The sequence below is a fragment of the Mesorhizobium cantuariense genome (assembly GCF_042647205.1).
Taxonomy (GTDB): domain Bacteria; phylum Pseudomonadota; class Alphaproteobacteria; order Rhizobiales; family Rhizobiaceae; genus Mesorhizobium; species Mesorhizobium cantuariense.
The window spans coordinates 6,629,534-6,743,490 of the sequence record NZ_JBHRVD010000001.1 but is presented as its reverse complement, the minus strand read 5'-3'; the positions used below and the strand labels follow the sequence as shown (position 1 = coordinate 6,743,490).

Sequence of the window (113,957 nt, the reverse complement as noted above, 5' to 3'; positions counted from 1 at the left end):
TGGCCGAAATGGCGATCACCAGATCGCCGGGCTTGAGCGTCGAGGCGGTCATGCGCATCAGATAGGGGTCGCACTGGGCGCTGACGGTGATGCCGTAGCGGAACAGCCGGTACTGGGTTTCCTGCGCCAGCGCCGAGGAACTGCCGCCGAGGCCGAACACCGTAACCTGGCGCGCCTTGGCGATCAGCTCGGCCGCCTTCTGCAACTGCCCCGGGTCGAGCTGCCGCTCGGCCTCCTGCAGTGCCCGGCGCGCCTCGCCGAACACGGCGTTCCAGAACGGCATGCCATTGTCATTGCTGACGGAAGGTGACTTGGCCAGATAGAGCGCACCGACGACGAGGCTCTGCGCCAGCTTCAGCTTGAAATCGCGCACGCCCTCGCAGCCGATGGCGCGGCAGAACCGGGTCACCGTCGGTTCGCTGACCCCGGCGCGCTGGGCAAGTGCGGCGTTGGAGGCGTCGACGGCGTATTTGACATCGTCGAGCACGACATCGGCGACGCGGCGTTCGGCCGGGCGCAGTTCGCTGTAGGAATCCTTGACCAGCGAGATGATGTCGGGGATGCGCCGGACAGGATCGCGCGCCTCCGCATCATGGCCTGGATCAGGCTCGTCCTGGCTGCCAGCTTTGGTCATGAGGTTCTGGTCTTTCCCTGGGTTGCGAAACTGTCGTCTTAGCATGTTTGCACGCCATGGCTCCACGCACCTGACCACATCGCAACCGTAGGGTGTCGCTGGGGAAACCTCACCTTGCCGCTTCCTTCCAGATCCGCGCGGATTTAGAAGTATGTAGGAAAGCAACATGCATTTCAAGATGAAGAAAATGCTGACAAATCAATCATATAATCTAAGCATCAGATTTTGCCATCCAGGCACCGCTGCTCGTGCTTGACAGGAAAGTAGGATAGTTACAGACTGGTTTTCGCGACCGGATGAGCCAATGGGTCATCGCGCAATCTTCCGGGGGGCAGATGAATACGGGCGATGCAAAAAACCCGAAGCTTGGCGTGCAGGCAGCGACCAAGATCTATCACACGGCCTCCGGCGACCTGCTCGCGCTGGACCGCTGCAGCTTCGATGTCAGCGCCAATGAAATCGTCTCGATCGTCGGCCCTTCCGGCTGCGGCAAGACCACCCTTTTGTGGTCGATGTCGGGCCTGCACAGCCTGACCAGCGGCGAGATCCGGCTCGACGGCAAGACCATCACCGGTCCGCATCCCGATATTGGCATCGTCTTCCAGGAAGCGAACCTTCTGCCTTGGCGCAATCTCGACGCCAACATCCGCTTCCCTTTCGAGATCAAGGGCGAGAAGCCGGACCGGGCGTGGATCGCGCATCTGCTCAACCGCGTCGGGCTTGACGGCTTCGGCGGCAAGTTTCCGCGCGAGCTCTCCGGCGGCATGCAGCAGCGCGCGGCGATCGTGCGGGCGCTGGCGCTGAAACCGTCCGTGCTGTTGATGGACGAGCCATTCGGCGCGCTCGACAGTTTCACCCGCGAGGAGATGAACCGGCTGGTCGAGGAGATCTGGCTCGACACCAAGACCACCATCGTCTTCATCACCCACAGCATCGAGGAGGCGATCTTCCTCTCCGACCGGGTGGTGGTGCTGAGCGCCCGGCCGGGGCGTGTCGCCAAGGAATATCGCGTGCCGTTTGCGCGGCCACGCTCGCTGGAGATCATGGCGACGAAGGAGGTCTTCGACCTCACCAACCGGATCAAGATGGACATTGTCGGCGAACGCACGCGGCCAAAAGCGCCGGAGCGCGCGAGCGCAGAGATCGTGAGGATCAGGCCGTGAGCGGAGGCGATGCCATTCCGGAATTCTCCAAGTCCAAGTCTGGCGACGGCCACGAGGTCAGCCTGACCAATCTGTCGGCCTTCGCCAGTGGCCCCGGCATCAGGTCGGGCAAGGAGGTTGCGGCCATCATCGCTGTCGCGGTGATCATCATTGGCGGCATCGAACTGGCGCTGCGGTTGTTCCACGTGCCGCTCTACATCATGCCGCCGCCGAGTTCGATCGCCTATGCACTGGTCGACGAGTTCCCGCTGATCGCGCCGCATCTCGGCTACACACTGGTCGAGCTGGTGTCCGGCTTCACCATCGGCGCCATCATCGGCCTGGTGCTGGCCGCCGTCATCACCCAGTTCCCTTTCGCCGAGAAGATCGTCGCGCCCTACATCCTGCTTTTGGTCACCACGCCGATGTTGGCGCTGGTGCCGCTTTTGATCCTGCGCTTCGGCTTCGGCTACACGCCGCGCATCATCGCGGTGGCGCTGGCCGCCGGGCCGATGGTGATGATCAACGCCGCCACCGGCTTTCGCCGCGTCGATAGCGCCAAGATCGCGCTGGCGCGCTCCTATGGCGCCAGCACGTTGCAGATCTTCTGGAAGATCCGTGCGCCGATGGCGCTGCCGATGATCCTGGTCGGGCTGATGATTGGCGCCATCTTCGGCCTGCTGACTGCCGTCGGCGCCGAGATGGTCGGCGGCGGCTTCGGCCTCGGCAACCGGCTGACCACCTATTCGTCGATGATCCAGATGCCGCAGTTCTTCGCGGTGGTGCTGATCCTGTCGACGCTCGGCATCTTGATCTACGTGCTGTTCTTCCTGATCGGCAAGAAATGGGCGAGCTGGGAGGCTTAAACACAAAGGATATGACGGCGCCCGGGAGGCGGGCGGCAAGAGACTGACGTCAAACAAAAAAGGGGAATGCCATGACCAATGAGAACTCGATCAACCCGGCGGGGATCAGCCGCCGCTATTTCCTGCAGGTGACCGGCGCCGGGTTGGTGACCGCGACGGCGCTCGGCGCCACGGGCCTCAAGGCCAGGGCCGAACCTTACGGAAAATTCACCTGGATCTCGCCGCGCGGCACGCTCGAAGTGCTCGACGACTATCCCTACTGGGCAGCCAAGAAGGCCGGCTATTTCGATGGGCTGGACACCGACATGCAGCCGGGGCCGTCGGACGGCACCGCGACGGTGAAGTTCGTCGATGTCGGCCAGGCCGATATGGGCTTCCCGTCGCCCGGCGTGTTCTCCTTCGCCATCCAGAACGGCATGAAGCTGAAATCGGTGTTCCACATGGGCGCCCGCGACACGTTCAGCATCGCCTTCCGCAAGGGTGAGGGATCGAACGATCTGAAGAAGCTGGAAGGCAAGACCATCCTGCTCGGCTCCGCCGCCTGGCAGTCGATCACCGACCCGCTGCTGGCCGCGCAGGGCGTCGACATCAAGAAGGTCAAGTATGTCGAGGCGGGCTGGCCGACCTGGGGCACGGCGCTGGCCGGCGGCCAGGGCGACGCTGCCCTGTCATGGGAAGGTCTGCGCGCCGAATGGATCGCCAAGGGGCTCGACTTCGAATACTGGCTCGGCGTGCAGAATTCGAAGCTGCCGGCCAACACTTTCGTCGTGCGCGCCGCCGACCTCGAGGATCCCGACCGCAAGGCGTTCCTGGAGAAGTATCTGCGCGGCTGGGCGATGGGCCTCGAATTCGGCTACCAGAATCCCCGCGCGGCTGTCGAAGCGGTGTTCGAACAGTTCCCGACGCTGGCCAAGAATCTTGGACCCGAGCTCGGCACCACGTCGATCCTGCAGCAGATCAACGTCTTCCGCGGCGACATGGACAAGCGCGGCGGCTGGGGCTCGCACGACATGGCGAGCTGGCAGGGCTTCTTCGACGAGATCCACAAGATCGGCCAGATCACCGCTCCGGTGAAGGCCGAGGATGTCTGCACCAACGATTTGATCGGCCCGGCCAACGATTTCGACAAGGCCAAGGTCAAGGCCGATGCCGACGGATACAAGCTGTCGGAAGGTTTTGCCGCGCTCGATGTCGAGAAGATCAAGGCGCATCTGTTCGATTCGGCGGTGAAGTAGGGCTGCAAACGAGGTCATGTCGCCGCCGCCCCCCATTGCCCTGCCTTGGCTCCTTTCCTCTCCCTCGATCGACGGGGGAGAGGAAGGGGCCAGGCAATGAGCGGCGGCGCTGACCTGAGGTGATTGTCGCGGATAGACATACGAGCGGCGACCGATCGCCGCGAACAATTCAATCAAGAATTTGGGAGATGGTGGTGTCCGACAGAGTGAAAGTGCTGGTGGTGGGTCTCGGCAATATGGGTGCGTCGCATGCCAGCGCGTATCACCGGCTCGACGGTTTCGAGATCGTCGGCATCATGAGCCGCTCGATCAAGAGCAACACGAAGATTCCGGCCGAACTGGCGGGCTATCCGCTCTACGAGGATTTCGACCAGGCGCTGAAGGAGACCAGGCCCGACGCCGTCTCGATCAACAGCTGGCCGAACACCCACGCCGAATATGCGCTGAAGGCAATCGCCGCCAACTGCCATGTGTTCATGGAAAAGCCGCTGGCAACCAACAACGAGGACGCCGAAAAGGTGGTCGCGGCGGCGCGCGCAAAAAACCGCAAGCTGGTGCTCGGCTATATCCTGCGCGTCCACCCGTCGTGGATCAAGTTCATCGAGGTCGGCAAGACGCTCGGCAAGCCCTTGGTGATGCGGCTCAACCTCAACCAGCAGAGCAGCGGCAGCGCCTGGCACTGGCATAAGAACCTGATCGATTCGCTGATCCCGATCGTCGATTGCGGCGTCCATTATGTCGATGTCATGTGCCAGTTGACTGGCGCCAAGCCGGTGCGCGTGCATGGCATAGGCGCCAAGCTATGGGCGGAAGCCGACAAGCAGAATTACGGCCATCTGCACGTCACCTTCGATGACGGCTCGGTCGGCTGGTACGAAGCCGGCTGGGGGCCGATGATGAGCGAGACGGCCTATTTCGTGAAGGACGTGGTCGGCCCCAAGGGCGCGGTGTCGATCGTCGCCGGCCAACAGGCCAGCAGTGCTGCCGAATTGGCCGAGGTCTCGAACTCCGCCGACATCGACCGCCACACCAAGACCGATGCGCTCAAGATCCACTACGCTGAGGTCGACGCCGACAAGAATTTCTCGAAGCCCGACGAAATCGTCAGCATGGAGGACGAGCCCGGCCATCAGGAACTCTGCGACCGCGAGCAGGCCTTCTTCCTGCGCGCCATCCGCGAGGATCTCGATCTGACCGAGCAGATGGATGCGGCGGTCAACAGCCTGCGCATCGTGCTAGCCGCCGAGCAGAGCATTGAACTGGGACGGACCGTAGAGCTGGCCTGACGCAATCCAGCCGCTGGCGCTGGAGGCGGCGCCGGCACCATCACAGCATGATCCGAAAAAGCAACCGCGATGGCTGGGACCTTACCCGGCGGCGTTGCGGGAGCGTGGCAAGGGAGAGAGATATGGCCGCCGTCACCGACAGTCTGCTGAAAACCTATGCCGAGTCCGACGCGCTCGACCTGGCCGGATTGGTGCGGAGCGGCCAGGTTTCACCGGCGGAACTGGTCGAGGCGGCGATCACGCTGGTCGAGCGGCTCAATCCGGCGCTGAATGCGGTCATCCACCGCCTTTATGACATGGCACGCGCCCAGGCCGGGACGGTCGACACATCAGCGCCCTTCGCCGGCGTGCCGTTTCTGCTCAAGGAGCTGGCCTCGTCCTGGACCGGGGCGCCGAACACCAATTCGTGCTTCTACCTGAAGGACGTCGTCGCCGACTTCGACACCGAAGTGGTTCGTCGCATGAAGGCGGCCGGGCTGGTGCTGGTCGGCAAGTCGAACGCGCCGGAAAATGGCTGGTCGATCACGACGGAGCCAAAGCTCTACGGCGCGACGAAAAACCCGTGGAAGGAGGGCATCACGCCCGGCGGCTCGAGCGGCGGCGCGGCGGCGGCCGTCGCCTCCCGAATGGTGCCGATCGCCGAGGCCAGTGATGGCGCCGGCTCGATCCGCATTCCGGCCTCCTGCTGCGGCATTGTGGGCTTAAAACCGTCGCGCGGCCGTGTCAGCCTCGCGCCGTTCGGCGACTATTGGTATGGCGGCGCCTATTTTCTCTGCTGCTCGCGCACCGTGCGCGACACCGCGGCCTATCTCGATGCGGTCGCCGGCGCGCTGCCGGGCGACCCCTATACGCCGCCGGTGCCCGATGGCAGCTGGCTTGATCTCTCGTCGCGGGCGCCGAAGAAACTGCGCATCGGCTTTTCCGTCACGCCGCCCAACGGCACCGCGATCGATGCGGAGGTGAAGGCGGCGGTGCTGGCGACCGTGGCGGCACTCGAGCGTCTCGGCCACCATGTCGAGGAGCATGATATGCTGCTCGACGCCAATGCTGTCTGGGCCACCTACACCAACATGACCTGCGTGCAGACGGTGGCGACCTTCGACTACCTTGAAACAGTCATCGGCCGGCCGGTGACGCCGAACGACGTGGAGGCGGTGACCTGGGCGATCATCGAGCGCGGCCGCTCGACCAGCGGTACCAGGCACATCTCCGATGTCGAACGCCTCAGGCAGATCGGCCGCGACATCGTCGGCGATCTCGGCGCCTACGATCTCTTCATCACACCGACGCTGACACAGCTGCCGCGCCCGTTCGGCTATTACGACATGTCGGAGACGGATATCGACCGCTACAACGCCAAATGGGCGGACTCGGTGTTTGCCTTTCCGTTCAACATCTCCGGCCAGCCGGCGATCTCGCTACCGCTCGGCTGGTCGAAAGGCGGCGTGCCGATCGGCGTGCAGCTGGTCGGCCGCTATGGCGACGAGGCGACGGTGCTGGCCGCGTCGGCGCAGCTTGAGCAGGAGATGGCCTGGAAGGACAGGCGGCCGCCGGTGAGCGGTTAGGTGCTGGGCAGGCACGCACCGCCGAGTTCCGTGGCGCCCCCCTCTGTCCTGCCGGACATCTCCCCCTCAAGGGGGGAGATCGGATGTCACTTCGGCTTTCGCAAATCGCCAGCGTTGAAAGGAAAGGCGAAGCGCAGAAACTGCCAATCTCCCCCCTTGAGGGGGAGATGTCCGGCAGGACAGAGGGAGGCGCCGTAGAGCGCTACCTCTGCCGGCTATCCAATCCTCTCCAGCCGCCTCGGCAGGCGGTTCATGGCAACAGGCCCGTCCGGCGTTATCAGGAACTGGTCCTCGAGATTGAAGCTGGCGAGGCCGTCGATGTAGAGCGGGATCTCGAAGGCCAGCACCATGCCGGCTTCGATCACGACATCGCTGTCGGCGGCGATGAACGGCCATTGCTCGGAAAACACCGACTGGCCGACGCCGTGGCCGAAATGGCCGCGGCGGTAGGAGCGCAGCCCTTGCCGTGCCAGGCTGTCGGTCGCCACCCGATGCACGTGGGCGAGCGTGGTTCCCGGGACAAGGGATGCCAGCCCGTCCTCAAAGGCCCGCTCGGCGATGGCATGCAGTTCGGCCTGCTCGGCGGATGGCGGACCGAAAGTGAAGTTGCGCGACATGTCGGAGGCGTAGCCGCCGACCGTGCAGACCATGTCGCACTTCAGCGGATCGCCAGGCATGGCTTTCGCATCGGCACCCTTGGCCCTGGCGCCCAGCGTCACATATTCGGCAGTGGCGACCGGATGGGCCAGTCCGGACGCGGCCGTGGCGACAGCTTCCCGGTACAGGGCAATGAGATCGGCCTGGCGCATGCCGGCCATGGCATCCACCTGCAGCCGGTCCAGTCCGGCTTCCGACAGGATGATGCCTTGCTGGAGAAGGTCGATCTCGCGTTGCGACTTGATGGCCCGCAACCTGTCGAGCACCGACGAGCCGTCGACCATCGTGCAGCCGGGCAGCAGCGCCTCTATGGCCGAGAAATCGGCGGCGGCGATGAAATCGAGATCGACGCCGATCGTTGCGCGCTTGAGCCCGAAGCCGGCCAGGATCTCCTTCAGCGCGCGCATGGAATGGGCGAGCTCGAATGTCGCGGGCCGCGAAAAACCAGGCGCCCGGCCGGACGCGGCAAGGCCGGCGTCGATGCGTTGCGCCAGCCCTTGCCCCGAGGTCGAGGCGTCAAGCGTGGCGGTTTCGATCCAGATCGGGTGGCTGCGGACGACAGCGTCCGGCAGAACCCGTTGCAACTGCGCCGCATTGAAATCCGCCGCCACGACGCCGATCGGCAGGTCCTGGCCCGCGGGAATGACGACGAAGCCGGCGCCGGCGCGCCGGAACAGTCCCGCCGGACCGATCGAGGCACCGGTAGCATAGTGGAAGGCCTCGGGCGCGCACAGCACCAGCGCCTCGATGCCGGCGCGGTCCATCAGTTGAGCCGCGCGCTCGCGGTCGACAAAGCCTGTCATGGGTTTCTCCGAATGTCCGAAGCGGCAACGGAGCATTCTGGGTATGGACAATCAAGCCAGTTCCTCGCTGGATTGATGCACTGCATGCCTTGAAGACCAGCGGAGACGCTCTTCACTTCGTCATCCCTGGGCGAAGCAGGAGCGAAGCTCCGTCGCGAAGACCCTGGGATCCATGCCGCGACTTGGCCGAGGGGCGCAGCGGAGCAGAATTTTGCACCGTTGCGGCGCATTGAAGTCGCGGCATGGATCCTCGGGTCTGCGCTGCGTCGCTACGCTCCTTGCTCCACCCGTGGATGACGAAGCGGTGGGCGCTCCCGCCAATCGCCAAGGCATCCGATACGTAGACGCAGGCAGCACCGAATGGCGAAATCCCTACTTGATCGATTCCAGCTTGGCGACGGCGGCCGTGAAGCCGGCCAGCGAGACCGGGATGGTGACCGGCTTGCGGGTGACCGATTCCATGCCGATGTTCAGATTGGTCCCGGACTTCATGGCCTTGATGAGATCCGCCGACAGCGGGGTGGCGGCATAGGCGCCGTTCTGGTCGCTGGTCTGGATGGCAAGGGTCGTCTTCTGGCCCTGGTCGATCTGGAAGGAGGCGCCGGACGGCAGGAACAGGCCGTGCGGCAGAGCAAGCAGCATGGCCAGGCCGCCATTGCCGCTGTCGCGGCGCACGGTCACGGTCAGCACGCGCTGTCCGGTCTTGGCCTCGGTCAGGTTCTGCGACACCTGGCACTGAAGTTCGGCGCTCGCCGAGCCGCTGGAGCAGTTCACCGCCCACGGATTGGCGTCGGCCGGTTTTGCATTGGCGTCGGCCGGTTTCGGCTGTGCCGGCTTGGCATCTTCGGCAAGGGCTGGCGCGGCGGCCAGGATCAGCCACAAGGCGGCGAATACAACGATCACGCCAAGTAAATTAGCTATCGCTAAGATAAATGCCGTGCTCTTTTGCCGGATGCCTTGCATGTTTTCTCGTCCCGCCAGGTATTCTCCCAAGTGGGGCTTGATACAACAGTCGGGACTGTTTCGGAAGCCGGGCCGAAGCCAAGAAAGCCGGCGAAATTACTGTGACCTTTCGGACACACCGGGCAATTTTGGAGGAAAACCCTAGAAATCGGAGAGTCCAAGACTCGCTATACAATAGAATTCGAGTAAGAATTTGCACGGGGGACGTGTAGTCCCAGAAGGACTCGCCGGGGATGGGAACTACCGAGACGTCTCGGCAGGTTGGTGAGATGGCGGCGCGTGGCGAGGATTTCCGCGTGCGCGCTGGCTATCGCCGTTCGCGAATCGCCAGGCATCTGTGGAAGACGACGGCGCTGACGACGCTGGCGCTCGGCCTTTCCAGCATTGCCGCCCATGGCGATCCGAACGGGTTGTGGCAACCGCAGATTCGCGCCATCATCGGCGCTGACAACAATGGCGGCACCGCCGCGCTCGAAGGCTTCATACCGCTCAAGCAGACGGCCGAATCAGTGCTGTTCCTGGATGTCCGGACCAAGCACGATTTCAAGGACAGTTTCGGCCAGGATGTCGGCCTCGGCATTCGCCGCATCGTCAACCCGGACCTGATGATCGGCGGCTACGCCTATCTGAACGTCGAGAACCACAACAGCAACCAGTTCACGGCGGCCACGCTAGGCGCCGAGGCGATCACCTCGCATTTCGATGCGCATGTGAATGTCTATCTGCCGATCAAGGGCGACCACACCGATCACTCGACCAGTTCGACCCTGTCGATGGTCAGCAATCAGCTGATGGAGCAGATCTCGGTCCTCGATCATCGCGACTACGCGGCATGGGGCATCGAAGGCGAGATCGGCGCGCAGGTGCCGATCAACCTGCCCGACAAGCATTCGCTGCGGCTGGATATCGGCGGCTACCATTTCGAGGACCCGCACGGCGACGACAACAGCGTCACCGGCGCCAAGGCCGGCTTCGAATACACGATCGGCGACGTCTTCGGCAGCGGCACTGAACTGGTCTTCGCCGGCGAAGTCCGCAACGACAATCGCGACGACACCCAGTTCGCCGGCAGCGTGCGGCTGAACATCCCGTTCAATCCTGGCCATGGCTCGGACAGTGCAGACGGGGCCGACACTGGGCCTGAGCCGGTCTATCCGGTTAGCGAAGGCCTGCGCAAGCGCGTCAACGAACGGGTGCGCGGTGATATCGGCGTCAGGATCCAGTCACAGACGCTGACCGGCGGCACGACGACGCGCGTCGCCATCAACGCCGCCACCAACGCCGCCTTCGGCAAGTTCTACTACGCCGACGGCGGCCTGGCCGGCGCCGGCACGTTGGCCGACCCGACGACGCTGGACGACGCCGTCACCAAGGCCGGCAGCGGCGGCTTTGTGGTGGCCCTTGGCGGCAACGGCAATCTGACGTCTGGCGGCGTGACGCTTGCCAATGGCCAGACCGTCATTGGCGGCGGCGAAAGCGTCACCGCCAAGCTGTTCGGCGGCGGCACCAGTACCTTCAATCTGGGCGGCAGCGACGGCACGATCCAGGGCACCAACGTCGCCAACCCCGTCATTACGCTCGGCAACGGCAACACGCTCAACGGCATCACCATCACCGGTGGCGGCGACGGCATCTTCGGCAACAATGTTACCGGCACGAAGCTGACAAAGGTGACTGTCGACGGCGCGGGCGGCAATGGTGCCGAGTTCACCGGCAATTCGACCAACGTCACGGCATCCGATTTCACGGCGAAGAACAACGGTCTCGATGGGCTGCACATCGAGGACAATGGCACCTACAATTTCACCGGCACGACGTTGCTGCAGGGCAATCTCGACGACGGCCTCGATGTCACAGGCCAGGGCACCTACACCTTCGCCACCATCAATGCTCTCGACAATGCCGACCGTGGCATAACCGTGCAGGGCACGCCGCCCGGCAGCGGCACCTTCACCACCACCGGCGGCACAATATCGGGCAATGGCGGCATCGCGGTCTTCATCGATCCGATCACCGCGCATGTGGTGCTTGATTCGATCACCCAGACCGGCGGCACGTCGGGCGTCGTGCTCGAGAATGTTTCGGGCAGCTTCACCGTCAACGGTGCGACGACGATCTCGAACACGACCGGACCGGCGATCGCCATTTCGAATTCGCCGGCGGCGATCCGCTTCGGCGACGTCAACATCACCAATCCCGGCGCCGACGGCATGTCGTTTGCCGGCGTCAATGCGGCGGTGGTCGCCGGCAACATCGTCATTTCCGGACTGGGTGTCGGCACCGGCCTCGACTTCTCCGGAGCCAAGACCAATTTCACCGCGCAGTCGCTCAACATCACCGGCACCGGTGCCGCCGGTTCGATCGGCATCGATCTGACGTCGCCGAGCGCTGGCGGGGCAACGATCGTCATCACCAATGGCGGTGCGATCGCCAATGTCGACACCGGCGTGCGCTTCGGCATAGCGGGGTCGCTCGCCAATTCGGCCAATGCCGAGTTCACCTTCGGCGGCGGTTCCATTGCCGGCATCACCGCTTCGCTCGACGCGCGCGGCCTGAACCAGACGCTCGGCCACTATGCTTTCGGCTCGACCACGTTCACCGGCGCGCAACTGTTCGACGTGCAGAATGTCATCTTCGTCGGCGCCTCGGCGACGGGCTCGGGCACCGGCTCCTCGCTGCTGGACCTGGCCTCGATCGCGACCGCCGACGCCAACACCGACGCCAACGCGATCTTCGTGCTGGTCAATCGCGGCACGGCCATCGACGACACCGACGGCTTCTCGCTGACCGCCGGGCAGACGCTGGCCTCGTTCGGCAATGGGCGGACCTTTTCGCTCGGCGGTGTTCCGGTCAATGTCACCGGCGACAATGTCGAGCACGACGCGGCGATCTCGGACGGCGGCGGCGCGGCGACGCTCACCAGTTCAGCCGGCGCGGACACCGTCACGCTGGCCAACAACAGCTCGCTGCTCGACTTCAACGTCTCGAACGCCAATCCAGGCGGCGGCACCGGCATCCACGGCAACAACGTCAGCGGCGTGACGATAAGCGGCGTCAATGTCAGCGGAGCGAGCCTGGACGGGCTGCTGTTTAAAGGCGCCAGCAACGTCGTGGCCAACAATGTGACCTCGACGGGCAATGCCAGCGACGGCCTGCATATCGAAGGCGACGGCACCTATGCATTCAACGGCACGACGACGCTGTCGAACAATGGCGGCAACGGGCTGTATATCGACGGTGATGGGACATACGCATTCCAGACGCTGAACGCGTCCGACAATTCCGGCTTCGGCGTCAACGTCCTCTCCACCACCGGCACATTCAGCACCACCGACGGCACGATCTCCGGCAATGGCGCGGGCGGCGTCTCCTTGCTCGGCGCCAATATCGACGTGACGCTGACCAGCTTGACGCAGGACGGCGGCCTGTTCGGCGCGATGTTTGCAGGCGTGTCGGGGAATTTCGCCGTTTCCGGCGCAACGACGGTCAGCAACACCTTCTTCGGCGGCCTCGCGATCGTCGACAGCACCGCCGATTTCACGTTCGGAGCCGTCGACATCTCGGACATCACCGCCCCCGGCGGCATCGGCATCTACGTCCAGAATTCCGGCGGGGCGGTCACTTTCGGCGGGCCGGTCACGCTGACTCATATCGACAGCGAGGGCATCCTCGCCACCGGCAATGCCGGCACGCTCACCTTCAGCGGACCGGTCAGCATGACCGATCCCGGCGACGGCATCTGGCTGGAAGACAACACCGGCGCCGTTTCGTTCGGCGGCGCCGTCACCATCGACCAGCCGTTCGGAAGCGGCATCGACGTCGTTGGCAGCAACGGCGTCATCAGCTTCGGCGACATCGACATCACCGGCCTGTGCAACTGCTCCACCGCGCTCGACCTGTCGGGCAGCACCTCGACCTTCACCGCCGCCACGCTCGATGTCAGCGGTAGTTCTGGCAGCTCCTCGATCGGCATCGACCTGTCCGGCACCAATGGCGGCTCGGTGACCATCGGCAGCGGCGTCATCACAGGTGTCGACACCGGCGTCCAGATGGGCACCAACGGCCTGGCCGGAACCACCGCCAACACGGCGTTCTCGTTCGGCGCGGCCGGCGGCGCGTCGATATCAGGCGTCACCGCGTCGCTCGACATGCGCGGCCTGTCGCCGGGCAGCGGTACCTATGCCTTCAACGACACGGTGTTGAACGGACCGCAACTGTTCGACATCGCCAATGTCATCTACGTCGGCTCCGTCGACACCGGAACCGGCGACGGCTCCAGCGTCGCCAACCTGATCAATGCCGCCGCGGCCGACGATCTGACCACCGATGCCAACACGACCTTCGTGCTGGTCAAGACGGCGGCCGTGCAGACCACCTACACCGACGCCGACGGCTTCACCCTGGCCGATGGCCAGTCGCTCGTTTCCTTTGCCAATGGCGGCACCGTCACCTTGGGTGGGCCCCCCGCCAATGTCACCGGCAGCCATGTCGTTACCGGCGCGACGCAGAACGATCCGACCGGCTTTGGCGGGGCGACGCTCAACAACGTCAACGCCAGCACCATCGACCTCGCCAACGGCAACCTCATCAAGAACCTCAGCGTCAGCAACGGCATCGGCGTGGCCATCGGTGGAATCGGCACCAACGGCCTGACCGTCGGTGGTGTAACGATCGCCGGCACCGCGACCGGCCTCGTCCTCGACGGTGTGACTGGTACGGCCACGGTCGACAATCTGACCATCCAGGCTCCAGGCCAGACCGGCATCGTGCTTGTCAATTCGGCGGCGACCGTCAACTTCACCGGCAACACCAAGATCGCCGGCAGCAGCGTTAACGCGGTGCTGGCCAACAATTTCGACGGCATCGCCACCTTCGACGATCTCGACATCACCGGCGGCGGCACGGGCATTGCGGTCCTCGGTGGATCGAGCGGAACGTTCACCTTTGAGGCGGCCAGTTCCATTGCCAACACCGGCAATACGGCCGTCAGCATCAACGGCTCGACGCCCAATTTCACCTACAAGGGCACGATCGACCAGACCAGCGCGGCCAGCGCGGTTTCGATCAACGCCATGACCGGTGGCAGCGCCGCGTTCGCAGGGCTGATCACCGCCAACACCGGCGCCGCCAACGCGATCGACCTGGCTGGCAACACCGGCGGCACGATCAACTTCACCGGCGGGCTCGATCTGACGACGGATGGCGGCTACGGCTTCAGTGCCATCGATGGCGGCACGCTGACGGTGACCGGCTCCGGCAATACCGTGGCAACCGGCGCCGGGATCGATGAGAAGGGGATTCTCATCGGCGGCACTGGAATGACCATCGGCGCGGCCGGTGTGAGTTTCGCCAGCGTCACCGTCGATGGCTCGGGTGGCATCGTTTCGAGCGGCATCGTCATCCAGAACACCACAGGTGGCAATGTCACCTTCGGCGCCGTCGACATCAACCGCGTCAATGGCGATGCCATCCGACTGACCAATGTCAGCAACGCCGTCACCTTCAACGGCACGACGAAGATCGACACCGTTGTCGCCAATGGACCGGGCTTCGTGGTGCAGGGCAGCTCGGCCAATGTCACGGTCAACAATTTGGTGACGACGCTGGTTTCGGGCGCGGACGTCAGCCTGTCCAACAACAGCGGCACGATCGGCATCGGCGGCACCATCACCAATTCCGGCATCGGCGACGGCGTCGTCGTTTTCGGCGGCAGCGCGGCGATCACGGTCTCGGCAAACATAGCCAGTTCCGCCGGCACACCCGGCACGGCGGTCAAGGTCGACGGCATCAGCGGCGGTTCGGTCGCCTTCAGCGGCAATGTCACCTCGACCGGCACCGGCAATCTCTTCGACATCGGTTCGACCCTGGTTCCGGTCGGCGGTGCGTTCAGCTTCACCGGCCCGACCCTATCGGCGACTGGCGGCGGCGGCGCGGTTGTCGCCGGCCTTGCCGGCACCGCGACGTTGAATGTTACCGCCCCGCTGTCGATCACCAATGCCACGGCCACCGGCCTGTCCGTCGCCAATGTCGCCAACACTGCATCAGCGACCTTCGGGGCGGTGACCGTGTCGGGTGCCACAGGCAATGGCATCGACATCACCAACAATGCCGGCGCCGTCACCTTCGGCACCACCAGCGTGACGATGGGCTCGACCGTCGGCCCGGCCGGCATCAACTTCGCCCTCACCAACGCCGACGTAACCTTCGGCACGACCAATGTGACGCTGGGCGCTGGCGCCAACCAGACCGGCATCGACTTCAGCGGCTCCTCGACGACGGCCGATTTCGGCCTGACGACAATCACCGGCCTTGGTGATTTGACCTCGCGCGGCATCGATCTGTCGTCGACCACGGGCAACAAGGTCATCACCTTCCTGCAGGGTTCCAAGATCGACAATGTCGGCGTCGGCGTCGAACTGTCGTCCGGCGGCACCACGGCGACCTCGGCCAACGCCAATTTCACCTTCGGCGACGGCGATTCGACCGACGGGCTGGAATCCTTCATCAGCGCGGCACCCGGCGGCTTCACCGTCAACACGGTCGGCCTCGATCCGGCGCTCGGCAATTACGATTTCGACGATGTGTTCTTCACCGGCAGCGCGAACCTGGCGACGGCGGCTGGTTCGGTCACGCTGGTCTCGCAGTCGGGCGGCTTCATCGCCGCCGGCACGACCGGCAATCTCAGCACGGGCGTCAACACGATTTCGCTCGCCGCCGCCGATGCGCTGACCGGTGCGCAGAACTTCGCCTTCGTCGGCACGATTAATCTCGGCGCCACCGCCTTCACGCTCGATTCGGGACAGACCATTGCCGGCTTCGGCAACGGCAGCGTCGTTTCGACCGGCACGATCCAGCCGGCCAATGTTCAGGGCAATCTCGGCGCCACCGGCGGCAACATCACCGGCGACGAGGCGGTGGTCAGCGGCACGGCCAACCTGATGCAGCTGCTCGGCGACAACGCCGTGCGCAACACCGCCTTCGACTTCAGCGGCGCCACCGGTTCGGCCTTCCTCATCGACCAGAGCGCGGTCGGCTTCAGCAATGCCGGCGGCATCACCATCGAAGGCGTGACGATCAGCAACGTCGCGGCCGGCCAGACCGCGATCAAGGTTGCCGGGCTCACCACGAACCTGTCGGTCATCAACAACAACATCAACGTCGCCGGCACGCTGCTCGACGTCAATGGCGGCGGCACCGGCACCATCTCGGTCTCGCGCGGCTTCCTGCCCAATGCCGGGCCTGCGGGCACGCTGACCGGTGGAGGCATCAATATCGCCAACCGCACTGGCGGCTCGGTGACCTTCACCGACGAGGTGACGATCGGCGGCACTGGCGTTTCGCTCACCAACAACACCGGCTCCACGGTCACTTTCGCGGATGTGGATATCACCACGAACGGTCCGACAGCATTCAGCGCCAGCGGCGGCGGCACGGTCAATGTCACGACCGGCACGATCAACGCCACCAACGCGCAAGCGGTGGCGCTCGACAGCATCGCGGCCAACATCAATTTCGCCTCGACCAGTGCGACATTCAGCTCTGGCAACGGCGTCGACCTGCAGAACCTCAGCGGCACGGTCGCTCTCGGCACCGGCACGCTGACCAATACCGGTGCGGGCACGTCGTTCAATGTCGGCTCGGCGACCGCCGCGAGCGGCGGCAACGCGGTCATCTCTTATGGCGGTACGATCGCCAGCAATGGCACCGGTGCCGCGGTTTCGATCCAGGAACTGACCGGCGGCTCGGTGACGTTGTCGGGCAATCTGACCGACGCCAACGCCGCGGCCGGGGGCAACATCGTCATTGCCGGCAACGACTCAGCCACGATCACCTTCTCGGGCTCGACCAAGCAGATCAGCTCAGGCGCGACCGACAGCGTCAATATCGGCTGGCCTGGTGGTGTGGTGTCCGGCGTGCCGAACCCGAACCCGAACTCCGCCATCAACTTCACCAATGGCGGCCTCGACTTAACGACGACAACAGGCGGCATGGGTTTCGTCGCGTTTGGCGGCTTTGGTCCAGGCACCCTTGCCGTCACCGGCAGCGGCAACAAGATCAATTCCGGCGGCGACGGGCTGCTGGTGGTCGGTACCAATGTCGGCGCCGGCGGCATCACCTTCGACAGTATTTCGGCGGTATCGACCGTCAACGCCGCCGGCGTGTTTTTGTCAGGCCTCAACCTGGTGGGCGACGTCAACATTGGCGGGCTGAAGGATACCGGCTACACCGGCGCCTTGTTGGCCGGCATGATTGGCGCCGGTGTGGTCAATTTCACCGGCACGACCGATCTCGACGTCAGCTACAGAGGGTTCGATATCAGCGGCCCGGAAGTTGGCACCATAAACATCGCCAATGTCGCCGGATCCACACTGACCATCGATGGCGGCTCGGTCGGCATTGCGACGAACGGCCTGGAGAGCGGGACCATCAACGTTGGCGGCAATGGCGGCCTCGCCAGCATCGGCGCGACGACAAGCACCACCGGCTCGGCCATAACCCTCAACGGTGGCGATGACCTTGTCAATGCGACGCTGAACTACAACGGTTCGATCAAGGTCGATACGGGCTCGGTGCTGCAAGCCGGCGGCGGCGGCGACTGGACCGAGCTCAACATGAGCGGTTCGGTCGTTTCGACCACGGCAGCAGCGGCGCCGGGGACGGCGGCCTTCACCTTCAGCGGCAACGCCAACGGCGTCTACAATATTTCGAGCACGATCGATCATACCGGCACCGGCATCGGCGTCCTGTTTGACGGATCGTCCGAGGGAACGGCCACCTTCTCCGGCACGTCGAAGACCTTCAACACCAGCGGCGGCACCAACGGTGCCATCGTCAAGGCCCCCAGCATAGGCCTGGGTGAAGGCACGGGTACGCTCGCCTTCACCAATGGCGGCCTCGTCATCACCACCAGCAGCGGCGCCGGCTTCACCGCCAGCACCTCGGGCGCCGGCACGGTCAGCGTCAGCGGCGCTGGCAACACGATCACCACCACCAACGGCACGGCGCTCAATCTTACCGATGCCGCGACCGGCCCCGACGGTGTCAATTTCAGCTCGGTCAACGCCAGCTTCTCTGGCACCAGCAATGGCATCAACCTGCAGAACATCTCCGGCGCGCTCAACCTCGGAACCGGCACACTGACCAACAATGGCGTGGGCGTCGCCTTCAATGTCGGCTCGGGTACCGATCTCAGCGGCGGCAACGCGATCATCTCCTATGCCGGCAACATCGTCAGCAACGGCGGCTTCGGCGCCGCCGTCTCGATCCGGGAACTGACTGGCGGCTCGGTGACGCTCTCTGGCAATCTGACCGATACGAACGCCGCCGGCGGCGGCCAGATCATCGTGGCCAACATCAACAACGGCACCGCGGCCACCGTCACCTTCTCCGGCGCCACCAAGCAGATCCAGTCGGGTACGACCAGCGGCGTCAACCTGGTCGACAACCCCAATGGCACCATCGATTTCAGCAATGGTGGCCTGGCCATCAACACCAGCAACATCGGCTTCCTTGCCGTGGCCGGCGGCACGGTCAGCGTGGCCGGCACCACCAACACGATCACGTCGACCGGGGGCGCGCTCAGCTTCAACGCCATAACCATTGGCAGCGGCATCAACTTCAACTCGGTTTCGACCAGCGGCGGCGTGACCACCGGTATCGCGCTCGCCAACCTCGGTTTGCCTGGCGGCGCCATCAATCTCGGCACGGTCGACCTGCAAGGCATCAACTCACGCGGTGTGGCCGTCACCGGCACACTCGGCGTGGGGCTCAATTTCAACTCGCTGAGCATCGGCCTGACCAGCACCACGGCGGTGGCCTTCGACCTCAACGGTGCGCAGATCAATGCCGCGATCACGGCCAACGATTTCGACGTCATCAATTCGATAGGCGCCGGCACCTCGATCGGCGTCGACCTGCGCGGGGCCACCGGCGGGCAGGTGGTGCGGCTCGGCGACACCGTTGTCGGCGGCGCCAGCTCGAGCATTTCCGGCGTCAACACCGGCGTCTTCCTCGACAGCGCCACCAATCTCGCCTTCACCTATGGCGACGGCGAAACGGCGACGGACCAGAATTCGACCATCGGCGCCATTGTCGGCATCGATGCCAGCAGCGCGCCGGTTGCCGGCACCTACAATTTCCAGGATGTGTACTTCCAGTCGGCCCCCGGCCTCGGCTTCGGTGTCGGCAAGATCTATTTCGTCGGCGCGTCTCCAACCGGCGATGGCACCGGCCGCGACCAGAGCAATCTGGCGACGCTTTCCACGGCCGAAGCCGCGTCGGCCTTGAGCGACGTCCTGGTGCTGGTCAATGACGGCGGCGTCATCACCGCGGCCGGCAGTAACGGCAACGACACGCTGGCGCTTGCCACAGGCGAGCAGGTGCGTGGCTTCAGCAATGGCAACATCAATTTGGCGATGACGGTGCCGTCGACCATCCAGCTCGCCAACAACAGCATCGCGATCATCGATCAGACGCCGGACGGCGCCGCAACGCTGACGACGAGTGCCGGCAGCAACGCCATCACGCTCGGCGCCAGCGGCAACTTCATCGACGGCTTCATCCTCGACGGCAGCCCGGCAGGTGCGGCACGCGGCATCAAGGACAATGGCTCGGGTGCGTCCGGCACCATCATCAGCCACATGACGATCCAGAATTTCGCCACCGCCGGCGTCGAGATTACGCCGTCGACCAGCACGGGGATCGACAATGTGACGTTCGCCGGCAATGCCAGCGACGTCATCGTCAACGCGCTCAACACCACAATCAGCAACGTCAGCAGCACCGGCGCCACCGGGATTGCTTTCGATATCCGCAACGCGACCGGCACGACGACGCTGGCCAACCTCAACGTCACCACGGCATCGACCGGCACAGGCATCGTCTTCGGCGGTGCATCCGGGCCGCAAGGCACGATCATAGGCACCAATGTCGATGTCACGGGCGGCGCCGGCGGCGGGATCAAGGTTATTGGCGGCGACGCCGCCATCGGGTTCGATGCGGCGAGCTTTGTCGGTGTCCCCGGCACGTCGACCGGCACGGCGGTCACGATAACGGGCCGCAGTGGCGGCAGCTTCGGCTTTGCCGGGTCGGTCGTGGCGAATGGCGCGGCGAGCGGCATCAGCGTTTCCGGCGCGACGGCGGCCAACACGGTCAGCTTCACCGGCGCGGTCGGTCTCGGCACGGTCTCGACGCTGACCGGCACCGCGGTGTCGATCAACAACAACGCCACGGCTTCGACGGTCAGCTTCTCCAACCTCGGTATCGTCACCAACGGCACGACCGGCTTCAGCGCCAGCAATGGCGGGACGGTCAATGTGACGACGGGAACCGTGAATTCCACGGGTGCGCAGGCCATCGCGCTCAACGGCATCGGAGCGGGCGTCAATTTCACTTCGACGACGTCGACCGGCGGCACCAACAATGTCGGCCTGGCCAATGTCACCGGCACGGTCAGCCTCGGCTCCGGCGCGCTGAGCGGCGCCACGGGCGTGGCGTTCCTGGTCGGCGGCGGCACGGCCAACATCAGCTATGCCGGTTCGGTCACCAAGGCGACAGCCGGCAACATCGTCGATATTTCGGGCGTGACGGGGGGCACGGTCGCCCTGTCCGGCGCGCTCAGCGCCACCGGCGGTGTCGACAACGGCATCGATGTTCACAGCAATACCGGCGGCACGTTCAATTTCAGCGGTGCCACCAAGACGCTGACCACCGGCGCCAACTCCGCCGTCAGCCTGATCAACAACACCAACGCGGCGATCAATTTCACCGGCGGCGGGCTGGTCATCAACACGACATCGGGCACCGGCTTCAACGCCACCGGCGGCGGCACATTGACCGTTACCGGCGGCGGCAACACGATTTCGACCACCAGCGGTGTCGCCGTCAACATGGACACGGTCGCCGTCGCGGCCGGCGGCGTGACCTTCGCGTCGACGGACAAGAATGCCTTCGGCGGCACCAATGCCGTCATCCTCGACACCGTCACCGGCACCGGAACGATCGACCTGGGCACCGGCGCGCTGCGCGGCGGCGGCGTCACCGGCATCAACGGCGCCGTCATCCGTATCGGCGATGGTCTCGGCACCGCCGGCAGTGGCGGCACGGCGGGCTTCACCTATGCCGGCACCATCACCACCGGTTCGGGCGAGGGGGTCGACATCCGGGATCGCGCCGTGGGCGCGGGCAACATCACGCTGTCCGGCACCATCACGCACAATGCGGGCGGCGATGCCGGTCTCTTCCTCGACGGCAATCGCGCCGGCACCATCACTTTCTCGGGCGCGTCGAAGTCGATCGCCTCGGGTTCGGCGAATGGCGTCAACCTGACCGACAACACCGGCGCGACGATCAACTTCACCAATGGCGGCCTGGCCATCACCACCACCAGCGGCGTAGGCTTCAACGCCACCGGCGGCGGTACGGTGTCGGTGCAGGGCAGCGGTAACACGATTGCATCCATCGCCGGAGGCACGGCACTCAACGTCGCCAACACGACGATCGGCGGCTCAGGTCTGACGTTCCAGAGCATCAGCACCAATGGCGCCGTCAACGGCATCCTGCTCAACAACACCGGCGCCGGCGGCGGACTGACGGTGACCGGCGTCGGCGCGACCGCAGGCAGCGGCGGCACGATCACGGCCTCGACCGGCGACGGCGTCAGCCTGACCTCGACGCAGAACGTCAGCCTGACCAACATGAACATCACCAACTCGCAAGGCAACGGTATCCTCGGCAACGGCGTGAACGGCCTTATGCTGAACCGCGATACCGTGTCCGGCAATGGAAACTCGAGTTCCGGCTTCGGCGAGGGCAATATCTATCTCTTCGAATTGACCGGCGACGCGACTCACCTGACGACGTTCAACAACCTCACGGTCAGCAATTCCTACGTCCACAACGTGTTCATTCAGAACACCGGCGGTACCCTGGCCGACCTGGTGGTGACCAACAGTTCCTTCACGAACAATGGCGCTTCGACGGTTGCGGGGGATGAGTTCCAGATCCACCTCGCCACAGGCGGTCTCGCCGGCACGCCGACCGCGACCGTTCATGCAACGAACAACACCTTCAGCGGCAACCTGACCACGCCGACGACCTATACGGCCACCGGCTTCGCCGGATCGGTCGACGACGGCACGCTCAACGTCCATCTCGGCGACGGTACCGCCGGCGGTCTGAACACGTTCAACACCAACAATTCCGGCATTACGCTGACGGGCAACGGTTCCAGCACGCTCAACTTCGATGTGAACGACAATATCGTCACCAACAACCGCGCGGTCGGCATAGCCATCAACCACTTTGGCACCGCGACTGTAACGGGCTTCCTGCGCAACACGACCATCGGCACGCAGGGCGTCGCGGGTTCCGGCGCACAGATCGGCAACGGCCTCGATATTCACGATGAGGCCACCAGCGGCACCATGACGCTGAGCGTCACCAACAACATCGTGCAGAGCGTGGGTGGCGGCGGGCTCGGCTTCGAAGGCATCGATGTTCAGTCTGGCAACGGCGGCCAGAATTCGGCGAGTACCCTCAATGTCACGCTGACCGGCAATACGATTCGCGATATCGTTGATGACCGCGGACTGTTCATCAACAATTTCAATACCGCCGGGAATAGCGTCATCAACGTTCTGCTAAGCGGAAACACCTTCACCAATGCGAATGCCAGCGGGGCCAACACCACCGTGCGAGTCGGTGGAGCGCCTGGCGGATCAGACCATGTCAACGTCACGCAAGCCGATGCGGCTTCACTGGCGGCGGCGAATGGACTCACCGTCAGCAACTCGCCCGGCACTACGATGCGCGTCGACACCAATGTCTTCTTCAATCACGCCGCGCCGGCGCTGCCGCCGCCGACGCCGTGATGCCCGCTTGCAGCCAAGGGTCGTTGGTAACGAATTCTTAACCAACGACTGTAATCGCCGCGTATAAATTCTTCGCCGGTCGGCAGATACTTGTCGACGCCAGCAATGAAACTGGCTAGATTGACCCTAGGGCATATTAGGGGGCCGAGATGGGCACACCTTTTTTGGGTGAACTCAAGCTTATTTCTTGGAATTTTGCACCAAAAGGGTGGGCTCTCTGCAACGGGCAGCTTCTGCCAATAAATCAGAATCAAGCTTTATTTTCTCTTCTTGGAACAAATTATGGCGGAGATGGTAGAACCACTTTTGGTTTGCCGGATCTTCGCAGCAGGGTTCCCATACACATTGGCGGTTCTATTGGAGCGGTTGTCGGCGGCAGAGGCGGAGCCGAATTTCATACGCTGACGCTGGGTGAAATGCCCGCCCACAACCATCTGATCAACGCGTCGCAGACGCAAGGCGACAGGAACACCCCCGCCGGCAGCGTATTGGCCCGCGAGGTCGGTGTCCTCTATGCCGGCTTTGCCAATGCGACGACGTTGAACCCCGGATCGATCTCCAGTGTCGGCAACACCAACCCGCACGAGAATCGCCAACCCTTCCTGACACTCAACATCGTCATCGCCCTGCAAGGCATCTTCCCGTCGCAGAACTAGAGGAAGCGGCAATGAGCCAACCTTATGTCGGTGAGATTCGCATGTTCGCAGGCAATTTCGCGCCTGCCGGTTGGATGTTTTGCGAAGGCCAGCTGCTGCCGATCTCCGAAAACGATACGCTGTTCAATTTGATCGGGACGACCTATGGCGGCGATGGCCAGGAAACGTTCGCCCTGCCCAACCTCAGCGGCCGCATTCCCATACATGCGGGCCAGGGACCCGGGATGAGCCAGAACTATAGCCTTGGCGAGGCCGGCGGCGTCGAATCCGTAACGCTGACGACAAACCAGATCGCCGCTCATGACCATGCCCTGATGGCGTCCTTGAACACGGCGTCCGATCCCAATCCCAGCGGCAACATCCTGGCGACCTCGCCGACGATCTCGCCCTATGTGGTCGACGTTGCGGCTGTGGCGCTTGCGGGAAATTCCTTGACCACCGCCGGGGGCAGCAGCGCGCACGACAATTTCATGCCCTATCTGTGCGTCAACTTCATCATCTCGCTGTTCGGGGTTTTCCCCACCCAGACCTAGAGGGTGTCATGTCCGATCAATTCGTCGCGGAAATTCGTATTTTTGCCGGAACGTTCGCGCCGGTAGGTTGGGCGACATGCAACGGACAGTTGCTGCCGATTTCGCAAAACACGGCGCTCTTTTCATTGCTCGGCACGACCTATGGCGGCGATGGAAAGTCGACGTTCGCGCTGCCGGATCTGGCCGGCTCGGCGCCGATGCATCCCGGAGCCGTAGCCGGCGGAACGGATCACTTCCTGGGCGAGTCCGGGGGTACCCCGACGGTGGCATTGCTCGCCTCCGAAATGCCGATCCACAACCACAGCCTTATGGCTTCGACCGAAAACGGGACGCTCAAAGGTCCGGTGCCAACAGAATTTCTGGGCCGCTCCAAGGCCGGCACGATCTATCAATCGAATACGGCAAGCAATCTGGCGCAGATGAATGCCCAGGCTCTTTCTGTTGCCGGCAGTTCCCTGCCTCATGACAATCTACAGCCGTACCAGGCATTTACATTCATCATCGCGATGCAAGGCATTTTCCCGCCGAGAGGCTGACACCGAGCCAACAGGGGCAGGACGGATACGATGGCCAAAAAAGCAGAACCGAAATCGAAAATAGCGGCCCCCGCGGCGAAGGCGACGGCTGCGCCGCCGAGAGCGGCTTCGAAGGCCAGCGCCAGTTCGCGGCGCTCCGGCCCTGCGCCGGTCTATCAGAACAAGCCGGCCGGCGCGTCGTTCTTCGAGCTGTCGCGGCTGATGGTGGTCGGCATCGATTCCGCCAAGGGGCAATTGATCCAGAAGGCTCAAACCTCGCCGAACGGGTCGTGGCCCTCCGCATGGTCGTTCATCGCCCCCGGCGCCTGGGTGATCATGACGGCCGGTCTGACCAAGGACGGCCGCGTCGCCGTGGTTGCGCAGCCATCGGGAACCACCAATCTGTCCTTCATCACCGAGGACGCCAACCAGGTTGGCCCGATCGACAAATGGAACAAGCCGGTGGTCATCGGCGCACCGCCCGGCGCCACCAGCTATCAGAAGCTCTCGATGGCCAATGACGCCGATGGCCGCATCGAGATCTTCCTCACCGACAATCAGGGCCGCATCTGGTGGATCTACCAGAACCCGGACCAGATCGTGCAGGTGCAGAAAACCATCACGCCGCCTGGCACCAAGACGCCGATCGTCGTCACCGTCGATGTGCTGGCGCCGCCGGCCAAGCCGTGGAGCGACTGGATCCAGATCCCCGGCGGGCTGGTGACGGTCACGGCGATACGCCAGGGCGACGGCCGCATCGCGCTGTTCGGCATCAATTCGAACCTGCATCTCTATCGCTGCCAGCAGGCGAAGGCGCAGGCCTTGAAGGCCGCCGACTGGACGGGTTGGGTGCAGATCGACACGAGTCAGACAGGTGGCTTCACCGAGATGGCGCCGGTGATCGGGCCGCTGGGCGCCGCCAATCTGTTCGCCCTGACCCAGAAGGGGCAGGTGCTGCACACCCGCCAGCAGCCCGCCGGCTCGGACACCTGGACGCAATGGGCGACGACAGGTTACTCTAGGGTGCCCAAATACACGCTTGCCGCCGGCATTCAGGGCGATGGCGACATTGTGCTGGTCTCCTCCGACCAGCAGCGTGTCCACGAGTTCAACGCGCAGTGGGACGCCTACACCCAGAACTGGTCGGGATGGCGCGACTTCGGCAACTCCCTCTACGCGACGCGGCTGACGCTCAACTACAATGCCGACGGGCGGCTCGCTTTGTTCAGTCTGATAGCCATGCCGGACGGCACCAACGGGCTCTGGACGCTCAACCAGATGGCCATCGATAGCTCCGAATGGGAATATGACTGGACGAACCTGACCACCGACAACCTCAAGCAGATCGTCGTGGTGCGCGACCTGACGCCGCCGGTCTGACGGTTGATTTCCGGCAGCGTGGCAGAAGCGAAGCAGGCACATCCCCGTCCAGCGTGGGCCCGGTCTGATAAGGCCGGGCTCGGCTTCCGTGCGGCAACGGAGGCGGATTTGCCGTTCCTGTCGCGGCTCTATGCCTCGACGCGCATGGATGAACTCGCCGTGACGTTGTGGACCGAAGTACAGAAGGCTGACTTCCTCGACATGCAGTTCCAGGCGCAGCACGCGCATTACAGAAGACACTATCCCGAGGCCGACTGGCTGGTGGTGGTGCGCGCCGGGCAAGACATCGGCAGGCTCTACATCGAGCGCTGGCCAAGCCAGCATCGCATCATCGACATCGCTTTCCTGCCGGAGCATCGCCGCAAGGGGTATGGCTCAGCGCTGCTGCGCGACCTCATCGACGAGGCATGGTTAGCCGGCAAATCAGCCTCGATCCACGTCGAGAAGCACAATCCGGCGAGACGGCTTTATGTCGCGCTGGGTTTCGTGGTTGTCGAGGACAAGGGCGTTTATGATCTGATGGCCTGTACGCCGCCTGGGGGTGGTACGGCCGGTTCGTGACGGCGAGCATCGCAAGCGGCGGCTCTCACCAGCTTCGTCATCCTAGTTGTTTGATCCCGAGCTTTGATGGTGCAATCTTTTCCTTGGAATGGAAGGAGGCACTATGGGCCAGATTCTACACGGCAGCGCCACAACGACAGAGGCGGTCCGTCGAGCGATACAAAATAGTCAAGAGAGCCTGAGAGCGCTGGCGAAGCGCTACGGGATCAACCAGAAGACCGTCGCCAAATGGAAGAAGCGGACTTCGGTCGCTGATCTGCCGACCGGCCCGAAAGACCCGCATTCAACGGTGCTGTCGCTCGAGCAGGAGGCCATCATCGTGGCTTTCCGCAAACACACGCTGTTGGCGCTGGATGACTGCCTCTATGCGCTGCAGCCAACGATCCCGCATCTGACGCGGTCATCCTTGCACCGCTGCCTGCAACGGCACGGCGTCTCCCAGCTGCCCGATGTCGAAGGCGACAAACCCGCCCGGAAGAAATTCAAGTCTTATCCGATCGGCTACTTCCACATCGATATCGCCGAGGTGCAGACAGTTGAAGGCAAGCTCTACCTCTTCGTCGCCATCGATCGAACCTCGAAGTTCGCCTATGCGCAGTTGCATTCAAAAGCTGGCAAGATGGCGGCAGCTCAGTTCCTGAGGGATCTGATCGAAGCCGTGCCCTATGCCATTCATACGGTGCTCACCGACAACGGCGTTCAGTTCACCAACCGGGCCCGTGACACATACGCTTTCCACCATATCTTCGATCGGGTCTGCGACGAGAACGGCATCGAGCACCGCCTGACCAAAGTAAAGCATCCGTGGACGAACGGCCAGGTCGAGAGGATGAACCGCACCATCAAGGAAGCGACCGTCAAGCGCTTCTATTATGACAATCACGCCCAACTGCAACGCCACCTCGCCGACTTCATTAACGCCTACAATTTCGGGCGACGGCTCAAGGCGCTGAAGGGCGTCACTCCCTACGAGTTCATCTGCAAACAATGGACTTCAGAACCAGAACGGTTCATCCTAAATCCAATCCATCAAATGCCGGGACTGAACACCTAGGGTCTCCGCGACGTCGCTTCGCGACTGCTTCGCCCTAGGATGACGAAGGGAGAGGAGGGGCTTCGGCCAATCTCCGCGTTCCTGCATCAAGGACCTAGTTAAACACCGCCTCGTAAAGCCGCCCCGTCGCATCGGCCGCGACCGGCACGATAAAGATCTCGTGGGTGCCGCTTCTGCCGGTGAAAAGATAGGTCGCCTGCGGCAGCGCCGTTTCGCGCGGGCCCCTGAACATCAGCGAGAAGCCGCCGCCCGGGCGCGGGCTGGCGGCGATGGGGTTGACCGCGCTCAACTCGAGCGAGACCTGCCGGCCCCCGGCGTCGATGGTGAACACCTGCCCCTGCTCGAAATCCGTCACCGACGCCATGCCATTAGCCTCAATCCGCCTGTTGGAACGGTTCAGTGCTTGAATCACCGACCCGCTCCCGCTCATTGTCTCTCCGCAATTCCCAAGGGAAAGCGCGCCGCGCTTTTCCCGGAATTGCTCCAGCGGCGGCACTGTCGCCGCTTCGCGGCAAGCTGTCCAGAGGTCCGGCTGCCGGCCGGGCCTTGCGCCAAGTCATTCGCGGGCGCAAACCCCAAATACAGCACCGCTTGTCCTTTTATGCGCGCAAGAGACGCTGTAGTACTTTGAACCTGCGCGGGATTCCTTTCGATCCAAGATCAGCGCAAACAAGAACAGATCCCGGCTTTGGGATCATTGGCGGCCTGATCGGCTTGCGGGAGACGAACGATGGCGGATGCAAAGACGGACGTGGCGAGCGATGCGATGCCGCTGTTCTATTCGAGGCCCGAGGCGCTCAACCCGGCGCGGCACGGCTCGCTTGGCCTGACCGCGCGCAGCAATTTTGGCTTTGCCCGCTCGGCGCACGCCATTCCGGTGGTGGCGTCGGAAATGCCGGCGGCGATGCGCTCCTACCCGATCGTCTTCATCGGCGCGGCCAAGGCGCCGGTGATCATCACCGGCGTGCGCCAGGACGAGAACCTGTTCGTCGACGCCGACGGCAAATGGACCGGGCCGCACTACATCCCCGCCTATGTCCGCCGCTATCCCTTCATCATGGCCGAAGACCCGAAGGCGCCCGGCCGGCTGACGCTGTGCGTCGACCGGGCCAGCGACCGCGTCGTCGACCACTTGCTGGCGCCGTTCCGCGACGAAAAGATCGCGCCCTTCTTCAACGGAACCGAGCCGACCGAAGCGACCAGACAGGCACTCGCCTTCAGCAACCAGTTCCAGATCGATTTCAACGCCACCCGCGCGATGCTCGAAAGGATCGACGCGCACGGCCTGTTTTCGCCGCGCCAGAGCAAGGTGACGCTCGAGGGCGGCGAAGTGCTCAACCTCACCGATTTCCAGGCGATCGACGAGCCGGCCTTCAACAAATTGAGCGACGAGGCGTTTCTCGACCTGCGCAAATCCGGCGCGCTCGGCATGCTCTACTGCCACCTCGCCTCGACCAACAGCTGGACCTCGCTGGTGCATCAGGCATCGCTGCGGAAGGCGGGCGGTGTGAAGAGCGGTTGACGGCGAAAGAGCCGCGGGGGGCTGGCCAAGCCGCCGCCCTCCTGTCGTGCCGGCCTTCGCTAATTCCCTTGGCTGGCCTGGCGCAAGCAGTTTGCCGTGCAGCCTTTGTCCTCGAGGCGTAGCAACCAAGTCGTCAAGTTGTTAACACTTCCTGAAATCTGGCGCGGATAGTGTTGATCCGCAGCAGCATGAGAAAGTGGGCCGTTTCCATTGCGCAATACCGAGGCTATTGATTTGCAGCTTGTCATTCACAATGACGAGCAGACACCGTGGGAGTTCGTCGTCGATCTCGTTCGCTCGATCTTCGACCGATCGGAGGCGGAGGCCGAGGCCTTCGCCGCAACGGTGACTCAGCAGGGAAAGGCCGTGTGCGGCAGCTATCCCTTCGCGGTCGCCAAGGTGATGCTGGATACGGCGCAGCAGCGCATCAAGGCGGCCGGCCACCCGCTTCGCATCACCGCCGATCTCAGCGGAACCGAAAGCGCGGCCGCGCCTGACGATCCGGCACAGGTTCCGCGCAACAAAAAGTTCAAATATGCCCATGAAGCAATCGCCTGGCATTTTGCGGGACTGGCGCATGACGAGGTCATCGCAACGTCACGCCAGTTTCCCGGCCATATGCGCGCCGACGTGCAGGTGGCGCTCAACAAACTGTTCTCAGCCTCGCCTGTTCGCTTCTTCGGTCTCTACGAGCAACATCGCTACGAGACGCTGACCTATGCCGCGTTGACAAAAGACGGACAGTACGCCGTCACCATCTCGGCCGCGCAATACCAGGATGTCGATATCGGCGAAAGCGAGCCGATAAAGTGTCTCGGCAACGGCTTGTGGCTCAATCGGGACGGCGATCTGCACTACGCGGTCGTGCTGTCGTTTCACCGCGAATACGGTCGCGAGTCCGGAACCTGCGTCGAGATCGCCGTGCCGGCCGGCGAGGATGGCGTGGCCTTGGTGGATCGCTGCTTCTCGCAGCTGGAGGCCGCCATCAATGCCGCGCGATCCTACCGCGGCAAGGTTCTCTCGCTCGAAACGGAAGGGGATTATCAGGGCCGCTCCAAGGGCGTCATGGTCCATCGCCTGCCGCATGTGCAGCGCGACGCGGTCATCCTGCCTGAACAGACCCTGAAGCTTCTCGACCGCAACGTGATCCGGTTCATCGAGAGCCGGGAAGCACTGAGACGGCTTGGGCAATCGACGCGCAAGGGCATCTTGCTCTACGGCCCGCCGGGCACCGGCAAGACGCACACGATTCACTACCTCGCCGCGAATTTGCCAGGCCATACGACACTCATCATAACGGCCGGCCAGATGGGCCTTCTGTCGCAATACATGACCCTTGCCCGCCTGCTGCAGCCGGCGACGGTGGTGATCGAGGACGTCGACCTCATTGCCCGCGACCGCGAGACCATGGGCGGCCCGTGCGAAGAATCCCTGCTCAACACCTTGCTCAACGAGATGGACGGATTGAAGGACAATGCCGACATCCTGTTCATCCTGACCACCAACCGGCCCGAACAACTTGAAGGTGCGCTCACCGGACGGCCAGGGCGTATCGACCAGGCCATCGAGGTGCCGCTGCCGGACGACGATTGCCGCGAGAAGCTGGTGCGCCTTTATGGCGGCGGGTTGACACTTTCCGACAAGATCGTGGGGGAGGCGGTGGCACGCACGAAGGGCGTCAGCGCGGCGTTCATCAAGGAACTTATGCGCCGTACCGCGCAAACGAGCATCATGCGGGGCGATGAAGAGACTGTGACCTCCGGAGATCTCGCCGAAGCCCTGGACGACATGCTGTTCCCGGGCGGCCGGCTCAACGTCAGGCTGCTCGGCGGAGCAAGCGACGGCCACCAGGCTGCCGAGCCGAACTCCTGATCCCCAGATGTCGTGGGTAAGGGCCAGCCCGACTTCCCCGGGTTCGTGCTCCGCATGCAAGCAGAAAACAAGGATCGACAAGCCCAAAAACGAAAAAGCCGCGGCGGACCGCGGCTTTTCGATGCTTGATTCCCTCTGGAGGAAACTGGAGCGGGTGAAGCGATTCGAACGCTCGACCCCAACCTTGGCAAGGTTGTGCTCTACCCCTGAGCTACACCCGCTCGCACGGCGTCTTGGCCGCAAGCCGGGCCTATATGGCTGAAGAGCGCGGCGATTGCAACAGGGAAATCGCAGGCTTTTTGTGGGCGCGGCAAGCGAGGCCGGCAAGCCGCCGGCGGGCGCGTCAGTGGCGGGCGGCGGGGCGCCACCGCGAAGGGCGGTGCCGCTCACCGTGATGTCGCATGACGGTCTTGTGTCGACCGCCCCATTGGCCGTAAACGGCATGGGCTTGAGAAACGGGACGAAGACAAACCGATGCCGAAGACCGAAGCCGAATTGATGGCCTTTCTTGCCGAACTCGGGATTGCCGCCGCGACGAAGCGCCATCCGCCGCTCTACACGGTCGCCGATTCGCAGGCGCTGCGCGGCGAAATCGCCGGCGGGCACACGAAAAACCTGTTCCTGAAGGACAAGAAGGACAATTTCTTCCTGGTCACCGTCGGCGAAGACGCGGTCGTTGACCTGAAGCAAATCCACCAGCTAATCGGCGCCGCCAGCCGCGTTTCCTTCGGCAAACCGGAGATGCTGATGGAACTGCTCGGCGTCACGCCGGGCGCTGTCACAGTCTTCGGCGTCATCAACGATACGGCAAACAGGGTCAAGCTCGTGCTCGACAAGGATTTGATGGAGCATACGGTGATCAACGGGCATCCGCTGACCAATGAGGCGACGACATCGATCGCGGCGAGCGACCTGATCAAATTCGTCGAGGCAACCGGGCACGATGCTGCTATCTTGAAAGTCTCCGCGTGATCGCCACATGGATGGCTTGAAACCGATGGTCTGAAGGATGTGGCGCCTGGCCGCCGGCTGGCCACGCCACGGAAGGGTAAAGAGATGAGCGACAACAATCCGTTTGGCGGCCCCTTTGGCGGCAATGGCGGCCAGTACACCACATCAGTGCAGTATGGTGGAACCGCGCCAGCGCCGGCGAAAGTCGCGCTTGGCGATGCGCCCGCCGCCGCCGCGGCTGCCGATGTCATCAAGGACACGACGACCGCCGCCTTTGCCGCCGACGTCATCCAGGAATCGCGCCGCCAGCCGGTGCTGGTCGATTTCTGGGCGCCCTGGTGCGGGCCCTGCAAGCAGCTGACGCCACAGCTGGAGAAGGCGGTGAAGGCCGCCGGCGGCAAGGTCAAGCTGGTCAAGATGAACATCGACGACCATCCCTCGATCGCCGGCCAGCTCGGCATCCAGTCGATTCCCGCGGTCATCGCCTTCAAGGACGGTCAGCCGGTCGACGGCTTCATGGGCGCCATCCCGGAGAGCCAGATTAACGAATTCATCACCAAGGTCGGCGGCAAGGGCAATGGCGCGCCGCCAGTGGCCGAGGCGCTCGCCGCGGCTACCGAGGCGCGCGACGCTGGCGATATGCAGACCGCGGCCGACATCTATGACGCCGTCCTGGCGCAGGCGCCGGAGACGATCGAGGCGATCGCCGGGCTGGGCGAGCTGCTGTTCGAGGCTGGCGACGCCGAGGGCGCCGAGGCGCTCTTGGCAACGGCGCCGGCAGCCAAGAAGGATGCGCCGCCGCTGGCCGCCCTGCGCGCCAAGATGGCGCTGGCCGCGCAAGCGGCGGCCCTTGGCAATCCGGCCGAATTCGAGCGCCGCCTGGCGGAAAATCCTGGCGATCATCAGGCGCGCTTCGATCTGGCCATGATCCAGAACGCCAACGGTGATCGCACGGCGGCCGCCGACAATCTGCTGGCTATCATCAAGGCCGACCGCACCTGGAACGAGGACGGTGCCAGGACGCAATTGCTGCAGCTGTTCGAGGCGTGGGGCATGACCGACGAGGCGACGCTTAGCGCGCGCCGCAAATTGTCGGCGTTGCTGTTTTCCTGAGCCGGCTGCCGGTTGTTTTGCCGCACGGGCTTGGCGTCGGCGATGACTGCGCCAGATTAATGCATGTCGCTCAAAAGTGGTCCCGGTTTTGGGAGAACGACATGCATAAAAACAAAGACCAAAGCGCGTCGCCCGAATCCGTTCAAGCGTGACGCGCATGGGAGTTGACGCGCTTCCTGATGGCGCGATCGGAGGAATGAGGTGCAAGCGGGAAACGCGCATTACCGGCTCGCCAAGGATTTGCCGTCGACGATCCCGATCTTCCCGCTCGAGGGTGCGCTTTTGCTGCCGGGAGGCCGCATGCCGCTCAACATCTTCGAGCCGCGCTATCTGCAGATGGTGGACGAGGCCATCACCGGCTCGCGGCTCATCGGCGTCATCCAGCCCAGCCTCGACGGCGCCTTGCGCGGCGACGGCGAGCCGGAGCTTTGCAATGTCGGCTGCGCCGGGCGCATCATCGCCTTTTCCGAAACCGGCGACGGCCGCTATCTGATCTCGCTGCAGGGCGTGTTCCGGTTCCGCATTGCAAGCGAATTGACGGTCAAGACGCCTTTTCGCCAGTGCAAACCGGCGCCCTTCCTTACCGATCTCGATGAGGATCAGGCGGCCAACGAGATTGACAGGCCATCGCTGCTCAAGGCATTTCGCGCCTATCTGCAGGCCAACGATTTGGAGGCCGACTGGGAAAGCGTCAGCCGGGCCGAAAATGCCATGCTGGTCAACGCGCTGTCGATGATGGCGCCCTACGGGCCGGCCGAGAAACAGGCGCTGCTCGAAGCAGCCGACCTGAAGACCCGGGCCGAAACGCTGATCGCCATCACCGAAATGGCGCTGGCGCGCGAGAATGAGGACTTTGGGTCGAGTTTGCAGTAGGATGTGCCGAAAGATGTGCCGATATTCAGGTGAGGCCGGCCGCAAATGGCGGCTTCCTGCGCTTCCGGTGCTCACGTACGAAAAGTACGCTCCGCTCCGGTTCTCGGAACCCACCATTTTCGACTCGGCCTGACCTGAATCTCAACACATCTTGAGCCCGCAACTGGCTGGGAAGAGAATCTTATGGCGGCGGATGGACGTGAGGGGAAGAAAATCAATGTCGACCCCAAGCTGCTGGAACTCTTGGCCTGCCCGCTGACCAAGGGGCCGTTGACCTGGGATCCGGAGCGCGGCGAATTGATTTCCAGGGTGGCCAAGATCGCCTATCCGGTGCGTGACGGCATCCCGATCATGCTGCCCTCGGAAGCGCGGACGCTGTCTGTGGAGGATGTGCTGGCGCCGCCGCCGCCGCGCCTGAGTGGGCCGGGCTGAGGGGCGCGTTTCTTGTACCCGCCAATTTGCCGAAGGCTGGCGGGACAGCGCCCCCCTCTGTCCTGCCGGACATCTCCCCCACAAGGAGGGAGATTGGCCGTTATCTCCGCTTTCGCCAATCACCAACGTCGAAAGACAGGCCGGACGGCGAAGCTGCCGATCTCCCCCCAAGTGGGGGAGATGTCCGGCAGGACAGAGGGGGGTGCTGTCCCGCCGACATCGAAGTTTTTGCCACTACTGAAAATTGCGCCCCTTGGGCATGACCTGTTCCGCCTCTTCCGACAGCGTAGCGAGATCCTGCCGGATCGGCGCGTTCCCTGCCGCGGCTTGGCTGGAGCGATCGGGCGCCCTGGCAGAGCGTTCCGGAGGACCGACAACCGCCAGGGCGGCCTCGCTGACCTTCTCCAGCAGCACGGTCAGCCAGGGTGTCAGATCCTCGACCTTCTCGGCGACGATGTGGACCACATCCGATTCCGACTGCAATTTCCCGGTGACCCGGACGAACCGCGCGCCCATGATAACAGGCCGGTAACGGTCGAAGGTTCTTTGCCAGAAGATGACGTTGGCCACCGCCTTGTCGTCCTCGAGCGTCAGGAAGATGGCGTTGCCCTTGCCGGGGCGCTGCCGCACCAGCACGAGGCCGGCTACCGAGACCCGCCTGCCGTCGCGAACCGAAGGCAGGTTCGCATTGGGCGTAACGCCGGCGCGGTCGAGCCGCTCGCGCAGGAAGGCGACCGGGTGCGCTTTCAGCGACAGGCCGAGCGAGCGGTAGTCGTGGATGACATGTTCTCCGAGCGGCATTTTCGGCAGCTTTGTCTCGGGCTCGAGTTCGCGCAGGCGGAGCGCCGGCTGGTCGAACAGCGGCAGTCTTTCGGCGGCACTCTTGCCGTCGAGCGCACGCACCGCCCACAAGGCTTCACGACGATCAAGGCCGAGCGAACGGAAGGTATCGGCCTGTGCCAGCCTTTCGATCTCGTCGACATCGAGGCCGGAGCGCAGCCAGACATCTCTCACAGACTCGTAGCCTGAGCCGCGCCGCTCGACGAAGGCGTCCATGCGCTCTTCCGACAGACCCTTGATCTGCCTGAAACCGAGCCGCAGTGCGTGATTTGTCTCGATGACGCCGCGCATGTCGGCATGGCGCGCGAGGATGCGGGCCGGATCGAACGGGGATTCCTCCAGCGTGCAGTCCCAGACCGAGAAATTGACGTCGACCTCGCGGATGTCGACGCCATGGTCGCGCGCGTCGCGAACGAGCTGGGCCGGCTGATAAAACCCCATCGGCTGCGAATTCAGGATCGCGGCGCAGAACACGTCGGGATAGAAGGTCTTGAACCAGCAGGAGGCATAGACGAGCAGTGCGAAGGAAGCGGCGTGGCTTTCGGGAAAGCCGTATTCGCCAAAGCCCTCGATCTGCTTGAAGCAGCGCTCGGCGAAGTCCTTTTCGTAACCTTTGCCGACCATGCCGTCGATCATGCGCTGGCGGTAATTGCCGATGGTACCGGTGCGCTTGAAGGTGGCCATGGCGCGGCGCAATTCGTCGGCCTCACCGGGCCTGAAGCCGCCGGCAACGATGGCGATCTTCATCGCCTGTTCCTGGAACAGCGGCACGCCCAGCGTCTTGCCGAGGATCTCTTTCAGCTCCGGCTTGGGGTATTCGGCTTCTTCCTTACCTTGCCGGCGGCGCAGATAGGGGTGGACCATGTCGCCCTGGATCGGACCCGGCCGCACGATCGCCACCTCGATGACGAGGTCATAAAAAGTTTTCGGCTGAAGGCGCGGCAGCATCGACATCTGGGCGCGCGACTCGATCTGGAAGACGCCGAGCGTGTCGGCGCGGCAGATCATGTCATAGACATTTTTGTCCTCGGGCGGCAGCGTGGCCAGCACATAGGGCCGGTCATATCTGTCGCGTGCATCGGGATAATGATTTTCAAGAAGGGTGAAGGCGCGCTTGAGGCAGGTCAGCATGCCGAGCGCCAGCACGTCCACTTTGAGGATCTTCACCGCGTCGAGATCGTCCTTGTCCCATTCGACCATCTTGCGCTCATCCATCGCCGTCTTGACGATGGGCACGATCTCGTCGAGCCGGTCCCTGGTGATGACGAAGCCGCCGACATGCTGCGAAAGATGGCGGGGAAAGCCCATGATCTCATTGGCGCGTTCGATCATATGCCGCGACACCGGATCGGTGCGGTCGAGGCCGCCGGCGCGGGCTTCCTTCTCGCCGAGCTCCGAGGTCGACCAGCCCCAGATCGAACCGGACAATGACCCCCGGACGTCTTCCGACAAGCCCATCGCCTTCGACACTTCGCGCAGCGCCGAGCGACCGCGATAGCTGATCACGGCGGCTGCCAGTGCGGTGCGCTTGGCGCTGTATTTCGTGTAGATGTACTGCATGACGATCTCGCGTTTCTCATGCTCGAAATCGACGTCGATATCAGGCGGTTCGTTCCTCTCCTCCGAAATGAAGCGTTCGAAAAGCGTGTCGATCCTCTCCGGCCCGACTTCGGTGATGCCGATGCAGAAGCAGACGATCGAGTTGGCGGCCGAGCCGCGGCCCTGGCAGAGAATGTCCTGGCTGCGGGCGAACTTGACGATGTCGTAGACGGTCAGGAAGTAACGGGCGTAATTCAGACGTTCGATCAGAGCGAGTTCTTCCGCGATCCGCTTTGTCACCGAAGCCGGTACACCCGCCGGGTAACGCTCGGCCGCCCCTTCTCGCGCCAGCCGTTCCAGCTCGGCCTGCGGCCCGAGGCCCGATTCCGTCGGCTCGTCGGGGTAATTGTACTGGAGGTCGCTCAGCGAGAAAGTCAGCTCCTGCGCAAAGTGCAAGGTCTCGGCCAGCGCCTGCGGATGCCTGCGGAACAGGCGCGCCATCTCCATTGGCGGTTTCAGATGGCGCTCGGCATTGGCGGCCAGCTGCAGCCCGACCTCGGCCACAGGCGTGTTGAGGCGGATCGCGGTCAGCACGTCCTGTAGCGGGCGCCGTTCGGCGGTGTGGTAGAGAACGTCGTTGGTCGCCATCAGGGGAATGCCGGCACTCTCGGCAAACGCCGCTGCCTGCTCGATCCGGAAACGGTCATTGCCGGCATAGTCAGGTGAAACGGCCAGACGGAGATTTCTTCCGAAACGGTCCTTGAGCTGGCGAAGAAAAGCGAGGCTGTCTTGCGCCCCCGCCGACAGATCGGGCAGGACCGCCAGCGACATCAGATCCCCCCATTCGAGCAGGTCGCTGCGCTGGAGAAGGGTGGCGCCCTTTTCGCTCTCGTCGCGCAGATTGGCTTGGGTGAGCATGCGGCACAGATGCCCCCAGCCCTTGCGGTCCCTGGGATAGGCGAGAATGTCCGGCGTGCCGTCGCCAAAAACCAGCCGGCAGCCGGGATGATAGGAAAGGTGCTCGACCTTGGCCTGCTGCCAGGCGCGTACCACGCCGGCCACCGTGTTGCGGTCGGCAAGCCCGATCGCGGAAAAGCCCAGGAGCTTGGCGGCGACCACCAGTTCCTCCGGCTTGGAGGCACCGCGCAGGAAGGAGAAATTCGACTGGATGCCGAACTCGGCATAAGGGATGACGGTCAGCGCGTTCATGCGAAGACCCCATGCAGGAACCAGCGCGGCGGCACCTGCGAGGCGCCGCCGTAAAGGCCTTGCCGGTAGAGCCAGTAACGGCGGCCGTCGGCATCCTCGATGCGGAAGTAGTCGCGCGTCGATGCAGCCTCGTCGCTTGGCGCCTCCCGCCACCATTCGGCGGCGATGCGTTCCGGCCCTTCGGCCCGCGTGACGCGGTAGAGCGCGCGCCGCCAGCGGAAGTTCAGCGGCGGCCCCTCCGGCATTTCGGTGGCCGGCACATCGATGGGTTCAGGCGAGCGGAACAGCCGGATCGGCCGTTCCGGCGGGAAGATGGTCGTCGGCGCCTGCAGCCTGTCCGGCCTCTTCGGCGGCGTGGTCCGGCGCGGCGCTTCGGTGAAGGGGATCGTGGCGACGGCGCGCTCCGGCAGATGGCTTTCGACGGCAACTGGCCTGAGAACCGCGCCCTCGCCGAGCCTGGCGCGGATGCGGTCGGCAAACAGCGCGATATCGGCGCCGTCGTCGATCACCTCGCCGGCAAGATCGGCCTGCTGCATGTCGAAAGCAGCTGATGTCAGCACCGAAAGCCGCACCAGATCGAAGCCATAGCCGGCATCGATATCCTGTTCGAGCGCGGCCAGCCTTTCATGGAACAAGCGCTGGATCAGCCGGGGTTCGCGCATCGGCCGCGAAGTGCCGATGGCGATGCGGCTGACGGCGCCGTCGACGCGGAAGAGCAGCAGCGCCAGCGTCCTGGCGCCCTCGCCGCGGCGCTCGAGGTCGGCCTTCAAGGTCGCCGCCAGCATGCCCACCAGCCGTTCGATGTCCTCGGTCAGGGTAATGGGTTCGGCGAGGTGGCGTTCGACCGAAAGCGGCGCGACGGGAAGGCGCGGCGAGACGGCCTCGTCGAGGCGGCCAAGCGCCTGGTCGAGGCGCAAAAGCAGCAAGGCGCCGAAGCGGCGGGCGAGCGGCGCGCGCGGTGCCGCCATGACGGCGCCCGCCGTGCGCAGGCCGACGCTTTCCAGGCTGGTGCGGGTCGAAGGCTCGATGCGCAGTGCGGCCAGCGGCAAGGGCGCGAGCAGCGCTTCCTCCTCGCCGCCATCGACAATGCGGTCGCCGCAAAACCGTGCCGCCGCCCAGGCAGCACCCGGTGTCGCGGCAAGCCCGGCGCGGACATCGAACCCCTGGTGGAAGAAGCGCGACAGGATGTCGTCCAGCATGGCGCGTTCGCCGCCGAACAGATGGGTGCAGCCGGTGACGTCGAGAAACAGGCCGTCCGCCCCGTCCAGCGCCGCCAGCGGTGTGTAGCGGTCGCACCAGTCGGCAAGGCCTTCGAGCAGGCGGCGGTCGGCTTCCGGATCGGCCTCGACGACGTCGATCGACGGATGCATGGCGCGCGCATCGGCGATGCCCATGTCGCGCTTCAGGTGCAGCGCCTCAGCCCGCTCGTCGAGGGCTGAGATGCGCTGCGCGTTGCGGTCGCGATGGCTGATCACGAGCGGTGGGTGAGATGGCGGCAGATGATCCGACGGCCGGGAACGCCAGGATCGCCCCAGACGCTGCCGCAGGATCCTTTCCACTGCCAGATAGGGAAACCACAGGGACAGGATTCTTTGCCCGCTCTCTTCCCTCGCCCGTTCTTTCGTCGAATGCGCGTTCATCGGGGTTCCACTCCAGTGTGAATTGTCCAGGCAGGGCCGTGCGGCTCTTGCCGATGGTGATGGTGAAGGCCGGGCGGCCGATCGAGCCGGCGAGTGGCCCGGCGATGGTGTCGCGCGGCGCTGCCGGCGCCGAGGCGACGATGAGGCGGACGGGTGCGGCCGTCGGTTCGGGCCCGGCCGCCTGCCGCAGCAGGAACACCGGCCGGCCGGCACCTTGCGCCCTTGCATGCAGCCGGCGTGTCGCGGTCAGGTCCAGCCGCTGCGGATTGCCGCGAATTTCCAGGATGACCGCGGCGAGCGCCGTCATCCGGGCCGCCTCCTCGGCGACCCACAGCGCATCGACAAGTTTTGGCGCTTCGGAAAACAGCAATTGCTCCGGCTCGATGCCGAAGGAAGCATGAAGCCCCCTGGCATAGGGAAAGCCGGCCTCGCGAAAAATCTCCGTGGTGCCGATCCACAGCACCGGCAGCCCCGGCGTTTGCTTGAGGATCAGGCTTGTGAGCGACAGGGCGAAACCGGCGACGGCCCCGGCATCGCGGGTTTGCGTGCCATGGATTTCGCTCAAGGCGGCCTTCGGCAGGCCACCACTCAGGGCGGCATCGAGGCGCCCGACGCCGATGGGCAGGAACGCATCCGGCAACGCCGCGGCAATGCCGCGCCGGACGATCGTGAGATCGGCGTTGACGTCAGCATCGGAGGTCGCGGCAGCCGGCGCCTGCAGGCGCTCGGGCAGCGTTCCCTCGATTTTCGCGATCTGGCGGCGCAGGGCAAAAACAGTCTCCCGCGCCACGGCGGTCATCGCCATGACGGTCAGCTTCCACTCACAATTGTTCCTGTTATGTTCCTATAGATTCCAGAGGCAGCCGGAAGAGTCAAGGAGACTCATGGGGAATTTATTCCTCTCCGCCCGGATGGTGCAGGCGCATCAGCCCGTTCATTTGCCGATTCCGGTGCGAAAGCCTATATGCCGGGATCAAAGGACAAAGCATGGCCCGCATCTACAAGACCCGCACCTGGCACGACGAACTCTCGCCCTCGATGGACGAAATGGAGTTCCTGGCGCTGGAGGCGTACGCCCATCTGCCGGAAGATTTTCGCAAGCTGACCGGCGAGATCGTCATCCAGATCGCCGAGTTTCCGACCGACGAGATCATGGACGACCTGTCGCTGGAAACGCCCTTCGACCTGCTCGGCCTGTTCGAAGGACGCGGCATCGCCGAGCGCTGGAATCCGCAGACCGGCGAGGGCCCGAACCGCATCACGCTCTACCGCCGCGCTATCCTCGACTACTGGTCCGAGAACGAGGAGACGCTAGGCGACATCGTCACCCACGTGCTGATCCACGAGATCGGCCACCATTTTGGGCTGTCGGACGATGATATGGAGAAGATCGAAGAGGCGGCCGAGTAACTGATTCCTACGCCGCGTGAACTGTCCATTCCTATCAAGTCGGTCCAGAACTCAGCGGCGGCAAGGGCTTCTGAGACTTCGCTTCGGATAGGTTGGTCATCCGGCTGATGAAAAGATGCAGCGCCTTCTGTACGGCGAGCGATGGCGGCTCGGACGGATGCCACTGCGGAAAATGACCATCAACCACCATTCGTGCCAACCCATAGACAAATGCACGAGCGGCAAGAACCAGATGATCGAAATCCGCGTTCGCAGCCAGCCGACCCTGGTGTTGCGCCTGGGTCAGCAGGTCGATCATCTTCCGGCGAATGGCCTCATTCTGACCGCGAAGACTGTCCGACCCGTCGAAATCAATCAGCGTTCGGGAACTGATGATCTGGAAATGCGTGGGATTGGCAATCGCCCATTCCAGATAGCCTTGTCCGATTGCTTCGAAGGCCACGATGGGATCCGCGCTGTCGACTGCTGAAAGTGCATTGGCAACGGCCTCTGTCAGCCGGTTCATGGCCTGTTCGGCGACCGCGGTCAGCAGCGCTGCTTTCGATTGAAAATGCCGGAAGGGGGCGCCGGGGGAAACGCCGGCCCGCTTTGCGGCTTCGCGCACGCTCACATTGTCGGGGCCGCCTTCCTCGACAAGTTGAATTGCAGCATCGATCAACGTGTCCCGCAAATTGCCATGGTGGTAGCCGGTGCGGTGAGGCGTCTTGGCGTTTGCCATCTCTTCTCCTTCGTTCCGTAGAGCTGCTTCACGCGTCTCTAGCACGATCCGCGATTTATGTAATCAGTGTTTACAATGCAGGCAAGAGCATGTAAGCAGTGATTACAGATGGGATCGGAACAGGCCTGCGGTCTTCGCGGCTCCCGTTTTCCCAGATGAGGAGACGAACATGCTCGCCAGAACCGCCGAACCCCGCCGTCCGCAATCGCTCATTTCGCTGAGGAGTTCAGCCGAAGAACTTCAGCACGAGGAGAATTCCACGATTGTCCAATCGAGCGCGGCTGTGCCCAGCGTCACGCTTTATCGGCTTGCCGCCGTCGCCGGGGTGGGAAGCGCGCTTATTCTTCTGGTTAACGCGGCCAAACGCAGCTCGCTCATCGCGACCACCGATCTGACGCAACTTCTCGCGCCAGTCGCCGAGATATTGGCGCTTGGTCTTGTCGTCGGCCTGTTTCTCGCTTTTGGCCGGCGCGCGGGCCTCTTCGGCACGATGGCGTTTGTCATCAACTTCGTTGCACTGGCAAGTTTGGTCGGTGTGGAAGTGGTGATCAATCTCGTATTTTCGAAACTTCCGCTGACAACCATCATTGACCTGCGCGCCGGCCCTCTCGGACTGGCTCTGGTCGTCAGTTCGGTTCTTTTTCTGCTTGGGACGCTGGCGTTTGTAATCTCTCTTGTCGTGGCAAGAGGCGTGCCGCGCATTCCGCTCGCCCTTTATTTCATTGGCGCGGTGCCTATCGCGCTCCGTGCGTTCGTGCCGGAGTGGGCTCTCGACCTGGGCCTGGTGACGCTTGCGGCAGCGATAGCCTGGCTGGCCGGGTGGCTGTGGATGCGAGCGCCGATTACCAGTCGCTGAGCTTGGTGTCGGGCCCGTATTCCTGACCGTCGATATCCTTCACGACGGCCTGGCCGCAGCGCATGGTCTTGGCCTTCTTGTCGTAGGCATAGGTCGGTGAGCCGAACAGGTGCCAGCCATTGTTCAGCGCCGCCGTCACCTTGTGGCAGAAGCTGGCATCGTCCGGAGCGGACAGAAAGCGGTAGAGTTTCATTTTTCAGTCCTGTCGTGAGTAGCCATAGCCCGCGAGCATAGGGTTGATATCATGCGCCGATGGCGGCGGCCTTCGCCAGCAGTTTTTCGGCCTGCGCCAGGTGCAGCCGCTCGACCATCTTGCCGTTCAGCGCGATCACGCCCTTGCCGGCATTCTCCGGCAGCGCGAAGGTATCATTCACCGAGCGCGCCTCGGCCAATGCCTCGGGCGACGGCGCGAAGGCACGGTTCGCGGCTTCGATCTGGGCAGGGTGGATGAGGCTCTTGCCGTCGAACCCCATGGCGGCCGCCTCCGTGCATTCATGGGCGAAGGCTTCGAGGTCGCGAAAATCATTGGAGACGCCGTCGAGCATGTCGATGCCGCCGGCACGCGCGGCCAGCACCATCTGCATTAGCCATGGCACGAGATAGCGCCGGTCAGGCGTCGCCAGCACGCCGGCCTCTTTGATCAGATCATTCGTTCCGGCAACGAAACAAACTAGGCGAGAGGCCTGGTCGCGGCCCAATTCGGCGATGGCGCCGATGTTGAGCAGCGCCTTGGGCGTCTCGATCATCGCCCATAGTTTCACGCCGTCGGGGGCAAAATTGTCGTCGAGCACATCGCCGGCCTCGAGCAGGTCGCGCGGCGTGTCGACCTTGGGCAACAGGATGCCGTCGGGCTCGCAGCTTGCGGCGGCCAGCAGGTCGTCGGCGCCCCATTCGCTCGCCAGCGCATTGATGCGCACAACCATCTCGCAGCGGCGGCCAATATGGTTGGCAACTGGGCGGTTGGCGAAAATCCCGGCCAGTTTTTCGCGCGCGACGATCTTGTCGGGCGGGGCGACGGCATCCTCGAGGTCGATGATGACGGCATCGCAGGTGAGCGACGCGATCTTGGCCAGCGCCTTGTCGTTGGAGGCCGGGATGTAGAGCACGGAGCGGCGTGGGCGATAGGTTTCGGTCATGCCTGATCTATGCCGCGTGTGGTTGGTCGAGGCAAGCGGAAGGCCGGTACCTGATACGAGCCAACCGCGAAGCTTGTGCTGCCCCCTGCCTGCCCGTCCGTCCTCCGCAGCAGTTGCGGAAGGCGGCCCTTCCTCTCCCCCGTCGATCGGCTAGGGCATATACACATCTCGCAAGGCCCAACCATCGGCACAGGCACGGAAGTAGGCCAAGCCGTTGTAGAAGGTGATAGGGCCTGGTGGCCTTGAGGAGGCATAACCGTTCCAGCCGCCGAGCCTTGCGATGATCCAGGCCGCCCATGCGAGTGAGTTTTTGGGGTAGGGATTGGATTGCAGCCGCGTCTTGCCCTTGAAGCGTGTCTCGATCGCCGAGAGCGTATCGATCTCGTTGGACGTGAAGGCGAGGCTCGCCTGTTGATCGCCTTGGCCATTGCGGGCCTGCACGAGCTGCATGACGATGATGGCGGCCTTGGCGGCGATGGCGACGAGCTTTTCCAAGCGCGCGGCCGATTGCAGCTGGCTGTCTTCGATCTTCAAGCCTTGGCTCTTCATCACCCGGAAGAACTGCTCGATGACCCAGCGCTGCTTGTACCAGTCGACGATCTGCCAGGCCTGGGAGGGTGTGGCCACCGCATGGGTGGTCAGCAGCAGCCAGTGAAGCGGCTCCACGTCGGCGGGCGCAGCCGTCTCGATGACTTCGACCCAGCGCAGCGTCACGCCTTTGGGCAGGTTGGCCTCGCGCAGGTTGCCCGGCCGCCGGATCGTGGCTTCGCCAAAGCGCAAGCAAAGCTCGGCTCGACGCGCCGGGCGGTCGGCCCGTTCGCGCAGCTCGATCACCTGGGTGTCACTGAACGCCACCTCCTGCACGGCACGGCGCAGCGTTGTGCCCGAAAGCAGTGCGCGGTCATGCATGACGCGTGTCAGCACGTGGAAAGAGCCATCCGGCACACGCGCCCACATCATATAAAAGTCACTCTCACGATCGGCGATGAAAGTGACCATACGGGCCCGGGCCAGCACTGGCTTGGCCGCTTGCGCGGTTTCGACCCAGCGGCACGATTCCTTCTCGCTCAACGAGCGATCAGCGTGCGGTGGCAGCTCTTCATCGCCCCGTGTCCAAACCCGCCCGCCCACAAGACCAAGGCAAGAACCGCGCTCGGCATCAAGGGCGAGCATCGGATGCAGCAGCATGCCCCAGCAATTGCCCTTCTTGATCCTGCCAAGATCGCGCCGGTTGTCCTGCGTCGTTGGGAATCTGATCTCGCTGGTGTCTTGCAGCGCCAAAACATGCCGGCCGTCCACTGCAACCCGCGTCGGTTGGCTCCAGCCTTCAATCACCCGCTCGACCGTCACCGCATCATTGCCGAGAAAGCGCCCATAGCGGATCTCCTCGGAATGGTTGCCGCCAGAAAGCTGGCGCAAGCACACCGTTTCGCGCAGCACCATGCCTTGGAGCAGCGACGCCCCCCTTTATCGAGGCGGCGATCTCCAAACAAACCTAATGACCACGACGGGCACGACATCGGCGACAATCCTTGCAAATCAGACCGTCGCAGAAAAAATCATACCTCAGGCATTCGCGGAATCCGACCCAGCCAAGGCGAGTCAATCCGCCGCACCGAGATATGTATATGCCCTAGCGTCGATCGGGGGAGAGGAAGGGAGCTTGGCTGGGGCAGCGCCAACGTCCGGAAAGGATGGCGGACAGCGCCTCAGGCGCAGGTCCTGCACAAAAACTGCACACACCTACGGAAAACCTCCTCGCATCCGCCGTATCGTTTCCCTGCCGGCCTGCGAGACAGGCGGCATGCAAAAGCGAGCGACACCCCGTCTGCCTCATCGGCTGCGCAGCGAAGGCTGGTGGCTGGCCGATCCGCCGCGCGCGAATCCCGCGGCGATCCTCATCCCCTTTGTCCGCAAGAGCCCGCCGGCAATGCGGCTGAAAGCCATCAGGAAAGCCCGGTCATGACAGCGTTGTTCTCCGCCGCACCGAGCTATTGCAGCCGCTTCGGTGTCGGCATCCTGCTGATCGGGCTGGCGGATTTTCTGTTTTATGGCCAGCCCGCCGGCATCACGGTTTTCCTGTTCGCCCTCCTGATTGCCGCCGCGGTTGTCGCCGTGCACCCGGCGGCCTTCAGCGACGGCAGGGTCTGGCTCAAGCCCGCCGGGCTGCTTGTCGCGCTGCTGCCGCTGGCGGAAAATGTCAGTGCCGTGTCGGTGTCGATTGCGCTGGCGGCGCTGGTCGTCTTCGCGATTTCGCTGAGCGGACGGCTGCGGCACAGCATTGCGCGTATTGCCGGGCAGATCGTGCTGTTCGGGCTGGCGGCGCCGTTCCGCTTCGCCAACGATTTCATCCGCTGGCGCAAGACGGCGCGCCGCTTCGGCCGGCGCCGCGTTCGCTTGGCGGCGATCGCCGTCTGGGTGATGCCGCTGACGCTGAGCGCGGTCTTCCTAGCGCTGTTCGGCGCCGCCAACCCGGTCATCGATTACTGGCTGTCGCTGCTCGACCTTCTGAAGCTGCTCGATCTCATCCAGTTCGCGCGGATTGCCTTCTGGCTGTTCGTGCTCGCCGGTGTCTGGGCCTTTCTGCGGCCACGCCTGCCGCGCCTGGCTCGCCGCATCCCGCGCGCGGCGGCCGTCAGCGCTCAAGCCGAGAAGACCGTCACCACCATCGAGGATATCCTGTTCGGCAAGGCAGCCATCCTTCGCGCCCTGATCGTCTTCAACATCCTGCTTGCGCTGCAGACGGCGCTCGACGCCACCTACCTATGGGGCGGGGTGGCGCTTCCCGACGGGCTCAGCTACGCCGCCTATGCGCATCGCGGCGCTTATCCCCTGATCGTAACCGCGCTGCTTGCCGCCGGCTTCGTGCTGGCAGCGCTGCGGCCGGGAAGCGAGACCTCGGCCGATCCGCTCATCCGCCGGCTCGTCTATGCCTGGGTGGCGCAGAACATCATGCTGGTCATCTCGTCGATCCTGCGGCTCGACCTCTATATCGGCATTTATGCGCTGACCTACTGGCGGGTCGCCGCCTTCGTCTGGATGGGGCTGGTGGCATCGGGCCTTGCCCTGATCATCGCCCGCATCGCGCTGGGAAAATCCAACGAATGGCTGCTGTCCGCCAATCTTCTGACGTTATCTCTGACGCTTTATGCCGGCTGTTTCATCAATTTCGCCGCGCTGATTGCCAATTACAATGTCGACCATTCCTTCGAAATGACCGGCCAGGGCATTTCCCTCGACGCCTGGTATCTGCGCTCGCTCGGCCCGGGCGCGTTTCCGGCGCTCGATCGCTTCCTCGAGCATCAGAGCCGGACGGCCGCCGCCAACGATCCGGTCTTGCGCGAACTCGTCGGGTTGCGCGGCAGCGACGAAGGCTGGTATCGCACCCTCCAGCAGAACTGGCGGGCCTGGAGCTTTCGCGACTGGCGGCTGCTCGGATATCTCGACACCAGGGGGCCGTTCGTGGTTCCTGACCGTACCGAACCTTCCATGCCGGGCCGCTGATCCATGCCGCATCACATCCTCGTCGCCGACGATGACCCGCATATCCGCGAGGTGATCTGCTTTGCGCTGGAGAAGGCCGGCATGAAAACGACGGGGGTGGCCGATGGCGCCGCCGCCCTGCAAGCGATCGGACGGCGCACACCTGACCTGGTCGTGCTCGACATCGGCATGCCGGAGATGGACGGGCTGGAAGTCTGCCGGCGGCTGCGGCACACATCCGATGTGCCGGTGCTGTTCCTGTCCGCGCGGGATGAAGAAATCGATCGGGTGCTGGGCCTCGAAATGGGCGGCGACGACTATGTGACGAAACCGTTCAGTCCGCGCGAACTGGTCGCCCGCGTCAACGTCATCCTGCGGCGCGCCCGCCCGGCGGCGCCCGAACCGGCCGACGACAGGCAGTTTTCGCACGGCAAATTGGCTATGGCGCCGGCGAGCCATGCCGCCAGTTTCGACGGCAATCCGCTTGCCTTGACGGGGATAGAGTTCTCGATCCTGAAAGGATTTCTGGCGCGGCCCGCGCATGTGCTCGACCGTGACGCGGTGATGGCCAGCGCCTATGCCGCAAACATCCATGTCGCCGGCCGCACCGTCGACAGCCATATCCGCAACATCCGCGCCAAGCTGGCAGCGGTGGGTTGCCTGGATGTTATCGAGACCGTGCATGGCGTCGGCTTCCGGCTTGGCCGATGCGGCTGACGGCCTCCAGCAAATGGATCGGCCGCAAATGGCGGCCTCGTCTCGCCACGGTCGTCGTCGCCATCCTGGTCATGGTGATGGCCCTGCCGCTGGTAGGCCTGTTCTTCTTCCGGCTCTACGAGAACCAGTTGATCCGCCAGACCGAGGCGGAGCTGATCGCGCAAGGAGCGGCCATCGCCGCCATCTATGCGCAGGATGTGCGCGACGCCGGCATCCCGCCGGAAAAACTCGGCGCGCCGATGCCAGGGCCAAGCGGGGATTCAAGCCGAAGCGTCAATCCTGACCCGCTGTACAGGCCGATCGAGCCGCAACTCGATCTCGCTTCGGACTACGTCCTGCCCACCCGGCCGGCGGCGATATCAGCCGCCGCCGATCCCGCTTTCTCCGCGATCGGCGCGCGCCTGGCCGGCATTCTCGACGCCACGCAGAAAACCACGCTGGCCGGCTTCCGGCTGCTCGACCCCCGGGGCGTCGTCATCGCCGGTCGTGGCGAGGTCGGGCAGTCGCTCGGCGAGGTCGAGGAGGTGCGCGCCGCGCTTGCCGGCCGCTATGCCAGCGCACTCAGGCTGCGTATCCGCGACCAGCCGGCGCCGCCGCTTTATTCGGTCAGCCGCGGCACCAAGGTGCGTGTCTTCGCCGCCTTGCCGGTGGCCGTCGACGGCAAGGTCGCCGGCGTCGTTTATGTATCGCGGACGCCCAACAACATCATCAAACATCTCTATGGCGAACGCGGCAAGGTGACGTTGGCGGCCATCGCCATCCTCGGCGGCACGCTGCTCATCGGCCTCGTCTTCCTGCGCACCGTCAGCCGCCCGATCTATGCGCTGATCGACCGCACGGAGCGTATCGCCGCCGGCGATCGCGCGGCGATCCGACCGCTCGATCACCACGGCACTCGAGAGATGGCGGAGCTTTCCGCCGCCTTCCTCGACATGGCCGAAAAGCTGCAGGCGCGCTCGGACTCAATCCAGACCTTTGCCACCCATGTCTCGCACGAACTCAAATCACCGCTGACGGCGATCCAGGGCGCCGCGGAACTGCTGCGTGATTCCGGCGCGGCGATGGATGATGAAGAGCGGCGGCGCTTCTCCAACAATATCGTCACCGATGCGGGACGGCTCAACCTGCTGGTGCGGCGGCTGCTCGATCTGGCGAAGGCCGAAAATCTTGCACCCAGCGGCGAAAACACCTCGATCAATGCTGTGCTGGCGCTGCTGCCCGCCGACACCAGGCTGGCGGTCCGCGTCGAGGCGGGCGGCGATATGGGCCTGCGCATATCGGCCGAGAACGCGGCAATCGTGCTTGCCAATCTCATCGACAATTCGGCGCGGCACGGCGCGACGCTGGTTTCAATCACTGCCGCAAGTGCCAGCGGCAAGGCGACGGTGCTGGTGAACGACGACGGTGCCGGCATTTCGCCGAGCAACCGGGCGCGCATTTTCGAACCGTTCTTCACCACGCGGCGCTCTACCGGCGGCACCGGCATGGGCCTCGGCATCGTGCTGGCCCTCCTGAAAGCGCATGATGGTATGATAGCGCTGGTTGACTCCGAACGCGGCACGCGCTTCGAGATCATTTTGCCGGCCGCGTGACTCCCGGTCTGCGGCGTGAATCGGAAAGGGCATAAAAGCGTGCGCTACGACATCGTCATCATCGGCGGGGCCATCGTCGGCTCCTCGGTCGCCTATTATCTGCGCGAGGAAGGGTTTTCCGGTTCGATCGCGCTGGTCGAGCGCGATCCGCAATTCGCGCATGCGGCAACGACGCTGTCGATGGCCTCGATCCGCCAGCAATTCTCGATCCCGGAAAACATCCGCCTGTCGCAGTTCACGCTAAAGCTGTTCCGGCGGCTGAAGGAAGAGTTCGGCGCCGACGCCGATATCGGCTTTCGCGAAGGCGGCTATCTCATCCTTGCCGGCGAGGACGGCTTACCGATCCTCAAGAGCAATCACGAGGCGCAGATGGCCGAGGGCGCCGACATCGTGCTGGAAGACGCGGATCAGTTGGTGCGCCGGTTCCCGTGGCTGTCGCCCGAGGGCATCACCGCCGGCGCCTATGGCCGTAGCGGCGAGGGTTGGTTCGACGCGCATGCAATGCTGATGCTGTTCCGCAAGACGCTGCGGCAGAAGAAGATCGATTTCATCACCGCTGATGTCACCGGCATCGAGCGGCAGGGCGACCGGGTTACCAGCGTCAGCCTCGACAATGGCGACAAGCTGGAAGCCGGCATCGTCATCAACGCCGCCGGGCCGAATGCCGGCAAGGTCGCGGCGCTTGCCGGGCTGGCGCTGCCGGTCGAACCGCGCAAGCGCAACGTCTTCGTTTTCGAGGCGCGCGAGAAATATGCCGACATGCCGCTGCTGGTCGATCCCTCCGGCATCTATGTGCGCCCGGAAGGCTCGGTCTACCTCACCGGCGGCGCCGAGCCGGAAGAGGGCGACGGTCCGGCCGCGCCCGGGGATTTCGAGGTCGACTGGCCGCTGTTCGAAGAGGTGATCTGGCCGGTGCTGGCGACCCGCATTCCAGCTTTCGAGGCGATCAAGCCGACGCGCGCCTGGGCCGGGCATTACGACTACAACACGCTCGACCAGAACGCGGTGATCGGCCCGCATCCGCAGGTCGGGAATTTCCTGTTCGCCAACGGATTCTCCGGCCACGGCCTGCAGCAGGCGCCGGCGGTCGGCAAGGCGCTGGCCGAGCTGATCGTCCATGGCGGCTACCGCACGGTGGATTGTTCGGCGTTTGGCTACAGCCGCGTCGCGGAAGGACGGGCGTTTCGGGAATTGAATGTGATTTGAGGGGGGCGGCAGCGCAGACCGTAGTTCTGCCGAGTTCCCGCCCACCCCCCTCTGGCCTGCCGGCCATCTCCCCCGCAAGGAGGGAGATCGGCAGCTTCGGCGCACCGCTCATCCTGCAACGCTTGAGGTTGGCGAAACAGTTGAGCGCTCAATCTCCCCCCTTGCGGGGGAGATGTCCGGCAGGACAGAGGGGGGTGCTGTCCCGCCGACTGTTGCAAGTCAAACGCATTCAGCTCTTGCGGCCAAACCAAAAGGCGTCGGCCATGCGCTTCATGCCGATGCGTTCGTAGAAGCCGACGGCGTCGGGCATGGAGATCAGGCTGATGGCGACGGACGGACCGAGTTGCCGGCGCGCCTCGTCCATCAGGCCCTTGCCGATGCCGAGCCCCTGCGCCGATTGGGAAACGGCGAGTTCGGAGATGTAGCAGACCCAGGCAAAGTCGGTCATCGCCCTGATAACGCCGATCAGCGGCTTGCCTTCGACGTCGAGACGCGCGGTCAGCACCAGATTGGCGCCCGATAGCATCGCCTGCAGCCTGATGTCGTCATCGACGGGCCGTGTCTCGCCGAGGCCGGATTCGACCAGCACGCGGCAAAATTCGGCGACGTCGAGTGCTGGTTCGCGTGCATAGAGGACGTGAGCGTTTTCTGTCATGGCCGCCAGACTGCACCATCGGGAGGCAAATTCGAAGCCGGTTTTGCGCTTCTTGTTTTAATGCATGCCGTCTTCCCAAAACCGGGGCCACTTCTGGGCGACATGCATCATGGCTTGGGCCACCATGCACAAACAGTTGCCTTTTATTTGCCGCCGGCTTTGTGTAAACGGTGCCTCAGCAATCCTCCCGCAACGAAAACACGGGCAAAAGCCATGGAAAAGTTCACCAAGCTCACCGGCGTCGCCGCTCCGATGCCGATCGTCAATGTCGACACCGACATGATCATCCCCAAGGATTATCTGAAGACGATCAAGCGCACCGGGCTCGGTACCGGCCTGTTCGCCGAAATGCGCTACAAGGACGACGGTTCGGAAAACCCGGATTTCGTGCTCAACAAGCCGGCCTACCGCAAGGCACAGATCCTGGTCGCCGGCGACAATTTCGGCTGCGGCTCAAGCAGAGAGCACGCGCCGTGGGCGCTGCTCGACTTCGGCATTCGCTGCGTCATCTCAACCTCGTTCGCCGACATTTTCTACAACAACTGCTTCAAGAACGGCATCCTGCCGATCACCGTCAGCGCCGAGGATCTCGAGAAGCTGATGGACGACGCCTCACGCGGCTCAAACGCCACAGTGTCCGTCGATCTCGAGGCCAAGGAAATCCGCGGACCGGATGGCGGCGTGGTCACATTCGACCTCGACGACTTCAAGCGCCACTGCCTCTTGAACGGCCTCGACGATATTGGCCTGACCATGGAGAAGGCCGGCGCCATCGCTTCGTTCGAGAAGCGCAACGCCGAACAGCGCCCCTGGGCCTGAGTGGTACGATTTGACCCGGCTGCTGCCGGCCGGGTTCGTGGCGACTGAGTGGAGGACAGTCATGACTCGTTCGCTTCTTGCCGGCGCCTGCGGGCTGGCGTTTCTTCTGATGACTGCCGCTTTGAGCCATGCCCAGACGCAGACGCCCGCCGCGCAGCCTGCACCTGCGGCCGAAAAGCCGGCCACCGACCAGGGGACAGACGCCGCCGACGCTTCCGATGACGATAAGCAGGCGCCTGTACCCTTCGAGGGCGGCACGCTGACGATCACCCAGAAGGAACAATACGGCGAGAAGGTGCTTGCCTATGACGGCCAGCAGCTGGCCACCAACTATGACGTCTTCTTCGACAGAATAGTGGAAGTCGGCGGCGTCAAGGTGGCGCTGTTCGATGTCGGCGACGGCGGCAACCAATGCGGGCCGGCAACGGTGATCGTCTGGAAGCCGGAAGGCGACACCATCCAGAGCACGACAGTCGAGCAGGACCAGTGCGGCGCGCCGCCCTCGGCAGTGTCCGACAACGCCATCTATTTCGTGCCCTATCTGTTGCCGGGAGATCAGAAGCCGGCTTTGCAGTGGTCGCCGACCGATGGGCTGACGATTTCGGGCAACCTGACCTACATGCCGGAACCCGGCACCGACTGGAAAGACATCGATCCGGAAAAGTACCAGAACATCATCGACGCCTTCCACAACGAGGCCGTCTACAAGGAAGCGCAGAAGCTTCTCGGCAAGGACATGCCCGACATGGCGACCAGCCTGCTGGTCGGCGGCGGCACGGAAAAGACCGCTTCGGGCGCCTTCTACGCCAGCGGCTGCGTGCCGCACGCATGCGGCGGCAATGACGGTTTCATGGCGGTCGACCCGGCCAAGCACAAGCTCTATTTCGCCCGCCGCGGCGAGAGTGGCCAGCCGAACGCCTGGCCGGCGATGGCGACGTGGCCGGCCGACGTGAAGGAGGCGCTGGACAAGGCGCTGGGGTCGGCAAACTAGGATTTTGTGGGCGGTGAACAAAACTATTCCGCCGCGATCCTTCACACCCCCCTCTGCCCTGCCGGGCATCTCCCCCGCAAGGGGGGAGATTGGCGGCCTCAACGCCCTGCGGCTTCCTTCACCGTTGGGATATTGGCGAAGGCCGGGGTGACATCCGATCTCCCTCCTTGCGGGGGAGATGGCCGGCAGGCCAGAGGGGGGTGCTGCCCCGCTAGTTTCAAAAAGGTTTGCACCGCCAATCCACCTGCGTTGGCCCATGGCCGGATCAACACCTTCCCTGCAAGATGGCCACCATAATCCTGCGAGGACACCCATGCGAAAACTGATCTCCACCGGTTCCCCCTTCGAAAAGACCGCCGGCTATTCGCGTGCCGTGGTGCAGGGCGACTGGTGTTTCGTCTCCGGCACGACCGGCTACGACTATGCGACGATGACGATGCCGGAGACGGTCGAGGCGCAGACGCGCAATTGCCTGGCGACGATCGGCAAGGCGCTTCATGACGGCGGCTTCGAGATGGCTGACGTGGTGCGGGCGCATTACTACATCACTGATGAAGCCTTCGTGGACATCGTCTTCCCGATCCTCGGCGAGACCTTCGGCGACATCAGGCCGGCGGCGACGATGATCGTCTGCCAGCTCAACAGACCGGAAATGAAGATCGAGATCGAAGTCACCGCGCTGCGGCGCACGACATGAAAGGCGGGCCGACGATGAAAGTCCGGCGCATCGTTGCCAACATCGAGACATCGGATGTCGCGGCGGCGAAGCGCTTCTATCAGGACGTACTCGGCCTCGATGTGCTGATGGACCTTGGCTGGATCGCCACCTACGGCTCGCAGGCAAAGATGGATGTCCAGGTCAGCTTCATGGCGCAAGGCGGCTCGGGCACGCCGGTACCGGATCTCTCGATCGAGGTCGATGATGTCGATGCGGCGCTCGATGCCATGAAGACCGCCGGCTTCGCCATCGAATACGGACCGGCTGACGAACCGTGGGGCGTGCGGCGCTTCTATGTCCGCGATCCGTTCGGCCGGCTGGTCAACATTCTCTCGCATCGGTAGGCAGGCCACAGAGCTCTTCCGACGCTTATGGGACAGCACCCCCCTCTGTCCTGCCGGACATCTCCCCCGCAAGGGGGGAGATTGGCAGTTTCGTCGTCCCGCCCTTCTTCCAACGCCGGCGATTGGCGAAACCCGAAGTAACATTCGATCTCCCCCCTTGCGGGGAAGATGCCCGGCAGGGCAGAGGGAGGTGTGAAGGATCTCGGCGCTCGTCCCCTTGCATGCAACTCGCTTGGCGTTTAGCAAGGCCGCGGTTCAATTCTTTCCAGGACGGTTTCTCCATGGCAACGAAGCATCTTTTCCTGCTCCCCGGCGACGGCATCGGTCCGGAGGCCATGGCCGAGGTCAAGAAACTGATATCAGCCATGAACGACAAGCTCGGCAGCGGTTTTGCCACCGAGGACGGTCTGGTCGGCGGCTGTGCCTATGACGCGCATGGCGCGGCGATTTCCGATGCCGACATGGACAAGGCGATGGCGGCCGACGCGGTGCTGTTTGGCGCCGTCGGCGGTCCGAAATGGGACGCGGTGCCCTACGAGGTGCGCCCTGAAGCAGGCCTGCTGCGGCTGCGCAAGGATATGGAACTGTTCGCCAATCTTCGCCCGGCCATCTGCTATCCGGCGCTGGCGGCGTCCTCCTCGCTCAAGCAGGAGGTGGTCGAGGGTCTCGACATCCTCATCGTGCGCGAGTTGACCGGCGGCGTCTATTTCGGCGAGCCGAAACAGATCATCGATCTCGGCAACGGCCAGAAGCGCGGCATCGACACGCAGGTCTACGACACGTTCGAGATCGAGCGCATTTCGGGCGTCGCCTTCGAGCTGGCACGCACGCGCAAGAACCACGTCACCTCGATGGAAAAGCGCAATGTGATGAAGTCGGGCGTGCTGTGGAACGAGGTCGTCACCCAGACCCACAAGGCGCGCTATTCCGACGTCAAGCTCGACCACATGCTGGCCGATGCCGGCGGCATGCAGCTGGTGCGCTGGCCAAAGCAGTTCGACGTCATCGTCACCGACAATCTGTTCGGCGACATGCTGTCCGACATTGCCGCCATGCTGACCGGCTCGATCGGCATGCTACCGTCGGCCTCGCTCGGCGCGCCTGACGTGAGGACCAAGAAGCGCAAGGCGCTCTACGAGCCGGTGCACGGCTCGGCGCCCGACATTGCCGGCAAGGGCATCGCCAACCCAATCGCCATGATCGCCTCCTTCGCCATGTGCCTGCGCTATTCCTTCGGCATGGTCGATGAAGCCGACCGTGTCGAAGGCGCGATCGCCGCCGTGCTCGACGCAGGCCTGCGCACCAAGGATATTTTCTCCCCCGGCATGACCGAGGTCGGCACCGTTGAGATGGGCGATGCGATCATCGCCAGGTTCCTGGGCTGATCGCGGCGGTCATCATCCGCCAGGCGACGACCGAAATGGTCCGCGACGCTGAAACGGCCTGGGGCTGTCAAACCCTGACGCCTGCCGGTACCGGACCCCACTGGTTTTCCCTGACCTGCGTCGGGATCAGCGCGAAGACGAGGATGATCAGGCTGCCGATGGTCGGGATCAGGATCAGCAGGCAGAGCCAACCTGACAGGCCGATGTCGTGCAGCCGGCGCACGATCATGCCGAGGCTGGGAAGAATTGTCGCCAGCAGGAAGGTGCCGCACAGCCCAATCGTTACCGCCCCCGAGACCTCGCTGTCGAAACCACCCATATCCATATCGGTGAACAGGCCGATGCCGCCGATAATCAGCAGGCAAACCGTCCAGAACAGGCAGTAGCCCCAATACTCCTTGCGGCGGGCGCGGCCGGCGAAATTGAAATAGTTTTGCGTCACGCCACGCCAGAAATAGCCCCAGAGATCGCTGGGTTCGGCGGTCTCGGAAGACCGACCGAAATGCTGCGCAAGAGGCGCCGCCGCGGGCGAAATGCTGGCCTGGGCCGGAGCGGCCTTGATGCTGGGGTCGACGGCGGCCGGAGGGGCAGTCGGAGCGGCGATCGAAAAGACATCGCGCGCCTGGCCACCGCCCGGCTGGAACTCGACGGCCGTGCCGTTGGGCATGGCGGTTTGCCGGCGCAGGTTTTCGCGGGTGAAGGTGTAACGGTTGCCGTCGGCTCCGGTGATGAAGCCGAAACCCTGGTCCTCGTCATAGTGAAGCACTTCGCCGCGCATTTGCCACCCCGCTCGCCACGTCCCTGCCGAAGGTGTGGCACAGGGCCGAGCCGATGGGCAATATCGGGCGGCATGGCTACCGTCTTCGCGGCAAATGAAGCATAAGGCATCGAGTGCAACCACTTTCGCCAAAAGCAGACCCAAACGCAGACAATGACAGCCGAGCGTTCCGATACCAGCGTCGCGATAGAGGACAAAGAGGTTACAAGGCCTCCGCGGCTGGCCATCGACGCCACCGGCCTGATGTTCTGGCCGCCCGGCGAGGGTCTGGCCGGCATCCCCCGGGTAGAAAGCTTTCTCATCAACGCGGCGTTGGCGGATCCCGACCCATGCGTGGAGGTGGTGGCGTTCAGAGCCAATGAAGGCCGGTTCCGCCCGCTTGCCCCCTACGAACAGGACCACGTCGCGGCGGGCGGGATTTCACCGCATCATGTCAAGAGGTGGCCGGGGAGACGCACGGCGCTGTCGCAGGCGTTCGAGGCAGTGAGGCAGCAGCCGTGGGGCAAGCGCGACGCCGACCGCCATCTCGCCAAGACGGTGACCAATGGTCGCAAAGGCATTGCCTATCAGGCGACGAGGCTGCTTATCCGTGCCTATCATCTGTACCAGCGGGCGAGAATCCGGTCGGGCTTACGCCAGGACGTTCCAAGCCAACCGGCCGAGACTGAACGTGGCCTTGTGCTGATCAGCCATCACATCCTGACCCAGGAAGACCGATCCGCCGTCTCGGGTGGCGCCGGTGACCTTGCCTTCCTTTGCCACGATCTTATCCCGACACTACGCCCCGACCTGCTTGGTGCAGGTACTGGCGAGACCCGCTTCGGGTCCTATCTCGAGCACCTCGTGCGCTCCGGCGCGCCGGCATTTTGTGCATCCGACGAGGTTGGCGCGACGCTGACCGATCATATGCGCAAGGCCGGCGTCGCCGCGCCGGTTGTGTATCGTTTTCCGATGCCCTCCATCCTGCACGAGACCGCTTCCCGAGTGGGCAAGACCTCGCGCATCGAGACCGACGAGCCGTTCGTGCTCTACTGCTCGACCATCGAAGTGCGTAAGAACCACATCCTGCTGGCGCGGATCTGGCAGCAGGCGCTTGACGAGGGCGTCAAGCTGCCGAGGCTCGTCTGCGCCGGGCGCTGGGGCTGGATGATCGATCCACTGCGGGCTTATTTGAAGGCGCATCCCGAGCTCCTCCAGTCGATCACGTTCACCGGGCTGGTCAGCGACGAGGAACTCATAGGCTACTATCGCCGCGCTTCTTTCGGCGTCTTTCCCTCGCATATCGAGGGCTGGGGCTACGGCGCCTCGGAATGCCTCGATTTCGGCGTTCCAGTCATCGTCTCGACAGCGCCATCGCTGATAGAGGCGACCGGCGGCCTGATGCCGGCGATTGATCCGCAAGACCAGCAAGGCTGGTATGCGGCGATCCGCAGGATGGCGCAGGACCATGCATGGCGATCCTCGCTGGCGGAGCGCATCGTCGCAGAGCAACATCGGCCAACGCCGGCGGCGGTAAGCTGGGCCGCCATCAAGGCAGGCCTGCAGGCAAGCGCGTCCCGGCTTTAGGCAGGCCGCTTCTTCGCCTTCTTGTGTTTGGGCGCGCCGGTGCTGTCGAATTTCGGCTTGCCCGGCTTTTTCGCCCACGGCTTTGCCTCATGCGCGGCGGCGGGGCGCTGATCGGCTGAAGCCGGTGCACGCTTTTCGAATTTGCGCTTCGGCGCGTTGGGGTCGAACGGCGCCTTGCCGCGATGCGGTTTCTTGTCGGGGCTTGGCGGCTGATAGCCGGCGCGCGACAAATCGGGCTGGCCGTCCAACCGCTTCACCAGGATGTTGCCCTGCAGCTTGCGGTCGGGACCGATTGCGGCCAGGAAGCGGTCGGCCCAGTCGGCGGCGATCTGCACGAAGGTCTCTTCCGGCTGCATCTTGATGGCGCCGATCTCGCGCTTCGAGATGCTGCCGGTGCGGCACAGCATCGGGATCAGCCAGCGCGGCTCGGCATTCTGCCGGCGACCGATCGAAAGCGAGAACCAGACGCTGTCGCCGAAATCGTCGCGGCGGCTGGGCGCCTCGTCGCGACGTGCGAAGTTTTCGCCCGCCAGTCTTTCACGCGACGGCGTGAAGGGCGCGATTTCCATGAGGTCCTCGGGCGCCGAGCGACTGGCGCGGCACTGGCGCACGAAGGCAGCGGCCACCTGTTCGGCACCATGTTTGGCGAGCAGCGCGTCGATGAAACCGCGCTCGTCCTCGTTCACCGGTTCCTCGAAAGCCGGATCGGCGAGAATGCGCTCGTCGTCGCGCCGGATCACGTCGTCGGCCGAGGGCGGGCTCGCCCATGTCGCCTTCAGGCCGGCGTTCTGCAACAGCCGCTCGGTGCGCTTGCGGGCGCTGTTGGGCACGATCAGCGCGCTGACGCCCTTGCGCCCGGCGCGGCCGGTGCGGCCGCTGCGGTGCAGCAGCGTTTCCGGGTTGGTCGGCAGGTCGGCATGGATGACCAGTTCGAGGTTGGGCAGGTCGATGCCGCGCGCCGCCACATCGGTGGCAATGCAGACCTTGGCGCGGCCGTCGCGCATCGCCTGCAAGGCATGGCTGCGCTCGTTCTGGCTGAGTTCGCCGGAGAGTGCGACGACGGAGAAGTTGCGGTTGTTGAAGCGCGCGGTCAGATGATTGACGGCGGCACGCGTGTTGCAGAACACCAGCGCGTTCTTCGCCTCGTAATAGCGCAGTACGTTGATGATGGCGTTTTCCCGGTCGGGCTGGGCGACACTCAGCGCCCGGTATTCGATGTCGAGATGCTGCTTCTCCTCGCCGGCGGCCGAAATGCGCACGGCATTGCGCTGGTAACCCTGCGCGAGCGTTGCGATCGAGCGCGGCACGGTGGCCGAAAACATCAGCGTGCGGCGCTCGGAGGGCGCTGCGTCGAGGATGAATTCGAGGTCCTCGCGAAAGCCGAGATCGAGCATCTCGTCGGCCTCGTCGAGCACCACTGCCTTGAGCGCCGACATGTCGAGCGAGCGCCGGGTAATGTGGTCGCGCAGCCGGCCGGGCGTGCCGACGACGATATGGGCGCCGCGCTCCAGCACACGCCGCTCTGAGCGCATGTCCATGCCGCCGACGCAGGACGCCACGGTGGCGCCGGTCAGCTCGTAGAGCCACTCCAGCTCGCGCGTCACCTGCAACGCCAGTTCGCGCGTCGGCGCCACCGCCAGCGCCAGCGGCGCCGCGGCGTGGCCAAAGCGCTCCGCGCCTTCGAGCAGGGTTGGCGCCAAAGCGAGGCCGAAGGCCACCGTCTTGCCGGAGCCGGTCTGCGCTGAAACCAGTGCATCGGCTTCACCGAGTTCGGGCGCCACAACCGCCTTCTGTACGGGCGTCAGTTCGGAATAGCCGCGTTTTTCCAGCGCCTTTGCCAGCGCGGGAACGAGTGCATCGAAGTTGGACATCTTACTCTTTCGGAATTCGGATTCTTATATGCCCAGCAATGGGCCTGTCTTCGGCGGGCGTCGGGACGCTCCATGAGCCGGATGGTCATGCCGTTCGTACTTCGTGCCGCCGCCATTGTACAGGGCAACGGGACGCTCATCGCAATTGACTCTTGACGCAAACCGCGTAAAAGCCCGCCCCGAACGGGATCGTTTTTCGATGCGCGGCCTTTTGATGGCTCTTCTTGCATTCGATGCCCCCAGCCTCAATGCAAATCATTGGGCCGGGCGCGTCGGCGCGTCTCCCCGTTCCAGCAAAACTATGGCCAAAACCACCACCAAAACGGTGTGATTCCCTTGGCCTAACCACCCTCTCCCGGGTTCGGCCCGGGGGACGGAACCCGCATCGGCCAGCGGGTTTCTCCAAAAACCAAGCGGAGAGGGACAGGAGATTTTTCGATGAGTTTCAAGGTTGCAGTCGTCGGCGCCACGGGCAATGTGGGCCGGGAAATGCTCAACATACTGGAAGAGCGCGGCTTTCCGGTGAGCGAAGTCGTGGCGCTGGCCTCGCGGCGCAGCCAGGGCACCGAAGTGTCGTTCGGCGACCGCACGCTGAAGGTCAAGACGCTCGACCAGTATGATTTTTCCGACACCGACATCTGCATCATGTCGGCCGGCGGCAACGTCTCCAAGGAATGGTCGCCGAAGATCGGCAAGCAGGGCTGCGTCGTCATCGATAATTCGTCGGCCTTCCGCTACGACCAGGACGTGCCGCTGATCGTGCCGGAAGTGAACCCGGATGCGATCTCGCTGTTCACGCGCAAGAACATCATCGCCAATCCGAACTGCTCGACGGCGCAGCTGGTGGTGGCATTGAAGCCACTGCATGACTTCGCCACCATCAAGCGCGTCGTCGTCGCCACCTACCAGTCGGTGTCGGGCGCCGGCAAGGAAGGCATGGACGAGCTGTTCACGCAGACGCGCGCCGTGTTCGTCGCCGATGGCGTCGAGGTCAAGAAGTTCACCAAGCGCATCGCCTTCAACGTCATCCCGCATATCGACGTCTTCCTCGATGATGGCTCCACCAAGGAAGAGTGGAAGATGGTCGCCGAGACCAAGAAGATGCTCGATCCCAAGATCAAGCTGACGGCGACCTGCGTACGCGTGCCGGTGTTCATCGGCCATTCGGAAGCGGTCAACATCGAGTTCGAAAAGCCGATCACCGCCGATGAGGCGCGCGATATCCTGCGCGAGGCGCCGGGCTGCCAGGTCCTGGACAAGCGCGAGGACGGCGGCTACATCACGCCGCTGGAATCGGCCGGCGAAGACGCCACCTTCATCTCGCGCATCCGCGAGGATTCGACCATCGACAATGGCCTGTCGATGTGGATTGTCTCCGACAATCTGCGCAAGGGCGCCGCTCTCAACGCAGTGCAGATCGCCGAGTTGCTGGTCGAGCGCGGCCTGATCCAGCCGAAGAAGAAGGCGGCCTGATTTTCGCTCACGGGCCGTATCGCCGCTGCCGCGGCGGGCCCTCCGCGGGGGCGCCGGACGACCGGCGGCCCGCAGTCGCGGGCTCGGCCTTCGGCCGGTAGCCAATCTCCCCCACGAGGGGGGAGATTGGCAGCTTCGCCGATGCGCTACACTCTGTTCTCCTCGGCCAACTCCATCAGCAGCTCCAGCGCTTCCTCCGCCCGGTCGGCGGGCACGAACAGATGGTCGTGGTAGAAGGCCGAGACCGGATTGACGCCCATGCCGGCGGCGGCGAGGCGCGTGGTGATGGCGGCGAGGAAGCCGACGGCTTCCAGCGACGAATGGATGTTCAGCGTGACCATCCGGCAGCGGAACGAAGCGATCAGTGCCGCTGCGCCGGCCTTCTCCTCGGTTACGATCAGCGTCGTTCCCTCGCGCTCGCGAAACACCATCACCGGCTCGAGGCCTTCCGGCTGAGCGACGCCAGGCGCCAGCGTGGCGAAGACATAGGTGCCGGCCAGCAGTTCCGGCGTCATCGATGCCAGCAGTGTCTTCAGATCGGTCTCGCCAGCCATTTTTCTCTTCTCTCGACTGATGTGGTGGGCCGCAGCCCGCAACTCCTCAATATCCGCGCCCGTCGGGTGCCGATAGTCTGCAAGGACGACATGGCGATGTCGCTGACGGCTGGGCTTGCAGAGCTGTCGCATCGCACAATAAAGGAGCTGAGGACCGGCACCGGTCCGCGAAAGGCTTTTGATGATCGTCCGCCCGCGCCCACGCCTTCTGCACCTGTTCTTCATCATGCGCGGCTCGGTGGTGCCGCGCATCCTACCGCAGATCTTTGGCTTTGCCGCTTATGGCGCGCTGGTGGTGGTGATTGTGCGGGCGCTGAAGCTCGACTTCGGCGATGCCGGCACAGCACCCTTCGCGCTGCTCGGCGTAGCGCTGTCGATCTATCTCGGCTTCCGCAACAACGCCGCCTACGACCGCTGGTGGGAGGCGCGCAAACTGTGGGGCCAGCTCGTCTTCGACATCCGCAACCTGGCGCGCGCCTCCGTCGGGCTGGTCGACGACCGGACGGAATTGCGTGGCCTGCTGATGGAAGCGATCGCCTTCTGCCACTTTCTGCGCGGGCTACTCAGACGGGTCGACGCGGCGCCGCAAGCCCGGGCTTTCATCGGTGACGAGACCGAGATCGTAGCCAAGGCAGCCAACGCACCCGACGCGATGGTGCGCGGCATGGGCCGCCGCATCGCCGCGCTGCGCAAGTCCGGCGCGATTGATGCGATCGGCTACCGCATCCTCGACGAGCGTCTGTCGGAAATCGCCGCCGCGCAGGCCGGATGCGAGCGCATCATGGGAACACCCCTACCGTTCGCTTATACGCTGCTTCTGCAGCGCACCGCCTATGTCTTCTGCCTGCTCTTGCCCTTCGGGCTGGTCTCCGCCGCCGGCTGGGCGACGCCACTGTTCACGGCGCTGATCGCCTACACCTTCTTCGGCCTCGATGCGCTTTCGGAAGAACTCGAGGACCCGTTCGGCACCGAAGCCAACGACCTCGCTCTCGACGGCCTCTGCCGTGTCTGCGAAATCTCGGTGTTCGAGGCGCTGGGCGAAACGCCGCCGAAAATGCTCCCGGCTGAGAAGTTTTATTTTTCGTAGGCCTCGGGGCACGGGTAGCTCTCCCTTCGCTGCACGCCACCGGCGCCAAAAAGAATCCGCACCCTGTCGGATCGCGGCCTCATGCCGCGTCCTTGGTTCGACCCCAGTGAAAGGGCTCGAAACATCAGGAGGGACCACCATGAGCATTTCCGAAACCGCGCCCGTCTCGCCGGGTGCCCTGTGGACCGGCCGCGCGCTCAGCGGCATCATCGTGCTGTTCATGATTTTCGACGGCGTCATCAAGCTGCCGCCGCTCGACGTCGTCACCCAGACGATGGTGCCGCTTGGCTGGCCGGCCGATGCGAATGTCGCGCGCATGCTTGGCGCCATCGGCCTGATCTCGACCGCGCTCTACGCCTTGCCGCGCACCGCGGTGCTCGGTGCCATCCTGCTCACCGCCTATATGGGCGGCGCCATCGCCACCAATGTCCGTGTCGACAATCCGCTGTTCTCGCACACGCTGTTCGGCGTCTATCTCGGCATCATCCTGTGGGGTGGTCTGTATCTGCGCGACCCACGCGTGCGCGCGCTGATCCCGTTCAGCCGATAGACCAGGAAGGAGAGAAAAATGTTCAGCACCATCCTCATCATCCTGCTCGTCTTCATCGCCGCCGTGCTCCTCTATGCCGCGACGCGGCCGAACGATTTCGTCGTCACCCGCTCGGCCACGATCAAGGCTCCGCCGGAAGCGATCTTCCCGCTGATCAATGATTTCAGCCGTTGGCCGACATGGTCGCCTTACGAAAAGCTCGACCCGCAGATGAAGCGCACGCTCTCCGGCGCTGAGCGGGGCAAGGGCGCGGCCTATGCGTGGGAAGGCAACGGCAAGGCCGGCAAGGGACGCATGGAGATCGTCAATTCGGTGCCGTCCTCGCTGGTGTCGCTGAAGCTCGATTTCGAGAAGCCGTTCAGGGCCAACAACAGTGTCGACTTCACCTTGACGCCTTCGGGTGAGAGCACCGCCGTCACCTGGGCGATGCGCGGCAGCCGGCCCTTCATCGCCAAGCTGATGGGCCTGTTCATGAACTTCGACACGTTGATCGGCAAGGATTTCGAGGTCGGCCTCGCCAATCTGAAGCGCCTCGGCGAAAAGTGACGTGCATGAGTCCTGTCGGAATTTGTCGCTCCAACGGAAGGGGCGGTATCAACTGTCCCATCCGGCAAAGCGGTTTGAGCTCAGCCACGGCCTGGTGATCTGGCCGTTATTGTTCAGCACGGCATCGACCAGCCAGCGCGCCGTGGCGGGAGCCGCGTGCATGCCTATCGATCCCATCCCGCCATGTACGAAAAGCCCTTCGATGCGCGTTGGCCCGGCTACCGGCAATCCGTCGGGCAGCATCGGCCGATTGCCCGGATAGACGTTCCTGATGGTGGGACCCTCGAGGCCCCGGATCATGCGCAGCGTTCGCGCCGCCATCCGGCTCGCTATGTCGGTGTTGCGGACCAGGTCCCGGAACGCCGGCTGGACGGTGGCGCCAAGGCGTGCGTCGCCGCCTTGCATCGGGTTGAGGCAGATGGCCTCAACCGCGATCTGGTCGTCACGCTGGCGGGCAAGATCTTCCAGACCGCGTAGCGACATGCGCTTCCCAAGCTCTTCCTGATCGGGCCAGGTGAACTCTTCGACGATCCACGGAATCCGGAATCCGAGGGCACCGAGCTGGACAAGCCATCCGCGGCCCGCCGACAGGGGAAGGCTCGGCAGCGGATCGTCGCCAACGGTTCGGCGCAGGACGTCATTGGCCCAAAGCCCGTTGGCGATGAACACCATGTCCGAGGCCAAAATGCCTTGATCCGTCAACACACCCTCGACCTTTCCGTTGCGCGTGTGGATCTGGGCGACACGCGTGCCGGTCTGAAACACAGCACCCGCCTGACGCGCAGCGTGGGCGAAGGCGTGGGTGGCTCCCATTGGTTCCAGGGTCCATGCCCGCTCGACGAAATAGCCGCCGGCAACGTTGAATCCCAAGGCCGGATGGTCGTTGGCCAAATCGGCCCCGGTGACCAATTCCATTCCAACGCCGGCCTCCCGATAGCGGCGCGCCGTGACCTTGGCTTTCTCCAAGGTCTCGTCATCCTCGGCGATCAAGAGATGCCCGATTCTTTCGAATTCAAAGGGAACGGGACCGTCAGCCAGTTCTTCGTAGATCGAGACGCAGGCATCCAACATCTGGACGACCTCGGATTGAGGACCGCTGAGCAGGGTGCCGGTGTTGCGTCCCGAAGACTCCGCCGCAATCACGTTCTGCTCGAGGACGATCGTCTTGATGCCGTTGGATGCCAGCTCATAGGCAAGGGTGCATCCGGCAATTCCGCCGCCGATGACGATCGCTTCGGTCGGTAAGTGTGCCCGGTTTGGGCGAGATGTTTTTGCCATGGAATTCATATGCTCCAGCGAATCTCGTATACGAGTATACGAGATTTCGATCCGGATGGCGAGCTTGTCTTCGGGATCAAATCGCCGAGTTGGGAGTTAGAGATTCGCTTGGCGGCGGAGGCATTTCCTAGCCGGAGAGGAACGACAATGAAGAAAACGATGCTTTTGATGGCCCTGCTGGTGCCACTTGCCGCCTGCTCACAAACCGAACGGGGTGCCGCGATCGGCGGGCTGGGCGGGGCGGCGGTCGGCGCTGCTGTCGCCGGTGATCCGGTTGAAGGCGCTGTTGTCGGTGGCGCTGTCGGTGCTGTCGCCGGTGCGTTGATCGGCCGGGCGAACGAGCGTGGCGAGTGCCGCTACCGCGATCGTCATGGCCGCGTCTATATCGACCGCTGCCCGCGCGGCTATTGATCGGGCCGCGTTCGAAAGATCATAGAAAACGGCGGGCCTGGGGCCCGCCGTTTTGCTGGATGCGAGTAGTAATATTTATTCGGCGGTGGCGGCTTCCGCCTCGGCCGGCGCTGCTGCGGCGGCGGCAGCAGCGGCAGCGGCGTCTTCCTGCGCCTTCTTCAAAAGAGCACCGCGTTCCTGTGCCTTCTTGCCCGGCTCGGCCTTCTTCGGGTTGGAGCGGGCGTCGCGCTTGACGAGGCCGGCCTCGTCGAGGAAGCGCAGCACGCGGTCGGTCGGCTGGGCGCCGTGCGACAGCCAATGCTTGACGCGGTCGGCGTCGACCTTGACGCGTTCGCCGTCCTTCGGCAGCAGCGGGTTCCACGAGCCGATCGACTCGATGAACCGGCCGTCACGCGGCGAACGGGCGTCGGCGATGACGACGTGGTAGTAAGGACGCTTCTTCGAGCCCGCGCGGGCCAGTCGGATCTTCAAGGGCATTTCTTTTCTCCTAAAAAGTCTAAGTTCGTTGATTGGGTTTCAGTTGGTTTTCGTCACACCGTTGGAAGCGGCGATCTGTTCGTGGTGGCGGATCACTTCGCGGACGACGAAGTTGAGGAACTTTTCCGCGAAATCCGGGTCGAGATGGGCATCCTTCGCCAGCTGGCGAAGGCGTGCGATCTGCTGCTGCTCGCGTGCCGGGTCGGCCGGCGGCAGGCCATGCGTCGCCTTCAGCACGCCGACCGCCTTGGTGCAGCGGAAGCGCTCGGCCAGCATGTGGATGAGGGCTGCGTCGATGTTGTCGATCGAGGCGCGATAGTCGGCCAGGATGATGCGTGCGTCGGCCATGTCCTTTTCTTCGTTCATCCGTGTCCTCACTTCTTCTTGCCAAGACCAGGCAGCCCGCCGCCCATTCCGGGCAGACCGGGGAGTTTCATGCCGCCGGGCAGACCGGGCAGGCCACCGCCACCAGGCAGGCCTTTCATGCCGCCGCCGAGGCCGGCTGCCTGTGCCTGCTTCTGCAAGGCCTCGAGCTGCTTGGGGTCCATCTTCGACAGGTCAGGCATGCCGCCGCCCATGATGCCACCACCCATGCCCCCGGGGCCGCCCATGCCGGGCATCATGCCGCCGAGGCCCATCTTGTTGGCGAGACCGCCCATCATGCCGCGCATCAGGCCGCCGCCTTTGCCCTTGCCGCCCATCGCCTTCATCATGTCGGCCATGCCGCGGTGCATCTTGAGCAGCTTGTTGATTTCGGCCGCGTCGGTGCCTGAACCGGCGGCGATGCGCTTCTTGCGCGAATGCTTCAGCACGTCCGGATTGGCGCGCTCGGCCTTGGTCATCGACGAGATGATGGCGAGCTGGCGGCCGAACATCTTGTCGTCGAGACCGGCGGCGGCCATCTGGTCCTTCATCTTGCCCATGCCGGGCATCATGCCCATGATGCCACCCATGCCGCCCATCTTCGACATCTGCTGAAGCTGGCTGGCGAGGTCGTTCAGGTCGAACTTGCCCGACTGCATCTTCCTGGCCATCGCCGCCGCCTGTTCGGCGTCGATGTTTTCTGCAGCCTTTTCGACGAGCGAGACAATGTCGCCCATGCCGAGGATGCGGTCGGCGATGCGCTTGGGATGGAATTCCTCCAGCCCGTCCATCTTTTCGCCGGTGCCGATCAGCTTGATCGGCTTGCCGGTGACGGCGCGCATCGAAAGTGCGGCACCGCCGCGGCCGTCGCCGTCCATGCGGGTCAGCACCAGGCCGGTGATGCCGACGCGCTCGTCGAAGCTCTTGGCCAGGTTGACGGCGTCCTGGCCGGTCAGCGAATCGGCGACCAGCAGGATTTCGTGCGGGTTCGACACCTTCTTGATGTCGGCCATCTCGACCATCAGCGGCTCGTCGATATGGGTGCGGCCGGCGGTATCGAGGATGACGACGTCGTGGCCGCCGAGCTTGGCCGCCTGCACGGCGCGGCGCGCGATGTCGACCGGCGACTGGCCGTCGATGATCGGCAGCGTGGCGACCTTGACCTGTTCGCCGAGCTGGCGGAGCTGCTCCTGCGCGGCGGGGCGCCGCGTGTCGAGCGAGGCCATCAGAACCTTCTTGTTCTGACGCTCGGAAAGGCGCTTGGCGATCTTGGCCGATGTCGTCGTCTTGCCGGAACCCTGCAGGCCGACCATCATGATGACGACCGGGGCCGGGGCATTGAGATCGATGGCGACGCCCTCGGCGCCGAGCATCTCGACCAGTTCGTCATGGACGATCTTGACGACCATCTGGCCGGGCTTGATCGACTTGACCACGGCGGCGCCGACGGCCTTCTCGCGCACCTTGTCGGTGAACGAGCGCACCACTTCCAGCGCCACGTCTGCCTCGAGCAGCGCACGGCGCACCTCGCGCAGCGCCGCCGAGACATCAGCCTCGGACAGGGCACCGCGGCCGGTGAGGCCGTTCAGGATGGAGCCAAGACGCTCCTGAAGCGATTCAAACATTCTTTTTCCTTTTCCCAGGCACCCGGATGGTGCCCGAGAAGTAATGCGTTCGCGCCAAGTGTCCAAGTCTCGTGGCGAGCAAAAGCCAAAACCAAAAAGCACCCGGGGGCGCTCAGCGCTGCCGGGTGTTGGCCTCCAGGATCGATTTACAGCACTTCACCTCAAAGAGGTTTCGGCGTCCTGGTCGGCTTGCTCGGAGGGATACTCGTCGCGGAATTCGGGGCGTGTAGACAGGAAATCGGCCGCAGAGTCAAGACAAGCCCGTATCGCGTCGTTCTCCGGGTTGCAATCAGGCCGTGCTCGCCTGGTCCGGAAATTCAGCGGCAATCCTGAGCGGCGAACGCGGATGTAGAAGCAGCACAATCGTCAGCAGGCTGCAGGCGATGCCGATGAAGGCGATGAGAACCGCATCCGACGTCGCCCAGCCAGGCCCTTCGAGCGGCCTGGCGTTGAACAAAGCGAAGGAATTGTAGCTTTCCTGATGCGAGATCAGCAGGAAGCCGGTCAGGTTGTTGCTGAGATGAGCACCCAGCGCGGCGCCGAGATTGCCGGTTGCGTAGACGACAAGCGTCAGCAGCAGCGCGAAAGCGGCGATCGAGGCCAGCACGCAGGCGTTGATGGCGGGTGACGCGCTTGCACTCCAGTGCAGCGAGGTGAACAGCAGGGCCGGCAGCAGCGCCCAGATGAACGGGCTCCTGAACCGGTTGGCCAGGCCGCGCAGCAGATAGCCGCGAAACAGCATCTCTTCCGACGATGTCTGCAGCAAGGTGAGCACGGCAATCGGGATCAGAAACAGCAGCCAGGACGACACGCTGATCGGGCCACGCGCGATCTCGGGCTGCAGCAGATAGAGCAGGATCTCGGATATGAGCGATGTGATCAGCACCGCAATCAGCCCCTTGAGGAAGCCCGACCATGAAATACGACGGCTGTTGCCGAGCAGCGCCGACAGCTTCTCGCCATGCACCCAGCGCATGGCGATCCACAGGCCGATCCAGATGCCGGCGAAAGAGACGAGCGCGGTGAGGATACCCACGGGCGAGGCGAGGAAGCCCTGCATTACCCCGTCGGGCGGCGGAGCCGCTGGTGCCTGCCAGGTGAAGAAAAGATAGGTGCCACCGAACAGCACGGCCGCGGTCGTTGCACCCCACAACAGAATGACGATCGCCATTCCCAGGAACAGGCGCAGCAAGGTCGTCCTGGCGTTCGGCGAGCGCCTATAGCGTTCGAAAGCGGTCGGATCGATCGTCACGCTGGGGCCTTTGCCGAAATTCATCGCCTGTTGATCTAGCCGATGGCTCGGAAAATCGGAATCGATTTCGCAAAGGATTCATGAAGGATTCATGCGCGGGCCGCCGCCGTACGCCCAGACGCGCCACGTTGCAGGACCGCCTGCCTGGTCACCAGGCGGCCGCTGCTGTCGCGCGGACCGCCTGTGCTAGTTCATGTCATCAGCGCACGACGTACATGATGCGCCGCGTCTGCGGATCGATCAGCGCCGGCTGGCCGTTCACATAGACATAGCGATAGTTGTAGTCCGGAATTTCGCGCAGCTCGACGGTGTCGGGCAAGGTCGCACCGGTCACCACCTCGCCGTCGAGATAGACGGGGTCCAGGCGATGCGTGTCGACATAGGCTCTGACCTCAGCCGGAGGCCGAGGGAAATCGTCCTCGATCGGATCGCCGGCTATGATCGCGCCGGTATAATCGGTCGAGTAGTTGCCGATGTCGTCCGGCGGCGAAACGACAGCAACGCTGGACCGCCGTTGCGTCAGCACCACGCGGCTGCCGCCGAAATCAGCCGTCACATAATCGGAATAGACCCAGCCCTGGCCGCCGGCCTCGGCGATGGTGCACCATTTGCTGTTTTCGATGCAGCCATTGAGCGTCGCCGACTGGCCGGCGGCAAGCACGCCGATGACAGGATATTGCGGACCTGGCCCGGCTCGGACGTTGAGATCGGTGACGGCAGAAACGGCGGTGTCGGCAAACGCGGCGCCCGACATCACGGTCAGCATTCCGGCGACCGCGGGAAGCAATAGGGATTTCATGGTTTCTCTCCGTTTTCATGGTCCCTCGCCAGCGAAAACGGGTCAGTAGCTCATGCGTTCCCGCTAAAACGCCTGCGCCAACTCACGATTTGTTCCCTTTTCTTTCGGCAAATCGGTCAGAAGTTCGTGAACGAAGGCCAGTTTCCGCGCCGTGACGTCCGAAATGACGAACGGGTACAGGTCGGGCAGGCCCATGCAGCGGTTGATCGAATTGGAGGCTTCAGACAGCACCAGCCAGCGGGCAAGGATCTTTTCGAACGGCTCGGGCGTGGGTGCCGGCTCCGAAGGTGCGGCCTGCAGCCCGCCGCCGGTATCGCCCCGCGGCAAGTCGTTGGCTTCCACTGTCTCCAGCCGGCCGAGCGGAAAGTTCAGCGCGTGGACCATTTCCAGCGTGTCGGTGATGTGCAGATGGTGGGCCCAGGTCTCCGCCCAGTCCTCCCACGGATGCGAGGTGGCATAGGTCGAAATGTGGCCTTGCTGCCAGTCGGGCGCAGCGCCATTGGCATAATAGGTCTTCAACGCTTGTTCGTAGTCGGCGCGATCGTCGCCGAACAACGCGCGGAAAGCGACAATCCTCCGCGGATCGTCGCGGATCAGGCGGCCCCAGTAATAATGGCCGAGCTCATGGCGGAAATGGCCGAGCAAGGTGCGATAGTTCTCGCCCATCTCGACGCGCCGTTTTTCGCGCTCGGCCGAGTCGGCCTCGGCGACGTTGAGCGTGATCAAACCATTGTCGTGGCCGGTTAGGATGCGCTCGCCGCCGGGACCGCCGCCGATCGGGTCGGCGAGGAAGTCGAAGGCCAGTCCGACCTCGTCGGCAGGGCTCTGCTTGGGCGCCACCGGCAGGCCATAGGCGAGCAACGAATAGATGGCGCGCTTCTTCGCCGCTTCGACACGGATCCAGCGGCGGCGATTGCCGTCGACGGAAAGATCGGGGATCAGCTGGTTCAGCGCGCAGGCGCGGCAAAAGACCTGTCCCGGCTCGGCCATCCAGTTGCAGGCGCATTCATCGGCATTGGTGCACTGGATGATGCCGTCGACGCCCGGCAGTACAAAGCAGGCGTGCTCGGGATCGTAGAGCACGAGACTCCTGCAGATCAGGCACTGGGCGTTCTCGAAATAGAGGCGGTGGCCGCATTGCGGGCAGTCGAAGAGTTTCATGTCGGTCTCAATTCACCAGAGGTGACATAGTGTTCACGGCGGCCCGTGCCCAACGCGAACGGCCGCGCGGCGTTCCACATTTCCGCGAACTGTTTGTTGGAACATGATCTCTGCAGAACCGGAGGTTCGCAAAGCGAAAACTGGATTCCACTTTCGTTGGCGCGGTCCTTCGGTTCGGGATCATGTCCTCGCCGCAAGCTGGGCGACGACCTGTCTTGCCACCGCTTCGCCCGACAGCCGTGCGCCGCCGCAGGTCTGGATCAGAGGGCCGGCCAGATGCTCGCCGGCAAAGAAGATCTTGTCGGCCACCGGCTGCATGAGTGCTGCGCGCGCCAGCGAACGGCCGGGGCGGGCGGCCGCGTAGGCACCGCGTACGAAGCGCTCTCCGCCCCAATTGGTCATCATGGCGCGTCCGACATGCTTGCGCGTATCACCGCCGAAGATGCCGCACAGCCGGTCGACGACGAAGTCGATGCCGGCCGCCTCGCCGGCCGCCGACATTTCCCAGGCGAAATCGCCGCCGACGAAACCGACCATCAGGTCGAGGTCGAAGGGGAAGCACAGGAAATAGATGTCATGCCGGGCCATCCGTTCGATCAGCAGGTCGTCGAAGGGCTGTAACCCGAGCCTTGTGCCTGATATTTCAACCGGAAGCTTGGTCAGCATGCCCATCGGCAGGTCGAAGAAAGAGCCGAAATGCCTGTCCGGCAGGGCCGGCGAGAACGCGATCTCCTCGAAGGCGAGCACCGCCGGTGAAGCGGTGACGATCACCGCCCTGGCGCGGATGGTGCCGCGATCGGTGACGCAGGCGACGCCCGGCACGTCCCAGAGGATCTTGCGCACCGGCGTCGACAGTTCGACCGGCACGCCGGCGCCGAAACGCGCGACCAGGGCGCCAAAGCCCTCCTTGCTGAAATAGTTGGGGTCGAGATCGGTCGCGGCCTGAAAGTCGCGGATCGAGATCTCGTCCTCGTCGGCGCCGAAATCCATCGGCCCGGCGAAGGTGGCCGCCGCGCGTGGCGCGTGACCCTTGGCGAGCAGCGCCGAAAGACGGTCGTCGTCGCCGTCCTTCACCTCATGTCTGGCCAGCAGTTCGAACAGCCGGGCGTCGGCCGCCTTCATCTCGGCTTCTTCCGCTTCGCTCGCCTTGCGCTCGCGATAATAGAGGTGGTCGACATTCATGTCGTGATGATGCAGCGCCCAGCCGGCCACTTGCGCTTCGGGAAAATAGGGGTTGCGGTCGGCGGCGTGCAGCCAGGCGCAGCCGATGTCGAAAGGCACGCCGAAATGCTGGTCGCTGGTCCAGGCGCGGCCGCCGATGCGGTCCATCGCTTCGAGCAGCGTGAAGGAGAGGCCCGCTGCCTGCAGGGTCCTGGCGGCGGCAAGACCCGCCGAACCAGCGCCGATGATCACGACATCAACGTCTTTCATTGCGTCCCCGCCACAATAATCACTTGATCGTAGGCAAATTCCCCTTCATTGGCCAGCGTAGCGCCGGGGGACGGTGACAATTGCGCGTTTCACTGGCAAATTCGCAACCGGGACGTGATTCAGGCAAATCAGGAGAGAAAAGCATGGCATTACTTGCCAAGGGAAAGATGTTTGCATCGGCCGTGGTGGCGGTGCTTGCGCTGGCGACGGGCGCGCAGGCGGCGGCCAGCTGCGGCAAGACCGGCGCCGGATTCGAGGCTTGGAAGCCGGAGTTTGCCGCCGAGGCCAAGTCCGAAGGTGTAGGCCCCAAGGGTCTGGCCGCTCTGGCCGGCGCAAGCTACGCAACAAAGACGATCTCCGTCGACCGCGGCATTCACAAGGCTTTCAGCGGCTCGGTGGATGATTTCATGAAGCGCCGTGGCGGGGCAGCGATCATTTCCAAGGGCCGTTCGCTGAAGAAGTCGAACGCGGCACTGTTTTCCAAGATCGAAGCGAACTACGGCGTGTCGCCGGGTGTGTTGCTCGCCATCTGGGGTATGGAAACCGGCTTCGGTTCCGCCATGGGCAACCAGAATACGGTCTCTGCCATTTTGACGCTTGCCTATGATTGCCGCCGCCCGGGTTTCTTTTACCCGCATGCCATTGCGGCCCTGAAGCTGGTCGACCGCGGGGCGTTGACAGCCTCATCGGTCGGCGCTGCGCATGGCGAGATCGGCCACACGCAGTTCCTGCCCGGAAATGTCTTGAAGTATGGCGTCGGCGGCGGAAACCTGCGCGACAAGGGCACTGCGCTGGCTTCCACCGCCAACTTCCTCAAGGGTCATGGCTGGCGTGCCGGTGCGAGCGCGAGTGCGAATATGGGCGCAATTGCCGGCTGGAATTCCGCGAGCGTCTATCAGCAGGCCATCGCCCGCATTGCCACGGCGATCGACGGCAACTGACGGGATCGTCCTTATTGGACAGAGCCCAGCCATTTGGCTTGATTGAAAACCCGGCGTGACGCCGGGTTTTTCAGTCAATTTCGAGCGTGTAGGAGCAGCCCGCCAGCGTCTTGCCCGGGTGTGACTCGACGGTCGAGACGTTGAGCTTGATGCCCGTGGAGAAGGTCAATCCCTCTGACTCTTCGGTGCTTTGGACAATGACCTTCTCGCCAAGGAATTTTTGCGGCGTCGAAAAAACGGCGACGACATCGAGCTCCTTGGCAAGGTCTGTCGCGGCAATGCCATCGAGCACGGCCATCGGCCCGGCTGCGGTGAAGACGATTGATCCTGTCTCGCGGTTGAACACGCGAATTTTGGCCGGTAGTTCGTATTGGCTGAGAAACGGATTGCCTGAGGCAACCTCCTTCCAGCCAAGCGTTTCAACGGCACCTGGTGCGCTGGACAGCCAAAGGGCAAAGTCGTTGTAGGCCGGAACGTCAGCCCGGCATTCGATCAGCGCGACAAGGTCGAGGGTGGCGGGGTCATAGTCGTCGGCCTTGGCGACAGCCAAGCTCGCCAGGACAGCCAACGCGGTCAGGAAGCCGGTTGCCAGGAGTGGCCGAGCGCATGGGCACATCACTCTCAATAGTGCGCGTAGCCGCTCAGCGGGCATTTCTGGGCAGCGGGAACCTGGAAGGTGCCGTCAAAACCTTTGCAGGTACGGAACTTGGAGTTTCGCGGCGCCGGGGTAGCCGCCCTTGGCCTGCCCTCGATGACCATCGGGACTCCGGAACCTTGCGCGTAGCCGCTCAACGGGCATTTCTGGGAAGCGGGAATCTGGAAGGGGCCGTCAAAACTCTTGCAGGTGCGGAACTTGGAGTTCCGCGGCGCCGGGGGTTGCGGAGGCGCCTTTGACTTGCCCTTGATGACCATCCAGATTTCCGTGGGTTGGTCGAGTTGCAAGTTGTTTATGTCGGAATAGCTGATCCGCCCGCTGCGCACCCCTTCGGCAAGGCGCTGGCAGAACAGGGCCGGCATACGTTCCAGCGAGACGCCCAATATCATGCTTGAGCGTGATGCCCCATGCGTGGACGCCGGTGACGCAGCCGCTCAGATCGGTCTTCGGCTCGCGTTTCGCGCTTGCCTCCGAGGGCTGGCAAACCACCGTCGAAACGAAGATCACGCTGAACAGAAGAAGAATACGATTTTTCACTGTCAAAACCCCACCATCCCGCAAGAGACCTAAGATGAGGCGGGCGAAAGGTCAAACAGGAACCTCTCGGAGGTCGTTTGTTTTTCTTTATATTAGAAAAATCGAATAGAAACCCGGCGCCTTCGCCGGGCTTCCTGGTTGATTCAACTTTACCGTGGTCGGTACAGTTGTCAGCCCTTGCGGTTGCGCGCGGCCAGCGTGCGCAGCCTCAGCGCGTTGAGCCGGATGAAGCCGGCGGCGTCCTTCTGGTCGTAGGCGCCGCGATCGTCCTCGAAGGTGACCAGTGCGTCGGAATAGAGCGTCTTCTTCGACTTGCGGCCGGTGACCATGACGTTGCCCTTGTAGAGCTTGAGGCGCACCGTGCCCTCGACGTCTTCCTGGCTCTTGTCGATCATCGCCTGCAGCATCAGCCGCTCGGGCGCGAACCAGAAGCCGTTGTAGATCAGCTCGGCATAGCGCGGCATGAACTCGTCCTTGAGGTGGGCGGCACCGCGGTCGAGCGTGATCGATTCGATGGCGCGATGCGCCGCGATCAGGATGGTGCCGCCGGGCGTCTCGTAGACGCCGCGCGATTTCATGCCGACGAAGCGGTTCTCGACCAGGTCGAGCCGGCCGATGCCATTGTCGCGGCCGAGATCGTTGAGCGCCGCCAGCATCGTTGCTGGCGACAGCTTCTTGCCATTGAGCGCGATCGGATCGCCCTTGAGGAACTCGATCTCGATCTCGGTGACTTTGTCCGGGGCGTCCATCGGCGACACGGTGCGCTGGTGGACAAATTCCGGCGGCTCCACCCACGGATCTTCCAGCACCTTGCCCTCGGAGGACGAGTGCAGCAGGTTGGCATCGACGGAGAACGGCGCGTCGCCCTTCTTGTCCTTCGGCACCGGGATCTGGTGCTGTTCGGCGAAATTGATCAGGTCGGTGCGCGACTTGAACGACCAGTCGCGCCACGGCGCGATGACCTTGATGTCGGGGTTCAGCGCATAGGCGGAAAGCTCGAAACGAACCTGGTCGTTACCCTTGCCGGTGGCGCCATGCGCAATCGCGTCGGCGCCCGTTTCCCTGGCGATCTCTACCAGATGCTTGGAGATCAGCGGCCGCGCGATCGAGGTGCCGAGCAGATAAGTGCCTTCATAGACGGTGTTGGCGCGGAACATCGGGAAGACGAAGTCGGAGACGAATTCCTCGCGCACATCGACGACGCGGATGTCCTTGATGCCCATCATCTCGGCCTTGCGTCGCGCCGGCTCGAGTTCGCCGCCCTGGCCTAGATCGGCGGTGAAGGTCACGACTTCGGCGCCGAGTTCGGTCTGCAGCCATTTCAGGATGATGGAGGTGTCGAGGCCGCCGGAATAGGCGAGCACGACTTTCTTGACGTCTTTGGCCTTGGACATTTCTACTCCGTCGATGGCGGACGCCCCAGCCGAGGCGTCACGGATTGTCGGAGGGCCTTTTAGCAGGAACGGCAGAGCGAGCAAGCACACGCGCGTACATGGCTTCTGGTCCAGTCCATGGCGAGGGGTGGGCAGGGAAAACAACCTGCTGCAATCAAGGGCTGCATTTGCTGGAGGGATTTAATCAAGTTTTCACGCTCCGTCGCCAATATGACGACAAGCTGTGTTGGCGAAGTGCCGAGACGGCCTTGCCTGCCTCGTCGTGGGCACCCTCGGGCTTGGGCCATTCCTGATGCGCGTTATATCATGTATCGCCACGGAGCATAATCTGTGGCTCGTCCTGCTGGCGGCGCTGATGTGCGTCACCGGCTGCTGGGTGACGATCGGCCTCTTCGACCGTGCCAGGAAAACTGCCGGCGTGCAGATGCGGGGCTGGCTGTTCCTGACCGCGGTCGCCGCAGGCTCGTCGATCTGGTGCACGCACTTCATCGCCATGCTGGCCTATCAGCCCGGCGCGCCGATCACCTTCGATCCGGTCCTGACCATGGTGTCCCTGGTCATCGCCATCGCGGGCACCGGGGCGGGCTTCACCCTTGCCTCCGACAAGCGTCTGGCCCCGGAGTGGGGCGGATGCGTCGTCGGGCTGGCGATATCGGCCATGCACTATACCGGCATGATGGCCTATCACGTTGCCGGCATCGTCGAATGGGACGGCTCCTATGTCGCCGCCTCGCTGGTGATTTCGGCGGCGTTTTCCGCCGTGGCTGTCGGCCATGCCGTGCGCCGGCCATACCGCCGGTCGCACGATCTCGCCATCGGGCTGCTGGTGCTGGCGATCGTCGGCCTGCATTTCACGGCGATGGCGGCGGTGGCCGTGACGCCGCTGTCCTTCATCACCACAGGCACCAATCCCGATATTCTGGTGGCGATGGCAGTCGCCGTCGCCATTGTCGGCCTGATCGTCGCGGCCACCGGCTTTGCCAGCTACCTGATCGACGAACGCGGCCGCCTGGAAAGCTTCGAGCGGCTTCAGCATCTTGCCCTCAACGACGCCCTTACCGGTCTTCCCAACCGGGTCTCCTTCAACGACCGCCTCGACCATGAGATCGACCGGGCGCGCGAGGGCGAGGAAACGATGACGGCGGTCATCGTCATCGATCTCGACCGCTTCAAGGAGATCAACGACCTCAGGGGGCATGCAGCCGGCGACCAGGCGCTTAAGATCGTCGCCCGCAGGTTGGCGAAACTCACCGGCGAGGGCGAATTCGTCGCCCGACTCGGCGGTGACGAGTTCGCCGCGATCAAGCGCTTCAAGGATCAGAAAGACCTTCTCGGCCTGGTCTCGCGGCTGGAGAAATCCCTGTTCGAGCCGTTGCGGCTCGACGATTTCGAAATCGCCGCGGGCGCCAGCATCGGCGTCGCCGTCTATCCGCGCGACGGGGCCGATCGGGAGCGGCTGGTCAGCAATGCCGACCTTGCCATGTACCGGGCAAAGAACGACGTGACTCGCGCCGTCTGCTTCTACGAATCCGCCATGGACGAGACGGCGCGGGCGCGCCGCGCGCTGGCCACCGACCTTCGGCAGGCGATCGAGCGCGGCGAGCTTTCGCTCCATTATCAGGTGCAGACCTCGGTCCCGACCGGCGCCACTTGCGGCTACGAGGCGTTGCTGCGCTGGACGCATCCCGTGCATGGCATGATCCCGCCGGTCGAATTCATTCCGATTGCCGAGGAGAACGGCTCGATCATGGCGATTGGCGAATGGGTGCTGCGGACCGCATGCCGCCAGGCAGCCTCATGGGACAATGGCCACAAGATCGCGGTCAATCTGTCGCCGGTGCAGTTCGCCCATGCCGATCTCGCCAAGCTCGTCCACCAGATCCTGGTCGAGACCGGGCTGTCACCGAAACGCCTGGAACTCGAGCTGACCGAATCGACCATCGTCGCCGACAAGGTGCGCACGCTGCATGTCCTGCGCCAGATCAAGGCGCTGGGGGTGACGATCGCGATCGACGATTTCGGCACGGGCTATTCGTCGCTCGACACGCTGCGCTCGTTTCCCTTCGACAAGATCAAGCTCGACCGCTCGTTCATGGCCGATGTCGAGCGAAGCCCGCAAGCCAAGGCGATCATCCGGGCAGTGCTGACGCTGGGCCGCAGCCTCGACATTCCGGTGCTCGCCGAAGGCGTCGAGACGCATGTCCAGCTCACCATCCTGCAGGTCGAAGGCTGCAATGAGGCGCAAGGCTATTTCCTCGGCCGGCCCAAGCCGATCGATCAGATACTGCTCATTGGTGCAGCAGGCCTCGATGTTCCGAACGAACGGTCCGCCGCTGAGGAACCCGCCAGGATGCGGCTGAGCAGGCAGGCATAGGATTTGGGGGGCGGCCGCCCGCTGATGCCTTCGCCTGCTGGATCGACCATCGGATCGCTCCTGCGTCTGGCACCGTCGCGGCGCATCCTGTATAGGCGCTTCCAATCCCCTGGAGCCGCCCATGTCGTTCATTCCAGACACCGCCACGCTGATCCAGTTCGCCATCGCCACCGTCATCCTGGCGATAACGCCCGGGCCGGACATGACCCTGTTCGTCTCGCGCACGCTGAGCCAGGGTCGCGCCACCGGCTTTGCCTCGATGGCCGGCGCGCTGTGCGGCACGCTGATCCACACCACGCTGGTGGTGGTCGGCGTCTCGGCGCTGATCGTCGCCTCGCCGATGGCCTTCTTCGTGCTGAAGATCTTTGGCGCCGGTTATCTCGTCTTCCTGGCCTGGCAGGCGATCACCAGGGGGTCGGCCTTTTCGCCGGAGAAGAAGACGGGCCCCGAAATTTCGCTGTTGCGCAGCTGGGCGGCGGGGCTCGGCGTCAATCTGCTCAACCCGAAGATCATCCTGTTCTTCATGACCTTCCTGCCGCAATTCGTCTCCGCACATGATCCAAGCGCACCGGGAAAGCTGTTTTTCCTTGGACTCATTTTCATCGTGCTGTCGGTCCCGGTGACCGTGCCGATGGTGCTGGCGGCGGAAAAATTCTCGGCGGCGATGAAGGCCAGCCCGCGCGTCACGCGGGTGGTCGATTATCTCTTCGCCGGCGTGTTCTCCGCCTTCGCGCTCAAGATCCTGACGGCCCAGGCGAAATAGGTCCAGGGTCAAACCCGATCACTCTGACGACGTCTCATCGGCATGCAGATTCATGGCGTGCCGGAAGGGCAGAGTTCGGCGTCCTGCAATGCGCTCCGGTCTCTCCGGCCAGGATGTTCTTGACCTCCGGCGGCAAGCGGAGTGACACCAACATGAGAACCACCATCGAAGCGGCAACGGCGACGTAAATCCAGACAAAGCTTCCCGTCAGATCCGCAATGATGCCGCCCATATAGTTGCCTATCATTCCACCGATGCCGAGCGTGACATTGGCAACGCCGAAAATAACGGTTGTTTGTCTTCCTCCCGTGCGCTTGGCGACATAGGCAGGAACAAGCCCGAATATGGGATAAAAGGCGAGCGCGAACAGTGTTCCAGCCGCAAGCGGCAGATAGCCTGTGGGGACAGCCACCAGGATGACACACGACAAAAAGATACTGACATAGCAGACCAGCAACGCCAGCCGCACTCCGGTTCGGTCGGACAACCAGCCAACAACGAAACCGGCAAACATGCCCACGAGCCCGATTGTACCCCAGACCTGGGCAGCAAGATTGACGTCAAAGCCAAGCTCTTCGCGCAGATAAGGCGCGAGATAGTTCTGAAATGGCAGCGTCGAGAACCCGTTCATGAAGGTGATGAACCAGACGATCAGGACCCAGGGCGCAGCGACTTCACGCAGATCCGCAAAGACGCCGCTACGTCGCGGATCGGCGGCAGCCTCCCTCACCGCTTTCGTGTCATTCGGCCGCCGCTGGAACAGACCGAGCCACCAGAACGCGAACAGAGCGATGGCGCAGACAGCGAGCGCGCCTGCGCCGACGGCGTACCAAACGCCGCGCCAGTTGCCGTTGAGGACGAAGGCCGGCACCAGCAGGCTGTTTATGAAGACGCCATAGCTGGTGCCGCTGGATGCCAGACCCAGAACCTTGCCGCGGTGCCGATAAGAAATCGTGCGCGCCACGATTTCCACCATGGGGACCCAGACGGAGGCCGCCGTTCCACTCATGACGACCAGGAGCAGCCCCATGACCGGTACGCTCTTCGTCATGGGCAACAGAAGCAGGCTGATTGCACAAAGCATCACCGAACCGATCACGACCTGCGCGCCACCGATCTTGGGAGCCAGCCATGCCGCGCCCATCGCAAAGGCGAGGAAGCCGATCTGGCCAGCCGCCGTGATCGTGCCAACGAGCCCGTAGGCGAAGCCGAGATCGTCGCGCATATCGGGTACGAGTTGCGAAAACAGATAGATGCCGAAACCGTAGGTCGCAGCCACGAGGCTTGTCAGAAGGATGGCGATCAGGAATCCGGTCAAGGCCGGACCGCACCGCTTTGCCAGGGCAGAGGCTGCTTTTGGAAGTAGACGGTCGTCTTTAAAGCGGACAAAAAACCTCCTACCGGCCTGGCGACAACAGGCGATCAAGCATGATCGACGTAAACCGCCTTAGCGGGGCGACATCTTCTTCCGCTTTTGCCCGGACCAGCGCGCCTTCATAGGCATCGATCAGAAAGGCCGCGACCTGATCAGGATCCAGTGTCGCGGACAGCTCGTCCCGGTCCTGCGCTTCCTGCAGAACTTGCGCGAGGTCCTCCTGCCATTGCGCGAAAGCCTGCTTCAGCTTGCGGCGAAAGCCGTCGCTCCGCGGTGCAGCGGACTGGGCAAGGCTGCCGAACAGGCATCCATGTACGCCATCATCACCGAACAGCCGTTCGAGATAGTCAAAATAACGTCGCAACCGGTCGATCGGCGATCGGCTCCGGTCAAAAAGGATGTCATTACGCGCGTTTCGATACCGCTCCGCATAGGTTTCCAGAACGGCTGAGGCAAACGCCTCCTTGCTTTCGAAGAAATGGTAAAATGAACCTTTGGGGACGCCTGCAGACTTGAGGATGGGGCCGATCCCTGTTCCGTCATAGCCGTCGTCCAGCAGCGCTTTCAGGCCTTGCTCAATCAGGATTTCTCGGGTGTCGGTCCTGGTCATCACGCAATAATAGACCGGTCGTCTAGAAAGTCAACGACTGCGCGCCGGATGCGGCATGACAGCAATAGGGGATCTCGCGCACCGGTCTGAAATCTACCCATCTCGGCCATCTGCTTTCGGATAGGGCTTCCCGTTTGGCCATGATCTTTTCCGAAAACCGGTACCCGCTCTTCGCTGGCGCGGTCCTTCGGTTCGGGATCATGGTTCGCCTTGCCACCAGCTTCCGGCCCAGCGCCCGGCGCTAAGCCAGTAGAAGATGCCGCCGACCATGCCGCCGCCGATCACCGCCATGATGGCGCTGGTGTCGGTCACCGCGAAGGTGGTGTCACCGCTGTGGTCGACAAGGCCGAGGAAAACGGCCGCAACCACCGCACCCGCCAGCGCATAGAACAGCCAGTCGCGCCGGCCGAGGATTTCGGCAACCAGGATGACGACGGAAGTCGGCATCAGGGCGAAATAAGCGACGAACAGGGCGACGAAGGGAATTGAAAAATACAGGGAAGCGGTCGCCGTCGGGCGCGCGTGCTCCGGCGCGTAGCCGAGCGATGCCAGGAACAGGACGTTGAGGAAGGCGCTCGCTGCCAGCGAGGCGACGGCATAGCCGAACAGGATAACAGTGAAACGGACGAGGTAGCCGACGAGACGGATCATCCCAAATCCCGGCCCAGATCCCGGCGCATGCCAGACTTGCGCCCAGCCATAAGCCAGTAGACCGAACCGGCGGCAATGCCGGCCGTGGCCAGAAAACCGAGAAAGCCCGGGTTGAAAACAAAACTGCCTGCCGAGCGCGGCATGGATACGCCAAAGGCGATAGACGTGATCGCACCCGTGGCGGCAAAGTAGAACCATCCCCGAAGCGAAAACCGTTCGGCGACAAAGAGCGCCGGGCCGACGATCAGCAGCGCGCCAACCATCACGGTCAACACGGCGAGCGGGAAGGAGCCCAGCCAGTCGAAGGCGAAAATGATGGACCAGTTGCCGTCTTCAATGCCTTCCAGAAGAGCGATCAGCAGCACCGGGACCAGGATCGAGGTCAGCACGGCGGCGAAATAGCCGACTGCCATGATGGCGAGGCGCTGCAACCAGGCGAAGCGGCGGGTCACGCCTCGCCGTGCCCCGCGATCATCATGGCCTCCAGGGCCAGCCGGTCGACCTTGCGCATGCGCTCGGAGTCGGACTTGAGCTGGCCGCAGGCGGCCAGGATGTCGCGGCCGCGTGGCGTGCGGATCGGCGAGGCATAGCCGGCATTGTTGATGTAGTCGGCGAATTTCTCGATCGTCTCCCAGTCCGAGCACTGATAGTTGGTGCCCGGCCACGGGTTGAACGGGATCAAATTGATCTTGGCCGGAATGCCCTTGAGCAGCTTGATCAGCCCCTTGGCGTCCTCGATGGAATCGTTGACGTCCTTCAGCATCACATACTCGAAGGTGATGCGCCTGGCGTTCGACAGGCCGGGATAGGCGCGGCAGGCGGCGATCAGTTCCTTCAGCGGATACTTCTTGTTGATCGGCACCAGGAGGTCGCGCAGATCGTCATTGGTAGCGTGCAGCGAGATCGCCAGCATGACGCCGATCTCCTCGCCGGTGCGGAAGATTTCGGGCACGACGCCGGAGGTCGACAGAGTGATGCGCCTCTTCGACAAGGAAAGACCATCGCCGTCGGAGGCGATCAGCAGCGCCTTCTTCACCGCCTCGAAATTGTAGAGGGGCTCGCCCATGCCCATCATGACGATGTTGGACACTTTGCGGCCCTCGGCCGGCACGATGGCGCCGTCCGGGGTGTCGCGATCGGGGAAATCGCCGAGCCGGTCGCGGGCGGTCAACAGCTGGGCGAGGATTTCCTCGGCCGTCAAATTGCGCACCAGCTTCTGCGTGCCGGTGTGGCAGAACGAGCAGGTCAGCGTGCAGCCGACCTGCGAGGAGATGCACAGCGTGCCGCGGCCTTCCTCGGGAATGTAGACGGTTTCGATCTCGACCGGCCGGCCGGCGCCGCGCGGCGGGAAGCGGAACAGCCATTTGCGCGTGCCGTCGGCGGAAATCTGCTCCTCGACGATCTCGGGCCTGGCGACGGTGAAGTGCTTGTCCAGCTCGGCGCGCAGATCCTTGGAGATGTTGAACATGCCGGCGAAATCGGAGACGCCGCGCACATACATCCAGTGCCACAGCTGCTGGGCGCGCATTTTCGCCTGGCGCTCGGGCACAGTGCCTGATGCAACCAGAGCCTCGGCGAGCTCGACCCGCGTCAGGCCGATCAGCGACGGCTTTTCGGGCTGTGCCGAGCGGGCGCGCAACGCGTCACGGGCGCCGTCAATGGTGAGATCGAATGAAAGGGTCATGGTTTGCACTGATATAAGTGGTTTGCGGCCGATTTCACGCATCGTGCCGGAAAGGAAGCGCGGCGCATAGCACAGGTTGAGCGCAGAGTCATGCGCGGGCGCTTCAATGAACGATCGCCTGACCTGGAAGGTCGGCGCCGCCCTCATTGCCCTGCCGGGCATTTCTCCTCCTCCACAGGGTTATGCCTGTCTTGCGGCGGCTGCGCGTTTGGCGAATGGCTTCCCCCACTCCGTCGCTGCTTCGCAGCGCCACCTCTCCCCCCTCCGGAGGGAGAGGAAGGGAGCCAAGGCTGGCGAATTCGCGCCTTTCCTCTCTCCCGTCGATCGGGGGAGAGGTGGCGAGCGAAGCTCGACGGAGTGGGGGGTCGATCTTTCACCGAAGCACTGCTTCCGCCTGATTGAAAGCTTCCCTGGGTTTTCATGCTCGCTGATCGAGCCAAGGCTGAAAAGCAAAGGCCGGGCTTCGCGGCCGGCCTTTCCCTCAAAAAGTAGCTTTGCCTATTTGCACTTGGCGATCGACGTCAGTGCCGCCGAAATGCCCTTCAGCGAGAAGACATAGCTGGTCGGGTTGCCGCGGCCGGACTTGGCCGTCACCTTCATGTCGGTGCCGGTCTTCATGGCGGCGATCAGCACCGGCTCCTCGGCGGCGTTCTCGACCCAGGCCGACTTGCCGCGCGTGAACATCGAGAAGGTCTTCTTGTCGATGGTGACGGTGGCCTTGGAGCCATCCTGGAAGTTGTAGCCGGCAATGAATTGCGGCTCGTAGGAAACTTGCTGGCCAGGCCGCTGGCTGACGAAGAAGAACATGTCGCCATGGTCGAGCGTCGGCGGCTGCTTGTTGGTCGGCACGGTCAGGACATAGCAGACCTTGCCGCCCGATGCCTGGTAGCTGTAGGTGCCCCAGGCATTGTGCTGGCCGATCTTGGTCGCCGACTGCGCCAGTGCCGGCGCTGCCACGGCCACCAGGACCAGGCTCGAAACTAGTGCAATCAATCCGCGCATCGCTTTTCCCGTATTCCAACTGGTGCGGAGGCAGGCCGGCTTGGCGTCCTGCCCGTCGCTTCATTTTGATTTAATCTGGGTTACCAAACGGTGAATTTCCTTTGAGAAAAGGACCCTCACCCGAGGAAACCGCCGCCATTCCCGCGCCGCCGCCCTCTCAGCGGGTGGCGCGACGTCCCTTCGGCGACTTGGAGGCCACGAAAGCGGCAAGAGTTTGACTTTTCAAACCAGGTCCTCCAGCCATCCTGGCTTCCGAGACGCGTGACGAATTTCCCTCCAGCCGGTAGGATGCCTGCGTTCGTTTCCAAGGTGCTCGGCCCAGGCGCCTCATTGGCGGCGTATGGGAGATACGATCATGGCCTTTTCCGAGACAGTCCTGATCCTGGCGGGCGGCACCGTCGTTCTGTTGATCGGGTTCGGCATTCGTGTTGCCATGCGGGCGGTGACCGACGCCGCTGCGGCGGTGCCGCGATCGGATGGCAGGGAGGCTACAGGCGGACCGGGCGCGCCCGACGTGGCCGGAGTCATTGCGCTGCCACCTTTGATTTTTCTTGGCTTCCTGGCGGCGGCTGCGGTCCTAGAGACGGTCATTCCGCTCCCGGCCCTGGCCGCGCAGGCGCCCGCCCGCTATCTGAGCGGTGCCGTGCTCGCGGCGTGCGGCTTCGGCATCATCTTCATGGCGGCGGGGCGCTTTCGCGCCGCAGGCACCAACATTCCGCCGACCCTGCCGACGACGGCCCTGGTCGTCGACGGCATCTACCGGCGAACCAGGAACCCGTTTTATCTGGGAGCGACCCTTGTCTATTTGGGCCTGGGCGTCGCGGCGGGAAGTTTTTGGGCCATCGGGCTGGTCGTCCCGTTGCTGTGGGTGATCAATACCGGCGTCATCGCGCGGGAAGAGCGTTATCTGGAGCGGAAATTCGGCGATACCTATCGTGCCTACAAGGCGCGAGTGCGGCGGTGGATTTGACCGGCCGCGGCACCGAGACTCGTGCCACCCTTTGCGCCGCACCGGCTCAGCCCTTGTCGGCGATGGCGTCCTTGGCGGCCTGCCGGTGCGCCGGGGTGATGTGGGCGCTGACGGCGGTGATCGCGGCGGTGAGCACGGCGATGTCGTCGGTGAAGCCGAGCCCGAGGACGAAGTCGGGGATGACGTCTACCGGCAGGACGAAATAGCCGAGCGCGGCCAGCAAGACGCCCTTGGCGCGCAGCGGCGTGTTCTTGTCCATGGCGCAGTAATAGGCGGCCACGACCTCTTCCATGAAGGGGATCTGACGCGCGGCCTTCTTAGCCGTGCGCCAGAATTTCTCGCGCACTTCGTTCTCGTCGCCGAGCTTGCCGCCAAAGCCGAAGAAATCAAAACCGGAATGTTGCGCCATCAGTCTCTCCTTGCAGGGGCGCATGCGCATCCCGGCGCATGCCCGCGAGCGAAAATGTGGTGAAACCCGACCCCCACTGCAAGATGCCGGCGCCGATTTGGGTTTGCTGCCGTGTCGCCGACGTTGCGATACCCGGGGCGATAGCGGGCTTCAACTGCCGGCAAAGCGGTTCATCTTCTTCGCCAGATCGATATCGAGCGCGGTGACGCCGCCGGCATCGTGGGTGTTCAGCGTCACGTCGACGGTCTTGTAGACATTTGACCAGTCGGGATGATGGTCCATCTTCTCGGCGGCAAGCGCGACGCGGGTCATGAAGGCGAAAGCCTCGGAGAAATTCGCGAAGGTGAATGTGCGCTTGATGGAGGCGCCGTCCGCCGCCGGTGCCCAGCCTTCAAGCCCGACCAACGCGGCGGCGATTGCGTCCTTGCCCAGTTTCTCTCTCGTCATGTCAGCTTCCCGTGCTATTTCCAAAATGACTCTCACCATAGTGCATGTCGCCCAAAAGTGCGTTGCGGTTTTGGGATAACGACATGCACAAAACAAATCCGGATCGATGAGCGCGAAGCCCATAAATTCCATTCTCTTCGTCTGCCTCGGCAACATCTGCCGGTCGCCGCTGGCGGAAGGTGTCTTTCGCGCCGTTTGGGCGGAGCACGGGTCGGACCGGGATATCCTGCTCGATTCAGCGGCGACCAGTGGCTGGGAGGTCGGCTCTGCCCCGGACCCACGCTCGATCGCGGTTGCGGTGCGCCACGGCCTCGACATTTCCGGACAGAGGGCGCGCAAGATCACGCCGCAGGATTTCTCCCGCTTCGACCTGATCCTCGGCATGGACCGGTCGAATGTCGCCGACTTGAAAGCACTGGCGCCGGCAGCCATGCGCGACCGGGTGCAACTGTTCCTGGAATTCGCACACGGCAAGGCAGCTGACGTGCCGGACCCCTATTATGACGGAGCGGAAGCCTTCGCTTCGGTCTACCGCATGATCCGCGAGGCGTCGGAGGCGCTGGCGACAAGGCTGGGGGCGCGGGCGTCCGTGCCCGACAGCGGCCAGGCTTCCTCGACGATGTAGGGGCCGCCGCCGACCGAATCGCGCGACGACATCAGCACGAAACGGCCAATGCGAAACGGCAGCGTCGAGAAATTGCCACGTGCCGACAGATACTGGGCGACGTCCAGTGGGGTCGAATTGCGTAGCCTTGCAAGTGTGACATGCGGCATGAACTTGCGCGGGTCGGCGGGGATGCCGAGCCGTTGGCAGATGCGGTCGATCTCGCCCTGAAGGGCGGCAAGATCGGGCGAGGCGGAAGCGCCGGCCCACACCGCGTGCGGTTTCTTCTGGCCGAAAGCACCGACGCCGGACAAGGTCAGCGAGAAGGAAGGGCGGTGGACGCGGTCGAGCGCGTTGGCGATCTCGTCGGCGACATGGCCTGGGACATCGCCGATGAAGCGCAGCGTCAAATGGTAGTTCTCGACGTCGATCCAGCGGGCGCCTGGCAGGCCGCCCCGCAGCAGGGACAGCGAAAGGGCGGCGTCACGCGGTATTTCGAGGGCGGTGAAAAGACGCGGCATGAAGAGCCTCCCTTCCTCGAATCGAACTGTACCCATAGCGAATCATCGATAGTCAAATGGGGCAAGATGTTTGTTGGTCACAGTCATTGTAAAAAGTTTCCCCAACGGAAACAGCTTCAGTCCCGCCTTACGAACCGCCCGGCACCGCCGCGATGGCCTTCTCGACCGTCGGCAGGATGCGTTCGACTATCTGGTCGACGCCCTGCGGGTTCGGATGCAAGCCGTCCTCGAGCTGCATGCCAGGCTGGCCGGCGACGCCGTCGAGAAAGAACGGGTAGAGCGCAACGTCGTATTTCCTGGCCAGGTCCGGAAAGATGGCGTCGAAGGCGTTCTGGTAGTCGGGGCCGAGATTGGGTGCGGCGCGCATGCCGGCCAAAAGCACGGCAATCTTGCGCTCCTTCAGTCCGCCCAGCATGTCGTCGAGATTCTTTTTGGTGATGTCGGGCGAAACACCGCGCAGCATGTCGTTGGCGCCGAGTTCGAGGATGACCAGTTGCGTGCCGTCTGGCACCGACCAGTCGAGCCGCGCCAGGCCGCCACTCGTCGTGTCGCCGGAGACGCCTGCATTGGCGACGGTCACATCATGGCCCTTGGCGCCGAGCGCTGCCTGCAGCCTGTCGGTAAAGCCCTGGTCCGGCCCAAGGCCGAAGCCCGCCATCAGGCTGTCACCGAAGCCGACGATCTTGAACGGCTCGGCACGCGCCGACGACATGGCGCCGCAAATGGCGAGGAAAACCATCAAGCCTGCGGCAATACTGCGTTTGAAAGACATGCGGCAGGCCCCATATGAGCAAGGAATTCTTCCGGCGACGGCTTCCGGCAAGCAGAGCCTTCATCCTCCATATAGGACGCTTTCATTTTGACAGAAGCCGTCATCGCGCTGAAAGACGTATCCCTGACCCTCGGCGAAGGGGCCTCTTCCGTCCACGTGCTGAAGGGCGTCAGCCTCGATGTGGCGGCTGGCGAGGCGACCGGCATCGTCGGGCCTTCGGGCTCCGGCAAGTCGACATTGCTGATGGTTCTGGCAGGCCTGGAAAGGGTCGATTCGGGTACGGTCCGAATCGCCGGCGAGCTGCTCAACGGCAAAAACGAGGACCAGATTGCTTCGTTTCGCGGCCGAAACATTGGCATTGTGTTCCAGTCCTTCCATCTCATTCCCAACATGACGGCGCTCGAAAATGTCGCGGTGCCGCTGGAGCTGGCCGGCCATGCCGATCCGTTTTCGGTGGCGGCGCGCGAGCTGGCGGCGGTTGGCCTCAGTGACCGTGTCACCCACTATCCCGGCGAATTGTCGGGCGGCGAGCAGCAGCGCGTGGCGATCGCCCGCGCATTGGCGCCGTCGCCGCGCATTCTGATCGCCGACGAGCCGACCGGCAATCTCGACCAGGCGACGGGGCGGCAGGTCGCCGACCTTCTATTCGCCAAGGCGGCCGAGCGCGGCATGACGCTGGTGCTGGTCACCCATGATCCGGCGCTTGCGGCACGCTGTTCGCGCCAGGTTTCGATGCGGTCGGGACGGATCGAGGATGCGCCCTTGCTTAAAGTGACGGCGTAGAGCCATGACGCAAAAGACACCCTCATCCGGCCCTTCGGGCCACCTTCTCCCCGCTGGGGAGAAGAGGCAGGCACCGGCGCTGGCGACCTCTTCTCCCCTCGGGGAGAAGGTGGCCGCGAAGCGGCCGGATGAGGGGGCTGGCTGGTCGCGTACCATTTCACTCGCTGTCCGCTTTTCGCTGCGCGAGATGCGCGGCGGCCTGTCCGGCTTCCTGATCTTCCTCGCCTGCATTGCGCTCGGCGTCGCGGCCATTGGCGGCGTCAACTCGGTGGCGCGTTCGATCACCGCCGGCGTCGCCAATCAGGGCCAGACGCTGCTTGGCGGCGATCTTCGCTTCCAGATCAACCAGCGTGACGCTAGCCAGGCCGAACGCGGTTTCCTTAATGGGCTGGGCGAGATTTCGCGCACCGCCAGCATGCGCTCGATGGCGCGTCTCGCCGACGGAACCGACCAGGCGCTGGTCGAGGCCAAGGCGGTCGACCATGCCTATCCGCTCTACGGCACGCTGGAGACCGAGCCCGTACTGTCGAAGCAGGAACTGTTCGGCGAAGAGTTCGGCGTTTTTGGCGCCGCGGCTCCCGACCTGCTGTTCGAGCGGCTGCATCTTAAGCTCGGCGACCGGCTGAAGCTCGGCACCGCCACCTTCGAACTGCGCGCCAGGCTGGTCACCGAACCGGACGCTGTGTCCGACGGTTTCGGCTTCGCGCCAAGGCTGATGATCTCGACCGAAGGGCTGGCGGCCACCGGACTGATCCAGCCGGGCAGCCTGGTCGAGAATGCCTACAAGATCCGGCTGCCGGCCGAAGCCGACGAGGCAAGGCTGAAGGCCATCCAGGATCAGGCGGCCAGTGATTTTCCGGAAGCCGGCTGGTCGATCCGCACGCGCAGCAACGCGGCCCCGGCGCTGTCGTCCAACATCGAACGCTTCTCGCAGTTCCTGACCCTGGTCGGGCTGACGGCGCTGGTGGTCGGCGGCGTCGGCGTCGCCAATGCGGTGCGCGCCTATCTCGACGGCAAGCGTGGCGTCATTGCCACCTTCAAGAGCCTGGGCGCTTCGGGCGGCTTCGTCTTTGTCGTCTATCTGGTGCAGATCCTGATCATCGCCGCTCTCGGCATCGTGCTCGGCCTGGTGCTGGGCGCGCTGATGCCGTTCGCGGCTAGTGCCGCACTCCAATCTGTCATCCCGGTTCCAGCGGAAGGCGGCTTCTATCCCGGCGCGCTCGGCATGGCGGCGCTGTTCGGCCTGCTGGTGACGCTGGCCTTCGCGCTGCTGCCGCTCGGCCGCGCCCGCGACGTGCCGGCGACCGCGTTGTTTCGCGAGATGGGGCTGGAAGGCCGCGGCTTCCCGCGTCCCGTCTATATCGCGGCGGCGGTTGGCATCGCGCTGTTGCTGGCGGCGCTGGCAATTTTGTTCTCGGGCGACCAGCGCATCGCCTCGATCTTCGTCGGCGCCACCATCTTCGCTTTCCTGGTGCTGCGCCTTGTCGGTGCATTGGTGCAATGGGTGGCGAAAAAGAGCCCGCGTGTGCGCTTCGTGGCGCTGCGGCTCGCGGTCGGCAACATCCATCGGCCAGGCGCCTTGACGCCATCGGTGGTGCTGTCGCTGGGGCTCGGGCTGACGCTGCTGGTGACGCTGGCGCTGATCGACGGCAATCTGCGGCGGCAGATCTCCGGCAGCCTGCCGGAGCGGGCACCGAACTTCTTCTTCGTCGACATCCAGAGCAGTGATGTCGATTCTTTCTCCGCGCTGATCGGCAAGGAGGCACCGCAGGGAGCGCTGGCCAAGGTGCCGATGCTGCGCGGCCGGGTGATGGCGCTGAACGGCGTCGATGTCGACAAGGTGAAGGTGCCGGCGGAAGGCAACTGGGTGCTGAAGGGCGATCGCGGGCTGACCTATGACGCCAGGCAACCGGAGAACGCGACGCTGACCGAGGGCAACTGGTGGCCGGACAATTATAGCGGCGAGCCGCTGGTCTCGTTTTCGGCGGTGGAAGGCAAAGAGATCGGGATGAAGCTCGGCGACACCATCACCGTCAATGTTCTCGGTCGCAATGTCACGGCCAGGATCGCCAATTTCCGTCAGGTCGAATGGGAGACGATGGGCATCAATTTCGTCATGGTGTTCTCGCCCAACACATTTGCAGGCGCGCCGCACGGCTGGATGGCGACGCTGACCGAAAAGAATGCCTCGACGGCCGACGATGCCCGTATCCTCAATGCCGTCACCCGCGCTTTCCCAGCGGTGACGACGGTCCGGGTCAAGGATGCGCTCGAAATCGTCAACCGGCTGGTGGGGCAGCTTGGCACGGCGATCCGCGCCGCGGCCGGCGTGGCGCTGATCGCTTCGGTGCTGGTGCTGGCCGGCGCGCTCGCCGCCGGCAACCGGGCGCGCATCCATGATGCGGTGGTGCTGAAGACGCTTGGCGCTACGCGCAGGACGCTGATATCAGCCTTCTCGCTCGAATACATGCTGATCGGGCTCGCCACCGCGATCTTCGCGCTGGCGGCGGGCAGTGCCGCTGCCTGGTTCGTCGTTGCCCGCATCATGACATTGCCGTCGCATTTCATGCCCGAGGTGGCGGTGGCGACCATTCTGTTTTCGCTGGTGATCACGGTCGGCATCGGCCTCGCCGGCACCTGGCGGGTGCTCGGCCACAAGGCAGCACCGGTGCTGCGCAACCTCTGAGTCCCGCGTGAGTCCTGTGTCGGCGGCCGACATTTTGGTTAAATCGGCGTAATGTTGCGCTGCAAAAGGCCGGAAAACCGGACCACTGGTATCTCACGAAGCATTACACCCGGTTACGGTCTTGTTCTTGACGCGAATAACCATCATATTTCGCCACAGGCATGCTGGAGCCCTGCCAGCGGCGCCTGGGTCTGGAAGGACCTGACACCGGACGGGGCAGAAGCAAATAGAGGACTACAATGGCTGATCCCATTCGCAACTACCAGACGCGCGCCGTGCCCGGCGTCGGCGTCGGTGCTGACATCGATCAGGGCCTGCGCGCCTACATGATCAAGGTCTACAATCTGATGGGGCTTGGCCTCCTCATCACCGGTCTTGCCGCTGTCGGCACGATCATGCTTGCCACCACCACCGATCCGGCTTCGGCTGTCGCGACGCTGCCAAGCGGCGAGATGCTGACCTCGTTCGGCTACGCGATCTTCGGCTCGCCGCTGCGCTGGGTGGTGATGCTGGCACCGCTGGCCGCCGTGCTGTTCCTGTCGTTCCGCGTCCAGTCGATGAGCGTTTCGGCGGCGCAGACGACGTTTTGGGTCTATGCCGGCCTCGTCGGCCTGTCGCTGTCGTCGATCTTCCTGGTCTACACCACGGCCAGCATTTCGCAGACCTTCTTTGCCACCGCCGCGGCCTTCGGCGCACTGTCGCTCTACGGCTACACCACCAAGCGCGACCTGACCGCCTTCGGTTCGTTCCTGATCATGGGCGTGTTCGGCATCATCATCGCGTCGGTGATCAACATCTTCCTGCAGTCGTCGGCACTGTCCTTCGCCGTCTCGGCGCTCGGCGTGCTGATCTTCTCGGGCCTCACCGCCTATGACACGCAGAAGATCAAGGAGATGTATTTCGAGGGCGACGCTTCGGATGTCGCCGGCCGCAAGGCGATCATGGGCGCGCTGACGCTCTATCTCGACTTCATCAACCTGTTCATGTTCCTGCTGCAGTTCATGGGCGACCGTCGCTAGTTCCAGCAACGCTGGACCATCGAGTTCCAAAGGGCGGCCCAATGGCCGCCCTTTTCTTTTGCGCCGGTCTTTGCTGTTATTGCGAGCAGGGAAATGGCATGCATAAATTATGAGCAGTATTACGATTCGACCCGCGACGGTGACCGACCTCAACCGGATCACGGACATCTATGCCGACGCGGTGACCCAAGGCACGGCGAGCTACGAGCTGGAGCCACCCAGCCGCGCCGAGATGGGCGCCCGTTTCGACAGTTTGATGGCCGGCGGATTTCCTTATCTGGTGGCGGAAAAGGACGGCGCCGTTCTCGGCTACGCCTATGCCGGTGCCTTCCGGCCGCGCCCGGCCTATCGCTTCATCGTCGAGGATTCGGTCTATGTCGCGCCCTGGGCCAAGGGCCAGGGGGTCGGCTTGCTGCTGATGCAGCAGCTGATCGAGGCGGTGCGGGTCGCGGGCTTTCGCCAGGTCATCGCGGTGATCGGCGATGGCCGTCCCGACAGCGCCTCGGTGCGGCTGCACGAAAAGCTCGGCTTTCGCCATTCGGGACGCCTTGAAGGCTCCGGCTACAAGCACGGGCGCTGGTTGGATACGGTGTTCATGCAGCTGTCGCTGAATGGCGGGGCCTCGGCGCCGCCCGATCCCGAATCGCTGCCGGAGCGGAAGTTCCGCGAAGGCCTTGGAGGGAACTGAAGAATTGGGGAGTTGAAGAGCTGAAGAACAAAAGAAACAGCGGCTATATATGACGCTGAGGGCCTTTTCTTCAACTCATCAATTCTCCAGTTCTTCAATTCCCCCTGCTCTAGAGCGGGATGGGATTTGTAAGAGTCGTGGGATTCCCAAATCACCTTTGTTCTGATTCAACCTTCATACTGGAGGAGGCCAGTATGGATGGCAGGATATTCGATGGACCTTCGCGAGCGGGTTGTCGCCGCGGTTAAGACGGAAGGGCTCTCGCGGCGCGCCGCGGCGGCTCGATTTGGCGTCAGCTATAGCGCGGCCATTGCGTGGCTTAAGCGTGTTGAAGAGACTGGCAGTGCCGCGCCTCGCCAGGTGGGCGGCTACAAACCGAAGAAACTCTCGGGAGCGTGGCGCGACTGGCTGATCGAGCGCTGTCACGACGGGGACTTCACCTTGCGCGGCCTTGTGGCCGAGCTTGGTGAGCGTGGTCTGAAGGTCGACTACCGTTCGGTATGGGAGTTCGTGCATGCCGAGAAGCTCACTCACAAAAAAAGACGCTGATCGCCGCCGAACAGGATCGTCCCGATGTCGCGCGACGGCGGCTGCAGTGGACGAAGTATCGGGGCCGGATCGATCCCACGCGACTGGTCTTCATTGACGAGACCTGGACCAAGACCAACATGTCGCCGCTCAGGGGCTGGGCGCCGGTGGGCCAGCGCATCAAGGCCAAAGTGCCGCACGGCCACTGGAAGACCATGACCTTCCTGGCCGCGCTGCGCCACGATCGCGTCGATGCGCCTTGGCTGATCGATGGGCCGATCAACGGCGAGAGGTTCCTCCTCTATGTCGAGAAGGTTCTCGCGCCGACCCTCCAGCCGGGGGATATAGTCATCATGGACAATCTCGGCTCGCACAAAGGCAAGGCGGTGCGCCGCGCCATACGCGCCGCCGGCGCAAGGCTCTTCTTCCTGCCGAAATACTCGCCCGACCTCAATCCGATCGAGCAGCTCTTTTCAAAGCTCAAGCACTGGCTGAGAAAGGCCGCAAGCCGAACCGTCGAAGCCGTCTGCGACGCGATCGGCCAAACCCTCAATCGCGTCACACCGGCAGAGTGCTCACACTACTTCGAAAACTCCGGCTATGACCGAAACTAATCTCATCCCGCTCTAATTCCCCAGCTCAGGCCTCAACCACTTTCAGCTTGCTGTCAAAGATCCCAAGCACGCGGCCGAGCTCCTGGCCGCGCTTCAAGATGCGGCCGCCGGCGGCAATGACGGCAAAGGCGCCCTGCTTGCGGGCCAGTTTCGGATCCTTGACGATCTGGAACAGCGGCACTTCGCTGGTGCGGCGGAACACGGAAAACACAGCGCGGTCGGTGAGATGATCGATGGCGTAGTCACGCCATTCATTGGCGGCGACCATGCGCCCGTAGAGCCTGAGGATCTGATCCAACTCGCGCCGGTCGAACCGCACCGGCTGATCGAGGCGCTCGCGTCGCGCCTCGTGCAGCGGGATCAATATTGCGGATGCGTCCCCATCCCCCGTCCCGCTACCGTCATCGGTCATGCCTCGATCCTTCAAAATGAATCTTTGCCACCCAAAGTTGGCGTGTTCGCGGCTGAATTGCAAGACCCGGCGAAGCAGGGCTGCGCCGCGCTGTTTCCGCGACGTCCAGTCACTTTTATGAAACGCCCTGTTGGAATTGGTGATGCTTCGCCACATTTCTGCCTTTTTTTATCCGCGCTCATGCCCCAATGTCCGACGAATTTACCGGCGTTGCCTGAGACGGTTCGGTCCGGCACCGGCTCGTAAACCCCAAGCCCCCCGCCCACGGGTCTGCGTCGGATCGAACCAACCTCGGCTCTTCCTCGGAAGAACTGGGTGCGACGATCCCAAAACCTAAATGACCGACGTCAGAAGCAAGCTGACGTCGGTTTTTTCATGTCTGTTGAGTCGGGTGCGGTTTTTCACCGAGCGTCGCGTCCCCTCACCCGGATTGCCAACCGAATTGCGAAGCGGCAATTCGGGACAATCCGACCTCTCCCCGAGGGGAAAGGAGATCGCGGCGGCGCTTTACCTCTTCGCCCTCGGGGCGAAGGTGGCCGCGAAGCGGCCGGATGAGGGGGCCTCTCTCATCTGCGGTCCTAGCGAAGATGAGGGGCGACGCGGACGCCCCGTTACGGCTTGTGAATGAAGGCGGCGCCCAGAATGGGGCCGGGCATGCCGTCCTTGCCGACCGACTGCAGCAGCACGGCGCAGCCGCCCTTCTTGGCAATCTCGCTCATCGGCAGTTCGTAGCGCTGCGCCTTGCCGTGCCACATGCCGGCGGTCTGGATGCCGGTGACCGCATTCCAGTAGGTCATCTTGCGGCCGGTGTTCTCGCCCTCGCCGATCTTGACCGTCTGCGGCGGATCGAAATAGACGATGACGACGTGGGCATCGCTGGGGCCGTTGCCGGCATCGCCGGCGTCGATCATCACGCGGTCGCTGGTGCGGCTGACCTTGATGGCGACGCGCATGCCTTCGCCGCTCTTTGCCATGCGGGCGAGCGCGCCATCGACCTCGCCGCGGCTGGCGCCGTTGACGTGGACGCGGCCGTTGATGACGGCCTGCGGCGTATAGACGGAGCGGCTGCCGAAGGCGCGCATATAGTCATATTGCCGTTCGGTGTTCTCCTTGCGGCTCAGCGTGTCCTGCCAGCCGAGATAGTCCCAGTAGTCGACATGATAGGCGAGCGCGACGATGTCTTCCTTGGCGACAAGTTCGGCGAACAACGCATCGGCCGGCGGACAGGAATTGCAGCCCTGGCTGGTGAACAGCTCGACCACGCCCAATGGTCTTTCGAGCTGAGGCTTGTTGGCCTGGGCTCGGTCGGGCTCGCCAGCATGGCCGGCGTCGGCAAACGCCGAGAAGGCCAGCGCACAGGCTGCCAGCCACAATGATTTTCGCGAGGCCATGGCCATTCCGATTCCCGCCGGTGGTGCCGGCTTTATCTTGATTGCTGAAATATGTGGCAGAACCGGAAGTCAACGGGAAGTCACGTTGCGGTGAAATTTTGCCATTGCAGCCGACCGCAACGGCGCAATAGGAGAAAGTCTGCGCTTCAGGATAGAAACCGATTCGGGCGGCAATCACGATGTGGCAAACTCTTTTGGCGCCGGTCGACCTCTATTGCGAGCGGACCGGGCCGGAATTCTGGTCCGAGCCGGTCAACGCCCTGACGAACCTCGCCTTCATCGCCGCCGGCCTGTGGGGCGTGCGCGAGGTGCGGAGGCTGGGCACCGGCACCTTCGCCGAGGTACTGGCTTGGTGGGTGGTGGCGATCGGCATCGGCTCGACGTTCTTCCACACCTTTGCCACCAAGGGCACGGTCTGGGCCGATGTGCTGCCGATCGCCGGCTTCACGCTGGCTTACACGCTGTTCAATCTGCGCCGCTTCCTCGGCATGCGATGGGGCAAGGCGATCGCCATCTTCATTGCCTTCTACGTGATTGCCGGGGTGATAACCCTGGCCGTGCCGGACTGGCTGCGCCAGGCGTCGAACGGCACGACGGGCTATCTGCCGCCGTTCCTTGCGCTCGCCTTCTTCGGCGCGCTGGTGGCGGCCAGCGGCAATCGCGCCGGCTGGTACAATCTGGCGGGATCGGCGATCTTCGTCGTGTCCGTCATCTGCCGGATGATCGACCCGGTGGTCTGCGGCAGCTTCCCGCTCGGCACGCACTTCCTCTGGCACATCCTCAACGGCCTGATGCTCGGCGTGCTTCTGGCGGCAGCAGCGCGCTTTGGGGCGCCGAAATCAGGGCAGTAGGCAGTAGGCAGTAGGCAGTAGGCAGTAGGCAGTAGGCAGTAGGGGTCTCTATTCCCTACTGCCTACTCCCTATTCCCTACGCAGCCAGATCGCGCAGCACGTATTGCAGGATGCCGCCGTTCTTGAAGTAGTCGAGCTCGTCCAGCGTATCGATGCGGCAGATGATCGGCACGTTCTCCACAGTGCCGTCGCCATAGGTGACCTTGGCGATCATCGTCTGGCGCGGCTTGATCGTGCTCAGTCCGTCGATCTCGACCAGCTCGTCACCTTTGAGATTGAGCGTGGCCCAGGAAGTGCCGTCCTCGAAGACGAAGGGGATGACGCCCATGCCGACCAGGTTCGAGCGATGGATGCGCTCGAAGGACTGGGCGATGACCGCGCGGACACCAAGGAGATTCGTTCCTTTGGCCGCCCAGTCGCGCGACGAGCCGTTGCCGTATTCGACGCCGGCGAAGATGACCAGCGGCACGCCTTCCTTCTTGTATCCCATCGCCGCGTCGTAGATCGATTCCTCTTCCTTCGACGGGTAGTGGATGGTGTAGCCGCCCTCGCGGCCGTTCTCACCCAGCATGTGGTTGCGGATGCGGATGTTGGCGAAGGTGCCGCGCATCATCACCTCGTGATTGCCGCGCCGTGTGCCGTACTGGTTGAAGTCGGCGACGCCGACGCCGTGGTCGGTGAGGTATTTTCCCGCCGGTGAGGCCGCCTTGATCGATCCGGCCGGCGAAATGTGGTCGGTGGTGATCTTGTCGCCGAACAGGCCAAGCACGCGGGCGCCCTTGATGTCGCTGATCTTGCCGAAACCTGATGTCATGCCGGCGAAATAGGGCGGGTTCTGCACATAGGTCGAATTGTCGTCCCAGGCATAGGTCTGGCCTTCCGGCGCCTTGACGTTCTGCCAGTATTCGTCGCCCTTGAAGACGTCGGCATATTTGCGGGCGAACAGCTCGCGAGTGACATTCTTCTCGATGAACTCCTGGATCTCGGCCGAGCTTGGCCAGATATCCTTGAGGTAGACGGGGTTGCCGTTCTTGTCGTCGCCGAGCGGTTCCGTGGTGAGGTCCCTGGTGACGGTGCCGGCTAGCGCGTGCGCCACGACCAGCGGCGGTGACGCCAAATAGTTCGCCTGCACATCCGGAGAGACACGGCCTTCGAAATTGCGGTTGCCGGACAAGACCGCGGCGGCGATCAAGCCCTTGTCGTTGATGGTCTTCGAGATCGGCGCCGGCAGCGGGCCGGAATTGCCGATGCAGGTGGTGCAGCCGAAGCCGACCAGGTTGAAGCCGATCTGGTCGAGCTCCTTCTGCAGGCCGGATTTCTCCAGATATTCGGCCACCACCTGGCTGCCGGGGGCCAGCGAGGTCTTCACCCACGGTTTCTGCTTCAAACCGAGGCGGTTGGCGTTGCGGGCCAAAAGGCCGGCGCCGATCAGCACGCTCGGGTTCGAGGTGTTGGTGCAGGAGGTGATGGCGGCGATCACGACATCGCCATGGCCGAGGTCATGGTCTGTGCCTTCGACGGCATAGCGCTTGGAGATTTCGGCGGCCTTCTTGTATTCGGTCTCCATCGCCTTGGCGAAGCCTTCCGGAATGCCTTCCAGCGCGACGCGGCCCTCGGGCCGCTTGGGGCCGGCCATCGACGGCACGACCGAGCCAAGTTCCAGTTCGAGCAGGTCGGTGAACACCGGGTCGGCCGAGCCGGTGTCGCGCCACAACCCTTGCGCCTTGGAATAGGCCTCGACCAGCGCGATGCGGTCCTCGCTGCGGCCCGACATTGTGAGATAGCGGATGGTTTCCGAATCGACCGGGAAGAAGCCGCAGGTGGCGCCATATTCGGGCGCCATGTTGCCGATGGTGGCGCGGTCGGCCAGGGTCATGTTGGACAGGCCCGGGCCGAAGAATTCGACGAACTTGCCGACGACGCCCTTCTTGCGCAGCATCTGGGTGACGGTCAGCACGAGGTCGGTGGCGGTGACGCCTTCCTTGAGCCTGCCGGTGAGGCGGAAGCCGATGACCTCAGGCAAAAGCATGGAGACGGGCTGGCCGAGCATGGCCGCCTCGGCCTCGATACCGCCGACGCCCCAGCCGAGCACGCCAAGGCCGTTGATCATGGTGGTGTGCGAATCGGTGCCGACGCAGGTGTCGGGATAGGCTGTGGTTTCGCCGTCCTCGGTGTTGGTCCACACCACCTGGCCGAGATATTCGAGGTTGACCTGGTGGCAGATGCCGGTGCCGGGCGGCACGACGCGGAAATTGCGGAAGGCCTGCTGGCCCCATTTCAGGAACTTGTAGCGTTCCTCGTTGCGCTCGTATTCGAGCTCGACATTGCGGGCGAAGGCCATCGGCGTGCCGAATTCATCGACGATGACGGAATGGTCGATAACGAGGTCGACGGGCACCAGCGGGTTGATCTTCTGCGGATCGCCGCCGAGCGAGGCCATGGCGTCGCGCATGGCGGCAAGGTCGACCACCGCCGGAACGCCGGTGAAATCCTGCATCAACACGCGGGCCGGGCGATAGGCGATCTCGACGCCGGCGGTGCCCTTGTCGGTCAGCCAGCCGGCCACCGCCTGGATCGATTCCTTGGTGACGGAGCGGCCGTCCTCGTTGCGCAGCAGGTTCTCCAGCAGCACCTTCATCGAATAGGGCAGCTGGGAGATGCCGGTGAGGCCGTTCTTCTCGGCCTCGATGAGGTCGAAATAGGCATACTCGGCGCCGCTTGCGGTCAGCGTGCGGCGGCAATTGAAACTGTCGAGGGATTTTGACACGTGCGATCCGTCCTTGTCTGTTCAGCCTGAAAGGGAACGGACGCCGATGGCATGCAATCACGCGCAAAGGTGCGGGTACGGCCATTTCCGCTGTCCGTTCCCAAGCAACCCGAGCCGTTCAAGGCGGCGCGTGCGCTGGTTCGGCGCTAATTCTGTTCCCGCGCCGACCGCTGGCACGGATGCACCGCATATAGAGAATTTTCTGGAATAGTTCTAGACAGTTGGAAAGCAAATTTGTGCGATGCGGCAGCTGCCGCGGCACGTGGTTTCCAGGGCAGGCGAGGGATGCGGCTGATCGCCGAAAATCTGGGCGGCGAACGCGGCGGCGACACGGTGTTTTGCGGCATCGGCTTTGCCCTGGAGGACGGGCAGGCGCTTGTCGTCACCGGGCCGAATGGATCCGGCAAATCGACCTTGCTGCGGGTCATTGCCGGGCTGCTTCCGGTGGCGGAAGGCAGGGTGAAGATTGAAGACGTTATGAAACTTGAAGACGGGGGCGAGGCGTTTCCGTCGATCGCGTCGGCCTGCCACTATCTCGGCCACCAGAACGCGATGAAGCCAGCGCTCAGCGTGGCGGAGAACCTGCGCTTCTGGCGCGACTTCAACGGCCATGGACAGCTGGACGTCGAAGAGGCGCTTGAAACGGTCGGGCTTGGCGGCATCGGCCACCTGCCGTTCGGCTATCTGTCGACCGGGCAGCGGCGCCGCGCGGCGATCGCCAAGCTTTTGGTCAGCCACCGGCCGCTGTGGTTGCTGGATGAGCCGACGGCCGGGCTGGACAAGGCTTCGGAGGGGCGATTCGCGGGGTTGATGACGAGGCATTGCGGAGACGGAGGGATGATTGTCGCTGCGACGCATCTGCCGCTTGGGATCGAGGGGATGGAGTTGAGGATGGGGGAAACGGATTGATGTCGGTGCGAGGCACCCCCCTCTGGCCTGCCGGCCATCTCCCCCGCAAGGGGGGAGATTTGCAGCTCATGCGTTCCGCCAGCCTTCCAACATTGGAGATTGGCGAAGGTCGTGGCGGCATCCAATCTCCCCCCTTGCGGGGGAGATGGCCGGCAGGCCAGAGGGGGGTGCCTGGGCGAAGGCATCTCATACCATGCTAGCCCTCTTCCTGCGCGACATCCGCCTCAACATCCGTGCCGGCGGCGGCGCGCTTACCGGCGTGATCTTCTTTCTTGCCGTCATTGCCACCATCCCGTTCGGTGTCGGGCCGGACCTGAAGCTGCTTGCCCGCATCGGGCCGGCGATCCTGTGGATCGGTGCGCTGCTGTCCTGCCTGCTCGGCCTCGATCGGCTGTTCCAGGCCGACCGCGAGGACGGCTCGCTCGATCTGCTGGTGCTCGGCAACGACCGCCACATGTTGGCGCTTACAGTGCTGACGAAATGCCTGGCGCATTGGGCGGGCAGCGTTTTGCCGCTGGTCATCGCCGCGCCCTTGCTCGGGCTGTTCATGAACATGGAGCCGCTCGGCATCGGCGCCACGGCGCTGACGCTGCTGGTCGGGACGCCAGCAATCACCTTCATCGGCGCCGCCGGTGCCGCGGTGGCGGTGGCGCTGCCGCGCGGCGGGCTGCTGATCTCGGTGCTGGTGCTGCCGCTGACCATTCCGGTGTTGATCTTCGGCGTTTCGGCGAGCTATGGCGCGACCGCCAATCCCGATCCGTTTTTGCAGCCCTTCCTCATTCTTGCCGCGCTGACCCTGTTTCTTGCAGTGCTGGGTCCGGTCTCGGCGGCGCTGGCGCTGCGCCATGGCACGGATTGAGGCGGCCGCATGAGTTCGATGGCCGCGGCGCGGCGGCGATTGCGAAGCCGGCGGCGCGAGGTTAAGGGAAGGCATGTCTGGACTGGGTGAAATGATCGGTTTGGAAGGCCGCACCTTGGCGGGGCCTGCCGCATGAGCGCGCACGCACTTTACGTGACCGCCGCTTATGGCATCACCGCCGTGGTGCTGATCGGGCTGATCGGCTGGATCCTGTTTGACCAACGGGCGCGCAAGCGCGAACTCGCCGAACTGGAAGCGGCTGGCGTGCAGCGGCGCTCCGACAAGGCCGCCAAGCCATGAGCACCGAAACGGAAACGCCGACGCCACGTCGCCGCCTGATCGTGCTCTTGCCGCTGTTGATCTTCCTCGGCCTGGCTGGACTGTTCCTGTCGCAGCTGTTGTCGGGACGCGATGTTTCGGAAGTGCCCTCGGCTCTGATCGGCCTGCCGGCGCCGCAGACCAACCTGCCGGCGCTGGAGGGCTCAAACCTGCCGGGGCTCGATTCGAAATCCTTCGCCGGCAAGGTCACATTGGTCAACGTCTTTGCGTCGTGGTGCGCGCCATGCCGCGAAGAGCACCCGGTGCTGCTGGCGCTGGCGCAGGACAAGCGTTTCACCATGGCGGCGCTGAATTACAAAGACCAGCCGGAAAACGCCCGCCGGTTCCTCGGCGATCTCGGCAATCCGTTCCAGGCGATCGGCGTCGACGAAGCCGGCCGAACGGCGATCGACTGGGGCGTCTACGGCGTGCCGGAGACCTTCGTCATCGGCAAGGACGGCAAGATCGCCTACAAGCATGTCGGCCCGCTGACGCCCGAGACGGCGAGGGATCTCTTACTGCCGCAGATCGACAAGGCGCTGGCGGCACCGAACTGAGGACAAGCCCGTCGAAGGGTGCGGCGTTTCAAGACGCTCGTTCGAGTTCCCGCGCACCCCCCTCTGCCCTGCCGGGCATCTCCCCCGCAAGGGGGGAGATCGGACGTCACCTCGATCTTCGCCAATTATCAGCGTGTGAAAGTGCGCCGTCAGCGAAACTGCCAATCTCCCTCCTTGCGGGGGAGATGTCCGGCAGGACAGAGGGGGGTGCTGTCCCGCCGACGTCCTGAAGGGTGCGCGTTCCGCTCACCCCCGGATGATGGCGTCAGCTCAGCCGTAGATCTGCTTGTGGACCTGGTAGAGCATTTCCGAGCGGTCGGCGCGCATGTCGGCCAGATCGCGGCTGGAAAAGCTGTCGATTTCGGCGACAAGGCGGTTGTAGTGCTTGCGCTTGGCAATGCTGTTGCGAGCGCGGGTCATGAGACTGTCGAGGATCATAGCAAGGTTCCTTTTGGCGCCGCATTTCGGCGGCCGTTTCTTCCTCCCTTGATCGATACGAAGCATGACATAGTAATGGTGCGTTGCAAAAAGAAGATGTTGCAATGCACCATTGCGCCCAGCGCATAGCCGGTTAATGCGGCGTTGACGTCACGCGCAGAGCCGGCAAGCGATCTGTCTTGGCTGCGCTTTTTGTATGACACTGTGCGTACCCACGTTGCCTTCTGTCCCTCCGGCTGGCTTGATCTGACGTCATTGATGCCGGGAGGAAAGTATGGCGGCCGCAGACTATTATGAAATTCTCGATCCACGCTTCGCGCGCCTGTTCAACGGCAACGCGCAGGTCGAGAAGCTGTTCACCGGATGCCAGTGGGCGGAAGGGCCGGCCTGGTTCGCCGCCGGGCGCTATGTCGTCTGGTCCGATATCCCCAACAACCGCATGCTGCGCTACGACGAGACTGACGGCAATGTCAGCGTCTTCCGGCAGCCATCCGGCAACGCCAACGGCAACACTGTCGACCGGCAGGGCCGGCTGGTCACCTGCGAGCATTCGGGTCGCCGCGTCAGCCGCACCGAGTTCGACGGCTCTGTCACCACCATCGCCGCCAAATGGAAGGGCAAGCGGTTGAACTCACCCAACGACGCGGTGGTGAAGTCGGACGGCTCGATCTGGTTCACCGATCCGAGCTACGGCATCGACACCGACTATGAAGGCGACAAGGCCGAGAGCGAAATCGGCGCCTGCCATGTCTACCGCGTCGATCCCGGCACCGGCGAGGTCGAAGCCGTCATCACCGACATGGTCAGGCCCAACGGGATCGCCTTCTCGCTCGACGAGAGCAAGCTCTATGTCGTCGACACCGGCCGCACGCATGGCGCGCAGAATCCGGCGCATATGCGGGTGTTCAATGTCGGCAAGGGCGGCAAGAAGGTCTCCGGCGAAAAAATCTTCGCCGATTGCACGGCCGGCCTGTTCGACGGCTTCCGGCTCGACGAGGACGGACGCATCTGGACCAGTGCCGCCGACGGCATCCATTGCTACGATCCAGATGGCACGCTGATCGGCAAGGTCAAGGTGCCGGAAGTCACCGCCAATTGCGTGTTCGGCGGCAACAAGCTGAATTGCCTCTATATCGCCGGCACCACCTCGCTCTACATGGTGCGGCTGATGGTCAACGGCGCCAAGACTTACTGAGACTGGAGCACTGGCGACCGTTCGACAGTTCGTCGAAGCGGGTCGCGCGCACGAACATCCCGGGAGGACAAAAATGCCATTCGTCAACATCCGCATCGTCAAGGAAGTGATCGCCGCCGATCCGGCGGGCAAGAAGGCGGATATCGCCAAAAAGGTCACGGCGGCCATCATGGATGCCACTGGTCTCAGCAATGACGATGTCTGGGTGGTCTTCGAGGAGGTCAATGCGCGCGACTGGTATGTTGGGAAGACCGATGTGGAGACGCTGCGAAAGGGGTAGTTCGAAGGCGTGGCAGCCACGCCCCACGCCTTCGTCATCCTAGGGCGAAGCAGTCGCGAAGCGACGTAGCGGAGACCCTAGGTGGGATGGGATTTGTAAGAGTCGTGGGATTCCCAAATCACCTTTGTTCTGATTCAACCTTCATACTGGAGGAGGCCAGTATGGATGGCAGGATATTCGATGGACCTTCGCGAGCGGGTTGTCGCCGCGGTTAAGACGGAAGGGCTCTCGCGGCGCGCCGCGGCGGCTCGATTTGGCGTCAGCTATAGCGCGGCCATTGCGTGGCTTAAGCGTGTTGAAGAGACTGGCAGTGCCGCGCCTCGCCAGGTGGGCGGCTACAAACCGAAGAAACTCTCGGGAGCGTGGCGCGACTGGCTGATCGAGCGCTGTCACGACGGGGACTTCACCTTGCGCGGCCTTGTGGCCGAGCTTGGTGAGCGTGGTCTGAAGGTCGACTACCGTTCGGTATGGGAGTTCGTGCATGCCGAGAAGCTCACTCACAAAAAAAGACGCTGATCGCCGCCGAACAGGATCGTCCCGATGTCGCGCGACGGCGGCTGCAGTGGACGAAGTATCGGGGCCGGATCGATCCCACGCGACTGGTCTTCATTGACGAGACCTGGACCAAGACCAACATGTCGCCGCTCAGGGGCTGGGCGCCGGTGGGCCAGCGCATCAAGGCCAAAGTGCCGCACGGCCACTGGAAGACCATGACCTTCCTGGCCGCGCTGCGCCACGATCGCGTCGATGCGCCTTGGCTGATCGATGGGCCGATCAACGGCGAGAGGTTCCTCCTCTATGTCGAGAAGGTTCTCGCGCCGACCCTCCAGCCGGGGGATATAGTCATCATGGACAATCTCGGCTCGCACAAAGGCAAGGCGGTGCGCCGCGCCATACGCGCCGCCGGCGCAAGGCTCTTCTTCCTGCCGAAATACTCGCCCGACCTCAATCCGATCGAGCAGCTCTTTTCAAAGCTCAAGCACTGGCTGAGAAAGGCCGCAAGCCGAACCGTCGAAGCCGTCTGCGACGCGATCGGCCAAACCCTCAATCGCGTCACACCGGCAGAGTGCTCACACTACTTCGAAAACTCCGGCTATGACCGAAACTAATCTCATCCCGCTCTAGGATCCATGCCGCGACTTTCGAGCACGGCACAACGGTGCAATTCTGCTTTTGGCGAGCGCGTGTAGTATCCAATGCCGGGCTGTCTTGCGCCCCTCCTGAACCGCAGCATTTTCTGGCAAAGGTCGCGGCATGGATCCTAGGGTCTGCGCCGCGTCGCTTCGCTCCTTGCTCCGCCCTAGGATGACGAAGCGCGGTGATAGCCGCCCAGCCTCAATGCGCGCGGATAAAGTCCGCGAAAGCATTCAGCGCATCGCGCATCGCCAGCCGGTTTTCCGCCTCCGCCAGGATGGCCTCCACATCAGGCGGTTTCTTGCCGAGCAGGGCAATCTCCAGCACATCGTCGCAAAGCGCGAACGACATGGTGCGCACGATCTCGGCCAGTGCGGCGCGGGCAAACAGCGAGCGCGGCGAGGCGTGCACCAGCATCGCCGGCTTGGCCACGGCGGCGTCGCGCGACACCAGCCAGTCGAGCCCGTTCTTCAGCCCGCCCGGCACGCCATGGGCATATTCCGGACAGGAGATGATCACGCCGTCGGCTTGAGTGACGGCATCGATCAGTTCGGAGGCTTCGAGCGGCGTCCGCTCGCCCTCATCGTCGGGATTGAAGATCGGCAGACGGCCGAGCCCGTCATAGATGGTGACGCGACAGCTGGCCGGTGCGTTACGCGCCAGTGCCGCGACCAGCGCCGAATTGGTGGAGGCCGCGCGCAGGCTGCCGGAAATGGCAAGGATGTTCAGCAAGGTGTGGAACCGGTCAGGACGAATCGTGGTCCCGAAAGCCTACCACATCGTCTGCTTATAGCCGTCGTCCAGCCAGCGGTCGGTCGCCTCGGCCGAATCGGCCAGCGCGAGCTGGTCGCGCAGGATCTGGCCGAGCGTCGGCAGCGTCGCGCGGTCGTACCAGGTTTCCGGCTTCCACAGATCCGAACGCATGAAGGCCTTGGCGCAATGCATGTAGGTGGCCTTGACGGTGACCACGATAACGCTCTGCGGTTCCTTGCCGTCGACGGCGAGTTTTTCGCGCAAGCCGGCATCAACGGTGATGCGGGCTTCGCCATTGACGCGCAGCGTCTCGTTCATGCCGGGAATGAGGAAGAGCAGGCCGACCGAGGGATTGAGGAGGATGTTCTCCAGCGTGTCGAGCCGGTTGTTGCCGGGCCGGTCGGGAATGGCGATGGTGGTGTCGTCGAGCACGGCGGTAAAGCCCGGCTTGTCGCCCTTCGGCGTCACATCGGAATTGCCGGCGCCGTCGGACGAGCCGATCAGCACGAACGGACTCTTGCCGATGAAGGAGCGGCAGTGGCCGTCGAGCACCGTCAATTCCTTGCGAATCGAGCCGTCGGTCGGTCGCGGCGTCTTGTAGATCGTCCTCAGCGCGTCGCGCGTGCTGATGAATTCCATGGCCCTCTCCCAGAGCGGTCATCGTTTCACGAAAACGCAGAACCGCTCTTTCTCCTTGTTTTGGCGTAATTCCCAAGGGAAAGCGCTATGCGCTTTTCCCGGGAAAACCGTTACACACTTCCTGGAGTTGCTCTACTTGCCGGCCTTTTCTTCTTTCCCGGTCTTGTCCTCGAGCGAATGACGCAGGATCAGCGGCATCTGGCTGAAGGTGAACAGGAGCGTGATCGGCATGATGCCCCAGACCTTGAAGGTAACCCAGGCGTCGGTGGAAAAATTCCGCCACACCACTTCATTGGCAAGGGCCAGGAACAGGAAGAACAGGCCCCAGCGGAAGGTCAGCTTGCGCCAGCCTTCGGCGTCGAGGCTGAAGGCGGAATCGAAGACATAGCCTAGCAGCGACTTGCCGAAGTAGAGGCCGCCGAGCAGCACGCCGCCGAACAGCGTGTTGACGATGGTCGGCTTCATCTTGATGAAGATATCGTCCTGCAGATAGAGCGTCAGCGCGCCGAAGATGAAGACGACGACGCCCGACACCATCGGCATGATCGGCAAGGTGCGCATCAAAAGCCATGAGGCGATCAGCGCGATGGCCGTGGCGGCCATGAACAGGCCGGTGGCGACGAAGATCGGGCCGCCGAATTCGGCCAGGGCCGGGAATTTCTGCACCAGCCATCCGCCGCGCGCATTGGCGAAGAAGAACACCATCAACGGCCCCAGCTCCAGCACCAGCTTGAGCAGCGGATTGACGCCTTCCTTCTTCTGTTTTTGCGGGTCCGACGGATCGCGTTCGAGGATGGGTGGGTTCATGGAATCTCTTTCTTGCGCATGATCCGATCCAAAAAGTCTGCACCTTTTTGGGACATGCTTTGTTAGGCCACTCCAGCGATCGCCCTGGCGAATTCGCTTGCTGAGAATGGTTCGAGGTCGTCGACCTGTTCGCCGACGCCGATGAAATAGACCGGCAGTTTGTGCTTTGCAGCGATCGCCACCAGAATACCGCCGCGTGCCGTGCCGTCCAGCTTGGTCATCACTAGGCCATTGACGCCGGCGACATTGCGGAAGATCTCGACCTGGTTGAGCGCGTTCTGGCCGGTGGTGGCGTCGACCGTCTGCAGCACGGTGTGCGGTGCTTCCGGATCTAGCTTGCCGAGCACGCGGACGATCTTTTCGAGCTCGGCCATCAGTTCGGTCTTGTTCTGCAGGCGGCCGGCGGTGTCGATGATCAGCACGTCTGAGCCGGCTTCCTTTGCCCGTTCGAAGGCGTCATAGGCCAGCCCTGCGGCATCGGCGCCGATCTTGGAGGCGATCACGGGCGATTTCGTCCGCTCGCCCCAGATCTTCAGCTGTTCGATCGCCGCGGCACGGAACGTGTCGCCGGCGGCGAGCATCACCGACAGGCCGCCATCGGTGAGCTTGGCGGCCAGCTTGCCGATTGTGGTGGTCTTGCCGGTGCCGTTGACACCGACCACCAGGATGACATGCGGCTTGTGCGAGAGATCGAGCTCCAACGGCATGGCGACGTGGGTCAGCACCTTCTCCACCTCGGCCGCCATGATGGCGCGAACCTCAGTGTCCGAGACATCCTTGCCGTAGCGGCTGGCGGCCAGCGCATCGGTGACGCGCAGCGCGGTTTCCATGCCGAGGTCGGCGCGGATCAGCACATCCTCGAGGTCCTGCAGCGTCTCCTCGTCCAGCTTGCGCTTGGTGAAGACGCCGGCAATGTTGCCGGTGAGCTCCTTGGAGGAGCGGGCAAGCCCGTCCTTCATACGCTGGAACCATGAGCGCCTCGGCGCCGGTTCCGGCGCCTTCTGCGGCTCGGCCTTCTGCTCGACCTTCTTGGTGACGGTCACCTTACCGGGCGCGGGAACGGGTTTTGGAGCAGGTTGCGGAATGGCCTGCGGTTCGGGCGCGATTTCGGCAATGACGGGCTGTGCTTCAATCGGCGACGGCTGGCGAATGGGAGGTGCGACTTCGGCTGGCGGGGTTTCGGGCGGCGTGCGCTCTACCTCCCCCTCGATGGGGGAGGTCCCGAGCGCAGCTCGGGGGTGGGGGTGACTGGCGCCGGCGCTGCCACCCCACCCCGCCGCTTCGCGTCGACCCTCCCCATCAAGGGGAGGGTGGGGCGTCGGCGCTGAAATTTCATCCTTCTCCCCGTCACTATACGGGGAGAAGGTGCCGGCAGGCGGATGAGGGGCGGCGCTGACCTCTGAAGACGGCTGAAGAGGGGACGGCGCCGGTGTCGGCACCTCGATCGGAGTTGGTGTTTCTGCCGGAACTTCGGCAGGCGTCGGCACTTCGACCGGGGCCGGCTCCGGCTGCTTTTCCGGACGTGACGGGACGATCTCCGGCTCGGCTGGTGCGGGAGCAGGGACTTCTTGCGGCTGCGGTTCGGGCGTGGGTTCCGGAGTCGCAGGGGTGACCGGAACTTCCTCGGGCGCCGGCGGCTCTGGAGTCTCTGGCGCGGGCGCGGGTTCTTCTTTCGGCGCGGGCTCCGGCAGCGGTTCCGGTTCCGATGGAACAGTCGGCTCCGGTGCTGGCGGGATGGTCGGAGCCGGCTCGGGCGCTGGTTCCTCGACAGGCGCCGGCTCCGCAGGAATCACCTCCGGCTCGGCCGGCGCAGTTTCCGCCTCGGGCCGCGGCTCTTCGCGCTTCAAGAACTCCGGAACGACCTGTTCGGCCGCCGGCTTCAGCGCATCGAGCGCCTCCCATTTGATCGGCGGCAGCGGGGCGGTCTCGTCGATCCGCTCCTCGACCACCTCTTTCTTGCCGAACGAAAATATCTTCTTGAAAAAACCAGCCATGCTTTGCGTTCTCAGGCGGCGCGGGCGGCAAGGGGCGCCGCGATCAGCCTGATACCATCGTGGCCTGATATATCGGCCTCGACGATCTCACCTGGTGCGCCCGTGCCGAGTGCGGCAAGTGTAAAACCCTCGGTGCGGCCAAGGCCGCCGCGCTCGATCAGGATCGACTGACGCGTACCAGTGAGCGACGACAGATGCCTGATATACGCAGCTTCGCCGGCGGCGCGCAGCCGGGCGGCGCGCTGCTTGACCACCTCGCGGCGGAGCTGCGGCATGCGCGCGGCAGGCGTGCCTTCGCGTGGGCTGAACGGGAAGACATGGAGATGGGTCAGGCCACACTCCTCGACGATCTTTTCCGAGTTCTCGAACATCGCGTCGGTTTCGGTCGGGAAGCCGGCGATGATGTCGGCGCCGAAGACGATGCCGGGGCGCAGCTTGCGAACATCCTCGCAGAAGCGGATCGACTGATCGCGCAGATGGCGGCGCTTCATGCGCTTCAGGATCATGTCGTCGCCCGATTGCAGCGACAGATGCAGATGCGGCATCAGCCGCGGCTCGCTGGCAATCGCGTCAAGGAGATCGTCGTCGGCCTCGATCGAATCGATGGAGGACAGCCGCAGGCGCTTCACATCGGGCACCTGCTTGAGGATGGTCTTCACCAGCCTGCCGAGCTTTGGCGCGCCCGGAAGGTCGGCGCCAAAACTGGTCATGTCGACGCCGGTCAGCACGATCTCGGCATAGCCGTTTCCGGCGAGCCGCTTGACCTGCTCGACCACGGCGCCCATCGGCACCGAACGCGAATTGCCGCGGCCATAGGGAATGATGCAAAAGGTGCAGCGGTGGTCGCAGCCGTTCTGCACCTGGACGAAGGCACGCGCCCGACCCTCGATGGCGTCGACCATATGGCCGGCGGTTTCGCGCACCGAAAAGATGTCGTTGACGCGGGCTTTCTCGGTGTCGTTGACGCCGAAATCCGGCAGCGCGCGATAGGAGTTGGCCTTCAGCTTCTCCTCATTGCCAAGCACGAGATCGACCTCGTCCATGGCAGCGAATTTTTCAGGCTCGGTCTGCGCGGCGCAGCCGGTGACGATGATGCGGGCCTGCGGGTTGTCGCGGCGCGCCTTTCGGATCGCCTGTTTGGCCTGTCGCACCGCCTCGCCGGTGACGGCGCAGGTGTTGAAGATCACGGCGCCGCCTTCCAGCGCGCCGAGGCCGGCGGTTTCGGCCTCGCGCCGCATAACCTCGGATTCATAGGTGTTCAGCCGGCAGCCGAAAGTAACGACATCGATGCCCTTGGACATCGGGCTCTTGGACAGAGCGGACATCAGGCCGCGCTTTCGGTGTCGCGGGCCCATGTTCCGGTCGACGGATCGAAGCTGCCGGAAAATTCCCATTCGGCGGCACCGGTCAGGATGACATGATCATCGGCGCGCCATTCGACATGCAGCGTACCGCCGCCGGGGGTCAGCAGGCTGACGTTGCGGCCGGTCCGGTTGATGCGTGCGGCTGCGACCACGGCGGCGCAAGAAGCCGAGCCACAGGCCTTGGTCAGGCCGGCGCCGCGCTCCCATGTGCGGATGATCATGGTTTCGGGCGAGGTGACCTGGGCGATGGTTATGTTGGCGCGCTCGGGGAACATCGGGTGGTTCTCGAGCAGAGGACCGAAGCGGTCGAGTTCATAGGACCAGACGTCGCGGTCGACCCAGAAAATGGCGTGCGGATTGCCCATCGAGACGACAGAGGGCGAGTGCAGCACCGGCGCGTCGATCGGGCCGATCTGCAGCTCGATCATGCGGGTGTCGCGGAAATCCTCGGCCAGGGGGATGTCCTGCCAGCCGAAACGCGGCGTGCCCATGTCGACCGAGATCGACCCGTCGGCATGTTCGTGCGCGTTGAGGATGCCGACGACGGTCTCGAAGGTGAAGGTCTTCTGGCCGGTCTCGGCGGCGAGCGCCTGGACAACGCAGCGCATGCCATTGCCGCAGGCCTGCGCGCCGGTTCCGTCAGAGTTCAGAATGTCGATGAAAAAGGCGGTGCCCGGCGTCCTGGCATCGTGGATCGCCATGATCTGGTCGAAGCTGGTCGCGGCATCGGCGTTCAGCGCGATCGCCGCAGCCGCGGTCACCCGATCGGCACGGCTACGCATATCGGCAACGATGATCTCGTTGCCGATGCCGTTCATCTTGGCGAAAGGGGCAGTGCTGGCCATTGCTCCGCGAATTCCGTGTCCGTTTGGCGCTATATGGCGGAAACGGGCGGGAATTACCAGTGCGGAGCCGCTTTACGTGACAGCGAAGGCGCCGGACTTACGTGACGGCGAAGATGCCCAGCACCACCAGCAGGAAGATCACCAGAACGATGCCGATAAGGATGCGTGCGCCGGTGGCGGCGGCACCTGCCAGCGCAGGCATGCCGAGCAGGCTCGCCGCGGCGGCGACAATCAGGAGAATGATGATCCATTTGAGCACGGGAATGCCTCGCGAACCGACAGATTTTGAAACCGCATGAAAACGCGTCCGCCGCGCTTGGGTTCCCGTCGGTTGCGAGGCCGATGCTCGTCAAGATCTAGCTGGCGATCTCGATATCGGTGGTGAAGGGCGCCGTCTTGTTCGAATTCTCGTCATGCATGAGGAAGTCGCACCGGTATTTGCCGGGCGGCAAGCCGTCGAGCGAAAGGTCCAGCTTGAAGAACAGTTCGCGGTTGTGGGAGCGGGAGGCGACCTGGACACGGCCGACCTTCTCACTCGTGCCGAGCGTCTCGCCGGCTGCGGAAACCACGGTGATGTCGACGGAAAGCGCGATCATGCTGTTGCCGAGGCCGTCCGAGCCGTAGCCGTAGCCAACCGGCTCCATGTACAGCACGATCTTCTCGCCGGGCTTGTAGATGTGATTGGCACGCTCGCTGTAGATGCCGAAGCCACTTGCGCTATCGACCTGTTTGACGTTCTGCACGGCCAGCGGCATCGCTTGCCAAAAGGCTTCCTCGGCACTGCGGAATTTGTCCAGCGCGCCGGCGCCATCACCCGATTGCAGCAGCTTTTCGGCCTCGGTGGCGCGGTCGCTGATTTCGCCTGCGAAAGCGCACGGCGTCGAAATCGCCAGCGCCATCAGAACTGCCATGATCGATTTCATCTGAATCCCCCTTTGCCTGTTTGGGGGACCATCAGCGAAAATGACCGTGCCGTAAATGGCCAATGTAGACTTCAGCCGCACCCGATCTCAGGCACGTCCCAGGCCTCGCCGGGCCGCAAGGCGCGAAAGCGCTGCCGTGGGATGCCTTGATCGTCAAGCGCCTCGGTCAATTTTCGCGCCGGCTCGTCGATCGGTTCGTCGGTGAGCTGGAAAGTGCCCCAGTGGCAGCCGGCGGCATGGGCGGCATTGCACAGTGTCATGCCTTGCACCGCCTCCTCAGGATTCTGGTGCTGCGGCGCCATGAACCAGCGCGGCTCATAGGCGCCGATCGGCAGGATAGCGAAGCGGAAACCGCCATGTTTTACAGCCATCAGCCGGTAGTTGATGCCATCGTGGAAGCCGGTGTCGCCGGCGAAATAGAGCTTGCTATCAGGCGTTTCGATGACGAAGCCGGCCCACAGCGCCATACGCCGGTCGCGGGCGCCTCGCGCCGACCAGTGATGCACCGGCTCGACATGGACGGCGACTCC

General features: G+C 63.7%; 103 protein-coding genes and 1 tRNA gene (2 of these 104 running past the window's edge). 53 read left to right on the top strand and 51 right to left on the bottom strand.

The genetic code is table 11. The features are described from left to right. Nucleotides 1-634 carry the 5' portion of a MurR/RpiR family transcriptional regulator gene (locus tag ACFOJ9_RS33015; protein WP_378985462.1) on the bottom strand. The gene continues 311 nt to the left of window position 1, outside the view, so only the first 634 of its 945 coding nucleotides appear in the window; it begins with the start codon at nucleotides 632-634; the stop codon falls past the left edge of the window. Nucleotides 635-969: 335 nt separating this feature from the next. On the opposite strand from ACFOJ9_RS33015, the gene ACFOJ9_RS33010 reads away from it, so the two are divergent. From ACFOJ9_RS33010 to ACFOJ9_RS32990, 5 genes are all read left to right on the top strand, one after another. Beyond that, a complete protein-coding gene (locus ACFOJ9_RS33010) occupies nucleotides 970-1,797 on the top strand; it encodes an ABC transporter ATP-binding protein (protein WP_378985460.1) in 828 nt (275 codons plus the stop codon). Then, on the top strand, nucleotides 1,794-2,642 hold the full coding sequence (locus tag ACFOJ9_RS33005; RefSeq protein ID WP_378985458.1) for an ABC transporter permease: 849 nt from the start codon (nucleotides 1,794-1,796) through the stop codon (nucleotides 2,640-2,642). Before ACFOJ9_RS33010 ends, ACFOJ9_RS33005 begins: the two co-directional genes overlap by 4 nt. A gap of 71 nt (nucleotides 2,643-2,713) precedes the next feature. Then, on the top strand, nucleotides 2,714-3,877 hold the full coding sequence (locus ACFOJ9_RS33000) for an ABC transporter substrate-binding protein (protein WP_378985456.1): 1,164 nt from the start codon (nucleotides 2,714-2,716) through the stop codon (nucleotides 3,875-3,877). A gap of 194 nt (nucleotides 3,878-4,071) precedes the next feature. Next, on the top strand, nucleotides 4,072-5,163 hold the full coding sequence (locus ACFOJ9_RS32995) for a Gfo/Idh/MocA family protein (RefSeq protein WP_378985454.1): 1,092 nt from the start codon (nucleotides 4,072-4,074) through the stop codon (nucleotides 5,161-5,163). Between the two features lie 122 nt (nucleotides 5,164-5,285). Further along, nucleotides 5,286-6,728: an amidase gene (locus ACFOJ9_RS32990; RefSeq protein ID WP_378985452.1), complete on the top strand. Its 1,443-nt coding sequence runs from the start codon at nucleotides 5,286-5,288 to the stop codon at nucleotides 6,726-6,728. A 215-nt stretch (nucleotides 6,729-6,943) separates the two neighbouring features. On the opposite strand, the gene ACFOJ9_RS32985 is transcribed toward ACFOJ9_RS32990, so the two are convergent. Beyond that, nucleotides 6,944-8,188, bottom strand: coding sequence for a M24 family metallopeptidase (locus ACFOJ9_RS32985; protein WP_378985450.1), 1,245 nt, complete (start codon nucleotides 8,186-8,188; stop codon nucleotides 6,944-6,946). A gap of 372 nt (nucleotides 8,189-8,560) precedes the next feature. Continuing rightward, nucleotides 8,561-9,091 carry an invasion associated locus B family protein gene (locus ACFOJ9_RS32980; RefSeq protein ID WP_378985448.1) on the bottom strand — a complete coding sequence of 177 codons (531 nt, stop codon included), beginning with the start codon at nucleotides 9,089-9,091 and terminating at the stop codon, nucleotides 8,561-8,563. Between the two features lie 293 nt (nucleotides 9,092-9,384). Between ACFOJ9_RS32980 and ACFOJ9_RS32975 the strand changes: the two genes are divergently transcribed. The 7 genes from ACFOJ9_RS32975 to ACFOJ9_RS32945 all read left to right on the top strand — a co-directional run bounded on the left by ACFOJ9_RS32975 (nucleotide 9,385) and on the right by ACFOJ9_RS32945 (nucleotide 27,721). Continuing rightward, entirely contained in the window at nucleotides 9,385-23,022 is a 13,638-nt protein-coding gene (locus ACFOJ9_RS32975; RefSeq protein ID WP_378985446.1) for a beta strand repeat-containing protein, read from the top strand. 149 nt (nucleotides 23,023-23,171) lie between these two features. Then, nucleotides 23,172-23,678, top strand: coding sequence for a phage tail protein (locus ACFOJ9_RS32970; RefSeq protein ID WP_378985444.1), 507 nt, complete (start codon nucleotides 23,172-23,174; stop codon nucleotides 23,676-23,678). A gap of 11 nt (nucleotides 23,679-23,689) precedes the next feature. Continuing rightward, the gene (locus tag ACFOJ9_RS32965; RefSeq protein WP_378985442.1) at nucleotides 23,690-24,211 is read left to right on the top strand and encodes a phage tail protein; all 522 of its coding nucleotides are present in this window, start codon (nucleotides 23,690-23,692) and stop codon (nucleotides 24,209-24,211) included. 8 nt (nucleotides 24,212-24,219) lie between these two features. Beyond that, on the top strand, nucleotides 24,220-24,747 hold the full coding sequence (locus ACFOJ9_RS32960; protein WP_378985440.1) for a phage tail protein: 528 nt from the start codon (nucleotides 24,220-24,222) through the stop codon (nucleotides 24,745-24,747). Nucleotides 24,748-24,777: 30 nt separating this feature from the next. Beyond that, complete coding sequence (locus ACFOJ9_RS32955) at nucleotides 24,778-26,106, top strand: hypothetical protein (protein WP_378985438.1); 1,329 nt, start codon at nucleotides 24,778-24,780, stop codon at nucleotides 26,104-26,106. 18 nt (nucleotides 26,107-26,124) lie between these two features. Then, complete coding sequence (locus ACFOJ9_RS32950; RefSeq protein ID WP_378985436.1) at nucleotides 26,125-26,667, top strand: GNAT family N-acetyltransferase; 543 nt, start codon at nucleotides 26,125-26,127, stop codon at nucleotides 26,665-26,667. A 103-nt stretch (nucleotides 26,668-26,770) separates the two neighbouring features. After that, nucleotides 26,771-27,721, top strand: a complete 951-nt coding sequence (locus ACFOJ9_RS32945) for an IS481 family transposase (protein ID WP_378983032.1) — start codon at nucleotides 26,771-26,773, stop codon at nucleotides 27,719-27,721. Nucleotides 27,722-27,815: 94 nt separating this feature from the next. Here ACFOJ9_RS32945 and ACFOJ9_RS32940 read toward each other — a convergent pair whose 3' ends face one another. Further along, nucleotides 27,816-28,133, bottom strand: coding sequence for a DUF6916 family protein (locus ACFOJ9_RS32940; protein WP_378985434.1), 318 nt, complete (start codon nucleotides 28,131-28,133; stop codon nucleotides 27,816-27,818). A gap of 318 nt (nucleotides 28,134-28,451) precedes the next feature. Here ACFOJ9_RS32940 and ACFOJ9_RS32935 point away from each other — a divergent pair, with 318 nt between their 5' ends. Together ACFOJ9_RS32935 and ACFOJ9_RS32930 are read left to right on the top strand one after the other, a co-directional pair. After that, the gene (locus ACFOJ9_RS32935) at nucleotides 28,452-29,243 is read left to right on the top strand and encodes a SapC family protein (RefSeq protein WP_378985432.1); all 792 of its coding nucleotides are present in this window, start codon (nucleotides 28,452-28,454) and stop codon (nucleotides 29,241-29,243) included. A gap of 234 nt (nucleotides 29,244-29,477) precedes the next feature. Then, on the top strand, nucleotides 29,478-31,115 hold the full coding sequence (locus ACFOJ9_RS32930; protein ID WP_378985430.1) for an ATP-dependent Clp protease adaptor ClpS: 1,638 nt from the start codon (nucleotides 29,478-29,480) through the stop codon (nucleotides 31,113-31,115). A gap of 146 nt (nucleotides 31,116-31,261) precedes the next feature. Here ACFOJ9_RS32930 and ACFOJ9_RS32925 read toward each other — a convergent pair. After that, nucleotides 31,262-31,336, bottom strand: a tRNA-Gly gene (locus ACFOJ9_RS32925). A gap of 253 nt (nucleotides 31,337-31,589) precedes the next feature. On the opposite strand from ACFOJ9_RS32925, the gene ACFOJ9_RS32920 reads away from it, so the two are divergent. From ACFOJ9_RS32920 to ACFOJ9_RS32905, 4 genes are all read left to right on the top strand, one after another. Then, complete coding sequence (locus ACFOJ9_RS32920; protein ID WP_378985428.1) at nucleotides 31,590-32,087, top strand: prolyl-tRNA synthetase associated domain-containing protein; 498 nt, start codon at nucleotides 31,590-31,592, stop codon at nucleotides 32,085-32,087. Nucleotides 32,088-32,171: 84 nt separating this feature from the next. Beyond that, nucleotides 32,172-33,179, top strand: coding sequence for a thioredoxin (gene trxA / locus ACFOJ9_RS32915; protein WP_378985426.1), 1,008 nt, complete (start codon nucleotides 32,172-32,174; stop codon nucleotides 33,177-33,179). 201 nt (nucleotides 33,180-33,380) lie between these two features. Next, nucleotides 33,381-34,052, top strand: a complete 672-nt coding sequence (locus tag ACFOJ9_RS32910) for an LON peptidase substrate-binding domain-containing protein (RefSeq protein WP_378985422.1) — start codon at nucleotides 33,381-33,383, stop codon at nucleotides 34,050-34,052. Between the two features lie 183 nt (nucleotides 34,053-34,235). After that, nucleotides 34,236-34,484, top strand: coding sequence for a Trm112 family protein (locus tag ACFOJ9_RS32905; RefSeq protein WP_378985420.1), 249 nt, complete (start codon nucleotides 34,236-34,238; stop codon nucleotides 34,482-34,484). Between the two features lie 234 nt (nucleotides 34,485-34,718). Here ACFOJ9_RS32905 and ACFOJ9_RS32900 read toward each other — a convergent pair whose 3' ends face one another. From ACFOJ9_RS32900 to ACFOJ9_RS32890, 3 genes are read right to left on the bottom strand one after another with little or no spacing between them, the layout of a single operon-like run. After that, nucleotides 34,719-38,072, bottom strand: coding sequence for an error-prone DNA polymerase (locus tag ACFOJ9_RS32900; RefSeq protein WP_378985418.1), 3,354 nt, complete (start codon nucleotides 38,070-38,072; stop codon nucleotides 34,719-34,721). Next, nucleotides 38,069-39,547: a DUF6504 family protein gene (locus ACFOJ9_RS32895; protein ID WP_378985416.1), complete on the bottom strand. Its 1,479-nt coding sequence runs from the start codon at nucleotides 39,545-39,547 to the stop codon at nucleotides 38,069-38,071. The genes ACFOJ9_RS32900 and ACFOJ9_RS32895 overlap by 4 nt, the downstream gene beginning before the upstream one ends. Further along, nucleotides 39,489-40,517, bottom strand: coding sequence for an ImuA family protein (locus tag ACFOJ9_RS32890; protein WP_378985414.1), 1,029 nt, complete (start codon nucleotides 40,515-40,517; stop codon nucleotides 39,489-39,491). Before ACFOJ9_RS32890 ends, ACFOJ9_RS32895 begins: the two co-directional genes overlap by 59 nt. 182 nt (nucleotides 40,518-40,699) lie before the next feature. Between ACFOJ9_RS32890 and ACFOJ9_RS32885 the strand changes: the two genes are divergently transcribed. Then, on the top strand, nucleotides 40,700-41,122 hold the full coding sequence (locus ACFOJ9_RS32885) for a metallopeptidase family protein (RefSeq protein ID WP_023763026.1): 423 nt from the start codon (nucleotides 40,700-40,702) through the stop codon (nucleotides 41,120-41,122). A gap of 34 nt (nucleotides 41,123-41,156) precedes the next feature. On the opposite strand, the gene ACFOJ9_RS32880 is transcribed toward ACFOJ9_RS32885, so the two are convergent. Beyond that, on the bottom strand, nucleotides 41,157-41,840 hold the full coding sequence (locus tag ACFOJ9_RS32880; RefSeq protein ID WP_378985412.1) for a TetR/AcrR family transcriptional regulator: 684 nt from the start codon (nucleotides 41,838-41,840) through the stop codon (nucleotides 41,157-41,159). Between the two features lie 169 nt (nucleotides 41,841-42,009). On the opposite strand from ACFOJ9_RS32880, the gene ACFOJ9_RS32875 reads away from it, so the two are divergent. Beyond that, a complete protein-coding gene (locus tag ACFOJ9_RS32875; protein ID WP_378985410.1) occupies nucleotides 42,010-42,696 on the top strand; it encodes a hypothetical protein in 687 nt (228 codons plus the stop codon). On the opposite strand, the gene ACFOJ9_RS32870 is transcribed toward ACFOJ9_RS32875, so the two are convergent. The 3 genes from ACFOJ9_RS32870 to ACFOJ9_RS32860 all read right to left on the bottom strand — a co-directional run bounded on the left by ACFOJ9_RS32870 (nucleotide 42,683) and on the right by ACFOJ9_RS32860 (nucleotide 45,275). Further along, nucleotides 42,683-42,889 carry a DUF1737 domain-containing protein gene (locus ACFOJ9_RS32870; protein WP_378985408.1) on the bottom strand — a complete coding sequence of 69 codons (207 nt, stop codon included), beginning with the start codon at nucleotides 42,887-42,889 and terminating at the stop codon, nucleotides 42,683-42,685. The two genes, ACFOJ9_RS32875 and ACFOJ9_RS32870, sit on opposite strands and share 14 nt — an antisense overlap. Nucleotides 42,890-42,938: 49 nt before the next feature. Further along, nucleotides 42,939-43,832 (bottom strand): HpcH/HpaI aldolase/citrate lyase family protein, encoded by an 894-nt coding sequence (locus ACFOJ9_RS32865; RefSeq protein ID WP_378985406.1) that lies wholly within the window; start codon nucleotides 43,830-43,832, stop codon nucleotides 42,939-42,941. Nucleotides 43,833-43,982: 150 nt separating this feature from the next. Continuing rightward, nucleotides 43,983-45,275 carry an IS4 family transposase gene (locus ACFOJ9_RS32860; RefSeq protein WP_378979481.1) on the bottom strand — a complete coding sequence of 431 codons (1,293 nt, stop codon included), beginning with the start codon at nucleotides 45,273-45,275 and terminating at the stop codon, nucleotides 43,983-43,985. A gap of 519 nt (nucleotides 45,276-45,794) precedes the next feature. On the opposite strand from ACFOJ9_RS32860, the gene ACFOJ9_RS32855 reads away from it, so the two are divergent. From ACFOJ9_RS32855 to ACFOJ9_RS32840, 4 genes are read left to right on the top strand one after another with little or no spacing between them, the layout of a single operon-like run. Then, complete coding sequence (locus tag ACFOJ9_RS32855) at nucleotides 45,795-47,336, top strand: DUF4153 domain-containing protein (RefSeq protein WP_378985404.1); 1,542 nt, start codon at nucleotides 45,795-45,797, stop codon at nucleotides 47,334-47,336. A gap of 3 nt (nucleotides 47,337-47,339) precedes the next feature. Beyond that, a complete protein-coding gene (locus ACFOJ9_RS32850; RefSeq protein ID WP_378985402.1) occupies nucleotides 47,340-48,032 on the top strand; it encodes a response regulator in 693 nt (230 codons plus the stop codon). After that, nucleotides 48,023-49,624, top strand: a complete 1,602-nt coding sequence (locus ACFOJ9_RS32845) for an ATP-binding protein (protein WP_378985400.1) — start codon at nucleotides 48,023-48,025, stop codon at nucleotides 49,622-49,624. Before ACFOJ9_RS32850 ends, ACFOJ9_RS32845 begins: the two co-directional genes overlap by 10 nt. Before the next feature lie 39 nt (nucleotides 49,625-49,663). After that, the gene (locus ACFOJ9_RS32840; RefSeq protein ID WP_378985398.1) at nucleotides 49,664-50,830 is read left to right on the top strand and encodes an NAD(P)/FAD-dependent oxidoreductase; all 1,167 of its coding nucleotides are present in this window, start codon (nucleotides 49,664-49,666) and stop codon (nucleotides 50,828-50,830) included. Nucleotides 50,831-51,059: 229 nt separating this feature from the next. Here ACFOJ9_RS32840 and ACFOJ9_RS32835 read toward each other — a convergent pair whose 3' ends face one another. Beyond that, nucleotides 51,060-51,485, bottom strand: coding sequence for a GNAT family N-acetyltransferase (locus tag ACFOJ9_RS32835; protein WP_378985396.1), 426 nt, complete (start codon nucleotides 51,483-51,485; stop codon nucleotides 51,060-51,062). A 213-nt stretch (nucleotides 51,486-51,698) separates the two neighbouring features. Between ACFOJ9_RS32835 and leuD the strand changes: the two genes are divergently transcribed. From leuD to leuB, 5 genes are all read left to right on the top strand, one after another. Further along, a complete protein-coding gene (leuD, locus tag ACFOJ9_RS32830; protein WP_378985394.1) occupies nucleotides 51,699-52,304 on the top strand; it encodes a 3-isopropylmalate dehydratase small subunit in 606 nt (201 codons plus the stop codon). A gap of 61 nt (nucleotides 52,305-52,365) precedes the next feature. Beyond that, entirely contained in the window at nucleotides 52,366-53,295 is a 930-nt protein-coding gene (locus ACFOJ9_RS32825) for a hypothetical protein (RefSeq protein WP_378985392.1), read from the top strand. Between the two features lie 313 nt (nucleotides 53,296-53,608). After that, on the top strand, nucleotides 53,609-53,992 hold the full coding sequence (locus ACFOJ9_RS32820; protein WP_378985390.1) for a RidA family protein: 384 nt from the start codon (nucleotides 53,609-53,611) through the stop codon (nucleotides 53,990-53,992). A gap of 14 nt (nucleotides 53,993-54,006) precedes the next feature. Further along, nucleotides 54,007-54,357, top strand: coding sequence for a VOC family protein (locus ACFOJ9_RS32815; protein ID WP_136622027.1), 351 nt, complete (start codon nucleotides 54,007-54,009; stop codon nucleotides 54,355-54,357). A gap of 281 nt (nucleotides 54,358-54,638) precedes the next feature. Continuing rightward, a complete protein-coding gene (leuB, locus tag ACFOJ9_RS32810) occupies nucleotides 54,639-55,742 on the top strand; it encodes a 3-isopropylmalate dehydrogenase (protein ID WP_378985387.1) in 1,104 nt (367 codons plus the stop codon). A gap of 67 nt (nucleotides 55,743-55,809) precedes the next feature. On the opposite strand, the gene ACFOJ9_RS32805 is transcribed toward leuB, so the two are convergent. Then, nucleotides 55,810-56,520 (bottom strand): DUF805 domain-containing protein, encoded by a 711-nt coding sequence (locus ACFOJ9_RS32805; protein WP_378985385.1) that lies wholly within the window; start codon nucleotides 56,518-56,520, stop codon nucleotides 55,810-55,812. Between the two features lie 153 nt (nucleotides 56,521-56,673). Here ACFOJ9_RS32805 and ACFOJ9_RS32800 point away from each other — a divergent pair, with 153 nt between their 5' ends. After that, nucleotides 56,674-58,086 (top strand): glycosyltransferase, encoded by a 1,413-nt coding sequence (locus tag ACFOJ9_RS32800; RefSeq protein ID WP_378985383.1) that lies wholly within the window; start codon nucleotides 56,674-56,676, stop codon nucleotides 58,084-58,086. Here ACFOJ9_RS32800 and ACFOJ9_RS32795 read toward each other — a convergent pair. Beyond that, entirely contained in the window at nucleotides 58,083-59,957 is a 1,875-nt protein-coding gene (locus tag ACFOJ9_RS32795; RefSeq protein ID WP_378985381.1) for a DEAD/DEAH box helicase, read from the bottom strand. The genes ACFOJ9_RS32800 and ACFOJ9_RS32795 overlap by 4 nt on opposite strands. A 438-nt stretch (nucleotides 59,958-60,395) precedes the next feature. Between ACFOJ9_RS32795 and ACFOJ9_RS32790 the strand changes: the two genes are divergently transcribed. Then, complete coding sequence (locus ACFOJ9_RS32790; protein ID WP_027031979.1) at nucleotides 60,396-61,430, top strand: aspartate-semialdehyde dehydrogenase; 1,035 nt, start codon at nucleotides 60,396-60,398, stop codon at nucleotides 61,428-61,430. A 146-nt stretch (nucleotides 61,431-61,576) separates the two neighbouring features. Here the strand turns inward: ACFOJ9_RS32790 and ACFOJ9_RS32785 are convergent, their stop codons facing one another. Then, nucleotides 61,577-61,984: an ACT domain-containing protein gene (locus ACFOJ9_RS32785; RefSeq protein ID WP_378985379.1), complete on the bottom strand. Its 408-nt coding sequence runs from the start codon at nucleotides 61,982-61,984 to the stop codon at nucleotides 61,577-61,579. A 181-nt stretch (nucleotides 61,985-62,165) separates the two neighbouring features. Here ACFOJ9_RS32785 and ACFOJ9_RS32780 point away from each other — a divergent pair, with 181 nt between their 5' ends. The 3 genes from ACFOJ9_RS32780 (at nucleotide 62,166) to ACFOJ9_RS32770 (ending at nucleotide 64,167) form a co-directional block, all read left to right on the top strand. Further along, nucleotides 62,166-63,071, top strand: a complete 906-nt coding sequence (locus ACFOJ9_RS32780; RefSeq protein WP_378985377.1) for a bestrophin family protein — start codon at nucleotides 62,166-62,168, stop codon at nucleotides 63,069-63,071. 139 nt (nucleotides 63,072-63,210) lie between these two features. Beyond that, complete coding sequence (locus ACFOJ9_RS32775) at nucleotides 63,211-63,621, top strand: DoxX family protein (protein WP_378985375.1); 411 nt, start codon at nucleotides 63,211-63,213, stop codon at nucleotides 63,619-63,621. Between the two features lie 18 nt (nucleotides 63,622-63,639). After that, a complete protein-coding gene (locus ACFOJ9_RS32770) occupies nucleotides 63,640-64,167 on the top strand; it encodes an SRPBCC family protein (RefSeq protein WP_378985373.1) in 528 nt (175 codons plus the stop codon). 48 nt (nucleotides 64,168-64,215) lie between these two features. Here ACFOJ9_RS32770 and ACFOJ9_RS32765 read toward each other — a convergent pair whose 3' ends face one another. Then, nucleotides 64,216-65,445: an NAD(P)/FAD-dependent oxidoreductase gene (locus tag ACFOJ9_RS32765; RefSeq protein WP_378985371.1), complete on the bottom strand. Its 1,230-nt coding sequence runs from the start codon at nucleotides 65,443-65,445 to the stop codon at nucleotides 64,216-64,218. 147 nt (nucleotides 65,446-65,592) lie between these two features. On the opposite strand from ACFOJ9_RS32765, the gene ACFOJ9_RS32760 reads away from it, so the two are divergent. Then, complete coding sequence (locus ACFOJ9_RS32760; protein ID WP_378985369.1) at nucleotides 65,593-65,856, top strand: YMGG-like glycine zipper-containing protein; 264 nt, start codon at nucleotides 65,593-65,595, stop codon at nucleotides 65,854-65,856. Between the two features lie 75 nt (nucleotides 65,857-65,931). Here the strand turns inward: ACFOJ9_RS32760 and rpsP are convergent, their stop codons facing one another. From rpsP to ACFOJ9_RS32725, 7 genes are all read right to left on the bottom strand, one after another. Continuing rightward, nucleotides 65,932-66,333, bottom strand: a complete 402-nt coding sequence (gene rpsP, locus ACFOJ9_RS32755) for a 30S ribosomal protein S16 (RefSeq protein ID WP_378985367.1) — start codon at nucleotides 66,331-66,333, stop codon at nucleotides 65,932-65,934. A gap of 39 nt (nucleotides 66,334-66,372) precedes the next feature. Then, on the bottom strand, nucleotides 66,373-66,699 hold the full coding sequence (locus ACFOJ9_RS32750) for a chorismate mutase (protein ID WP_057145213.1): 327 nt from the start codon (nucleotides 66,697-66,699) through the stop codon (nucleotides 66,373-66,375). 8 nt (nucleotides 66,700-66,707) lie between these two features. After that, the gene (ffh, locus tag ACFOJ9_RS32745) at nucleotides 66,708-68,321 is read right to left on the bottom strand and encodes a signal recognition particle protein (RefSeq protein WP_378985365.1); all 1,614 of its coding nucleotides are present in this window, start codon (nucleotides 68,319-68,321) and stop codon (nucleotides 66,708-66,710) included. A gap of 289 nt (nucleotides 68,322-68,610) precedes the next feature. Then, complete coding sequence (locus tag ACFOJ9_RS32740; RefSeq protein ID WP_378985363.1) at nucleotides 68,611-69,597, bottom strand: CPBP family intramembrane glutamic endopeptidase; 987 nt, start codon at nucleotides 69,595-69,597, stop codon at nucleotides 68,611-68,613. A gap of 175 nt (nucleotides 69,598-69,772) precedes the next feature. Next, on the bottom strand, nucleotides 69,773-70,372 hold the full coding sequence (locus ACFOJ9_RS32735) for a DUF1236 domain-containing protein (protein WP_378985361.1): 600 nt from the start codon (nucleotides 70,370-70,372) through the stop codon (nucleotides 69,773-69,775). Between the two features lie 63 nt (nucleotides 70,373-70,435). Then, nucleotides 70,436-71,533 (bottom strand): zinc-binding metallopeptidase family protein, encoded by a 1,098-nt coding sequence (locus ACFOJ9_RS32730; RefSeq protein WP_378985359.1) that lies wholly within the window; start codon nucleotides 71,531-71,533, stop codon nucleotides 70,436-70,438. A gap of 180 nt (nucleotides 71,534-71,713) precedes the next feature. Then, the gene (locus tag ACFOJ9_RS32725; RefSeq protein WP_378985357.1) at nucleotides 71,714-72,964 is read right to left on the bottom strand and encodes a flavin monoamine oxidase family protein; all 1,251 of its coding nucleotides are present in this window, start codon (nucleotides 72,962-72,964) and stop codon (nucleotides 71,714-71,716) included. A 143-nt stretch (nucleotides 72,965-73,107) separates the two neighbouring features. On the opposite strand from ACFOJ9_RS32725, the gene ACFOJ9_RS32720 reads away from it, so the two are divergent. Then, on the top strand, nucleotides 73,108-73,905 hold the full coding sequence (locus ACFOJ9_RS32720; RefSeq protein ID WP_378985355.1) for a lytic murein transglycosylase: 798 nt from the start codon (nucleotides 73,108-73,110) through the stop codon (nucleotides 73,903-73,905). 70 nt (nucleotides 73,906-73,975) lie between these two features. Here ACFOJ9_RS32720 and ACFOJ9_RS32715 read toward each other — a convergent pair whose 3' ends face one another. From ACFOJ9_RS32715 to ACFOJ9_RS32705, 3 genes are all read right to left on the bottom strand, one after another. Beyond that, nucleotides 73,976-74,455: a hypothetical protein gene (locus ACFOJ9_RS32715; protein WP_378985353.1), complete on the bottom strand. Its 480-nt coding sequence runs from the start codon at nucleotides 74,453-74,455 to the stop codon at nucleotides 73,976-73,978. A 71-nt stretch (nucleotides 74,456-74,526) separates the two neighbouring features. Then, a complete protein-coding gene (locus ACFOJ9_RS32710) occupies nucleotides 74,527-74,943 on the bottom strand; it encodes a hypothetical protein (protein WP_378985351.1) in 417 nt (138 codons plus the stop codon). Nucleotides 74,944-75,267: 324 nt separating this feature from the next. Continuing rightward, nucleotides 75,268-76,491, bottom strand: coding sequence for an argininosuccinate synthase (locus ACFOJ9_RS32705; protein WP_378985349.1), 1,224 nt, complete (start codon nucleotides 76,489-76,491; stop codon nucleotides 75,268-75,270). A 292-nt stretch (nucleotides 76,492-76,783) separates the two neighbouring features. On the opposite strand from ACFOJ9_RS32705, the gene ACFOJ9_RS32700 reads away from it, so the two are divergent. After that, nucleotides 76,784-78,865, top strand: coding sequence for a putative bifunctional diguanylate cyclase/phosphodiesterase (locus ACFOJ9_RS32700; RefSeq protein WP_378985347.1), 2,082 nt, complete (start codon nucleotides 76,784-76,786; stop codon nucleotides 78,863-78,865). A 121-nt stretch (nucleotides 78,866-78,986) separates the two neighbouring features. Next, nucleotides 78,987-79,628: a LysE family translocator gene (locus ACFOJ9_RS32695; protein WP_378985345.1), complete on the top strand. Its 642-nt coding sequence runs from the start codon at nucleotides 78,987-78,989 to the stop codon at nucleotides 79,626-79,628. A gap of 34 nt (nucleotides 79,629-79,662) precedes the next feature. On the opposite strand, the gene ACFOJ9_RS32690 is transcribed toward ACFOJ9_RS32695, so the two are convergent. The 6 genes from ACFOJ9_RS32690 to ACFOJ9_RS32665 form a co-directional block, all read right to left on the bottom strand. Then, a complete protein-coding gene (locus ACFOJ9_RS32690) occupies nucleotides 79,663-80,946 on the bottom strand; it encodes an MFS transporter (protein ID WP_378985343.1) in 1,284 nt (427 codons plus the stop codon). A gap of 79 nt (nucleotides 80,947-81,025) precedes the next feature. Next, entirely contained in the window at nucleotides 81,026-81,613 is a 588-nt protein-coding gene (locus tag ACFOJ9_RS32685) for a TetR/AcrR family transcriptional regulator (protein ID WP_378985341.1), read from the bottom strand. Nucleotides 81,614-81,811: 198 nt separating this feature from the next. Continuing rightward, nucleotides 81,812-82,264, bottom strand: coding sequence for a hypothetical protein (locus tag ACFOJ9_RS32680; RefSeq protein WP_378985339.1), 453 nt, complete (start codon nucleotides 82,262-82,264; stop codon nucleotides 81,812-81,814). Then, complete coding sequence (locus ACFOJ9_RS32675) at nucleotides 82,261-82,716, bottom strand: hypothetical protein (protein ID WP_378985337.1); 456 nt, start codon at nucleotides 82,714-82,716, stop codon at nucleotides 82,261-82,263. Before ACFOJ9_RS32675 ends, ACFOJ9_RS32680 begins: the two co-directional genes overlap by 4 nt. Next, entirely contained in the window at nucleotides 82,713-83,948 is a 1,236-nt protein-coding gene (gene rlmN / locus ACFOJ9_RS32670) for a 23S rRNA (adenine(2503)-C(2))-methyltransferase RlmN (RefSeq protein WP_378988208.1), read from the bottom strand. The genes ACFOJ9_RS32675 and rlmN overlap by 4 nt, the downstream gene beginning before the upstream one ends. A gap of 498 nt (nucleotides 83,949-84,446) precedes the next feature. Beyond that, nucleotides 84,447-84,950 (bottom strand): invasion associated locus B family protein, encoded by a 504-nt coding sequence (locus tag ACFOJ9_RS32665; RefSeq protein ID WP_378985335.1) that lies wholly within the window; start codon nucleotides 84,948-84,950, stop codon nucleotides 84,447-84,449. A 355-nt stretch (nucleotides 84,951-85,305) separates the two neighbouring features. Here ACFOJ9_RS32665 and ACFOJ9_RS32660 point away from each other — a divergent pair, with 355 nt between their 5' ends. Beyond that, complete coding sequence (locus ACFOJ9_RS32660) at nucleotides 85,306-85,920, top strand: methyltransferase family protein (protein ID WP_378985333.1); 615 nt, start codon at nucleotides 85,306-85,308, stop codon at nucleotides 85,918-85,920. 46 nt (nucleotides 85,921-85,966) lie between these two features. Here ACFOJ9_RS32660 and ACFOJ9_RS32655 read toward each other — a convergent pair whose 3' ends face one another. Both ACFOJ9_RS32655 and ACFOJ9_RS32650 read right to left on the bottom strand, forming a co-directional pair. Then, a complete protein-coding gene (locus tag ACFOJ9_RS32655; protein ID WP_378985331.1) occupies nucleotides 85,967-86,329 on the bottom strand; it encodes a YkvA family protein in 363 nt (120 codons plus the stop codon). A gap of 150 nt (nucleotides 86,330-86,479) precedes the next feature. After that, a complete protein-coding gene (locus tag ACFOJ9_RS32650; protein ID WP_378985329.1) occupies nucleotides 86,480-86,776 on the bottom strand; it encodes a 4a-hydroxytetrahydrobiopterin dehydratase in 297 nt (98 codons plus the stop codon). A 106-nt stretch (nucleotides 86,777-86,882) separates the two neighbouring features. Between ACFOJ9_RS32650 and ACFOJ9_RS32645 the strand changes: the two genes are divergently transcribed. Next, the gene (locus ACFOJ9_RS32645; protein ID WP_378985327.1) at nucleotides 86,883-87,401 is read left to right on the top strand and encodes a low molecular weight protein-tyrosine-phosphatase; all 519 of its coding nucleotides are present in this window, start codon (nucleotides 86,883-86,885) and stop codon (nucleotides 87,399-87,401) included. Here the strand turns inward: ACFOJ9_RS32645 and thpR are convergent. Next, nucleotides 87,305-87,901, bottom strand: coding sequence for an RNA 2',3'-cyclic phosphodiesterase (gene thpR / locus ACFOJ9_RS32640; protein WP_378985325.1), 597 nt, complete (start codon nucleotides 87,899-87,901; stop codon nucleotides 87,305-87,307). The two genes, ACFOJ9_RS32645 and thpR, sit on opposite strands and share 97 nt — an antisense overlap. Nucleotides 87,902-88,028: 127 nt before the next feature. Further along, on the bottom strand, nucleotides 88,029-88,673 hold the full coding sequence (locus ACFOJ9_RS32635; RefSeq protein WP_378985323.1) for an arylesterase: 645 nt from the start codon (nucleotides 88,671-88,673) through the stop codon (nucleotides 88,029-88,031). An 87-nt stretch (nucleotides 88,674-88,760) separates the two neighbouring features. On the opposite strand from ACFOJ9_RS32635, the gene ACFOJ9_RS32630 reads away from it, so the two are divergent. From ACFOJ9_RS32630 to ACFOJ9_RS32610, 5 genes are all read left to right on the top strand, one after another. Beyond that, on the top strand, nucleotides 88,761-89,456 hold the full coding sequence (locus ACFOJ9_RS32630; protein ID WP_378985321.1) for an ABC transporter ATP-binding protein: 696 nt from the start codon (nucleotides 88,761-88,763) through the stop codon (nucleotides 89,454-89,456). A 187-nt stretch (nucleotides 89,457-89,643) separates the two neighbouring features. Continuing rightward, entirely contained in the window at nucleotides 89,644-92,142 is a 2,499-nt protein-coding gene (locus ACFOJ9_RS32625; protein WP_378988205.1) for an ABC transporter permease, read from the top strand. A gap of 239 nt (nucleotides 92,143-92,381) precedes the next feature. Further along, nucleotides 92,382-93,161 carry a Bax inhibitor-1/YccA family protein gene (locus ACFOJ9_RS32620; protein ID WP_378985319.1) on the top strand — a complete coding sequence of 260 codons (780 nt, stop codon included), beginning with the start codon at nucleotides 92,382-92,384 and terminating at the stop codon, nucleotides 93,159-93,161. Nucleotides 93,162-93,270: 109 nt separating this feature from the next. Then, nucleotides 93,271-93,849, top strand: coding sequence for a GNAT family N-acetyltransferase (locus ACFOJ9_RS32615; protein ID WP_378985317.1), 579 nt, complete (start codon nucleotides 93,271-93,273; stop codon nucleotides 93,847-93,849). Between the two features lie 198 nt (nucleotides 93,850-94,047). After that, a protein-coding gene (locus tag ACFOJ9_RS32610) for an IS630 family transposase (RefSeq protein WP_378977816.1) occupies nucleotides 94,048-94,991 on the top strand; the annotation gives its coding sequence in 2 pieces (ribosomal slippage) (nucleotides 94,048-94,380 and nucleotides 94,383-94,991; 942 coding nt in all). A gap of 25 nt (nucleotides 94,992-95,016) precedes the next feature. On the opposite strand, the gene ACFOJ9_RS32605 is transcribed toward ACFOJ9_RS32610, so the two are convergent. Together ACFOJ9_RS32605 and ACFOJ9_RS32600 are read right to left on the bottom strand one after the other, a co-directional pair. After that, nucleotides 95,017-95,403: a DUF2794 domain-containing protein gene (locus ACFOJ9_RS32605; RefSeq protein ID WP_378985315.1), complete on the bottom strand. Its 387-nt coding sequence runs from the start codon at nucleotides 95,401-95,403 to the stop codon at nucleotides 95,017-95,019. Between the two features lie 611 nt (nucleotides 95,404-96,014). Beyond that, a complete protein-coding gene (locus ACFOJ9_RS32600) occupies nucleotides 96,015-96,800 on the bottom strand; it encodes a DUF1223 domain-containing protein (RefSeq protein WP_378985313.1) in 786 nt (261 codons plus the stop codon). Nucleotides 96,801-96,973: 173 nt separating this feature from the next. Between ACFOJ9_RS32600 and ACFOJ9_RS32595 the strand changes: the two genes are divergently transcribed. After that, a complete protein-coding gene (locus ACFOJ9_RS32595; protein ID WP_378985311.1) occupies nucleotides 96,974-97,645 on the top strand; it encodes a ceramidase domain-containing protein in 672 nt (223 codons plus the stop codon). Nucleotides 97,646-97,721: 76 nt separating this feature from the next. Here ACFOJ9_RS32595 and acnA read toward each other — a convergent pair whose 3' ends face one another. Continuing rightward, nucleotides 97,722-100,412 (bottom strand): aconitate hydratase AcnA, encoded by a 2,691-nt coding sequence (gene acnA, locus ACFOJ9_RS32590; protein ID WP_378985309.1) that lies wholly within the window; start codon nucleotides 100,410-100,412, stop codon nucleotides 97,722-97,724. Between the two features lie 285 nt (nucleotides 100,413-100,697). Between acnA and ccmA the strand changes: the two genes are divergently transcribed. The 4 genes from ccmA to ACFOJ9_RS32570 all read left to right on the top strand — a co-directional run bounded on the left by ccmA (nucleotide 100,698) and on the right by ACFOJ9_RS32570 (nucleotide 103,055). Next, a complete protein-coding gene (gene ccmA / locus ACFOJ9_RS32585) occupies nucleotides 100,698-101,321 on the top strand; it encodes a heme ABC exporter ATP-binding protein CcmA (protein WP_378985307.1) in 624 nt (207 codons plus the stop codon). Between the two features lie 193 nt (nucleotides 101,322-101,514). Beyond that, nucleotides 101,515-102,180: a heme exporter protein CcmB gene (gene ccmB, locus ACFOJ9_RS32580; RefSeq protein ID WP_352866363.1), complete on the top strand. Its 666-nt coding sequence runs from the start codon at nucleotides 101,515-101,517 to the stop codon at nucleotides 102,178-102,180. A 132-nt stretch (nucleotides 102,181-102,312) separates the two neighbouring features. Beyond that, nucleotides 102,313-102,480 carry a heme exporter protein CcmD gene (gene ccmD / locus ACFOJ9_RS32575; RefSeq protein ID WP_378985304.1) on the top strand — a complete coding sequence of 56 codons (168 nt, stop codon included), beginning with the start codon at nucleotides 102,313-102,315 and terminating at the stop codon, nucleotides 102,478-102,480. Then, the gene (locus ACFOJ9_RS32570; protein ID WP_378985302.1) at nucleotides 102,477-103,055 is read left to right on the top strand and encodes a DsbE family thiol:disulfide interchange protein; all 579 of its coding nucleotides are present in this window, start codon (nucleotides 102,477-102,479) and stop codon (nucleotides 103,053-103,055) included. Before ccmD ends, ACFOJ9_RS32570 begins: the two co-directional genes overlap by 4 nt. A gap of 270 nt (nucleotides 103,056-103,325) precedes the next feature. Here the strand turns inward: ACFOJ9_RS32570 and ACFOJ9_RS32565 are convergent, their stop codons facing one another. Both ACFOJ9_RS32565 and ACFOJ9_RS32560 read right to left on the bottom strand, forming a co-directional pair. Beyond that, the gene (locus tag ACFOJ9_RS32565; RefSeq protein WP_081738754.1) at nucleotides 103,326-103,493 is read right to left on the bottom strand and encodes a hypothetical protein; all 168 of its coding nucleotides are present in this window, start codon (nucleotides 103,491-103,493) and stop codon (nucleotides 103,326-103,328) included. Beyond that, a complete protein-coding gene (locus ACFOJ9_RS32560) occupies nucleotides 103,490-103,696 on the bottom strand; it encodes a hypothetical protein (RefSeq protein ID WP_378985300.1) in 207 nt (68 codons plus the stop codon). Before ACFOJ9_RS32560 ends, ACFOJ9_RS32565 begins: the two co-directional genes overlap by 4 nt. A gap of 71 nt (nucleotides 103,697-103,767) precedes the next feature. Between ACFOJ9_RS32560 and ACFOJ9_RS32555 the strand changes: the two genes are divergently transcribed. The 3 genes from ACFOJ9_RS32555 (at nucleotide 103,768) to ACFOJ9_RS32545 (ending at nucleotide 106,077) form a co-directional block, all read left to right on the top strand. Further along, the gene (locus ACFOJ9_RS32555) at nucleotides 103,768-104,688 is read left to right on the top strand and encodes an SMP-30/gluconolactonase/LRE family protein (protein WP_378985298.1); all 921 of its coding nucleotides are present in this window, start codon (nucleotides 103,768-103,770) and stop codon (nucleotides 104,686-104,688) included. A 73-nt stretch (nucleotides 104,689-104,761) separates the two neighbouring features. After that, nucleotides 104,762-104,968: a tautomerase family protein gene (locus ACFOJ9_RS32550; protein WP_013528835.1), complete on the top strand. Its 207-nt coding sequence runs from the start codon at nucleotides 104,762-104,764 to the stop codon at nucleotides 104,966-104,968. A 165-nt stretch (nucleotides 104,969-105,133) separates the two neighbouring features. Next, a protein-coding gene (locus tag ACFOJ9_RS32545) for an IS630 family transposase (RefSeq protein WP_378977816.1) occupies nucleotides 105,134-106,077 on the top strand; the annotation gives its coding sequence in 2 pieces (ribosomal slippage) (nucleotides 105,134-105,466 and nucleotides 105,469-106,077; 942 coding nt in all). A 226-nt stretch (nucleotides 106,078-106,303) separates the two neighbouring features. Here the strand turns inward: ACFOJ9_RS32545 and ACFOJ9_RS32540 are convergent. From ACFOJ9_RS32540 to ACFOJ9_RS32500, 9 genes are all read right to left on the bottom strand, one after another. Beyond that, nucleotides 106,304-106,834: an NADPH-dependent FMN reductase gene (locus ACFOJ9_RS32540; RefSeq protein WP_378985295.1), complete on the bottom strand. Its 531-nt coding sequence runs from the start codon at nucleotides 106,832-106,834 to the stop codon at nucleotides 106,304-106,306. Nucleotides 106,835-106,873: 39 nt separating this feature from the next. Further along, the gene (locus ACFOJ9_RS32535) at nucleotides 106,874-107,494 is read right to left on the bottom strand and encodes a pyridoxamine 5'-phosphate oxidase family protein (protein WP_378985293.1); all 621 of its coding nucleotides are present in this window, start codon (nucleotides 107,492-107,494) and stop codon (nucleotides 106,874-106,876) included. A 132-nt stretch (nucleotides 107,495-107,626) separates the two neighbouring features. Beyond that, entirely contained in the window at nucleotides 107,627-108,301 is a 675-nt protein-coding gene (locus tag ACFOJ9_RS32530; protein WP_378985291.1) for a septation protein A, read from the bottom strand. Between the two features lie 62 nt (nucleotides 108,302-108,363). Next, the gene (ftsY, locus tag ACFOJ9_RS32525; protein ID WP_378985289.1) at nucleotides 108,364-110,295 is read right to left on the bottom strand and encodes a signal recognition particle-docking protein FtsY; all 1,932 of its coding nucleotides are present in this window, start codon (nucleotides 110,293-110,295) and stop codon (nucleotides 108,364-108,366) included. Nucleotides 110,296-110,306: 11 nt separating this feature from the next. Further along, entirely contained in the window at nucleotides 110,307-111,620 is a 1,314-nt protein-coding gene (gene mtaB, locus ACFOJ9_RS32520; RefSeq protein WP_378985287.1) for a tRNA (N(6)-L-threonylcarbamoyladenosine(37)-C(2))-methylthiotransferase MtaB, read from the bottom strand. Next, the gene (gene dapF / locus ACFOJ9_RS32515; protein ID WP_378985285.1) at nucleotides 111,620-112,504 is read right to left on the bottom strand and encodes a diaminopimelate epimerase; all 885 of its coding nucleotides are present in this window, start codon (nucleotides 112,502-112,504) and stop codon (nucleotides 111,620-111,622) included. The genes mtaB and dapF overlap by 1 nt, the downstream gene beginning before the upstream one ends. Nucleotides 112,505-112,601: 97 nt before the next feature. Continuing rightward, the gene (locus ACFOJ9_RS32510) at nucleotides 112,602-112,763 is read right to left on the bottom strand and encodes a DUF1328 family protein (RefSeq protein ID WP_082525393.1); all 162 of its coding nucleotides are present in this window, start codon (nucleotides 112,761-112,763) and stop codon (nucleotides 112,602-112,604) included. 97 nt (nucleotides 112,764-112,860) lie between these two features. Continuing rightward, nucleotides 112,861-113,427: a hypothetical protein gene (locus ACFOJ9_RS32505; protein ID WP_378985282.1), complete on the bottom strand. Its 567-nt coding sequence runs from the start codon at nucleotides 113,425-113,427 to the stop codon at nucleotides 112,861-112,863. 71 nt (nucleotides 113,428-113,498) lie between these two features. Beyond that, nucleotides 113,499-113,957: the 3' end of an MBL fold metallo-hydrolase gene (locus ACFOJ9_RS32500; RefSeq protein ID WP_378985280.1), read on the bottom strand. The gene runs 561 nt beyond the window's last position; 459 of the gene's 1,020 nt are visible here — the last part of the coding sequence; its start codon lies beyond the right edge, outside the window — the gene reads right to left on this strand; the stop codon is at nucleotides 113,499-113,501.

Coding starts and splice junctions, on each gene's coding strand:
- ACFOJ9_RS32570 (WP_378985302.1), top strand. CDS start 102,477: ATGAGCACCGAAACGGAAACGCCGACGCCACGTCGCCGCCTGATCGTG.
- ACFOJ9_RS32905 (WP_378985420.1), top strand. CDS start 34,236: ATGGCGGCGGATGGACGTGAGGGGAAGAAAATCAATGTCGACCCCAAG.
- ACFOJ9_RS32680 (WP_378985339.1), bottom strand. CDS start 82,264: ATGATCCGTCTCGTCGGCTACCTCGTCCGTTTCACTGTTATCCTGTTC.
- mtaB (WP_378985287.1), bottom strand. CDS start 111,620: ATGTCCGCTCTGTCCAAGAGCCCGATGTCCAAGGGCATCGATGTCGTT.
- ACFOJ9_RS32860 (WP_378979481.1), bottom strand. CDS start 45,275: ATGGTGCTGCGCGAAACGGTGTGCTTGCGCCAGCTTTCTGGCGGCAAC.
- ACFOJ9_RS32705 (WP_378985349.1), bottom strand. CDS start 76,491: ATGTCCAAGGCCAAAGACGTCAAGAAAGTCGTGCTCGCCTATTCCGGC.
- ACFOJ9_RS32825 (WP_378985392.1), top strand. CDS start 52,366: ATGACTCGTTCGCTTCTTGCCGGCGCCTGCGGGCTGGCGTTTCTTCTG.
- ACFOJ9_RS32700 (WP_378985347.1), top strand. CDS start 76,784: ATGCGCGTTATATCATGTATCGCCACGGAGCATAATCTGTGGCTCGTC.
- ACFOJ9_RS32935 (WP_378985432.1), top strand. CDS start 28,452: ATGGCGGATGCAAAGACGGACGTGGCGAGCGATGCGATGCCGCTGTTC.
- ACFOJ9_RS32750 (WP_057145213.1), bottom strand. CDS start 66,699: ATGAACGAAGAAAAGGACATGGCCGACGCACGCATCATCCTGGCCGAC.
- ACFOJ9_RS32880 (WP_378985412.1), bottom strand. CDS start 41,840: ATGGCAAACGCCAAGACGCCTCACCGCACCGGCTACCACCATGGCAAT.
- ACFOJ9_RS32855 (WP_378985404.1), top strand. CDS start 45,795: ATGACAGCGTTGTTCTCCGCCGCACCGAGCTATTGCAGCCGCTTCGGT.
- ACFOJ9_RS33000 (WP_378985456.1), top strand. CDS start 2,714: ATGACCAATGAGAACTCGATCAACCCGGCGGGGATCAGCCGCCGCTAT.
- ACFOJ9_RS32600 (WP_378985313.1), bottom strand. CDS start 96,800: ATGGCCATGGCCTCGCGAAAATCATTGTGGCTGGCAGCCTGTGCGCTG.
- ACFOJ9_RS32530 (WP_378985291.1), bottom strand. CDS start 108,301: ATGAACCCACCCATCCTCGAACGCGATCCGTCGGACCCGCAAAAACAG.
- ACFOJ9_RS32870 (WP_378985408.1), bottom strand. CDS start 42,889: ATGAAACTCTACCGCTTTCTGTCCGCTCCGGACGATGCCAGCTTCTGC.
- ACFOJ9_RS32815 (WP_136622027.1), top strand. CDS start 54,007: ATGAAAGTCCGGCGCATCGTTGCCAACATCGAGACATCGGATGTCGCG.
- ACFOJ9_RS32720 (WP_378985355.1), top strand. CDS start 73,108: ATGGCATTACTTGCCAAGGGAAAGATGTTTGCATCGGCCGTGGTGGCG.
- ACFOJ9_RS32550 (WP_013528835.1), top strand. CDS start 104,762: ATGCCATTCGTCAACATCCGCATCGTCAAGGAAGTGATCGCCGCCGAT.
- trxA (WP_378985426.1), top strand. CDS start 32,172: ATGAGCGACAACAATCCGTTTGGCGGCCCCTTTGGCGGCAATGGCGGC.
- ACFOJ9_RS32970 (WP_378985444.1), top strand. CDS start 23,172: ATGGGCACACCTTTTTTGGGTGAACTCAAGCTTATTTCTTGGAATTTT.
- ACFOJ9_RS32565 (WP_081738754.1), bottom strand. CDS start 103,493: ATGATCCTCGACAGTCTCATGACCCGCGCTCGCAACAGCATTGCCAAG.
- ACFOJ9_RS32985 (WP_378985450.1), bottom strand. CDS start 8,188: ATGACAGGCTTTGTCGACCGCGAGCGCGCGGCTCAACTGATGGACCGC.
- ACFOJ9_RS32835 (WP_378985396.1), bottom strand. CDS start 51,485: ATGACAGAAAACGCTCACGTCCTCTATGCACGCGAACCAGCACTCGAC.
- ACFOJ9_RS32615 (WP_378985317.1), top strand. CDS start 93,271: ATGAGCAGTATTACGATTCGACCCGCGACGGTGACCGACCTCAACCGG.
- ACFOJ9_RS32975 (WP_378985446.1), top strand. CDS start 9,385: ATGGGAACTACCGAGACGTCTCGGCAGGTTGGTGAGATGGCGGCGCGT.
- ccmB (WP_352866363.1), top strand. CDS start 101,515: ATGCTAGCCCTCTTCCTGCGCGACATCCGCCTCAACATCCGTGCCGGC.
- ACFOJ9_RS32845 (WP_378985400.1), top strand. CDS start 48,023: ATGCGGCTGACGGCCTCCAGCAAATGGATCGGCCGCAAATGGCGGCCT.
- rpsP (WP_378985367.1), bottom strand. CDS start 66,333: ATGCCCTTGAAGATCCGACTGGCCCGCGCGGGCTCGAAGAAGCGTCCT.
- ACFOJ9_RS32695 (WP_378985345.1), top strand. CDS start 78,987: ATGTCGTTCATTCCAGACACCGCCACGCTGATCCAGTTCGCCATCGCC.
- ACFOJ9_RS32620 (WP_378985319.1), top strand. CDS start 92,382: ATGGCTGATCCCATTCGCAACTACCAGACGCGCGCCGTGCCCGGCGTC.
- ACFOJ9_RS32730 (WP_378985359.1), bottom strand. CDS start 71,533: ATGAAACTCTTCGACTGCCCGCAATGCGGCCACCGCCTCTATTTCGAG.
- ACFOJ9_RS32990 (WP_378985452.1), top strand. CDS start 5,286: ATGGCCGCCGTCACCGACAGTCTGCTGAAAACCTATGCCGAGTCCGAC.
- ftsY (WP_378985289.1), bottom strand. CDS start 110,295: ATGGCTGGTTTTTTCAAGAAGATATTTTCGTTCGGCAAGAAAGAGGTG.
- ACFOJ9_RS32890 (WP_378985414.1), bottom strand. CDS start 40,517: ATGGCGATGACCGCCGTGGCGCGGGAGACTGTTTTTGCCCTGCGCCGC.
- ACFOJ9_RS32740 (WP_378985363.1), bottom strand. CDS start 69,597: ATGAATTTCGGCAAAGGCCCCAGCGTGACGATCGATCCGACCGCTTTC.
- ffh (WP_378985365.1), bottom strand. CDS start 68,321: ATGTTTGAATCGCTTCAGGAGCGTCTTGGCTCCATCCTGAACGGCCTC.
- ACFOJ9_RS32645 (WP_378985327.1), top strand. CDS start 86,883: ATGAGCGCGAAGCCCATAAATTCCATTCTCTTCGTCTGCCTCGGCAAC.
- ACFOJ9_RS32955 (WP_378985438.1), top strand. CDS start 24,778: ATGGCCAAAAAAGCAGAACCGAAATCGAAAATAGCGGCCCCCGCGGCG.
- ccmA (WP_378985307.1), top strand. CDS start 100,698: ATGCGGCTGATCGCCGAAAATCTGGGCGGCGAACGCGGCGGCGACACG.
- ACFOJ9_RS32820 (WP_378985390.1), top strand. CDS start 53,609: ATGCGAAAACTGATCTCCACCGGTTCCCCCTTCGAAAAGACCGCCGGC.
- ACFOJ9_RS32765 (WP_378985371.1), bottom strand. CDS start 65,445: ATGGCAAAAACATCTCGCCCAAACCGGGCACACTTACCGACCGAAGCG.
- ACFOJ9_RS32605 (WP_378985315.1), bottom strand. CDS start 95,403: ATGACCGATGACGGTAGCGGGACGGGGGATGGGGACGCATCCGCAATA.
- ACFOJ9_RS32920 (WP_378985428.1), top strand. CDS start 31,590: ATGCCGAAGACCGAAGCCGAATTGATGGCCTTTCTTGCCGAACTCGGG.
- ACFOJ9_RS32555 (WP_378985298.1), top strand. CDS start 103,768: ATGGCGGCCGCAGACTATTATGAAATTCTCGATCCACGCTTCGCGCGC.
- dapF (WP_378985285.1), bottom strand. CDS start 112,504: ATGGCCAGCACTGCCCCTTTCGCCAAGATGAACGGCATCGGCAACGAG.
- ACFOJ9_RS32775 (WP_378985375.1), top strand. CDS start 63,211: ATGAGCATTTCCGAAACCGCGCCCGTCTCGCCGGGTGCCCTGTGGACC.
- ACFOJ9_RS32625 (WP_378988205.1), top strand. CDS start 89,644: ATGCGCGGCGGCCTGTCCGGCTTCCTGATCTTCCTCGCCTGCATTGCG.
- ACFOJ9_RS32660 (WP_378985333.1), top strand. CDS start 85,306: ATGGCCTTTTCCGAGACAGTCCTGATCCTGGCGGGCGGCACCGTCGTT.
- ACFOJ9_RS32780 (WP_378985377.1), top strand. CDS start 62,166: ATGATCGTCCGCCCGCGCCCACGCCTTCTGCACCTGTTCTTCATCATG.
- ACFOJ9_RS32865 (WP_378985406.1), bottom strand. CDS start 43,832: ATGACCGAAACCTATCGCCCACGCCGCTCCGTGCTCTACATCCCGGCC.
- ACFOJ9_RS32505 (WP_378985282.1), bottom strand. CDS start 113,427: ATGAAATCGATCATGGCAGTTCTGATGGCGCTGGCGATTTCGACGCCG.
- ACFOJ9_RS32595 (WP_378985311.1), top strand. CDS start 96,974: ATGTGGCAAACTCTTTTGGCGCCGGTCGACCTCTATTGCGAGCGGACC.
- rlmN (WP_378988208.1), bottom strand. CDS start 83,948: ATGACCCTTTCATTCGATCTCACCATTGACGGCGCCCGTGACGCGTTG.
- ACFOJ9_RS32795 (WP_378985381.1), bottom strand. CDS start 59,957: ATGTCCAACTTCGATGCACTCGTTCCCGCGCTGGCAAAGGCGCTGGAA.
- ACFOJ9_RS32800 (WP_378985383.1), top strand. CDS start 56,674: ATGACAGCCGAGCGTTCCGATACCAGCGTCGCGATAGAGGACAAAGAG.
- ACFOJ9_RS32790 (WP_027031979.1), top strand. CDS start 60,396: ATGAGTTTCAAGGTTGCAGTCGTCGGCGCCACGGGCAATGTGGGCCGG.
- ACFOJ9_RS32885 (WP_023763026.1), top strand. CDS start 40,700: ATGGCCCGCATCTACAAGACCCGCACCTGGCACGACGAACTCTCGCCC.
- ACFOJ9_RS32735 (WP_378985361.1), bottom strand. CDS start 70,372: ATGAAATCCCTATTGCTTCCCGCGGTCGCCGGAATGCTGACCGTGATG.
- ACFOJ9_RS32725 (WP_378985357.1), bottom strand. CDS start 72,964: ATGAAAGACGTTGATGTCGTGATCATCGGCGCTGGTTCGGCGGGTCTT.
- ACFOJ9_RS32900 (WP_378985418.1), bottom strand. CDS start 38,072: ATGAACGCGCTGACCGTCATCCCTTATGCCGAGTTCGGCATCCAGTCG.
- ACFOJ9_RS32770 (WP_378985373.1), top strand. CDS start 63,640: ATGTTCAGCACCATCCTCATCATCCTGCTCGTCTTCATCGCCGCCGTG.
- ACFOJ9_RS32665 (WP_378985335.1), bottom strand. CDS start 84,950: ATGCGCGGATTGATTGCACTAGTTTCGAGCCTGGTCCTGGTGGCCGTG.
- ACFOJ9_RS32805 (WP_378985385.1), bottom strand. CDS start 56,520: ATGCGCGGCGAAGTGCTTCACTATGACGAGGACCAGGGTTTCGGCTTC.
- ACFOJ9_RS32685 (WP_378985341.1), bottom strand. CDS start 81,613: ATGACCAGGACCGACACCCGAGAAATCCTGATTGAGCAAGGCCTGAAA.
- ACFOJ9_RS32635 (WP_378985323.1), bottom strand. CDS start 88,673: ATGTCTTTCAAACGCAGTATTGCCGCAGGCTTGATGGTTTTCCTCGCC.
- ACFOJ9_RS32965 (WP_378985442.1), top strand. CDS start 23,690: ATGAGCCAACCTTATGTCGGTGAGATTCGCATGTTCGCAGGCAATTTC.
- ACFOJ9_RS33010 (WP_378985460.1), top strand. CDS start 970: ATGAATACGGGCGATGCAAAAAACCCGAAGCTTGGCGTGCAGGCAGCG.
- ACFOJ9_RS32655 (WP_378985331.1), bottom strand. CDS start 86,329: ATGGCGCAACATTCCGGTTTTGATTTCTTCGGCTTTGGCGGCAAGCTC.
- ccmD (WP_378985304.1), top strand. CDS start 102,313: ATGAGCGCGCACGCACTTTACGTGACCGCCGCTTATGGCATCACCGCC.
- thpR (WP_378985325.1), bottom strand. CDS start 87,901: ATGCCGCGTCTTTTCACCGCCCTCGAAATACCGCGTGACGCCGCCCTT.
- ACFOJ9_RS32850 (WP_378985402.1), top strand. CDS start 47,340: ATGCCGCATCACATCCTCGTCGCCGACGATGACCCGCATATCCGCGAG.
- ACFOJ9_RS32875 (WP_378985410.1), top strand. CDS start 42,010: ATGCTCGCCAGAACCGCCGAACCCCGCCGTCCGCAATCGCTCATTTCG.
- ACFOJ9_RS32650 (WP_378985329.1), bottom strand. CDS start 86,776: ATGACGAGAGAGAAACTGGGCAAGGACGCAATCGCCGCCGCGTTGGTC.
- leuB (WP_378985387.1), top strand. CDS start 54,639: ATGGCAACGAAGCATCTTTTCCTGCTCCCCGGCGACGGCATCGGTCCG.
- ACFOJ9_RS32960 (WP_378985440.1), top strand. CDS start 24,220: ATGTCCGATCAATTCGTCGCGGAAATTCGTATTTTTGCCGGAACGTTC.
- leuD (WP_378985394.1), top strand. CDS start 51,699: ATGGAAAAGTTCACCAAGCTCACCGGCGTCGCCGCTCCGATGCCGATC.
- ACFOJ9_RS32760 (WP_378985369.1), top strand. CDS start 65,593: ATGAAGAAAACGATGCTTTTGATGGCCCTGCTGGTGCCACTTGCCGCC.
- ACFOJ9_RS32535 (WP_378985293.1), bottom strand. CDS start 107,494: ATGGAATTCATCAGCACGCGCGACGCGCTGAGGACGATCTACAAGACG.
- ACFOJ9_RS32945 (WP_378983032.1), top strand. CDS start 26,771: ATGGGCCAGATTCTACACGGCAGCGCCACAACGACAGAGGCGGTCCGT.
- ACFOJ9_RS32785 (WP_378985379.1), bottom strand. CDS start 61,984: ATGGCTGGCGAGACCGATCTGAAGACACTGCTGGCATCGATGACGCCG.